Source organism: Comamonas koreensis (assembly GCF_014076495.1).
Classification (GTDB): Bacteria; Pseudomonadota; Gammaproteobacteria; order Burkholderiales; family Burkholderiaceae_C; genus Comamonas; species Comamonas squillarum.
On record NZ_CP043575.1, the window covers coordinates 1,136,779 to 1,249,328 of the forward strand.

The following is a 112,550-nucleotide window of genomic DNA, read 5'->3' on the forward strand; positions in this document are numbered from 1 at the left end:
GAGCCACGCATCAAAGCCATGGTGCTGGCCGATCCGCTGGCGGCCTTTGGTGCCAGCAGTGGTTTGGAAAAGCTGAAGCTGCCGCTGCAGCTGTGGGCTTCAGAACAAGGTGGGGACGGGGTGCCTGCGGGCTCGGTGCAGGCGCTGGCCGCGCTGCTGCCTGCCGGCAAGGCTGACAAGCCGCCCCTGCATGTGGTGGCAGGTGCCGCGCACTTTGCGTTTTTGGCGCCCTGCAGTGCGCAGCTGGCGGCTGCCGCGCCGCAGATCTGCAGCGACCCGGCAGGCTTTGACCGCCGCGCTTTTCAACCGCGCTGGGCGGCCGAGGTGCTGGCGTTCTTTCGCCAAAAACTCTGAGCATTTTCCGTAGGGACTAAGACGGCCCAGCAATCCGAAGGTTTGCGGTTGAGACTAGGCGCCCCCGACAAGGCGCCAAGCCGCAGACAGTACTTTAGTACGGCAAGGCTCGGCAACGAAGTATCAAGGGTCGTGTTAGTCCCTCTTAGAGCAGCTCTTGGATCATGTCGATGTACTGCTGCTTCGCATCATCTTGCGCCATGCCCTTGCACTGGTTCCAGGCGTTCCACTTGGCCGAGGCAACAAAGTCGGTAAAGCCGGGCTTGGGCTCGTTGTTGTCGCCATGCGCGCCTTGCTTGTACAGGCCATAGAGCTTGAGCAGGGTCTGGTTGTCGGGGCGCTCGCTCATGTTCAGGGCGGCTTCCTTGGCGGCTTCAAAGGCGGTATTCAGATCGGACATGGGGACCTCATGGTGTGGGGATGATGGAGCAGGGCTGCCAGTGTAGCTTGCAGCAGCGCGCGCAAGCGCTGGCATTTTTCTGATGTCTTACGGCTGCGACCGCCCGCAGCGCTGGCTTGCTGCGCAGGTGACAAATGCAGGACTGGCGTTGGTAGCCACCCCCTTTGCAGCCGCATCAAGCTGGTGCATTCTTGGCCGCCATGAGCCCGCATGCCTCTCTCTACCAACGCCGCCGTGCCCCGCATGCTGCGGAAGTGGCCGACATCCCCTGGATTCCCGTTCTGCAACCCGCCGAGCGTGAGTACGCGGTGCGCCAGCTGATGGTGACCGAGGCCGAGCCGGGCGAGTATGTCTGCCGCGTAGGCAAGCCGGTGACCTACTGGTTTGGCGTGATCGAAGGCCTCTTGAAGATGAGCGCCGAAGACAGCGAGGGCCGCACGATGACCTTTGCCGGGCTGCCCCGCACCGGCTGGTTTGGCGAGGGCACGGCGCTCAAGCGCGAGATCTACCGCTATGACATCCAGGCGCTGCGCAAAAGCTCCGTCTGCGGCATTCCGGTCGATGCCTTCCATTGGCTGCTGGACCATTCGCTGGGATTTAACCGCTTTGTGATGCACCAGCTCAACGAGCGGCTGGCGCAGTTCATCAGCGCCCGCGAGATCGACCGCTTGAACCGCCCCGAGGAGCGGGTGGCGCGCACACTGGCTGCGCTGTTCAATCCCGTGCTCTGCCCGGGGGTGAGCGACGTGCTGCGCATCACCCAGCAAGAACTCGCCTACCTGGTGGGCCTGTCGCGCCAGCGGGTGAACGAAGCCCTTGCCGCCTTGCAGCACCAGGGCTTTATCCGCATCGAATACGGTGGCCTGCGTGTGCTCGACCTGCAGGCCCTGCGCGGACAGGGCTGGCTGGTTAAACCGCAGCGGGCGGATTTTGACTTGTAGTGCTGTTATGGCTTGGTGGCCGGGGCCGCTGGCGTCTCGGGCGTCGCCCCTGCTGGTGGCGGTGCGGGCATGGAGCCACCGGGCGTGGTGTTATCCGGGGTGGCGCGCGGCATCGGCGCGGTCGAGGCGCCCTTGTCGCAGCCGCTCAGCGCCGCGGCGCCCAGCACCAGGGCCAGCGCGGGCAGCCAGCGCAGCGCCTTTTGCGATGAAAGAGAGGACGGTGCTTGTGCCATGGGAATCTCCTAAAAATAGATAAGCCCATGCTACGCCCCAATAATTGAAGTTTTTCTGGCTGGTTTGCAGTGCTCACATCTGTATGCATTCGGATGCATATCGGCTGCGCCCTCGCAGGCTGGGGCTACGGCGTTCACACCAGCAGGGCTGGGCGGAGGCGATCGAGCCCCTGGCCGGGGTTTTCCGTAAAAACCGGTGCAAGTTGTAAACGCACCGGCCGGGGCCAATGCCGCGCGCTGGCAGTTCTGCACAGACTTGTCCACAGGCTTCATAGCCGTGCGCGCAGCTTGGAATGGCAAGACACGCGACAATGGCGGGCTATGTCAAATCCCCGCTCTCCTGCTGATACGCCTGCCGCCGACGATGGCGAAGGCCGCAAAAAACTTACCCTGACCCGCAAACCCGCGCCTGCACCTGTTGCGCGTGGCCGTGACGGAGGGCCGGGTGCGGACCGTCCGCGTTCAGCTGGTGGCCCGCGCCCCACAGGGCCCCGTCCTGGCGGCGACAGCCGATTCAGCGACAACCGAGGCGGCAGGGACAGCCGTGATGGTCGTGATAGCCGCGATGCGCGCGACAACCGGGGTGAGCGTGGCAGCAGAGACAGCTGGCCGGACCGCGATAGGCCGGACCGCGATGGCGGTTTTGGCCGTGGTGAGGCACGCGGTGGTGGCTATGGCCAGGACCGTCGTTTTGGCGACCGCGCTGACGGTGGCCGCCGTGACGATGCGCGCCCTTATGCAGGTCGCCCGGATGCTGGGCGCCCCTACGCCGGGCGCCCCTATGCCGGGCGCGGTGACTTTGTCTCCGTAGGTGCTGGATCGCGCGACCCGCGGCAGGATGGCCGCCGACCCGCAGGCCCACGCCAGGACGACCGCCGTAACGAGGGCCCACGTAGCTTTGGCCCCCGCCAGGATGACCGCCGCAACGAAGGCCCCCGTGGCTTTGGCCCCCGCTCGGACGGCCCCCGCATGGGCGGACCCCGTTCCTTTGGCGCCGGCCCACGCCAGGATGGCTTCCGCTCGGAGCGCCCACGCGACGAAGCGCCACACCGGGACGGCCCACCACGCCGGGATGCCCCGCGCCGCGAGATGCCGTCCAACGTCTGGCGTGCCGATGCGCCCCAGCGCACGATGCAGACCGCCAAGGCCCAGGCCCAGAATGAGCAGTTGAAGGCCGAAGGCCAGGTGCGCGTGAACAAGCGCCTGTCCGACCTGGGTCTATGCTCGCGCCGCGAGGGCGATGCCTGGATCGAGAATGGCTGGGTGCTGGTCAATGGCGACATCGCGACGATGGGCCAGATGGTCGAGTTGACCGACAAGATCGAGATCCAGCGCGAGGCGCAGGACTTGCAGGCCCAGCAGGTGACGATCCTGATCAACAAGCCCATGGGCTATGTCAGCGGCCAGGCCGAAGATGGCCATGAGCCGGCGATGGTGCTGCTCAATCCGCCCAACCACTGGCGCGAGGACCACAGCAAGACCCGTTTCAACTTCAGCCAGCTCAAGGGCCTGGCCCCTTGCGGCCGCCTGGATATCGATTCGGTCGGCCTCTTGGTGCTGACCCAGGACGGCCGCATTGCCAAGCACCTGATTGGCGAGGACTCCGAGGTCGAGAAGGAATACCTGGTGCGCGTGACCTATGGTGCGGTGGACCAGGATGTGCAGCGGCATTTCCCCGACGACAAGCTCGCGCTGCTGCGCCACGGCCTGTCGCTGGACGGTGAGGCCTTGCTGCCCGCGGGTGTGGAATGGCAGAACCCCGAGCAGCTGCGCTTTGTGCTGCGCGAGGGCAAGAAGCGCCAGATCCGCCGCATGTGCGAGGCCGTGGGCCTGTTTGTCGTGGGCTTGAAGCGCATCCGCATTGGCAAGGTGGTGCTGGGCAATCTGCCCGTGGGGCAGTGGCGTTACCTGGGCGAAAACGAAGAGTTTTAAGCACTGATCCGCCGCCGCAAGCCTTGGGTTTGCAGCGCTGCATGAACCCCTCTCTGGCCTTCACGGGCCTTGGAGGGGTTAGCTTTTTGCGATGGGTGGTTTTTGGGGGCGGGCCGGTGCGATACCTCGGGCCATGCGGGCATTGCGTACCGCCGCCACCGTCAGACCCAGCTGCGTGGCCACATCGGCATCGGATGCGGTGCCCAGCAGCATCACTTCGTTGGGCTGCCAGCTGTGCTGGCTGTGCTTGCCCCGGCTGCTGTCCAGCGGGGCAATGCCTAGGGATCCACGCTTGGCCACGACGCTGGCCTTGCTGATGCCCCATTGCGTGGCCAGGCTGGCATCGCTTTCCTGGCCCAGCGCGGCCAGCATCTCCGGCGTCCATGCCACATGGCCAAAGGCGGCAATGCCCAGGCTGTTGCGCTTGAGGTTCACGGTTTTGGCGCTGGTGCCCCAGCGCTCGGCCAGTACCGCATCCTTGTCCGTCCCTAGCGCGGCCAGCATCTCATCGGTCCATTGCAGGCTTGCGCGTCCCATGCTGCGGCCTTACTGCGCCAGCGCCTGCTCGGCAGCGGCGGCCAGGGCCAGCAAGTGGGCATCCTGCATGCGCGCGCCCACCAGCATCAGGCCGACCGGCAGGCTGCGCGCAGAGCGGGGCAGCGGCAGCGAGATGGCCGGCAGGTCGTAGAAATTGAAGATCGAGGTGTTGCGCAAAATCAGCGCATTGGCCGCGAAGAAGGCGCTGTCGTCGTCCAGCAGCGGCGCAATGCGCGGTGCGGTGATGGCGATGGTGGGCAGCAGCAGCAGGTCCACCTCCTGCATGGCGGCATCCATCTGCGCCATCCATTGCTGGCGCTGTTGCAGCAGCTGGATGTAGTAGGGCGCGCTCAAGGCTCGGCCCTTGTCCATGCGTGAGAGCACGCGCGGGTCAAAGGCATCGCGCGCGCTCACCAGCGCCTGCTGGTGGATGGCGGCGGCCTCGGCCGCAATGAGGGTGCCTTCGCTTTGCAGCTGTGCAGGGGCGGCCATCAAATCTTGCCAGGGCAGCTTGCGGAAGGCGGCGCCCTGCGCCTGCAGCACAGCGATGGCATTGTCGGTCTGGGCCAGCACCTCGTCGCTGCAGTCGGTCCAGGGCAGGCCCTGGGGCAGGCCAATGCGCAGGCCTCGCAGGCTGCGCTGGGGCAGCGGCTGGGGGGTGGCGCCGGCCATGGTGGCGTCGGCGGCCGCGCAATCGGCCACCGTGCGGGCCAGCGGGCCCAGCGCATCGAGCGTGTAGGACAGCGCAAATGCCCCGTCACGCGAGACCCGCGCCTGCGTGGGCTTGAAGCCGGTGACCCCATTGAAGGCGGCCGGAATGCGCACCGAGCCGCCGGTGTCCGAGCCAATGGCGATATCGACCAGTCCCCGGCCCACGCTGACCCCGGCACCGGAGGACGAACCGCCGGGGATGTGCAGCGCGTTGGCGGCATTGCCCGGCGTGCCGAAATGGGGATTGATGCCCACGCCCGAGAACGCAAACTCCGTCATATTGGTTTTGCCCACGATCACTGCACCTGCGGCGCGCAGGCGCTGCACCACCGGCGCATCCTGCGCGGCCGGGGCGCTGCGGCGGCGCATGGCGGCGCCGGCGGTGGTCACCTGGCCTGCGACATCGAGCAGGTCCTTGATGGACACGAGCTTGCCGTCCAGCGGGCCCAGCGACAGGCCGCGCGCGGCGCGCTGGTCTGCGGCCTGCGCCGCTTCCTGGGCGGACTTGGGGTAGAGCTGGGTGAAGATGCGCTGCGCCTCGTCGCCCAGCGCGGTCAGGGTCTGCAGGCTTTGGGCAAGGCGTTCGGCGCTGGTAGGCATGGCGAAATCGTTCAAAAATCTGATGGGATTGCCATCGTAACCAATAACTGCGCGCCGATCCGTATGGCGGCGCTGGGAATCCCTCAAGGCACGGCCGCGGTAAAGCTCAGCTGCCCGCTGTAATTACCGGCGGTGCGGCTGATGGCGCTGTTGTAGGCAAAGGTCCAGTTCGCATTGCGGATGGTGACCAGGCTATTGACCGTGCCCGTGCCGCCGCCTGTGACATTGACGCTGGTGCCGGTGCCGCTGGCGGGAATGGTGGGCGCCGGCAGGGCTGCGTCGCTGCTGGTGATACTGACCATATTCATCGGAATGGTGTTGGCGCCGCTGGTCAGCGCGGTGGTGACGGTGGCGAACACGCTGACCTGTCCGCCATTGCTGCGCACCTCCACGGGCAACACATTGCCGCTGGCGGCGACCGCAAAGGTGGGCGCGGTGCCATTCCAGTTCACGGCCGTGTTGTTGCCTGTGGTCGGGGTGGTGGGCACCGCAGGGATGGACGGGCTCAAACTGAAGCCGACCTGCGAGGTGGTGCCGCCCGGCGTGGGCCAGGCGCCGTCGCCGATGCGGAAGAACAGAAACTTGTCGATCTGGATGGAGAAGTTCAGCGCTACCGCGGGTGTAGTGCGCGGCAGGTTGCCAGTGCCCGAGGTCGCACTGGCTGCCTGCGCGCTGCTGCTGGCAGCGGCCAGCGCCAGGGGCCACAGCGCCAGGCACAGTCGGTGGAGCGGGCAGCGCTGCGTGCTCATTGGAAATCCGCATTCAGCTTGAAGCTGCCCTTGTCCCAGTCCAGCAGGCCGCTGGCCTTGATGGGGTAGCTCGGTTGCAGGGCCGCCTGGCCATCCTCGGCCTTGGGCACCAGGGCCAGGTGCCGGGTCTGGCCGGGCATGATGGGCGTGCCCTCAACGGCCAGCATAAAGCTGCGGCCCTGCGCATCCTTGGCATCGACCGTGCCATCGAGCCGGCCATGGGCGTCGCCGGTATTGCGCACGGTGATGGAGGGGCTGCGTTTGCCGGCGATATCGCGCATGCCGATCTGCTGGACTTCGAGCTTGGGCTCGGCGCCGCCCAGCATCACATAGACGGCCACGGCAATGCGGCCGGTGACCGGCAGACTCAGGCTGGCGCCCCCGCTCTGGATGATGGTCTGCTGGGCCGGCTCCACCCCTTCAATGGCGATCATGAAGCGGCATTCGCCACGCGGCGCATCGGCCGGAGGTGTGATCTGGAAGCGGAAGGCCTGCTTGGTCTGCGCGGGGACCTTGACGGTGCGGCGCTCCAGCGCCACCCAGGGGCGGCAGCTGCCGGGCAGCAGCTCGTCATGGTAGGTAATCTGGCCGTCGGCCGAATAGCTCCAGTCCAGGGTACGCACCGACAGAGCGGTGGCGGCCGAGCCCAGGTTGTGCAGATCGATGGACTTGCCCAGGCGCTCGCCGCTCTTGGCGGTGAGCTCAAAGCGCGATGGGGAGACCGCCATCTCGAACGGTGCTGCCTGCGCCAGGCAGGCGATAAGCGGCAGGGTCAGGGCCAGAGAACGGCGCACGAAGGAGGAAAAGCTCATGGCTGGGTCTCGATTTCAAAATAGGATTCAAAGCGCAGGCTGCCGCCTTGGCCGATTTGCAGCTCGCGGCGGTCAATGCGCAGCTGCAGGTCAAAGTTTTCGGTGATCCAGGGGGTGCGCACCACACCGGTCCAGACCTGAACCCGGTCACCGGGGCGGCCCATGCCGGGCTGGAAACGGCCGCTGCTGCGCCACTGCACCTGCATGCCCGCGGGCGAGCGCAGACCCGCCACGGCAAGCGGAATGACGTAGTAAATGCGCGCCTGCTTGCCTACATAGGCGGCGGTGGCCAGGCGGTATTCCACATGCCCAAAGGGCAGGCTGATGGTCTGGTTGTCCAGCATCTGCGCCTGGCGGAAATCAGCGTTGACCTGGGCCCGGGGGGAGGTGGAATCATCCAGCCGGATGGCCTGTGCATACGCGCCTGGGGCCCAGGCGCATGCGGCTGCCAGCAAGACGCTGAAGCACGGAAAGCGAAAACGTGGCATGCGCGAGCCTCCTTTATTCCATCGACGCGGTGAAGTACACCGTGCCCTGGTAGGTGCCTGCCGGGTAGATCGTGTCGTTGGCATAGCTGAACGTCAAACGCGTGGCGCTTATCGCATTGGACTGGTAGGTCCAGCCCAAGCAAAAAATAATGAGCGGGAACGAGCAGAAGGTGGCATTGGCGTTGAAGCTGGCTAGCTGCTGGTTAGCCACGCCGCTGAACTGACCGTTCTGGATATCGCCACCACTGCCGTTGCCAGTGCTGGTCCAGCTGATTTTGCTGAACGGTATGTTGGTGCCGCCACAGGGGCCGCTGACACAGGCCAGTGCAACGCTGGAGTCCACCCGCACTGTCACCGGTCTGGCGGTGGATGAGGTGGAAACAGGCCGCATCGGCGTGACCGAGATATCAATCGCCGGCGTACCCGTCACAGGCGTGGGCGTGAGGCCCACGTTGTTCCCGGTGACATTGAACTGCACGGTGTCCACCCCGGCAGCAGACCCCACCTGCAGCGACAGCGCATAGCTGCTGCCACTGTCGCTGACGGTGGTGATCACGGCGTTGGCAGGCACGCTGATGCCGCAGGCGAGCAGCACCAGCCCCGCGCTTAGCGGTGCGCGCACTGCCTGCAAGGCGGCGCGGGCGGTGGTGGTTGCATCGCGCTTGCGCATCAGACGCCCGTGGCCGTGTAGGTGACGGCGTTGGTGTAGGTGCCCGCCGTCCAGCTGCTGGCCGTGCCGGTCAGTGCATAGGTCCAGGTGCCGCTCATCAAGGTGTTGGTCGAGATGGTGGTGGAAGCGCAGGAGCCCAGGTTGGCGCCGGGGTGGGGCAGCGGCGTGGTGCCGCCGGAGGTGACGGTAAAGCTGGCATTGGCTGGGCCGCCGGTGGCGCTCCAGGTGCCCATGGCGCAGTTGATGGTGGCCGAGCCGGCATTGGTCCAGGCGGCCACATTCAGCACATTGCCGGAGGCGGTCGTCGTCACCGTCGGGGCGGTGCCATCCCAGGGCACCTGGACATTGTTGGCCGTGGCCGTGGGCGTGGTTGCCGGTGTGCCGGGAATGGTCAGCGAGGCGGCCCAGGAGACGGTGTCCTGCGTGGCATTGGTGGTGCCGACCTTGAGCAAGATCAGCTTGGGGATGACCACGCTCAGGTTGACCTTGGCGGTGGCGGTCACGGTGCCGCTGCCGGTGGCGGCGAAACCGTACTGGCTCTCAGCCAGGGCATGGCCGGTGCAGGCCAGAGCCAGAGCGGTGCCCAGGGCCAGTGCATTCAATTTTGGGTGTTTCATATCAAAGTCCTCGAAGAAAGAAGCGCATGTTGGCGCACAAGTTCGGTCCATGCCGTGCATCGCAAATAACGCGCGTCGGACCTGGGATCTGCTGCATGGTCAGTCCTCCACCTTGGTGATGGGGATCTCGGCGTGGGCTTCGCCACGCAGCGGAACATCAACGCTCAGTACCGTGCCGTCGGCTGCGCCCCAGGGCAGGGGCACGCTGTCGAGCGTGAGGCTGAGCTGATGGCGGCCTACGCCAACCATCGGGAAAAAGAAACGCCCTTCGGCATCGGTGGTGCTGCGGTAGCGGCCGTCCAGCACCACCTCGATGCCCTGCGCTCCTGACTCATCGGCCTGGATGCGGCCATCCTTGTTGGCGTCATAAAACACGCGGCCAGCGACACTGCCGCTGCCATTGCCAGGCATGCCACCGGCCACGGCAAAGGGCCGGCCGGTGCCGCCTTCCCAGCGCAGATAGACATAGGCGGTCTTGTCGTTGCTGCGGTAGATTTGCGGGCTGGTCCAGCTGAGCACCTGGGTGGTGGCCAGGCGCGCCTGGTTGAGCAGCACGCCCAGGCCCATGCTCCAGCCGTTGCCCCACTGCTTTTCGGCCGAAAAGTTGCCCGACAGGCCCCGGCTGGTGAAAAGCCCGCCGCTTTGCGAGGTGTAGCGCAGGTTGCCGAAAAAGCTCAGGCTGTTGCTGGCCCAGTAGCGGCCCTGTACCCCGGCCGTGGGGTAGCGCTGGTGGCTGCCGTTGCTGCGGTCATCGGCCCAGCCCAAGGTGGTGACCAGCTCGGGGCGCATGGTCTCGCGCTGGGCGCTGATCCAGTCCTGCTCCCACTGCAGCTCGCGCCCGGTGGCGGTGCCGTCACCCAGCACAATCTGCTCATTGCTGCGCAGGCTCAGGCTGAAGCGCGAGCGTGGCAGTTCGCCAAAGCGGGTCTGGTAGAAGGCATAGGCATAAAGGCTGCGCATCTTGCCATCGAGGCCGCCACCCTGGCCGTCTCCTGCATAGCGGGTTTGGTAGACGTTAAGGTTGCCGCCCAGCGCGGTTCGGCGGTCCAGCTGGTAGTGCAGATTGCCGCTCAGCCCCACGCGGGTCTGGCCTTGCTGGGCCGGCCAGTTGCTCGCGCGCATGCGCTCCACATCCACCCCCGTGCCCCAGCTCATGCGGCTGGTGCTGTGGTCCATGCGCCAGTAGGCGCCCTGCGTGCCCGAGGGCAGCAGGTAGTCACCAAAATGCAGATTGGGGCGGGTCACATAGGCACCCCAGGTATGGCGGTAGCGGCCCAGCTTGGTGTCTGCCTCCAGGTACAGGCCTTGTGCGCTGCCAGATGGGGTTTGTGCCGAATCGCTGCTTGTGCTGCTGCCCAGCGCGGTCAGTCGGCCGCGCAATGCGCCGTCCTGCTGCGTGGGCGATCCATAGCCCAGTGCTGCAGCCCAGCTGCTGACCCGCTTGCTGCCGCTGCCTGGGTCGTTCCTCAGGCCGTAGTCCACGGCGGGGATATGGTTGGCCTGGTTCAGCTGCCCTGCGGCATACCAGGCGCCGCCCAGGCGCTGGGTGGCGCCCACCCAGGCGAGCGTGCCCTGGCTTTTTTCGAAGCCGGGGTAGGGGCCGCCAAGCAGGTCGCCGCGCTGGCCCATGCCGGCGCTGATGTCAAAGTCCGCGCCATAGATTCGGGTCGAGAGGCCGCGCAAGGTGCTGGTGCCCAGCATCAGGCGGTAGTTCTGGCCCAGGCCCCGGGTCAGCTCGCTGTAGCCGTCACCGATGGTGGTATCCATGCGGATGCCCGGTGTCAGGGGGATAGCCAGGTTCTGCACGGTGATGCGCTGGCTGCTGGATTGGCGGGCATAGCCCAGGGCGCCAATGCCATTGAAGGCGTCTTGGCCGCCATGCATGCTGCGCACATCGGCCTGCAGCAGCCACTCGCCATAGTTCAGCGTCTGCTGGCGGTACTGGATGCGCTGGCCCAGCTCGATGCCGCGCTTGCTGCCCAGCTCCCCATTGTCGGACTGGGCGACGCCCAGGCGGCTCTCCAGCACCCAGCTGCGCAGCCCCAGCGGCAAAGTGCTGGGGTCTAGCTCGTCGGCTTCAGCGGCCCGCAGGGCCGTCAGTTCATCGGCGCTCATGAAGTTGTCCTCGTAGGCGGCGGGCGCCGCCTCCACGAGGGCGCGCAGCCGGGCTTGTTCTGCCTGGGCGGGGCTCAATGACTCTACCTGGGCACCGGCGTGGGCACCGGCGCGGGCACCGGAGGCTGTCTCACTCTGGGTTTGTGCACGAGCGGTGGTTTGCAGTCCGGCTGCCAGCAGCATTGCCCATGCGGCATGCCCCGCCAGCGACGGGCGGGGGCACGTGCCACTGTGAAGGGGGTGCCGCAGAACAACTTTCATTTGTAATTAGGAGTTAACTTTCGTTGCAAATATTCTGCTTGGGTGGAATCAATCAATTGTCAGATTCTGATACTTAACGTTAAGTGTGTCAGAGGAGATGACAAAGTGGAGATCCACTCTATGTAAAGAAGTTTGAAGCGTTCCAGGCGCGGTGATTGTGATCAGTTATGAGCACGCCATGTCATAAATCTATTTTTGCTATAGATAATTCATATAACAATTTATTAAATAGCAGCACGCTTTGAAGCAGCGCGGCCCGCACCCATATACGCCCTTGATCTGTGTTGATGAAGACTGAGCTCCCATGACCAAAAAACCCATTCCTTCCAGGCCGAAGTGGCCCAGCTGCTCCACCTGGTGACGCATTCGCTGTATTCGAACCAAGAGATCTTTTTGCGCGAGCTGATCTCCAATGCGTCTGATGCATGCGACAAGCTGCGGTTTGAAGCGCTCAATGACAGCGGACTGTACGGCGACCAGCCCGATCTGGAAGTGCGCGTGTCCTATGACAGCAAGGCCAAGACCTTGACCATCACCGACACCGGCATCGGCATGACCACGCAAGAGGCCATCGACAACCTGGGCACGATTGCCAAGAGCGGCACCAAGGCCTTCATGGACAAGCTCAGTGGCGACCAGAAGGCCGATTCGCAGCTGATCGGCCAGTTTGGCGTGGGCTTTTACTGCGGCTTTATCGTGGCCAACAAGATCACCGTCGAGTCGCGTCGCGCAGGTGCAGAGGCATCGTAAGGCGTGCGCTGGACCAGCGGCGGCATGGGCGACTTAAGGCGGCGGGGATGCGCACCGAGCAGCCGGTGTCCGAACCAATGACGATATCGACCAGGCCCCGGCCGAAGCTGACACCGGCACCCGAGGAGGAGCCGCCGGGGATGTGCAGCACATCGGCTGCATTGCCCAGTGTGCCGAAATGGGGGGATGCCCACGCCCGAGAACGCGAACTCCGTCATATTCGTCTTGCCGACGATCACCACGCCGGCGGTGGTCACCTGACCAGCCACATCGAGCAGGTCCTTGACCGACACCAGGGCTTGCAGCGTCTATCGCAGGCGCTGCAGTAGTCTCAAGGCACGGACGCGGTAAAGCTCAGCTGCCCACTGTAATTGCCGGCTGTGCGACTGATGGCGCTGTTGTAGCCAAAGGTCCAGTTGGCCGTCCGGATGGTGACCAGGCTGTTGACTGTGCCGGTGCCGCCCCCGGTGACATTGACGCTGGTGCCGGTGCCGCTGGCCGGAAGGGTGGGAGCCGGCAGGGCCGCGTCGCTGCTGGTGATGCTGACCATGTTCATCGGAATGGTGTTGCTGCCGCTGGTCAGCGGGGTGGTGACCGTGGCATAGACGCTGACCTGGCCGCCATTGCTGCGCACCTCGACCGGCAGCACATTGCCGCTGGCGGTGACGGCAAATGTGGGCGCTGCGCCGTTCCAGTTGACGGCGGTGTTGTTGCCATTGATGGGCGTGATGGGTACCGCAGGAATGGTGGGGCTTAGGTTAAAACCCACCTGTGAGGTGGTGCCGCCGGGTGTGGGCCAGGCGCCATCGCCGATGCGGAAAAACACATACTTGTCGATCTGGATGGAAAAGTTCAGCGCCACAGCCGGGGTGTTGCGTGGCAGGTTGCCGGTGCCGGAGGTGGCACTGCCTGCCTGCGCCGCTGGGCACAGGGCAGTCAGCACCAATGGCAGCAGCGCATGGCGCAACAGCTTCAGCGGGCAGCGCTGCGTGTTCATTGGAAATCCGCGTTCAGCTTGAAGCTGCCCTTGTCCCAGTCCAGCAGGCCTCTGGCCTTGATCGGGTAGCTGGGCTGAATGGCAGGCTGTCCATCTTCGCCCTTGGGTACCAGGGCCAGGTGGCGGGTCTGGCCGGGCATGATGGGGGTGCCTTCCACGGCCAGCATAAAGTCGCGGCCTTTGGCATCCTTGGCGTCCACCGTGCCTTCGAGGCGGCCATGGGCATCACCGCTGTTGCGCACGGTGATGGCAGGGCTGCGCTTGCCGGCAATGTCGCGCATGCCGATCTGCTCGACTTCGAGCTTGGGCTCGGCGCCGCCCAGCATCACATAGACGGCCACGGCAATGCGGCCGGTGACCGGCAGACTCAGGCTGGCGCCCCCGCTCTGGATGATGGTCTGCTGGGCGGGCTCCACCCCTTCGATGGCGATCATGAAGCGGCATTCACCACGCGGCGCATCGGCCGGCGGCGTGATCTGGAAGCGAAAGGCCTGCTTGGTCTGCGCCGGTACCTTGACGGTGCGGCGCTCCAGTGCCACCCAGGGGCGGCAGCTGCCGGGCAGCAACTCGTCGTGGTAGCTGATCTGACCTTCGGCCGAGTAGCTCCAGTCCAGGGTCCGTACCGACAAGGCGGTGGCGGCCGAGCCCAGGTTGTGCAGGTCAATGGACTGGCCAATGCGCTCGCCGTTTTTGGTATTCAGCTCAAAGCGCGACGGGGCGATCGCCATCTCGAACGGGGCGGCATGGGTCAGGCAACTGACCAGGGGCAAGGCCAGGGACAGCGAGTGGCGGAAAAAGCGGAAAACGGTCATGGCTGGGTCTCTATCTCAAAATAGGATTCAAAGCGCAGGCTGCCGCCCAGGCCCATCTGCAACTGGCGTTGGTCTAGGCGCAACTGCAAGTCAAAACTCTCGGTGATCCAGGGCGCACGCACCACGCCGCTCCAGACCAGCACGCGGTCGCCGGGCCGGCCCATGCCGCCCTGGAACAGCCCGCTGCTGCGCCATTGCACCTGCATGCCCATGGGCGAGCGCAGGCCAGCTACCGCCAACGGGATGACGTAGTAAATGCGGGCCTGCTTGCCCACATAGGCGGCGGTGGCCAAGCGGTATTCCACATGTCCGAAAGGCAGGCTGATGGTGTTCGGATCCAGCATCTGCGCATTGCGAAAATCCGAGTTGATCAGGGGACGTGGGGAGCTGGAGTCGTCCAGACGGGTGGCCTGGGCATGGGCGCCTTGGCCGCAGGCGCCGGCCATGGCCAATAGAGCAGCACAACAGCGAAGGCGAAAGCTGGGCATGGACCCGTCTCCTTATTCCATCGACGCGGTGAAATACACCGTGCCCCGGTAGGTCCCTGCCGGGTAGAACGTGTCGTTGGCATAGCTGAATGTCATGCGCGTGGCATTCATGTTGCGCGTCTGGTACGTCCAGGTGCCCAGACAAAGAATGATGATCGGAATCGAGCAGATGTTGGCATTGGCGTTGAAGCTGGCGATCTGTTGGTTGGTCGCACCGTTGAACTGACCGCTCTGAATATCTCCGGCTGCCGAGCCACTGCTGTTGCTGACCGTCCAGCTGATCTTGCTGAACGGGATGACGGTGCTGCCACAGGTGCCGCTTTGGCAGACCAGGCCGGCGCTGGAGTCCACCCGCAAGGTGACGGGTCGGGCGACTTCCGAAGCAATGATCGGGCGCACCGGCGTGACCGAGATATCAATGGCGGGTGAGCCGGTGACGGCGGTGGGTGTAAGGCCCGCATTGTTGCCTGAGACATTGAACTGCACCGTATCGGTACCGGCAGCAGATCCCACCTGCAGCGACAGCGCGTAGTTGGCGGTGCTTGCGCTGTCGCTGACCGTGATGATGACGGCGTTGGCGGGCACCGTGATGCCGCAGGCGAGCAGTACCAGCCCCGCACTCAGCGGTGCGCGTGCTGCCCGCCGGGCGGCACGCGCGGCGGTGGTTGCATCGCGCTTGCGCATCAGACGCCTGTCGCCGTATAGGTGACGGAGCCGGTGTAGGTGCCGGCGCTCCAGGCGGTGGCCGTGCCGGTCAGCGCATAGGTCCAGGTGCCACTCAACAAGGTGTTGGGGGTGAGCGTGGTGGATGCGCATGCGCCCAGGTTGGCGCCGGGATGGGGCACCGGCGTTGCACCTGCTGCTGTCACGGTGAAGTTGGCATTGGGTGGGCCGCCAGCGGCCGGGCTCCAGGCACCCACGGCGCAATTGATGTTGGCAGTGCCGGCATTGGTCCAGGCAGCCACCGACAGCACGTTGCCTGTAGGGGTGACGGCCACGGTGGGCGCGGTGCCATCCCAGGGCACCTGGACGTTGTTGGCGGTGGCCGTGGGCGTGGTGCCGGGGGTGGGCGGAATGGTCAGCGTTGCGTTCCAGGTGACGGTGTCCTGGACGGCATTGCTGGAACCCACCTTGAGCAGGATCAGCTTGGGGATCACCACGCTCAGGTTGACCTTGGCGGTGGCGGTCACGGTGCCCGTACCGGCCGAGGAGAAGCCGTATTGGCTTTCTGCCAAGGCATGGCCGGCGTAGGCCAGTGCCAGGGCAGATCCCAGCGCCAATGCTTTCAATTTTGGGTGTTTCATGGTTCGAGTCTTTCAAGAGAGCAAGCGCCTGGGCGCCGGGGTTTGGCCCACACCGTGCACGGGGTGCGCAATCGGGGGCCTGGGTTCTGCTGCATGGTTATTCCTCCACCTTGGTGATGGGGATCTCGGCGTTGGCTTCGCCACGCAACGGAACATCAACGCTCAGTACCGTGCCGTCGGCTGCGCCCCAGGGCAGGGGCACGCTGTCGAGCGTGAGGCTGAGCTGATGGCGGCCTACGCCAACCATCGGGAAAAAGAAACGCCCTTCGGCATCGGTGGTGCTGCGGTAGCGGCCGTCCAGCACCACCTCGATGCCCTGCGCTCCTGACTCATCGGCCTGGATGCGGCCATCCTTGTTGGCGTCATAAAACACGCGGCCAGCGACACTGCCGCTGCCATTGCCAGGCATGCCACCGGCCACGGCAAAGGGCCGGCCGGTGCCGCCTTCCCAGCGCAGATAGACATAGGCGGTCTTGTCGTTGCTGCGGTAGATTTGCGGGCTGGTCCAGCTGAGCACCTGGGTGGTGGCCAGGCGCGCCTGGTTGAGCAGCACGCCCAGGCCCATGCTCCAGCCGTTGCCCCACTGCTTTTCGGCCGAAAAGTTGCCCGACAGGCCCCGGCTGGTGAAAAGCCCGCCGCTTTGCGAGGTGTAGCGCAGGTTGCCGAAAAAGCTCAGGCTGTTGCTGGCCCAGTAGCGGCCCTGTACCCCGGCCGTGGGGTAGCGCTGGTGGCTGCCGTTGCTGCGGTCATCGGCCCAGCCCAAGGTGGTGACCAGCTCGGGGCGCATGGTCTCGCGCTGGGCGCTGATCCAGTCCTGCTCCCACTGCAGCTCGCGCCCGGTGGCGGTGCCGTCACCCAGCACAATCTGCTCATTGCTGCGCAGGCTCAGGCTGAAGCGCGAGCGTGGCAGTTCGCCAAAGCGGGTCTGGTAGAAGGCATAGGCATAAAGGCTGCGCATCTTGCCATCGAGGCCGCCACCCTGGCCGTCTCCTGCATAGCGGGTTTGGTAGACGTTAAGGTTGCCGCCCAGCGCGGTTCGGCGGTCCAGCTGGTAGTGCAGATTGCCGCTCAGCCCCACGCGGGTCTGGCCTTGCTGGGCCGGCCAGTTGCTCGCGCGCATGCGCTCCACATCCACCCCCGTGCCCCAGCTCATGCGGCTGGTGCTGTGGTCCATGCGCCAGTAGGCGCCCTGCGTGCCCGAGGGCAGCAGGTAGTCACCAAAATGCAGATTGGGGCGGGTCACATAGGCACCCCAGGTATGGCGGTAGCGGCCCAGCTTGGTGTCTGCCTCCAGGTACAGGCCTTGTGCGCTGCCAGATGGGGTTTGTGCCGAATCGCTGCTTGTGCTGCTGCCCAGCGCGGTCAGTCGGCCGCGCAATGCGCCGTCCTGCTGCGTGGGCGATCCATAGCCCAGTGCTGCAGCCCAGCTGCTGACCCGCTTGCTGCCGCTGCCTGGGTCGTTCCTCAGGCCGTAGTCCACGGCGGGGATATGGTTGGCCTGGTTCAGCTGCCCTGCGGCATACCAGGCGCCGCCCAGGCGCTGGGTGGCGCCCACCCAGGCGAGCGTGCCCTGGCTTTTTTCGAAGCCGGGGTAGGGGCCGCCAAGCAGGTCGCCGCGCTGGCCCATGCCGGCGCTGATGTCAAAGTCCGCGCCATAGATTCGGGTCGAGAGGCCGCGCAAGGTGCTGGTGCCCAGCATCAGGCGGTAGTTCTGGCCCAGGCCCCGGGTCAGCTCGCTGTAGCCGTCACCGATGGTGGTATCCATGCGGATGCCCGGTGTCAGGGGGATAGCCAGGTTCTGCACGGTGATGCGCTGGCTGCTGGATTGGCGGGCATAGCCCAGGGCGCCAATGCCATTGAAGGCGTCTTGGCCGCCATGCATGCTGCGCACATCGGCCTGCAGCAGCCACTCGCCATAGTTCAGCGTCTGCTGGCGGTACTGGATGCGCTGGCCCAGCTCGATGCCGCGCTTGCTGCCCAGCTCCCCATTGTCGGACTGGGCGACGCCCAGGCGGCTCTCCAGCACCCAGCTGCGCAGCCCCAGCGGCAAAGTGCTGGGGTCTAGCTCGTCGGCTTCAGCGGCCCGCAGGGCCGTCAGTTCATCGGCGCTCATGAAGTTGTCCTCGTAGGCGGCGGGCGCCGCCTCCACGAGGGCGCGCAGCCGGGCCTGCTCTGCCTGGGCAGCGCTCAGTGACTCCACCTGGGCACTGACTGCCTGATCGCTCTGTGCTTGGGCTAGGGGCACATGCCCACCAAGCACCAGCACCAACATCCCCCAAGCGGCAAGCCCTGTAAACGCCTGGAAGAATCCAGTGCCGCTGCACAAGGGATGCCGCTCAACAACATTCATTTGTAATTAGGTGTTAACTAACGTTGGATTTATTTTGCGTGGATGCCACCAATCAAATGTCAAAATTTGATACACAACGTTAAGTGTGTCAGGGGAAATAACAATGAGATGTGATGGTGTGCATAAAGGAAATTGAATATCTGCTCTACGGGTGATCATGATCATTTATCAGCGATCTATGTCATAAATCTTTGCTTGATATAGATTGTTTGGATAAACAATTCCTAAAATGACGGTATAGCTTGAAACGGCGCGGCCCGCACCCATATAGGCCCTTGATCTGTGTTGATGAAGATTGACCTCCCATGACCAAAAAAACCCATTCCTTCCAGGCCGAAGTGGCCCAATTGCTCCACCTGGTGACGCATTCGCTGTATTCGAACCAGGAGATTTTTTTGCGCGAGCTGATCTCCAATGCGTCGGATGCATGCGACAAGCTGCGGTTTGAAGCGCTCAATGACAGCGGTCTGTACGGCGACCAGCCCGATCTAGAAGTGCGCGTGTCCTATGACAGCAAGGCCAAGACCTTGACCATCACCGACACCGGCATCGGCATGACCACGCAAGAGGCCATCGACAACCTGGGCACGATTGCCAAGAGCGGCACCAAGGCCTTCATGGACAAGCTCAGTGGCGACCAGAAGGCCGATTCGCAGCTGATCGGCCAGTTCGGCGTGGGCTTTTACTCGGGCTTCATCGTGGCCGACAAGATCACCGTCGAGTCGCGCCGCGCGGGGACCCAGGCTTCGGAAGGCGTGCGCTGGACCAGCGGCGGCATGGGCGACTTCGAGGTCGAGCAGATCGACCGTGCCCAGCGCGGCACCAGCATCATCCTGCACCTGCGCGAGGACGCGCAGGACTTCTTGAACGGCTACAAGCTCAAGGAAGTGATTGCCAAATACTCCGACCACATCAGCCTGCCCATCCTGATGGAAAAGGAAGAATGGAAAGAGGGTGAGAACGACCAGCCCGGCGAGATGGCTAAGACCGGCGAGTGGGAAACCGTGAACAAGGCCAGCGCCTTGTGGACCCGTGCCAAGAAGGACATCACGCCCGAGCAGTACCAGGACTTCTACAAGGCCATCAGCCACGACTACGAAGACCCGCTGACCTGGAGCCACAACCGGGTCGAAGGCAATACCGAGTACACGCAGCTGCTCTACATCCCCGCCAAGGCGCCGTTTGACCTGTACCAGCAGGGCAAGCACGCGGGCATCAAGCTCTACGTCAAGCGCGTCTTCATCATGGACGATGCCCAGGCGCTGATGCCGCAGTACCTGCGCTTTGTCAAAGGCGTGATCGACTCGGCCGACCTGCCGCTGAACGTGAGCCGCGAGCTGCTGCAGGAAAGCCGCGATGTGCGCCTGATCCGCGATGGCTCGGTCAAGCGCGTGCTGGCTATGCTCGAAGACCTGGCCCGCCACGACAAGCCCCAGGCCGATGCCGAAGGCAGCGATGGCGTGGTGGATGTGGTCAGCGAAGACGACAAGGCCAAGGAAGGCAAATACAGCCGCTTCTATAGCGAGTTTGGCGCGGTGCTCAAGGAAGGCCTGGGCGAGGACATGGGCAACAAGGAGCGCATCGCCAAGCTGCTGCGCTTTGCATCGACCACCCACGACGGCCTGAACACCTCGTTTGCCGACTACAAGGCGCGCATGAAAGAGGGGCAGGACGCCATCTACTACATCACCGCCGACACCTTGGCCGCCGCCAAGAGCAGCCCGCAGCTTGAAGTGTTCAAGAAAAAGGGCATCGAGGTGCTGCTGATGACCGACCGGGTCGACGAGTGGGCGCTGAACTTCCTGCAGGACTTTGACGGCACGCCGCTGCAATCGGTGGCCAAGGGCGCTGTCGATCTGGGCAAGCTGCAAAACGAGGAAGAGAAGAAAGCGGCCGAAGAAGCCGCCGAAGCCTTCAAGCCGGTGCTGGCCCAGCTCAAGGAAGCCTTGAAGGACCGGGCAGACGACGTGCGTGCCACCAGCCGCCTGGTGGACTCGCCCGCTTGCCTCGTGGTCTCGGACAGCGGCATGAGCCTGCAACTGGCGCGCCTGCTCAAGCAGGCGGGCCAGCCAGCGCCCGAGTCCAAGCCGGTGCTGGAGGTTAATCCGGAGCACCCGCTGGTCAAGAAGCTGGACGGCTCGGTGCACTTCCACGACCTGGCCCAGATCCTGTTTGACCAGGCGGTACTGGCCGAAGGCGGTTTGCCCGACGACCCTGCCGCCTATGTCAAACGGGTCAATGCACTGCTGGCATAAAGCCGCACCCACCGAATGAAAATCCCCGCCGGTTGAAAAGCCGGGCGGGGATTTTTTTATCTGAGGCCTGGCAGCGGGTTGGCCCCTGCAGAAACGGGGTGGGAATTTCATGCCAGCCATTGCTGGCAATGGTGTGTGGTTTTTATTCTTTTTTGTGAATATCGATGGATTATTTGCTTTTTATCACGAGGGAAGTGCTAACTTTCAGTGGTAAATAATTCCATAATACCCGACAAAATCAAAGTTAAGAATTGTTGACATATCGACGGCGATGCATCTTGAGGACCAGCAGCTGCCGCATCGGGGTGTTTTAATTTTGTGTCAAATTGTTTTTATCCTGAGTGCCTGCATGCCAAGAGAGTTCAAAAAACGCTACCGCAAGAAAACTTGTGCCCCATCGCGGACCTTGATACCGCGCACATCGCTTTGGCTCTGGTTGTCTCTTCGAGCCGCCACCGTCTGCTCTAGATCTGTTATTTGCTAGATAAATCAATTTATTGCGGTTTTATCTCTTCAGCGCGGCTGCATGCACAGCGGCGCTGCGTGTGCATCACTGGGCAGCGCATGCCTTCAACGCCCACGGCATGCCTGCGGGAGCGCAGAGGCAGCAGCGCATACCAGCGGCCCAACGCTGGACCGGAAATGCTATGGCCCGGTCTGCATCGTTTTGGTGCATCATTTTTATATATTCAATAAATTTATTAAAAGTTTATTGCATATATAGGTGAATGGTCGGTGCTACATTCGCAGCCCTTGTTGTCAGGTACAGCAGGATCTTAAGAATCCGTTACTACCACTGGGTGTTATCGCTGTGATCGCTCAGAAAATCTTTGGTATTTAGCGGAAATCTTTTATTTCACTGAACACGCAAGCCGTTATCTCTGTTTTTTTCAGGAGAGGGCGGAGCTTTGCCTTTTTAAACAGGACATTGAAAGTGTTACTCCCGTATCGATCGCCGCCGCTACGCAGCCCCCTGCGGTGCAGCGTTGCCTTTGCCTTGGTCTCTGGTCTGCTGCCGGCGATGGCCGCTGCGCAGTCGACCCGCTACGACATCTTTGTGAACCATGACGCCTTTGTCGCCCAGACCGGGGCCGTTGCCGAGAGCGGTTCGGTCGATGGCCCGGTGGGCGCCGACTTTGTCTACCGCGCCAAGGTCAAGCTCAATGGCGGCAGCGGCGAGGTCGCCAATGTGTCGCTGCTGCAGCAGCTGCCTGCGGGCGCCATTTTTCAGGAAATCGTCGCGCCCGCCGGCGTGCAATGTGCCCGGCCGCTGCCCCAGGCCGGCGACACCATCGAGGCAGGCGCTGCGCTGACATGCAATCTTGCGTTGGTGACGGCGACCGATTTTGTCGCGGTGGACTTCCGCGTCAAGCTGCCCAGCGCGGGGACGGACTGGACGGCGCAGGCGTCTGCCTCCAGCCCCGACAACGCGGATCCGGATGCGGGCGAGGCGGCTCCGAACCACAGCCGCATCGAGCGCACCATCACCACCTACGAACGCGCCGATCTGGCTGTGCAGATCCTCGCGCCGGTGAATGGCGCAAGCCACACCCAGGGCGACAAGGTCGACTACCAGCTGCAGGTGCGCAATGCCGACTCGCCCTATGCCTTTGCGCTCAAGGCGGGTGAAAAGGCCCAACTGCGTTTTCCACAGCCCGAGGGCACCGAGTTCCAGGGCAGCCCTGGCGGCAATGGCTGGGTGTGCAAGCTGGCTGATGACACCAGCGCCAACCAGCCCGTGCCGGTATGGAGCTGCAGCTACACCGTGCCCGCTGGCCAGTCGGTCGGCCGTGGCCAGGATTTGCCGCTGCTGAGCGTGCCTTTGCTGGTCAAGACCAGCGGCGGCCAGGTGGTCAGTGCGGTGTCGGTGTCAGGTGAGACCGCCACCGGTCAGCTGTTTCTGGATGCCGACCCTGACAACAACACCGATGATGTGCAGATCCAGGTGCAGCCCAATGTGAACCTGGACATGGCGCTCACCAAGGTCGTCAACCCCAAGGTGCTGGACAAGCAGGCCAGCGCGCCTGTGCCGGTGACCTACACGCTCAGCGCCAAGCGGGTCGCCGGAGAGCTGGTGCCGCGGGACATTGTCGTCACCGACACCCTGCCTGCCGGTGTCACGTTCGTCGGTGCGACTGGCAACGACTGGGTGTGCAGCAACAACGCGCAAATCGTTCGCTGCCAGTACAGCGGTGCTTTTACCCCGAACCTGCCGCAAATCACCGTCAAAGCCTTGGTGGACGTGTCTTCGGTGGGGGCAGAGAGTGTCATCAACAACTCGGCCGAGGTCTCGGCCAGCAATGAGCCGCTGGCCAATGTGGGCGCCAACAACCAGGCGCAGGCGAGCGTGCTGGTCAGCAACAAGGTCAATCTGGCGCTGAGCAAAAGCACGACGGCGTCGGTGATTGCCTCCGGCCAGCAATACCAGTACGCGATCAAGATCAAGAACAATGGGCCGCTGGATGTGCTGCCCGGCCAGACCATGACGGTGACCGACCAGCTCGACGGCCAACTGCAGTTTCTGGGCGTTGCCGCTGGGTCTCCCTGGGTCTGCAGCCCCGCAAGCAGCACGGCCACCGAACTGGGGAAATTGCTGACCTGCACCTTCAGCGGCGGCATTGCGGCTGGCAGCACCTCTGAGCTCCTGCTCAATGTGGTGGCCCACATCGATGCGGCAAACGGCCAGTTTGCCTCCATCGCCAACGGCGCTGCACTGGAGGGTATGCAGGGGCGTGACGGTGCGCCGCTGGGCCAGATCGTGAGCAGCAACAAAGTCAACATATCGGAGCGCCAGGCCGACCTGTCGATCAGCAAGTCCGCCGCGATCACCGGTGGCGCGAAGGCCTCGGGTGCCGAGGTGGTCTACACCCTGCGCGTGAAAAACGATGTGCCTGAGAATGGGCGCAATCTAGACCTGCAGGCTGCGCAAACCGTCACGGTGACCGATGTCATCGGCAACCTGCTGACCGACGCCGGCGCCGGCGTACTGGGGGTGAAAACCTATGACAACAGCCGCTATCTGACGGCCGAGGTGCAAATGCCTGAGGTGCCGCAGGGCCAGGCGCAGGGTTTGAAGGCGGGCAACGCTGCCACCTCGGAGGGCTGCAGCATTTCGGGTGACAACCACCAGAAGTCTGCGACCGTCAGCTGCACCCTGCGCAACCTGCCTGCCGACCCGGATGTTGAGTATCTGGTCGTCATCAAGGCGCGCCAGTATGTGGACCCCCAGGACGATGCCACGCAGACCAACACCATCGTCAATGTGGCCGATGTGCGCTCGCCCGATACGGCGGAGTTCAACACCGCCAACAACCGTGCGCAGGCCTCGGTAGTGCTCGAAGCACTGACCGATCTGACCGTGACCAAGCAGGCCGCACCCGAGAGCGCTGCCGCCGGCCAGGCGATCACCTACACCTTGACGGCCAAGAACAGCGGCCCCTCGCAGGCGCGCCAGGTTCGCGTGACTGATCGCCTGCCGCTTGACACCATCTTGGTGGGCTCTGCGCCCAGCATCAGCGGTGGCAGCTGCAGCTTGAGCGGCGGCGCCACGTTTGCCGCCGGCCTGGAGATCACCGAAGCCAACCGCACGATGACCTGCGTCTGGACCGATGCGGTCGCCGAGAACGCGCAAAAGACGGTCAGCTACCAGCTGCGCTCACGCGCCAAGGACTACCCGCCTCAGCTGGACAACAGCGTCCTCGTGGCCTCGGTCACGCCGGAGACGGACCTGGGCAACAACAGCGCCAACGAAACGGTGCCGCTGGACAAGCCCCAGGTCGATGTGCTGGTGAACATGCGCCATACCCATGACGGCATCCCGCTGGACACCGGCAAGACCCAGTACACGATCACGGTGACCAACAGCGGTGCATCGCAGTCCTATGCGACGGGCGTGCAGATGGTGGACCAGTTCCCGGCAGCGGGATCGACGGCCGACTTCCGCTTTGTCTCGCTCGACAGCGTGCAACTGGCCAATGGGGATAGCCGCATTGGCCTGGACAGCTGTACCGTGCCGGCCGCCGGTGCGCTGGCGGGCAGTCTGGTCTGTGATTTCCCCTGGTTGGCGCCCAATGAATCGGTGGCGATCAAGTTCACGATGGAGCCCGCTGCGCTGCTCGATGGCCGCGCCGTAGGCACCGTCAACCACCGCGCGACGGTGGCGGCCGATGTGGAAGTGCTGGGCGGCATGGATGTCAGCAAGAACAACCAGACCACGGACCGTACCTCCACCTATGACCCGGCGCAAATCTCGCCCGAAGAGCTGGACAAGCTGCGCTATGTGGATCTCTCGCTGACCAAGACCAGTTCGGCCACCAGTGCCGTTGATGTGGGCGATCTGATCGCCTACACCTTGACGGTGAAGAACGAGGAAGACCCGGCAGCCAGCCCGCGCAATGACCTGGTGAACGGCCAGGCGGTCGTCAGCGATGTGCTGCCCGAAGGCCTGGCGCTGGAAGGCGCGGCCCCTGCCGGCTGCAGCTATGACGAGGCCACGCGCGCCTTGCGCTGCGAGATCACCACGCTCAATGCCGGTGAGCAAGTGGCTTTCCCCTTCAGCGCCAAGCTGCTGTCGCGTACTGAAGGACAGACCCTTGTGGTCAACAGCGCCCGCCTGACGAGCCCCGGCGATACCGACGAGTCCAACAACGACAGCCGCACCGAGCTGCCGCTGGCGCTGGTGGACCTGGCACTGCGCAAGACCGTGGACAAGGCCCAGGCCGCCGCAGGCGATGCGCTGACCTACACCTTGACCGTTGTGAACAACGGTCCGGCCGACAGCCGCGAAGCCAGCGTGACCGATGTCTTGCCCGAAGGCCTGGTCTTTGTGCAAGCCTCGCCGGCCTGCCGTTTTGACGCAGGCAGCCGCACGCTGGGCTGCGTGCTGGAGCCGCTGGCCGTGGGTGCATCGGTGAGCTTGACGGTGGAGACCACCGTGGATGCCGCGCTGCAAGGCCCGGCCAGCCTGGTCAATACCGCCGTGGTGGACCTGCCCGGCGATAGCGACCCGAGCAACAACGAAAGCTCGGCGACCACAACCATTGCTGGCAAGGACAATGGCGGCGGCGAAGGCCGGCCCGGTGACCAGACCGCAGTGCCCGTGCCTGCCTTGGTCCCTGGGGCGCTGCTGCTGATGGCGCTGGCCATGGCTGGCCTGGCCGCACTGCGACTGGGACGCCGCCGCTGAGAAGGCTATGCCATAGGATTTGCCTCCAGCACCCCAGCCGCGCATAGCCATGCGCGGCTTTTTTTGCGTGGGGGATTTGCCGCAGGAACAGCAGTTGTTGACAGAGGCATTTCCCCCGGCCAGAACTTTAACGGCTATATTTGCTCCTACGTCCACTTCGACGACAGCAGGCACGTACCATGGTTCGCTTCTTTTTTGTATTTCTGGGGCTGCAGCTCACTTTGTTTGGTCTCAATATGCTCAGCTGGGTGCAAAAGCACCTGGTCGAGCCCTGGACGGCGATGTTGGCGCAGATTTGCGCCTTTTTGGTGACCTGGTTTGACAAGTCTGCTGTCGCTGAAGGCAAGGTGCTGTGGAACCATGCCACCAATTTTGGCGTGTCGATCGAGGCCGGCTGCAATGGCATCGAGGCCTGCATTGTGTTGTTTGCCGCCATCATGGCCTTCCCCTCGAGCTGGCGCCACAAGCTCATCGGCCTGGTGCTGGGCTTCATCGCGGTGCAAGCGGTCAATATCGTGCGCGTGATCAGCCTGTTCTACCTGGGCCAGTGGAACATGACGGCCTTCAACTTTGCCCACGAGTACCTGTGGCAGGCGCTGATCATGCTGGACGTGCTGGTCGTCTGGCTGGTCTGGGTGCGTGCCGGCCAGCGCGCCAAGCGGGCCGAGGATGGCTCGGACCAACCGCCTCCCTCGGGCTCGGGGGCCGAGCCCACGCTGGCAGCCGCCTGATCTGAACCGGCCAGCAGTGCAAGCACTGCTGGCTTTTTTCCATAGGCACGAGAAGAAGCACAGGGCCCCCAGGAGGGCGGATACAGAGGAAGAGGGATGAAGCGCTTGAACCCGATACAGCGATTTGCGCTGCTGGCCTTTGCCGGCATCATCGTGCTGACCACCTTGTGGGTGCAGCTGTCGCCGTGGATGAGCTACCCGGTGGCGGTGATCTCCAAGGAAGGCATGCTGGACCTGGCCGCGGGCTGGGTCAAGCAGGTGCATATTGCGCCCGGAAAGATCGAGGTGGATACCTCGGTGGGCGTGGCCAATGCCAACACCGGTGGCCGCTGGGCCGAGATCTCGGTCGATGGCGACCCGGGCCGCTATGCCTACGGATTTCCGATCTTCCTGGCGCTGCTGCTGGCGGCCTGGCGCAAGGGCCGCATCTGGCGCGCGGTGCTGGGCTATGTGATCTTGCTGCCGTTCCAGGCGTTCAGCATCTCCACCAGCTTGCTGATGCAGATGGTGCTGGCCACCAATCTCGACCTGCGCCTGCTCAAGATCTCGCAGACCCAGCTGGACTTGCTCGCCTATGGCTACCAGCTGGGCAGCCTGGTGCTGCCCACCCTGGTGCCGTTTTTGCTGTGGCTGTGGCTGGACCGCCAGTTTGTCAACGAGGTGCTGGTCGAGGCCTGGAAGAAAAACATCCAGCCCAAGCTGGCGCCGCGCCCCACTGTGCTGCGGCCGCCCCCCCCACCGCCGCCTGAGCAGGTGATCCGCCCGGCCGAGAGCGGCCCCGAGATCTCGCACGAGATCAGCATCACCTTGCCGCCGCGCAAATAAGGCTAGTGCTTGGCAGCGGGCACCGGCACTGGGGTGCGCCAGGTGGCCAGCGCCAGCGCCGTGGCCAGCAGCGCAAACACTGCGCAAAACACGAGCAGCGCGCGCGACAGGCCCACCTGGTCGGACAGCCAGCCAATCCCCAGAATCGGCAAGATCGTGCCCACATAGCCGATGACCAGGTAGGTGGCCAGCAGGCCGGCGCGGTTGTCAGCCCGCGCCACCCGGTTGACCACCGAGATACCGCCCAGGTTGCACAGGCCATGGCCGAGCGCAGCGCTCAGCACGCAGAGCAGAAACACCGCCGCCGAGCTGGCAAACACATTGGCGATCAGCAGCAGATTGCACAGCGCCAGTGCGGCATAGCCGGTGATCAGCACCTTGCGGGTGACAAAGCCCTTGGCGGCATACTGCGAGGCGGCCGACAGCAGCAGAATGAGGCCGATCGACGGCCCGCTGATGGCCGGCCCGTGCCAGGGCAGCATGCTTTGCATAAAGCTGGGCGCGAGCGAGGCAAACAGGCTGAACATGCCAAAGGCACAGAAGGCGCCCATCGACGCCAGGCCGTAGCGGCGCAGCGCCGTGCGTTCGGGGAAGGTGAGGCGCGGCATCAGCTGGCGCAGGCCAAAACTGCTGCTGGCAGGCGCCGGCTGCAGGTGGGCCGGCAGCTGCACCTGGAACAGCGAATAAATCGCCAAGGCGCTTAGCAGCAGCGAGGGCAGATAGGCGCTGCGCAGCGGAAAAGGCGCCCATTGCGCGACCAGGCCACCGACAATGGGCCCCAGGCCAAAGCCAAAGGCAATCGTCAAGCTGGTGGTGGCAGCGGACCGCTGCGTGTCGCCGCTGGTGTTGAGCTGGGTCAGGCCCAGCGAGGCCGAGGTGGTGATCATCCCCGAGGCCAGGCCAATGATGATGCGGCTCAAGCCAAACACCTGCATGTTCCAGGCCAGCGCCGACAGCAGCACGCCTGCGCTCATCAGCACCACCCCCGCGCGCAGCACCTTGAAAAAACCATAGCGGGTCGTGATCGCGCCCAGTAGCATCAGGCTGGTGAGCGCTGCGGCCATATAGAGCACAAACACCTGGGTGATCGCGCTGGGCGGCAGCTGCCACTGGGCCTGGTAGAGCGGGTAGAGCGGGCTGGCCAGCGCCGTGCCCATGACGCCGACACACATCGAGAAGCACACCCAGAAATAGGGCGGCCATTGGTATTTCATGATCAGAACTTGGGGCTGGGCTGCGGTGGCAGCAGCAGGCCAGCGGCGGGTAGCGGCTGGCCCTGAAAGGACGGTGGCCTGGATTGTAGGGAGTCGGGCCCGGCATGTCCCCGCGCTGTCGGGGTGCCCATCGCTGGGCGTAGGACATCTGCATGCAATGCCCTTGCGGCAGAGGCTGGTGTAGCAATCGCTGTTAAAAATAGCCATGATCCGAATGCCTGCCATGCGCTTTTTCCTCTCCCACCCCTGCCGTGCGGCCGCTGCCGCCTTGTCCGTGGCTGCGCTGTCCGCCTGCTCGCCCTATGTGGGCGTGGGCGTGCCGGTGGGGCCGTTCTCGGTCGGCGTGGGGGTGGGCAGTGGCGGGGTCAGCGCCGGGGTGGGCACGGGCCTGGGCCCTGTCGGTGTCGGCGTGGGGGTCAACCAGCGCGGCCAGGTGACGGGCAATGCAGGTGTCGGGGTCGGCACCTCCGTCGGGGGTGCCCAGGTGGGCGTGGGGGTGGGCACCGGCACGGTGCTGTATGACCCGGCAGCGCCAGCGTCTGGCCCCGCCGCTGCACCGGACTATGCCCAGCCGGTGCAGCCCGGCGTGGTGGTGCCTGGGGTGGTCAGCCCACCCTCGGGCGAGCATGATCCCAACCTGCAGTGGCGCGGTGCGGATGGGCAACTGCTGCCCGACTGCCGCTTGAATAACCGCTGTTAACCGGTTCCTTAAACGTACAGCGGCGGCTCATCCATCGCGATGAGCTGGGCCTGCAGCATCTGGGTTTGCTCCTGCCAGTAGGCCTCGCTGCCAAACCAGGGGAAGTGGATCGGAAAGATCGGGTCGTCAAAGCGCCGCGCCAGCCAGGCGCTGTAGTGGATCAGGCGCAGCGTGCGCAGCGGCTCGATCAGTGCCAGCTCGCGCCGGTCAAAGGGGCGGAACTGTTCATAGCCTTCGACCAGCGTCGACAGCTGCGCGCTTTGCTGCTGGCGGTCGCCCGACAGCAGCATCCACAGGTCCTGCACGGCCGGGCCGCTGCGCGTGTCATCGAGGTCGACAAAATGCGGGCCGCCGCCCTGGTGCTCGGGCGGCACCCATAGCACATTGCCCGGGTGGCAGTCGCCATGCAGGCGCAGGCTGCGGTAGCTGCCTGCGGCAAAGTGGCCGCTGGCATCGCCCGGATCGATGATCTCGCAGATCTTGTCGGTGGCGCGGCGGCAGGCATCGCTCCAGGCGCTGCGCTGGCCGGGCGGAATGGCGCCATGGGCCATCAGCCAGTCGTGGGGCTCGCGGGCAAAGTCCTGGGCATTGATGCTGGGGCGGTGTACAAAGGGCCGGGCCTCACCCACGGTGTGGATGCGGGCCAGAAAGCGCCCCACCCATTCGAGCACCTCCCAGTCGTCCAGATCGGGCTGGCGCCCGCCCCGCCAGGGCGATACGGAAAAGCGAAAACCGCCATGCTGCAGCAGGCTGTGGCCGTCCAGCTGCAGGGGCGCGACCACCGGCACTTCGGCGTCGGCCAGCTGCTGGGAGAACTGGTGCTCCTCGGCTATGGCCGCATCGCTCCAGCGGCCCGGGCGGTAGAACTTGCAGACCACCTTGCTGCCGTCTTCCAGCCAGACCTGGTAGACGCGGTTTTCGTAGGAAGACAGCGGGTTCAGGCGGCCATCGCCCCACAGGCCCACCGACGCCAGCGCGTCGAGCACCACATCGGGGGTGAGTGCGGCATAGGCATGCTCCTGCGCGGGGCTGCTGGGCGGGTAGTCATCGGTATCGTGCATACCGCCATTGTGCGCCCTTCTTGTGACGGCCATCCTGACCACAGGGACGCAAAAAAAGCCGGGCATGCAAGGCATGCACCGGCTGTACTGGAGAGCGTCAATCGTTGAACTGCGCGACTTAGACCACCACGGTCAGGGTCTTGTCGATATTGCCGCGGGTGGCGTTGGAGTAAGGGCAGACCAGGTCGGCGTCATGCACCAGCTTTTCGGCCACGGCCTTGTCCATGCCGGGCAGGTTCACCGTCAGGCGGGCGGCGATGCCGTAGGCGTTGGGGATGGGGCCCAGGTCCACTTCGGCGTCGATCGACAGGCCATCGGGCAGGGCGAGCTTTTGCTTGCCGGCCACCGCCTTCATCGCGCCGATAAAGCAGGCGGAGTAGCCGGCAGCAAACAGCTGCTCGGGGTTGGTGCCCTGGCCGCTGGTGCCGGGCGAGGACAGCTGCACATCCAGGCGGCCATCATTGGTGCGCGATGCGCCGTCGCGGCCGCCGGTGGTGTGTGCGTGGGCGGTGTACAGAACTTTTTCGAGAGTAGCCATGGTGAACTCCTGGTCAAGGGTGGAACGAAAAAACATGCTTCATCAAGAAGCGGCGGGCAGCGGCGCGGCCAGTCGGCTGCGCAGCTGTTGGATCTGGTGGGTCAATGCCTGCAGCTCCTGCACCGTGCATTGGCTGTGCGCGAGCACACAGGCGGGGATGGCAGCGGCTTGCTCGCGCAGCTGGCGGCCGGCCTCCGTCAGATACACGCGCACACGGCGCTCATCGTCACTGTCGCGCTGGCGCTGCAGCCAGCCTGCCGTCTGCATGCGCTTGAGCAGCGGCGTCAACGTCCCCGAATCGAGGAACAGACGCTCGCCCAGCTCGGAGACCATGCAGCCATCGCCCTCCCACAGTACCAAGAGCACCAGGTACTGCGGGTAGGTCAAACCCAATGGTTCGAGCAAGGGCTTGTACAGCTTGGTCATCGCCAGCGAGCTGGAGTACAGCGCAAAACACAGCTGCTGGTCGAGCAGCAGCGCGTTGTGGGCAGTGGCGGGGGTGGCGTTGGGCATGGGTTGAATTATCGTTCTCAATTAAATTGCGTGCAACTAAATTGTGAAAACACATTCCAGAAGCAGGGTATTTGGCAAAGGCCGGTGCATGGCCCCAGGATTCGTTTTAAAGGGAGGCAAGCCGCGCCGCAGATTGCAGCTGGGTTGCCGCCTTGCGTTTAATACGCGGTCTGCACCACCTGGCCGCTGCTGTCCTTGAACTTGGCCGCCACCGCATCGGCAGCGCTGCGCAGCAGGATCAGGTCCATCGAGACCGCGACAAACTGCGCGCCCAGGGCCAGGCATTCGCGGGCGCGGGCCTCGTCCACCATCAGGATGCCGGGGGCCTTGCCGGCAGCGCGGATGCGGGTGATGGCGTTGTCAATCGCGGCATTGACCACTGGGTGGCGCGGCTGGCCAGGGTAGCCCATGCTGGCCGACAGATCGGCCGGGCCGATAAAGATGCCATCCACGCCATCGACGGCGGCGATGGCCTCGATCTGGTCCAGCGCCTGCGCGGTCTCTACCTGCACCAGCAGGCACAGCTCCTTGTCAGCATCGTCGACGTACTGCAGGTCACGGCCAAAGTTGCTGGCGCGCATCGAGCCGCCCATGCCGCGAATGCCCTGGGGCGCATAGCGCATGGCTTGCACGGCGGCACGGGCCTCGTCGGCGTTTTGCACAAAGGGGATCAGAATGGTCTGGGCGCCAATGTCCAGGTAGCGCTTGATGAGCACCGGATCGTTCCAGGCCGGGCGCACCACGGCGCTGGTCGGGCGGGGCTGCAGGGCCGCCTCCACCGCCTGGAGCTGCTGCAGCACCTGGGGCACATCGTTGGGCGAATGCTCGGTGTCGAGCATGATCCAGTCGTAGCCGCTGCCGGCGAGCAGCTCGGTGATGTAGGGCGAGGGAAAGGCCGACCACAGGCCGATCTGCGCCTGGCCGGCGGCCATGGCTTTTTTGAAGAGGTTGGGGGTGGGCATGCTTGTCTCTGTTGTATGTGATGAGGTGTTTGCTCAGGGCAGAAGGTGGATCTCATCGCTGCTCATTCGCGTGCGGCAGCTCCCGGCCAGCGTGTGCCACTCGCTGGCGCCCAGGTCCAGCGCCTGCTGGTCTGCCATGGCTGTCACGCTGCGGCAGATGGGCTTGAAGTGCTTGGCGGCCACCGTGTCGCGCCCATAGCGCTGGTAGTAGCGCTTGAGGTGCAGATCGGCGGCCGGCACCCTGGCGGCCACATAGGCCAGGTAGTCGCGGTAGAGCGCATCGACCGGCGCCTCTTCGAGCTGCTGCTTCCAGAGGCGAAAGCCGGCCAGGCAGGCCACCAGGGCCAGCACCAGCGCGGCCACGGGCAGGGCCTTTTTCCAGATCGGGGTGCTGCGTGGCGCGGGCATGGGGAGGAATCGCTGGGCAGCGCGGGCGCGCGCGATCAGGCGTAGCTGTAGACGCCCTTGCCGGTTTTGCGGCCCAGTTGGCCAGCGGCGACCATTTCCTTGAGCAGCGGGCAGGGGCGGTATTTGCTGTCGCCAAAGTCTTTCAGGTAGACCTCCATCACGGCCAGGCAGACATCCAGGCCGATCATGTCGGCCAGAGCCAGCGGGCCAATCGGGTGGCTGCAGCCGAGCTTCATGCCGTCATCGATGTCCTGGGCTGACGCAATGCCTTCGGCCAGCACATAGAAGGCCTCGTTGATCATCGGCACCAAAATGCGGTTGACGACAAAGCCAGGCGAGTTCTTCACGCTGATCGGCGACTTGCCCAGGCTCTCGGCCAGTGCCTTGACCGCATCGTGCGTGGCATCGCTGGTTTGCAGGCCCCGGATCACTTCGACCAGTGCCATCATCGGCACGGGATTGAAGAAGTGCATGCCGATGAACTTGTCCGCGCGCTTGGTGGCTGCGGCCAGCTGGGTGATCGAGATCGATGAGGTGTTCGAGGCCAGCAGCACCGAGGGGTCCAGCAGCGCATCGACCTGTTGCAGGATCTTGAGCTTGAGCTCGTAGTTCTCGGTGGCTGCCTCGATCACCAACTGGGCCTTTTGCAGGTCTTCATAGCGGGTGCTGCCCTGGATGCGCGCGAGGGCGGCGGCCTTGTCGGCTTCGCTGATCTTTTCCTTCTTGATCAGGCGGTCCAGGCTGCTGCCCACCGTTGCCAAGCCCTTTTGCACGGCGGCGTCTGAAATGTCCACCATCACCACATTCAGCCCGGCCACCGCGCAGGTCTGCGCAATGCCGTTGCCCATGGTGCCTGCACCAATTACGCCTACGGTCTGGATCGTCATCTGTCTTCCTTGGGTCCTGTTGCTGGGAGAGGGGCCCGCCCTGCAGTGCCTGCGGCAAGCCCGGTGCCAAGATCATAGCGGGTGGTGTTGCAGTGCGGCACAAACTGGGCGACAGAGCGCGGGGATAGGCGGGGGTTCTAAAATGCCCCCCATCGCTGCGCCGCAGCCCCTTTGTTGACACGACCTGATATGACCACCTTCGGCACCCCGCTCACCAAGAACGCAACCAAAGTCATGCTGCTGGGCAGCGGCGAGCTGGGCAAGGAGGTGCTGATCGCCTTGCAGCGCCTGGGCGTGGAGACGGTGGCGGTGGACCGCTATGACAACGCCCCGGGCCATCAGGTGGCGCACCACGCGCGCACCATCACGATGAGCGACCCGGCCCAGCTGACGGCGCTGATCGAGGCCGAAAAGCCCGACCTGGTGGTGCCCGAGATCGAGGCCATTGCCACGCCCGCACTGCAGGCGCTGGAAGCGGCCGGCACCGTGCGCGTGGTGCCCACCGCACGCGCTACCCGCTTGACGATGGACCGCGAAGGCATCCGCCGCCTGGCGGCTGAGACCCTGGGCCTGCCCACCAGCCCCTACCAGTTTTGCGACAGCCTGGCCGAGCTGCAGGCGGCCATCGATGGCGGCATTGGCTACCCCTGCGTGGTCAAGCCGGTGATGAGCAGCTCGGGCAAGGGCCAGAGCAAGATCGATGGCCCGGGCGATGTGGAAAAGGCCTGGAACTATGCGATGGCAGGCGGCCGGGTACAGGGCGGCCGCATCATCGTCGAAGGCTTTATCGACTTTGACTACGAAATCACCTTGCTGACCGTGCGCGCCAAGAATGCCGCTGGCCAGATCGAAACCCATTTCTGCGAGCCCATCGGCCATGTGCAGGTGCAGGGCGACTATGTGGAAAGCTGGCAGCCCGCGCGCATGGCGCCCGCTGCGCTGACCTTGGCGCAGGACATTGCCCGCGCCATCACCAGCGACCTGGGCACCGGCCTGAACGGCGAGCCCGCCGGCCTGGGCCTGTTTGGCGTGGAGCTGTTCGTCAAGGGCGACCAGGTCTGGTTCAGCGAAGTGAGCCCGCGCCCGCATGACACCGGCATGGTGACGATGATCACCCAGTGGCAAAACGAGTTCGAGCTGCATGCCCGCGCCATCCTGGGCCTGCCGGTGGACACCAGCCTGAAGACCGCTGGCGCCAGCGCCGTGATCTACGGCGGTGTGGATGCCCAGGGCATTGTGTTTGACGGCGTCGATGCCGCCCTGCAGATCCCCGGCACCGAGGTGCGCCTGTTTGGCAAGCCCGAGAGCTTTAGCCGCCGCCGCATGGGCGTGGCGCTGGCCCGCGCTGCCGGTACCGATGCTGCACGCGACAACGCCAAAAAGGCGGCAGCGCTGGTCAAGCCCCGCGTGGCGGAGTAAGCGGCTGCTGAGCGAACGCTCAGCACCGCGTTGGATTCATTCGATAAAAAAGCATCTGGCTGCCCTTGAGAAGGGCGTCCAGATGCTTTTGTTTTGCTGGCTTGGTTACGTTGCTCTTAGTTGGCTTGGCAGCTATAGCTGTCGGCCAGGTTTACATCACCACTGCCCTTGTAACGTGGCCAGGTCGGGTACTCGCACAGCGGCCGGGTGCGCCCAGGCACGCCAGCGGTGTCGCTGACTACCTGGGCGCCTGGGGCAGTGCCAGCGGTCACCCACTGGTCCAACGCTTTGAGCGAATCCCAGTTGGCATTGAAGGCGGTGCTGGCCGCATGGCCGTAACCGGGTACCTCGTAATAGCGCGCAAAGCTCTTGACGGCGCTGGCGCCCATGGTCTGCTCCAGGCGCTGCCAGTACTGCGCGGTAGCGCGGGTGCTGACGAGCACGTCGGCCGTGCCATGGGCCATCAGCAGCTTGCCGCCGCGCTTGTTGAAGGCCGACAGGTCGGTGCTGTTGATGTCCTGCAACTTGGTGAGCTGGTTGATGCGGTCGGTCCAGGCGCCGGGGTTTTGTGGGTCCAGCGACAGCGCATCAAAGTTGGCATCGCGGGTCACAAAATAGCGCACCCACTGGTCCCAGAACACGGCCCAGTACGGGGCGGTGAGCGGCGCGGGGCTGGCCGGCGCGGTGGTGTTCATCGCCAGCAGGTTGACCGTGGGCTGCAGCGGGCTGCTGCCTTCCTCGCCCAGCTCCGAGCCCCAGACGTTGAAGCCGGGGTACTGCGTCTCGCCGCTGCCCAGCGGCGCGCTGAAGCGGATTTCGCTGTTGTAGGTCTTGAGCGCGCTGATCATTGCATCGGACAGGCAGCCTTCCTGGCTCGCGCCGCCGGCGCAGCGCAGCGGCTGGCCATTGAGCGTAGCGGTAGCCGGGTCAAACTGGCTGTTGCAGGCGGCCACATTGCTGACCACGCCGTCCTGCACGCCGTCGAGCGCATCGCACTTCTCCAGCGCCGCCTGGCGCAGCAGCTTGCGCTGGCCCAGGCTCGGGTAGGCGCCAGGCTGGGCAAAGGCGCGGCTGATGCGGCCAAACTGCAGATCCAGGCTGGCGGCGTTCCAGGCCGGGTACCAGGCCACCACGCCATCCCAGTCGGACGGCCATTTCTGCGCCACGGCCAGCGCCTCGCGCCCGCCGGTGGAGCCGCCCATGAAGTAGCGCTTGTCCGGCTTTTTGCCGTAAAAGCGCGTCACCAGCACATCGGCCACGTCGCTGGCCTTTTTCAGTGCAGCGCCCGAGAAGTTGGCGACCGCTTCGTCATTGGTGCCAAAGCTGCCATCGCGGCTGCCGGCTGCCCCTGCCTGGTGGCCCGAGTCGCTGCCAAACACCGCATAGCCCTGGTTCAGCAGCGGGTAGGCACCCTGGCTGGCGGGGGCGGCCGGGTAGGTGTAGAGGCTGGGCATCACGCCGTTGTAGCCGCCGCCGCCCACCATCACCACCTTGCCGTTCCACTCCTTGGGCAGCAGCAGGCCCATCTTGATGGCCGGGGCGCCGGGGTCGACTGGGGCGATCGAGATATTGGCCCGTACCGAGGCCGGGGGCTGCGCGCCGCTGGCGGCCGTTGGCGTTTCGGTCGAGGTCACCGTGGCACCGCTGGTGGGCAGGCCGATCTGGCTGGCCGCCACCTGCTGCTTGGCCAGCGCCAGGCTGGCCTCGTCAAAGTTGAAGCTGTGGGAGCCGCCGCTGCCGCAAGCGGACAGCGCAAGGACTGCGCTGGCGACGGCTGTCAGAGGGATAAAGCGCCGCAGGGGTGGGAGGATGGTTGTGGTCACGGTGTCTCCTGGTTGTTATGGTGCGGGCGCAAAGGCTTCTTTACGGCCCGCCGACCATTGTGGAAGTGACGCCCACAGTTATCCACAGGGTTTGCAGTTAGGTAGTTCCCCATAAGTAAAAAAGCCAGCACGGTCGTGCTGGCATTGGAGTAGGGCCCCCGCTGGCAAGGGCCCGCTTGGCGCGCTGCTTACTGGAAAGCCACCTCGGCAAAGCTGCGCAGCTTGCGGCTGTGCAAGCGGTCCACACCGCCTTCGCGCAGGATGTTGACCGCCCGCATGCCGATGCGCAGATGCTGGTCCACCCGCTCGCGGTAGAAGTGGTTGGCCATGCCGGGCAGCTTGATCTCGCCGTGCAGCGGTTTGTCGCTCACGCACAGCAAGGTGCCGTAGGGCACGCGAAAGCGGAAGCCATTGGCGGCAATGGTGGCGCTTTCCATATCGAGCGCCACGGCCCGGCTCTGGCTGAAGCGGCGCTGGGGCGTGTTGTCGGGCAGCAGCTCCCAGTTGCGGTTGTCGGTGCTGGCCACAGTGCCCGTGCGCATGAAGCGCTTGAGGTCGTCCTCGGGCACCTGGGTGACATCGGCCACCGCCTGCTGCAGCGCGACCTGGATCTCGGCCAGCGCCGGGATGGGCACCCACAGCGGCAGCTCTTCGTCGAGCACATGGTCCTCGCGCACATAGGCATGGGCCAGCACATAGTCGCCCAGCTGCTGGCTGTTGCGCAGGCCGGCGCAGTGGCCCAGCATCATCCAGGCATGGGGCCGCAGCACGGCGATATGGTCGGTGATGGTCTTGGCATTGGCCGGGCCCACGCCGATATTGACCATGGTCGTGCCCGACTGGTCAGCGCGCACCAGGTGGTAGGCGGGCATCTGCGGCAGGCGCGGGGGCGGGTTGCCCAGCGCGTCCACCGCTTCGGGCGCCAAGCCCTGGCGGCGGGTGACGACATTGCCCGGCTCGATAAAGGCGATGTACTCGCTGTCCGGGTTGGCCATCTCGGCGCGGCCCAGGCGGATGAACTCGTCGATATAGAACTGGTAGTTGGTGAACAGCACAAAGTTCTGGAACCACTCGGGCAGGGTGCCGGTGTAGTGGCGCAGGCGCTGGAGCGAGTAGTCCATGCGCGGCGCGGTGAACAGCGACAGCGGATGCGCCTCGCCCGGCTTGGGCTCCCAGGTGCCGTTGGCGATGCCATCGTCCATCGCATGCAGGTCGGGCAGGTCAAACACATCGCGCATCAGCATGCGGCGCTCGGCGCTCAGCTTGCCTTCGATATGGTCGTTGTCGGCAAACGAGAAATGGATGGGGATGGGCTGGCTGCTGGTGCCCACTTCCAGCTCCACGCCGTGGTTCTCGATCAGCAGCCGGAACTGCTCGGCATAGTAGTTGGCAAACAGGTCGGGGCGGGTCAGCGTGGTCTCGTAGTGGCCGGGGCCCTCGACAAAGCCATAGGCGAGCTTGCTGTCGGCCCGGGCCACGGTGCGCGTGTGCAGGCGCACAAAGGGATAGCAGGCGCGGTAGGGGGCGGCCGGGGTTTCGCCCGCGACAAAGCGTTGCATGGCCTGGCGCAGAAAGCCGATTTGCTCGGCATAGATGGCCTGGACCTGCGCCAGCGCGGAGGAAGCCGTGCGGTGGCTGGTCGGTGCGGTAAAGGCAGGTTTGGTAAAGGTCATGCACCATTGTGCATCTGCTTTTGGGCCCTGGCATGACAAATCAGGGCCCGGTGTTGCTGGCTGTCAGCACCGGTGGCCGGCGGCGCCAAGGCCGGATTCAGGGGTACCCGCAGGGCCGCCAGCGGCTGCCAGGCCGGGCGCGGGATAATTGCGCCATGAACGCAACCACCACCACCGCCAACGCAGCGGACGCCAGCTCTTTCAGCCAACTGCCTCTGGGCCAGACCATGCAGGCCAATCTGCAGCAGCTGGGCTACACGCAGATGACGGCGATCCAGGCGGCCAGCCTGCCCTTTGCGCTGCAAGGCAAGGATGTCATTGCCCAGGCCAGCACCGGCAGCGGCAAGACCGCCGCCTTTGGCCTGGCCCTGCTCGCCCGCCTGAACCCGCGCTGGTTTGCCGTGCAATCGCTGGTGCTGTGCCCCACCCGTGAGCTGGCCGACCAGGTCGCCACCGAAATCCGCCGCCTCGCGCGCGCCGAGGAGAACATCAAGGTCGTCACCGTCTATGGCGGTGTGCCCTCGCGCAACCAGATCGCCAGCCTGGAAAACGGTGCCCACATCATCGTTGGCACCCCGGGCCGGGTGATGGACCTGATGGAGCGCGGCGTGATCGACCTGGCCGCCCTCAACACCCTGGTGCTGGACGAGGCCGACCGCATGCTGGACATGGGCTTTTATGGCGACATCGTCACCGTCGCCAGCCAGTGCCCGGCCGAGCGCCAGACCCTGCTGTTCTCGGCCACCTACCCCGAGGGCATTGCCCAGCTGGCCGAGCGCTTCATGCGCGATCCGCAGACCGTCAAGGTCGCCTCGCAGCACAGCGCGCACAAGATCGCGCAGCGCTGGTACGAGGTCAAGGAGTCCGAGCGCCTGCATGCCGTGTCGCAGCTGCTGGCGCATTTCCGGCCCGAGTCGTCCATCGCCTTTTGCAACACCAAGCAGCAATGCCGCGACCTGGTCGAGGTGCTGCAGGCCCAGGGCGTGAGCGCGCTGGCGCTGTTTGGCGAGCTGGAACAGCGCGAGCGCGACGAGGTGCTGGTGCAGTTTGCCAACCGCAGCTGCAGCGTGCTGGTGGCCACCGATGTGGCCGCGCGCGGCCTCGATATCGCCAACCTGGCCGCCGTCATCAACGTGGACACCACGCCCGACGCTGAAGTGCATATCCACCGCATTGGCCGCACCGGCCGGGGCGATGCCGAAGGCCTGGCGCTGAGCCTGGCCAGCATGGACGAGATGGGCTCGGTCGGCAAGATCGAGCTGCTGCAAGGGCGCGAGTCGCAATGGCATCCGCTGAGCGAGTTGACCCCGGCATCCGACCAGCCGATGGTGCCGGCGATGCGCACCATCCAGATCATTGGCGGGCGCAAGGAAAAGATCCGCGCTGGCGATGTGCTGGGCGCAATGACGCGCGACTTTGGCTACAGCAAGGAGCAGATCGGCAAGATCAATGTGAACGACTTCTCGACCTATGTGGCCGTCAGCCGCGATATCGCCCACCAGGCGGTGGACCGGCTCAACAGCGGCCGGGTCAAGGGCAAAACCGTGAAGGCGCGCCTGCTCTAAGCCCCGCCGCACCCCGCCCGCCATGAAACCTGCCTTACCCGCCGCAGCGCACAGCCGCTGGACTACGCCCGAGAACCTGCTGCGCATCTCGGTGGTGGTGGCCATTGCCACCATTGCCCTCAAGACCAGTGCCTGGGCCGTCAGCGGCTCGGTGGGCCTGCTGTCCGATGCGCTGGAATCGCTGGTCAACCTGGTGGGCGCGCTGTTTGCGCTGGGCATGGTCACCATTGCCAAGCGCCCGGCTGACGAGGGCCACCCCTATGGCCACACCAAGGCGGAGTACTTCTCTGCCGGCTTTGAGGGCCTGCTGATCTTTGGCGCGGCCATGGCCATTGTCTGGGCCTCGGTGGACCGCCTCCTACACCCCCAGCCGCTCGAGCAGCTGGGCTGGGGCATTGCGCTGTCCATGCTCAGCACGGCGCTCAACGGCGGGCTGGCGTTTGTCATGCTGCGGGCGGCACGCGCGCACCATTCGATGGCGCTGGAAGGCGATGGCCGCCACCTGATGACCGATGTCTGGACCTCGGTCGGCGTGGTCGGCGGCTTGCTGCTGGCGATGCTGACCGGCTGGCATTGGCTCGATGCGGTGCTGGGCATTGCGGTGGCGCTGCATATCTTCAAAGAAGGTGGCCAGCTGGTCTGGCGCTCTTCGCAGGGCCTGATGGACGAGTCCATCGATGCCGAGACCCTTGCCAAGATCGAGCACTGCGTGCGCAGCTTTGAGGCGCAAACCGGCGGCGCCGTGCATTGCGACAAGCTCAGCACCCGGCGCGCCGGCTCGCTGCACTTTATCGACATGCACCTGCACATGCCCGGCGACTGGACCCTGGCCCATGCCACCCAACTGCGCATGCAGCTGGAAGCCGCTTTGCTGCAGGAGCTGCCGCAGGCGCGCATCAGCATGGAAGTACTGCCGCTGGGCGTACAAACCCAGACCGAGGCCGTGCAGCTGCACGGCGATGCACCCAGCCCCTGAACCATGAACCCCGGCTGCAGCGCCCTGGCCTGCCGCCTTTCCGGAAGCAAGAATCTCCGATGATCAGCGTATTGCAACGGGTGCGCGAAGCACGAGTTGAAGTGGATGGCCAAGTGATTGGCCAGATTGGCCATGGCCTGCTGGCCCTCGTCTGCGCCGAGCGCGGCGACAGCCAGGCAGAAGCCGACAAGTGGCTGGCCAAGATGCTCAAGCTGCGCATCTTCCAGGATGAGGCCGGCAAGATGAACAAGAGCGTCGTCGATGTGGCCGGCGGCCTGCTGATCGTGAGCCAGTTCACCCTGGCCGCAGACACCAGCGGCGGCAACCGCCCCAGCTTTACCCAGGCCGCGCCCCCGGCCGATGGCGAGCGCCTGTACGACTATGTCGTGGCGCAGGCGCGCGCGCTGCACCCCGAGGTGGCGACGGGCCGTTTTGGCGCCGACATGAAGGTCTACCTGATGAATGACGGGCCGGTGACGATTCCGCTGCGCATTGCGCCCGTTGCTGCGACGGTGGCCTGAGGCCTATCCACCCAGCCACGTCATCTGGAGCTCGACAAGCAGCAGCTAGACTCAGTCCTTTTGCCACCGAGAGGACGAGAGACACCGATGACCGAGATGGAAAAAGCCGCTGCCGGCCTGCTGTACGACGCCAACCATGACCCCAGCGTGCTGCAGCTGCGCGATGCCGCCAAGGAAAAGCTGTTTGCCTTCCAGCAGATCGGCGCGCACCTGCGTGCCGAGCGCGAAGTGATTCTGCGCGGCCTGCTGGGCAAGCTGGGCCGCAACCCGGTGTTCGATGGCCCCTTCCTGTGTGACTACGGCTTCAACATCGAGATTGGCGACCACTTCTACACCAATGTGAACCTGGTCATCCTCGATGCCGCCAAGGTCCGCATCGGCAACAACGTCTTTATCGCGCCCAATGTCGGCCTCTACACCTCCGGCCACCCGCTCGATGCCGCGCGGCGCAACCAGGGGCTGGAATTCGCCCTGCCCATCACCATTGGCGACAACGTCTGGATCGGGGCGGGCGTGCAGGTGCTGCCTGGCGTCAACATCGGTGCCGGCAGCGTGATTGCGGCCGGTGCCATCGTCACCAAGGATGTGCCCGAAGGCGTGGTGAGTGCCGGCAACCCGGCGCGTGTGCTGCGGGCCATCACCGACAAGGATGCGCAGGCCTACGCCTGAGGTGTCGCGTCGCGCTCAGACCGCCGCCAGCGCTGCCAGGTGGGTGTCCACCGTCCCCGCGTCGCTGGCTGCATTCACATGCGCAAAGTACTGGTACCAGCCGCTGGCCTCTATCGCGGCCAGCAAGGCATCGCGTGCCTGCGGGTTGGGAAAGCGCCAAATGCCTAGAAACTGGTGCTGGCTGGCTTGTGCAATGGCGGTATCGGTCTCTGCCAGAGAGAGCAGCTCGATGCCCTGGCTGGAGAGCTGGCCCAGGCCCTGGCCGATGGCGGACAGAAACGACAGGCGCTGCGCGGCGGGCAGCGCCTGCCAGGCGGCATTCGGGGTATAGAGCTCGACAAGGTAGCAAGACATGGCTGGGGCTTCTTTCAGCGAATACTGCGCAGCGCGCGTTGACAGATACGTGCGGTGTTGGGCGATGGTGTATCGCCCAGCCACTGGCTGCAGATCTCGCGCACCCAGTCGGGCTGGTCCTTGGCGGCGTCGTTGAGCCAGTTGGCGACGGAATCCTGCACATAGATGGAGGGGTCAGCACGCAGCGCTTGCAGCAGCGGCAGGGCCTGCGCGGGCGTCTTTTTGAGCGCGGCGATGTGCGCACACCAGACGCCACGTGGGCGCAGTGCCTCGCAGGCAAAGCGGCGCAGCTTGTCGGACGGCGATGCCGTCCAGGGCAGCAGCTGTGCGATGGCCTCGTGCAGAGCGCTGGCCAGATGCGGGCGCAAGGCCATCCAGGCCCATTCGCGCACGCCAAAATGCCCATCGTCGGCCAGGCTGCGGATCGCGGAAAGACGCACCGGCAGTGCCAGCCCGGGCTGGGCGCCAACCATAAAGCAGGCCCAGCCGCGCACGGTGTCTACCGGGTGGTTGCGGCACTGCGCGATGCCCTCGGCGCCCAGGGCATTCAGCAGCAGCTCGCCGATGCGGCCCATGCGCCCCAGAATACCCAGCGTGCAAGCGGCATCGGCTTGCTGCAAGGTCTGGGCAGAGAGACCGGGAAAGACGGTGCGCAGCAGCTGCGCCTGGTCCAGCGCCGTGCATTCAGCCAGCGTGGCGGTGGCGATCTCGCCTCTGGACAGCGCTTGCAGCACATCGGCAGGGATATCGGCCGCGCGGCTGGCGCCTTTGCGTGGGCTGTTCATAGCGCTGCTTCGCCCAGGTTGCGGGCCACCTTGTCCAGCAGTTGGGCCAGCTGCTGGCGCTCGCTGGCCGACAGCCCGCCGTACAACCCGGCGATCCAGTGGCTGTGCTGGGCAAACACCTGTTGGGCCAGCTGCCGGCCTTTGCCGGTGAGCCGTATGCGCAGCGCGCGGCGGTCGCTGGCCTCGGCATGGCGGGCGACCAGGCCTTCGCGCTCCAGGCCATCGAGCAGACCGGTGACGGTGGCCCGGGTCACGCCCGCACGCTCGGCCAAGGTATTGGGCGCCAGGCCATCGGCCGCGGCGTCCAGCAGGAACAGCAGCACAAAGCGCCCTTCCGACAGGCCATTCGGGGCCAGCAAGCGGGCGCAGTCGCGGTCAATATCTGCTGCCAGCGTGAGCGTCTGGAAGCAAAGGCGAATCCCTGCCACATCGGGCATGCCGCGCCGCTGGGCTTCGTCCAGCAGGGCGTTGTATTTTTGGGCGAGTTGCATGATGGCGGCTTATAGTAAGGTGGCTAATTATATGCACAAAGCATGCTGCCTGGTGGCATGCCATGGGGATGGCGGTTGGCGAACGCACTGCGTGGCTAGAAGCAGCGCTCCGTCACAGGACGGGCGCCACCGGCAGAATCAGCCCAAATGTCGTCTCGCCGCCCTGCGACTGGGCAAACACCGAGCCGCCATGCATCTTGGCGATGGCTTTGACAATGGCCAGGCCCAGGCCATGGTGGCGCTCGGCGTTGTGGCGCGAGGCATCGGCGCGGTAGAAGCGGTCAAACAGGTGGCGCAGGTGTTCGGGCGCAATGTCGGGCCCGGTGTTGGTCACGGATATGACCGCATGGGCATGCTCGTGCTGCCAGCGCGAGCGTATGTCGATGCGGATCGCAGAGCCCGCCAGCGCATAGCGGGTGGCATTGCTCAGCAGGTTGGACAGCGCGCGCCGCATCAGCGGCGCATCGACCTGGGCCTGCGCGTCACCCAGCACTTCCAGGCGCAGGTCGGCATCGAGCGCGACCGCTTCATAGAACTCGACCACATCCTGGGCAACGGCGGCCAGGCTGACGACCCCGGTCTCGCGCGCGCCCACGCCCTGGTCGGCACGCGAGAGGAAGAGCATGTCGCCCACCATCGCGGCGATGCGGCGCAGGTCCTCCAGGTTGGACTCCAGCACATCGCGCAGCTCATCCACCGAGCGGGGCTTGCGCAAGACCACTTCGGTGCTGGAGATCAGGGTGGCCAGCGGCGTGTTGAGCTCGTGCGCCACGTCGGCGTTGAAGGCTTCGAGCTGGCGGTAGGCATCGGCCAGGCGGTTGAGCAGCGCATTGAACTGCGTGACGATGGGCTGCAGCTCCTGGGGCAGGCCGCTGCCGTCGAGCCGGCGCTCAAAATCGCGGGCCGACAGCAGGCTGATCTGCGAGACCAGTGAGGCGATGGGCTGCAGGCTGCGCTGCACCAGCAGGCCGCCAAACAGCGCCAGCAGCAAGGAGCCGGCCACCATGGCTGCAAACAAGGTCCAGCCCAGGCCGCGCAGCAAGGCCTCGTCGGGGCGCAGGTCCATCACCAAGGTGGCGGTGGCTGCGCGCGCCTGGTGGTACTGGGGCGCGGTGATGCCAACAGCAAAACTGCGCTGCAGGGTGTGGTGGCCGCTCCAGTCGGGCGGGATGCTGTCGAACAGCACATGGCCCTGGTCGTCCACCACGCGGATCGCGTAGTCGCCGTGGCCGGCCAGAAAATCGGTCAGCAGGTGGTCCAGCGCCTTGTCGCGGTGGGCCGTGCTGTCATCGCGCAGCACATGCATCAGCGACTGCTGCTTTTGGTCGAGCATCTCCTTTTGGCGGGCCGACAAGGTGTTGTCGAAAACCAGAAACACCACCAGGCTGACGGCGCCCAGGCCCAGCATCGACAGCAGCGCCATCCAGCGCGAGAGCCGGCGCCCCAGATGCGGTACGGCGGTGGTCGGGTTCATGGCTGGGCCCGGCTCTCCAGCACATAGCCCATGCCGCGCACGGTGTGGATCAAGGGCGCGGCAAAAGGCTGGTCCACCTTCATGCGCAGGCGCCGCACGGCCACTTCGACCACATTGGTCTCGCTGTCAAAGTTCATGTCCCAGACCTGCGAGGCCAGCTCGGTGCGCGAGAGCACCTCACCCTGGCGGCGCAGCAGCAAGGCGAGCAGGTTGAACTCCTTGGCCGTCAGATCGAGCCGCACGCCAGCGCGCACCGCCTTGCGCCGGATCAGGTCAAGCTCCAGATCAGCCTGGCGCAGCACTGTGGGCTCGGGGGACGCCGGGTGGGCCTGCGCGCGGCGCAGCAGCACCTGGATGCGGGCCACCAGCTCGGAAAACGCAAAGGGCTTGATCAGGTAGTCATCGGCGCCGCTTTGCAGGCCGCGCACCCGGTCCTGCACATCGCTGCGGGCGGTCAGCATCAGCACCGGGGTGGATTTGGCCTGGCGCAGCGCGGCCAGCACCGCAAAGCCATCGATGCCCGGGAGCATGCCATCGAGCACGATCAGGTCGTAGTCCAGCTCCATGGCCAGGTGCAGGCCATCGATGCCGTTGGTGGCGACATCGACCGTGTAGCTCTCCTCGGCCAGACCTTTGCGCAGGTACTCGCCGAGCTTGGCTTCGTCTTCAATCAGCAGCAGTCTCATGGCCGCCATTGTCCCTGATGGTGCCGGCTGGCGGCGATTACAAATTTGTCATTTTCCCGACGGCATTGTGTTCGTTGCTGCTTTCTACAGTCCGTTGCATCGCATATGGATACCGCCTGCATGGGGGCCGCTGCGGTGCTGGCCGCCCCTGTTTGGCCCGGCACTGCCAAGGCCGTCCTGGGCGCTATCTGCCACCACAGGAGAAGCAGCTATGACCACCCCGTTGCCGGGCCCCATGCGGGCAGGCACCCATCCTCCACGGCCGCTAGGGCCTGCCTGGCCCGCATGGTTGCTGGGGGCTGCCTTGGCCAGCGCCTTGGGGCCGCTGGCTCATGCAGAGCCGATACCTGTGCAAGACCCTGCTACGGCGACCGCCACCCTGCCTGCAGGGGTGACTCCCTCTATCACGCTGGCCGCCGCTTGGGACAAGGCCCTGGCGGCCAACCCCGGTTTGCAGGCCGCCCGCTTCGGCGCGGCTGCGGCCGACGGCCTGGTCATGCAAAGCCAGGCACGCCCCAATCCCGAGGTCTCTCTCAACGTCGAAGACACCCGCCCCGAGACGCGTACCAACACCGTGCAGATCAGCCAGCTGATTGAGCTGGGCGGCAAGCGCGAGGCGCGCATGCAGCTGGCCGACAGCGAGAAGGCGGCAGCGCAGGCGAGCGTCGTGGCCACCCAGGCGGCATTGCGCTACCAGGTGCTGGTCAACTTCAACGAGTTGCTGCTGGCGCAGCAGCGGGTGGACTTTGCGACCAAGACCCATGCGCTGGCCACGCAGGCGCTGGATGCCGCCAACAAGCGCGTGCAGGCAGGCAAGGTGCCGCCGCTGGAGGCCAGCCGTGCGCAAGTGGCGCAGGCCAATGCGGCCCTGGAGCTGGCGCAGGCCCGCTCATTGACCGGCGTGGCGCAGCAGAACCTGGCCTCGCTCTGGGGCGGGCGCGGTGCAGAGCTGGGGCTGGCCAGTGGTGATTTCTCGGCCACCGTGCAGGCCCCCACGGCCGAGCAGCTGGACCAGCGCCTGGACGATGCGCCTGCGATGCTGCTGGCACGGCGCGCGCTGGAGCAAAGCCACGCCGCCTCTGCGGTGGAGCGCGCCAAGCGCGTGCAGGACCCGACGTTGAGCCTGGGCGTCAAGCGCGCCCGGGATGTAGGGCGCAACCAGGTGTTTGTCGGGGTAAGCATTCCCCTGCCTCTGTTTGACAGCAATGCCGGCAACCAGCTGCAGGCACTGCGCAAGGTGGACCAGGCCGAGCAGCAGCTGCAGGACCAGCGCCTGCAACTGCAGGCCCAGGTGTTTGCCGCCCGCCAGCAGTGGCTCAGCAGCAACCAGCAGGTGGCGCTGCTGCAAAGCCAAGTGATCCCCACGGCGCAATCGGCCTATGACCTGGCCGTGCGCGGCTTCTCGCTGGGCAAGTTCAGCTTTCTGGATGTGCTCGACGCCCAGCGCAGCCTGTTTGACAGCCAGCGCCAACTGCTGGACCAGCTGATGGCCTCGCACCGCGCCCGTGCGGAGATTGAACGCATCTTTGGCACGCCAGCGCTGGCGGCCGCTACAGGAACCTGATCCCATGTCCGAGAAAACCCCATTCGATACTTCGCTGAGCTCATCCAAACAGTGGATCGCCGCGGCGGTGATTGCCGCTGCCGGTGTGGCCGGCGGCGCCTATTTGTTGCGCGGCCCGGGCACGGCGGCCGCAGCCCCCGCTGCAGCGGCAGCAGGCCATGGCGATGCGCCATCCCACCAGGATGGCGAGCACCATGGCGAAGCTGCTGCCAAAACCGGTGCCAAGGCGGGCGCCGATGCGCACCAGGAAGCCGACCAGCATGGCGATGGTGAGCACCATGACAACAAAACCGATGCCAGCAGCAAGGATGCGCACGGCGATGCCACCGGCGGCCATGCCGAAGGCGAAGAAGCGGGCGAGGGCCTCGTCAAGCTGAGCGCAGCGCAGGCCAAGGCGGCCGGTGTGGTGGTGGACCAGGCGGGGCCGGCGTCCATCCAAAAGCAGGTGCTGCTGCCCGGCGAGATCCGTTTTGACGAAGACCGCACGGCGCACGTGGTGCCCAGGGTGGCCGGTGTGGTGGCCTCGGTCCACGCCCAGCTCGGTGAGCAGGTGGCCAAGGGGCAGCTGCTGGCTGTCATCCAGAGCCCGGCGGTGTCGGACCAGCGCAGCGAGCTGCAAACGGCGCAGCGGCGGCTGGCCTTTGCCAAGAGCAGCTACGAGCGCGAAAAGCAGCTGTGGCAGGAGCGGATCTCTGCCGAGCAGGATTACCAGGCAGCGCGCCAAGCGCTGCAGGAGGCCGAGATTGCCGTGGCCAATGCCGCGCAAAAGCTGTCCGCCATTGGGGCGGGCGTGGCTGGTGCCAGCCGCTATGAGCTGCGCGCGCCGCTGGCTGGCATGGTGGTGGAGAAGCACCTGACCGTGGGCGAGTCGGTGACCGACAGCACGGCCTCGTTCACCGTCTCCGATCTGCGCTCGGTCTGGGCGGAGATCAGCGTGGCCGCCCCGCAGCTGCCCGATGTGCGAATGGGCGCGCCGGTCGTCGTGCGCGCCACGGCGTTTGACTCCCAAGCCGAAGGCCGGATCGCCTACGTGGGAGCGCTGATCGGCGCGCAAACCCGCACGGCACCGGCGCGCGTGGCGCTGGCCAATCCGCAAGGGGTGTGGCGCCCGGGCCTGTTTGTCGATGTGGCGGTGCTGGCCGGTGAATCACCCGTCCCCATTGCGGTGGACGCCAAGGCCATCCAGCGGCCCGATGGCAAAGAGAGCGTGGTGTTTGTGCCGGCCGAGGGCGGCTACCGGGCCCAGGTGGTTGAGCTGGGTGCGACGGATGGCAAAACCACCGAAGTCACATCGGGCCTGCAGGCCGGGCAGCGCTATGTCAAGGAGGGCTCCTTCATGCTGCGGGCCGAGCTGGGCAAGGCCTCTGCCGAGCACGCGCATTGATCGGGAGCCCGCATGTTTGAACGCATCATCCGTTTTTCCATCGAGCAGCGCTGGCTGGTCATCCTGGCGGTGTTCGCCATGGCTGCGCTGGGCGTATTCAGCTACCAGCGCCTGTCCATCGATGCCGTGCCCGACATCACCAATGTGCAGGTACAGATCAACACCCAGGCGCCGGGCTACTCGCCGCTGGAGACCGAGCAGCGCATCACCTACCCCATCGAGACCGTGATGGCCGGCCTGCCGCACCTGGAGCAGACCCGTTCGCTGTCACGCTACGGGCTGTCGCAGGTGACGGTGATCTTCAAGGACGGCACCGACATCTACTTTGCCCGCCAGTTGGTCAATGAGCGTATCCAGGAAGCGCGTGAGAAGCTGCCGCCCGGTATTGCACCGAGCATCGGCCCCATCTCCACGGGCCTGGGCGAAATCTACCTGTGGACGGTGGAGGCGGAAGATAGCGCCAAAAAGCCTGATGGCACGCCCTACACCCCCATGGACCTGCGCGAGATCCAGGACTGGGTCATCAAACCCCAGCTGCGCAACGTGCCCGGCGTGACCGAGATCAACTCCATCGGCGGCTTTGCCAAGGAATACCTGGTGGCGCCCCGGCCGGACAAGCTCGCGTCCTATGGCATCTCGATGGACAAGCTGGTTGCAGCACTGCAGAGCAACAACACCAATGTGGGGGCGGGCTATATCGAGCGCGAAGGCGAGCAATACCTGATCCGCGCGCCCGGCCAGGTCAAGGGCATTGCGGACATCCAGGAAGTGATTGTGGGCAGCACCCAAGGCCAGCCGGTGCGCGTGCGCGACCTGGCTGAGGTGAGCCTGGGCCGCGAGCTGCGCACGGGTGCAGCCACCGACAACGGCCGCGAGGTGGTGCTGGGCACCGTGTTCATGCTGATCGGCGAGAACAGCCGCATCGTCTCCAAGGCAGTGGATGCGCGCATGGAGTCGATCCGCAAGACCTTGCCCCAGGGCGTGAAGATCGTGACCGTCTACGACCGCACGACCTTGGTGGAAAAAGCCATTGCGACAGTGAAGAAAAACCTGGTCGAAGGCGCGGCGCTGGTGGTGGTGGTGCTGTTTCTGTTCCTCGGCAATATCCGCGCTGCGCTGATCACGGCGCTGATCATTCCGCTGTCGATGCTGTTCACCTTCAGCGGCATGGTCAAGTGGGGCATCAGCGCCAACCTGATGAGCCTGGGCGCGCTGGACTTTGGCATCATCATCGACGGGGCGGTGGTGATTGTGGAGAACTGCGTGCGGCGCCTGGCGCATGCGCAGGAGCGCAAGGGCAGCCCGCTGTCGCGCAGCGAGCGCTTCCATGAGGTGTTTGCCGCCGCCAAGGAATCGCGCCGTCCGCTGCTGTTTGGCCAGCTGATCATCATGGTGGTCTACCTGCCGATCTTTGCGCTGACGGGGGTGGAGGGCAAGATGTTCCACCCGATGGCGCTGACCGTGGTGCTGGCCTTGGTGGGCGCGATGGTTCTGTCCATCACCTTTATCCCGGCGGCCATTGCCTTGTTCATTGGCAGCAAGGTGGGCGAGAAGGAAAACCGCCTGATGACCTGGGCGCGCCAGGCCTATGAGCCCTTGCTGGCGCGGGTGATGCGCATGCCGGTGGTGGTGCTGACGGCGGCTGTCGTTTCGGTGGCCCTGAGCCTGCTGCTCGCATCACGCCTGGGCAGCGAGTTTGCGCCCAACCTGAACGAGGGCGACTTCGCGATCCAGGCGTTGCGTGTGCCGGGCACGAGTCTGACGCAATCGCTGGAGATGCAGATGCAGATCGAGCGCGCGCTCAAGGACCAGGTGCCCGAGATCGAGCGCGTGTTTGCCCGCACCGGAACGGCCGAGATTGCCTCGGACCCTATGCCGCCCAATATCTCGGATGGCTACATCATGCTCAAGCCGCGTGCGCAATGGCCGGATCCGCAGCGCAGTCGCGAGGAACTGCTCGCCCAGGTGCAGGAGGTGGTAGAGGCGATACCGGGCAGCAACTACGAGTTCTCGCAACCGATCCAACTGCGCTTTAACGAGCTGATCTCGGGCGTGCGCAGCGATGTGGCGGTCAAGGTGTTTGGCGACGATATGCAGGTGCTCGAACGCACCGCGCAGTCGATTGCCGCGATGCTGCAGAAGGTGCCCGGCGCCTCCGAAGTGAAGGTGGAGCAGACTACCGGCCTGCCGATGCTGACGGTGCAGGTGGACCGGGAAAAGGCATCGCGCTATGGCCTGAACATGGGCGATGTGCAGCAGACCATTGCTACGGCCGTGGGCGGACAGGAGGCAGGCACGGTGTTTGAAGGCGACCGGCGCTTTGACATACAGGTGCGCTTGCCTGAGGCGGTGCGCAGCGACCTGGCCGCGCTGGAGCGCCTGCCCATTGCGCTGCCGCAGCAGGAGGGCAGCCGCCTGGGCTTTGTGCCCTTGTCAGCGGTGGCCAGCTTTGCGCTGTCGCCCGGGCCCAACCAGGTCAGCCGTGAGGATGGCAAGCGCCGCATTGTGGTGAGCGCCAATGTGCGGGGCCGCGATATCGGCTCCTTTGTCGAGCAGGCGCAGCAGGACCTGGGCGCGATGGCCCTGCCCAGCGGCTACTGGACGCGCTGGGGCGGCACCTTCGAGAACTTGCAATCGGCCCAGCAGCGGCTGCAGATAGTCGTGCCCGTCGCGCTGCTGCTGGTGTTCACCCTGCTGTTTGCGATGTTCAACAACGTGCGCGATGGCCTGATCGTCTTTACCGGCATTCCGTTTGCGCTGACCGGCGGTATTCTGGCGCTGTGGCTGCGCGGTATTCCGCTGTCCATCTCGGCGGCGATTGGCTTCATCGCTCTGTCCGGCGTGGCCGTGCTGAACGGCTTGGTGATGATCTCGTCGATCCGCGCGCTGCGCGAGGGTGGGCTGGCTGTGCCCGATGCCGTGCACACCGGAGCGCTGTCGCGCCTGCGGCCCGTGCTGATGACGGCGCTGGTCGCATCGCTGGGCTTTGTGCCAATGGCCATTGCCACCGGCACCGGTGCCGAGGTGCAGCGCCCGCTGGCCACCGTGGTGATTGGCGGCATTCTGTCGTCGACGGTGCTCACCTTGCTGGTGCTGCCGCTGTTATACCGGCTGGTGCACCGGCGTGATCTCTCCGAGGACGAGCTGGAGGAGCGCAAGACCTCCGAGGGCGCTGTGCCGCACCCGGCCTAAGGGGGCCGGCAGGCACTGAACACAAAGCCATGGCCCGCTGCCATGGCTTTGTGGCTTCTGCCCCAGGCGCGCAGCGCGCATTGCAGCAATGTCATCTTGCTGTGGGGCTTTGGTCAGCGTGTTTTTTCAACAATGGAGCCATCTCGAATGCACCTGCAGCGAGAGTATTTCCACTCCTATGAAAGGCATTGCAACCATGCAAAAGACACGCACCTCCACCTTGTTGTCCCTGGCGTTCGCAGCCCTGTCGCTGGGCATGCTGGGCAACGCATCGGCCAGCGCCACCTTGCACTCGGCACCGACGGAAAAGGGCTACGAGCTCTACCCCGAACATGCCCAGCCGGGCAAGAGCCGCGCCCAGGTGCAGGCGGAGACCATCGAGGCGCTGCAAAAGCGCGGGCCGAACGCCTTGCGCAGCAGCAACTACCCGCCCGCGCCTGTTGCTTCCGGTCCAGGCAAGACGCGCCAGCAGGTGATCGATGCCTACACCAGCGAGACGCCGGCGCAGAGAAAGGCGCGCTTGCAAATGTTCCGTGGCTAAACGCGGCGTGGCTCTAGAAGGTGGCGCAGTGCGCCACCTTTTTTGCGCCGTTTGACTTTCCAACCACTCGGCGCCTTATGCCTAGCGCACATGCAGATGCTGTTTGACGGCCGGCGCCACAGGCGTCTCGGCCAGGCCCGCCAGAATGCCGCAGTGCTCCACATCCTGGGTGCCCCGGCAGCGGTCACGCAACGCGATCAGCTGGGCCTCCAGCCCGCGCAGCTCCTGGATGCGCAGGGCGACATGGCCGATATGCGCTTCAAGCAGCTTGTCCACCGTTTCGGCGCAGTCCTGGGCGGGTTCGTCCTTGTAACGCAGCAGCTCGCGCACTTCGTCCAGCGACATCTGCAGCCCTCGGCAGTTGCGGATGAACTGCAGGCGCTCCAGGTGTTGCTCTTCATAGATGCGGTAGTTGCTGGCGGTGCGCGTGGGCTGCGGCAGCAGGCCTTCGCGCTCGTAGTAGCGGATGGTTTCCACGGGCGTCGCCGAGGCCGTGGCCAGTTCACCGATTTTCATGTCATTGCCCCCATGTCCATACGGAGTCTAGCGATTTAGGCTTGACATTGTAGTTACTACAGGGTTTTTAATCGAAGCAACAGGGAGCACGCTTTATGACCCAAACGAATTCCAACCCAGTCACCGCCCATTCCGACACCGCGCAGCGCCATTCCCATGGCCATGCAGCGGCATCCTGCTGCGCCGGCAAAGACCACCAGTCCGCTGCCGTGGCCGCCAAGGGGCACGGCCAAACGCACGACCATACGCACGACCACGGCCATAGCCACGACAAGGGTCACGATCACAGCCATGGCCACGACCATGCGCATTCACATTCCCATGCCCCAGCCGCAACGGCTGCCGCGCATGCGCATAACGATTGCTGCAGCCCCGACCTGGGCGCTGCCGCCCAGGCCAGCTCGGCCTTGAAGGCCGATGACGGCGCCTTGCTGCTGCGCATTCCTGCGATGGACTGCCCGGTGGAGGAGGGGCAGATTCGCCAGATTCTGGAAGGGGCTGCAGGGGTCAAGCTGCTGCAGTTTGACCTGCCTGCCCGCACCTTGCGGGTCGAAGCCGACCCACAGCAATGGACGGCCGTGACGGAAAAAATCCAGGCTGCAGGCTTTCGCACCGAGACGCTGTCCGCCCCGCCGGCTGCGGCCGATGTGCAAAAGGCGCAACGCCGGGAGCTCTACCGTCTGGTTGCGGCCTTGGTGGTGGCGGCCACCGCCGAGCTGCTGCACCTGCTGACACCCGAGACCTCGGTCTGGCGCATGGTCGGGATGGCGGTCGCCGCACTGGCCATTGCGCTGTCCGGCCTGGGCGTGTTCAAGAAAGGCCTGTCGGCCTTGCTGCGCGGCCAGCTGGGTATCAATGCGCTGATGAGCGTCGCGGTGATCGGCGCCTTTGTCATTGGCCAGTGGCCCGAGGCGGCCATGGTGATGGCGCTGTACTCGCTGGCCGAGCTGATTGAGGCGCGCTCGGTGGACCGCGCGCGCAATGCGATTGCCCAGTTGCTGGCGCTGTCACCGCCGCAGATCGAAGCCAGGCAGGCCGATGGCAGCTGGCAGATCCAGGATGCCAAGACGGTAGCGGTCGGCACGCTGGCACGGGTCAAGCCCGGCGAGCGCTTTGCTTTGGATGGTGTGGTGACCAGCGGCCAAAGCGCAGTGGACCAGTCCTCCGTGACCGGCGAGAGCATTCCGGTGGACAAGGCGCCGGGCGACCCGGTGTTTGCCGGCACCATCAACCAAAGCGGCTCGCTGGAGTTCGAGGTCAGCAAGCTGTCGACCGACACCGTGCTGGCCCGCATCATCCATGCGGTGGAGCAGGCCCAGGGCCAGCGCGCGCCCACGCAGCGTTTTGTCGACCGCTTTGCCCGCATCTACACCCCCGCTGTGTTTGTGCTGGCCGTGGCAGTCGCCGTGCTGCCGCCGCTGATGCTGGACTGGCCCTGGTTGACGGCGATCTACAAGGCCTTGGTGCTGCTGGTCATTGCCTGCCCTTGCGCGCTGGTGATCTCCACGCCAGTGACCGTTGTCAGCGGCCTGTCGGCCGCCGCCCGCCGGGGCATTCTGGTCAAGGGCGGCGCCTACCTGGAAGAGGCGCGCAAGCTGCGCGTCGTCGCCCTGGACAAAACCGGCACCATCACCGCTGGCACCCCCCAGCTGGTGCAGACCCGCATGCTGTCGACCAGTACCGATGCCGTGCAGATCGAGCGCATCGCCAAGAGCCTGGCCGCGCGCTCGGACCATCCGGTATCGAAGGCGGTGGCCGCCGGTATCGATGGTGAGGTGCTGGAGGTGGGCAACTTTGCCGCCGAGCTGGGCCGTGGCGTCAAGGGCGATATCGGCGGCCACAGCTATGTGCTGGGCAACCACCGCTGGATCCATGAGCGCGGCCAGTGCTCTGCCGAGGTGGAGGCGCTGATGCTGGCGATGGAGGAGCAGGGGCAGACCGTCTCGGTGCTGGCCAGTGAACAAGGCGTGCTGGGGCTGTTTGCGGTGGCCGACACCACCAAGGAATCGAGCAAGCAGGCGATTGCTGAATTGAAGGCCCTGGGCATCCGCACCGTGATGCTGACGGGAGACAACGAAGCCACCGCCCGCGCCATTGCCGCGCAGGTGGGCATCGACGAGGTCAAGGCCAACCTGCTGCCCGAGGACAAGCTCCAGGTCATCAACGGCCTCGTGGCCCAGCAGCCCACCGGCATGGTGGGCGACGGCGTCAACGACTCGCCCAGCCTGGCCGCCGCCTCCATCGGCTTCTCGATGGGCGGCGCCGGCACCGACATCGCCAAGGAGGCCGCCGACATCCTCATCATGAACGACGACCTGCGCCGCGTGCCGGAAACCGTGCAACTCTCCAAACGCACCTACGCCATCCTGTGGCAGAACATCATCTTCGCGCTGGGCATCAAAGTGGTGTTCTTCGCGCTGGCCGTGTTTGGCAATGCCTCCATGTGGATGGCGGTGTTTGCCGATATGGGGGCGAGTCTGCTGGTGGTGTTCAATGGGCTGCGGTTGCTGCGTGGTGGGAAATAGGGCACTTCTGGGCAGCTGGCTAGCTGGCAAGCTTGCCTGCCAGGGTCGGCATATCCAGAGTTTCAGCCGCATCACAACATATTCTCTGGGTCTGCAGACCCTGGTTTTACCCTGCACAATGCCCGTTTCTTTCAAGCCTTCAACAATTCAGGCGTCGTGATTTATGGCCTATCGATTTACCGGCTTTCTAGTACCTTTGTTGAGCACATTTGAGAAGTCAGCGGAGCTGCCAGCCGATGCCATAGTTCGGGCCATTCATGTACCGTTCTCAGGCACTGGAATAGCTTTGCCATCTTTGGGTGGAAAACATCCATCCGCGCAAGAGCTGTTGGCACTTGCCGAGCAGTTGGGAATCGCTGTTGCAGATTCATGGCTGTACATCGACTATGTAACCTGGGGAGGTATTGACGCGGTGTACGCCTTCGGCTCATTCCAAGGCCAACCATTTGGTCCTATTGACGACTCCAATCTTGAGACCGTTGAAATGACCTATGTTGAGGTTATGTCTTGTATCGGCATTAGCAAGGCTGACGCGCTCGACTTTCAGCCCTTTAACCGTGGCTTTTGGGGTGACTGACTCCCAAGCCTGCGACATTGATTGGATGCAGACTCTTGAACCACATGAAACAAAGAGATGTTCGTCAGCAAAACGATGTGTCTGTAGACATGATTCGCAGAAGCGCGCGTTACTGGAGAGAGCATCCTTGGCCACAAGCGCTCAAGGACTGCGCCTTAGCCCGAGGCATTGATTGGAGCACCGCCATCGTTCTGAAACTGGGCATTGATGAGCCAGGAATGCCAGGCCTCTTCGGCATGTTGCTCACCGTTGAAGCACGGTTCATTGCTTTCGAGATTGAAACGAATGAGCACCACACTTCGGTGGAAACAATGCTGAAGTGGGAAGACGTCACATCTGCACAAAACATCAGCATCAGAAACCCCGGCTTTGGTGCAGGCTACGGGGCGCTGGCGATCCAGGTTCTTCGTGAGATGGCCGCCGCTTCCTGAGCATCGATTCCCAAGAATGGGACTGCGGTTCTCTCGGGGCGAGGCTCCAATCAGTCAGGATGCAAGATTGATAGACTTGGCAGCCATGTGCCTTCCTACCCTAGAAGAAATCAACATCCATGATTCGCTGGATGAGCGTTTCGCCGCCCAGATGTTCTTGGGGAAGAGCATCGCCGAGGTTTCAGCGATGTTCCGGACGCATTCCATCCAATGCGCTGAAGCGCTAGCCGATATGGGCCCCAAGGCACGTGTTTTCTATTTGCCGGCCTATTTGCAGTATCTGGCTTCGGAGGACTCCCGAGGTGATACCGATGCGGCCTCGGGCTTGACCCGCATCGCACATGAAATCATGGAAACAGGTTGGGATAGCAGGGAAATTCGAGATCAGCTTCTGGCTGCGCTTGAGCGTATTCATTCCGAGTTTGCTAGATATGCCCCGGACCGGAAGACTCAGCGAATCTATCACCAGGTACCTGATGAGGTTCGGCGAGCCATTCGTATGCTGCGTTTGCGCGGGAATAGTCAGCTACACAGTTCGTAGATTGTCGCTTGAAGTGACCAATTGGCAAGCTCCACCAAGGTATTTCTGCTTGCGGCGCAGAGGCCCCACTGAGCTATTACGATGTTCCGAGCGGTCAACGCTCCACACGCTGCACGCGTTCTTCCGAATCGCCAAGTGAAAAATGGGTAGTCATTGAGGCGCTGATCGCCATGAGCGGATGGCGCCCCCCCCTGTTAATAGGTGCCCATATAGTCGCGCTTGCCAACCTCCACACCGTTGTGGCGCAGGATGGCATAGGCGGTGGTCACATGGAAGAAGAACTGCGGCAGACCATAGTGCAGCAGATAGGCACTGGCGGTCAGCTTCTTTTCCTTGGGCGTGCCGGGGCGCAATACGATGTCGCGGCTTTCGCTCAGATCAAACTGCGCGGCTGGGAAGGATTCGAGATGGGCCAGCGCCTTGGCGATCAAGGCTTGCAGGTCAGCGAAGCTGGTCTCTGTGTCGGGCCAGGATGGCACTTCGGCACCCGCCAGGCGCGAAGCAATGCCCTTGGAGAAGTCCGAGGCGATCTGCACCTGACGGACGAGCGGAAACATGTCGGGAAACAGCCGTGCCTGCAGCAGCGCGTTGGGATCGATGTTGCGTTGCGCCGCATGGTCTTCGGCCTTCTTGAGCACCTCTGACAGGGCATGCAACATCTGCTGCATGACGGGAATGGAGGCGGTGTACAGCGGGCTGGTCATAGAGGGTTCACTTTTTTGAAATGGCAAGATGGCCGTGGTGGGGCTGGCAGAGATTCTGCCTGGCATGGGAGGCTACCAGCAAACGAATCCAACAGCGCGCATGGTGCCGTTATCGGCTGGCTGGACGCCAGTTGCATCCATGAACATAGGCCGACGACAATCTATGACCAGGTGGGGGACACCGCCATGAACCGGGCCCAGATGGTCCTATCGATGCCGCCGATCTGATGCAGCCCATGCTGCGCAACCCCTGTCCTGCTGCTGAAGGAAAACCGATGAAAAAATTCTTGCCGCTCTGCGCCCTGGTGTTGCCATTCGCTCTCACCGGCCAGGCCATCGCCGGTGCCAATACTGCGCAACTGAATTGCACTGGCAGCCGTGCCGGGCAGGCGGTAAGCCTGGTGGGCGCTATTCCCGCCTCCATCGTGGATATCGATCTGCAGCTTTCCTACGGTGCGCAAACCCTGGGCTTGGCGTCGCCGCAGGCAGAGGCCACTGAGCGCACGGATTTTCGCCGTGGCATCTTCAAGTTGGATGTGGCCCTGTCGGGGGCCAACCGGCTGCAGCTTCAGGCCCAACCCAAGAGCATCAAGTACAAGGGCAGCATGGGGGGCGGCAAACTCAAGGCCAGCTTTGTGGCCACAATCCAAGAGGCTCCGGAGCCCTTTCAAGCCGCGCTGAAAGCGGCTGAGCTTCGGTGTAGCTATGCCTATGAAATTTGAGCAAACGACCCGGTGGGTGGCTGCTTGACATGGCTGAAGTGCCGATCAGCCCCCATACCGCTTCAACACCAACGAAGCATTCACCCCCCCAAACCCAAACCCGTTGAGCATCGCATGCTCGATCGCATGCGCCCGCGCACTGCCGCGAATCAGATCCAGACCGTCGGCTAAAGGGTCCGGGTTGTCCAGATTGAGCACAGGCGGCGCCATCTGGTCGCGCAAAGCCAAGACGGTAAAGATCGCAGCAGCCCCGCCGGCGGCGCCCAGCATATGCCCCAGGGCTGACTTGGTGGCGGTGATGGAGGGGCCCGTGCCGGCGCCAAACACCTGGCGGATGGCAGCGAGCTCGCCGCGATCGCCGACCGGGGTAGAGGTGGCATGGGCATTGAGGTGCTGGATATCGCCGGGCTGGAGTTGCGCCTGGCGCAAGGCGGCGCGCATGGAGCGGGCGGCGCCCGATCCGTCCTCGGGGCCGGAGGTGACATGGTAGGCATCGGCCGAGGTGCCATAACCGACGACCTCGGCCAGCGGTTTGGCGCCACGCGCCAATGCGTGGTCCAAGGCCTCCAGCATCAGAAGGCCTGCGCCTTCGGCCATCACAAAGCCCTCGCGCGCCATGTCAAAAGGCCGGGACACCTGGCCGGGATGGTCCTCGCCGCCGGTGGCGACGGCCTTGGCTGCTGCAAAGCTGCCCAGCGCCACGCGGTCAATCGTGGCTTCGCTGCCACCGCACAGCGCCATGTCGGCCTCATTGTTGCGGATCAAGCGTGCCGCATCGCCAATCGCCTGGATGCTGGCGGCGCAGGCGGTGACCGGCGCGCCCAGCGGGCCCTTGAGCTGGTGGCGGATGGAGACCTGCCCGGCGGCCAGGTTGGCCAGAAAGGCCGGTACGGTAAAGGGCGAGAGGCGCTGCGGCCCCTTGCCATCGGTGGTGCGTACCGCGTCGGTAATGGTGCTAAAGCCGCCCACGCCGGAGCCGATGATGGTGGCTGCACGCTCTTGCTGCTCGGCGCTGGCTTGGGTCCACTGCGCATGCGCCAGCGCCTGGTCTGCGGCGCCCAGCGCAAAGGCGATAAAGCGGTCCATGCGGCGCAGCTCTTTGGCGGCAATGATGGCCTCGGCGCTCCAGCCGGCTTGTGGGTCTTCTTGCAAGCTGGGGACGCGGCCAGCGACCGTGACGCCGGTGCCTTCACCGACCTCGGCGGCCAGCGCACGGACGCCCGACTGGCCCGCCAGCAAGCGCTGCCAGGCCAGCTCTACATGGCAACCCAGCGGTGACACCAGGCCCAGCCCGGTGATGACGACACGACGATCCATATGGCAGCTTTCGCGGATGGGCGCCATTGCGGTACAACGAGCGCCCAGCTTTATTGATGATGGGCGTCATCATAAATGAGTTTTGATGATGGGTATCATCTAACGAATGAAAGTCAGCAAAGCACAAGCCGCCGAAAACCGCGAAGGCATCGTGGATGCCGCTGCGCGCCTCTACCGTGAAAAGGGCCTGGAGGGCGTGGGCGTGGCCGAGATCACGCGTGATGCGGGCCTGACGCATGGCGGGCTCTACCGCCACTTTGCGTCCAAGGATGCCCTCGCCAGAGAGGCCTGCCTGCGCGCCTTTGACTGGACCATCACGCCGCTCGAAGGCCTGGATGCCGCTGCTGCCGATGATGCGCCGCCCGCCCGGCTGCGCGCCTTGGTGCATGGCTATCTGTCGGCCAACCACCGCGACCATCCGGGCGAAGGCTGTCCCGCCGCCGCCTTGGCCACCGATGCGGCCCGCGCCGGGCCGGAGATGTCCGAGGTATTTGCGCTGGGGGTGGAGCGCAATATCCAGCGCTTTATGGAAGTCGTGCCGGGCGATGGGCCTGCCAAGCGCGCCCAGACCATCGGGGCGCTCAGCAGCATGGTGGGGGCTCTGGTGCTGGCCCGCGCTACGGCGGCGGGCAATCCGGGGCTGTCGGAGGAGATTTTGGCTACATTGCGGGAGAAGTTGGCGCCGGCAGGCGACGAATGATAGTTTTCAAGATGGCGCTGTAAACCGCCTGCAGCAGTAGGCGAATGACGAGCTCCACGGCATCTTCGACCTAGGACCGCAACGGGAATCAATCCACCCTTTCCATCCTTCAATCGGTCATTGGGCGTCAAGGACGTAAAGGGTGGCATGAGGTTTCAACACGCCTGAGGAAAAGGGCAGCGTGGGTACGTTCCCCGGGATGCCTGGAATGCTCTGCTCACTCCGGCGCCCCAAACGCCCCTTCGCGCGACAGCCCATAGCCGGCGATGAAGAACTGGTAGCGCAGCCCCGTAGCCACATCCGTCGCAGTCTCGATGCCGATGGTCTCCAGTGCGCCCTCCAGGATCTGCGCCTGCTTCAAAGGCTTGGCATCGATCTGCTGGGCGACGATATAGCTTCCATCCGCTGCCCGAAAAACCACATCGCCCTTGGGCGTCACTGCCTCAATCACATTTTGCATAGCTGGCTCCAAATCCATCGTGGCCGGGCCCCTTGGCCCGCTGCCTTAGGGGGCACTGTACGCATGCGGCAGCCGCTGCGGTAGAGGGCGCCGGCTTGCAGAACTCGTAATCCAGATTTACGAATGGGTTTGGGGATACATTCACATTCATGACGAATCTGCGCGCTATCGATATCTTTGTCAAAGCCCTGGAAGGGGGCTCCATCGCCTCGGCTGCACGCCAGCTGGGTATTTCTCCGGCTGCGGCCAGCCAGAACATTGCGCGCTTGGAGCGCGAGCTGGGCACGCGCTTGCTCACGCGCACCACGCGCTCGATGGCGTTGACCGAAGCGGGCGAGCGCTACCTGGCCCGGGTGGCGCCGGTGCTGGATGCACTGGCGCGGGCGCAGGCCGATGTGTCGCTGGTGCATGGGGTTGTGCAGGGGCGGCTGCGGGTGGCCTGCATGGCTGCCTTTGGCCGCCATGTGCTGGCACCCTTGCTGCCGGCTTTTCAGGCGCGCCACCCGCAGCTGGAGCTGGAATTGCTCGTAACCGACCGCGATGTCGATGTGCTCAAGGAGGATGTGGACGTCAGCATCCGCTACCGCGATGTGCTGGAGCCCGGCATGTCCGTGCGGCCACTCGCGGCCATGCCGCGCTTTTTGTACGCCTCGCCCGCGTATCTGGAAAAGCATGGCCGCCCGCAGGTGGCCGAGGATCTGCTGCAGCATGCCTGTTTGCTGTACCGCCGCGAGCGGGACGGGCGCTTTATGCGCTGGCCCTTTGTGCGCGATGGCCGGCGGGTCGACCCTGGTCTGCGTGTTGCCGCCATTGGCACCGATATCGATGCGCTGGTGGAGCTGGCGGTTGCTGGTGGCGGTATCGTCTGGGCCGGCAGCTTTATCACCCAGCGCCATGTGCAGGAAGGGCGGCTGGTGCCCTTGGTGCTGCAGCCCGCGCGCAAGGGCCGCAAAGCAGCACCGGGCCCGCTGTTACTGCAGGATGTGACCCTGGACTTTTTTGCCTGCTTCCGCGACCGGCAGTATGTGCCTGCCAAGGTGCGGAGCTTTGTGGACTATTTGCTGGAGGTGCTGCCGGGGCATCCGGCGTTGGCGCAGATTATGTCCAGCGAAGCGCCCTAACGATGCGCGCTACGCTGGGGCTTGCCTGTGTTATCCAGCACCGCCGTACGTCAAATGGATCAGCGGATAAGGTCGCCCCTGCCCATCCACCTCCGAACGCCCGGTGCGCCGAAAGCCCATCTTTTCGTAAAAGCCGACCGCCTGCGCATTCTGCTCGTTGACATCGGTGCTCATCTGCGCATGCAGTGACAGTCCATGGCGCACCAGTGCGGCGCCCAGGCCTTGGCCTCGGGCGGCGGGGTCGACAAACAGGGCTTTCATGTGGCCGTTGTCGATAAGCATGAAGGCGAGTGGGTGGTCCTGCGCATCAACGGCCAGCCAGAGCGGCGCCTGGGGCAGGAAGCTGCTGACCAGCGCATCAAGGGCCGCGCGGTCTTCTGGCAGCAGAAAGTGGTGGGTGGCGTCCACGGCCTGGCGCCAGATCTCGACGGCGCGTGGGCCATCTTTGGGGCGGGAGGGGCGAATGGTGGTCATCGCGGAATTATGCACAGGCCTGCTGTGCGGGGCAGCCAGGCGCGCATGGTGCGGGTGCGGAGGGGCTTCAGATAGCCCATGGCTGGCATCCGCATCCAATAACAATTAAGCTCCACCGTTATGGAGTTTTTAGCAGAACAGTGGAGCTGACGATGGCGCGCAACGGTACCCTTATTCAGCAGGTGATGGCCCATGTGCGTGCCGGCATGGCATCGCGCAGCTATTTACCTGGCACGCGGCTGCCATCGGTGCGGCAGCAGGCGGGGTTGCTGGGCATGTCGGTCTCGACGGTGGTGGAGGCCTATGAAAGGCTGGCCGCAGAGGGCCTGGTGGTGGCGCGGCCGGGAGCGGGTTTTTATATCAACGGGCCGGTGGCACCGCTGGCGCTGCTGAAGCTGGGGCCCAAGCTGGACCGGGTCGTCGATCCGCTCTGGGTGTCGCGCCAGTCGCTGGAGAGCGACCACGCCACGCTGCGCCCGGGCTGTGGCTGGCTGCCGCCAGAGTGGATGTTTGAAGAGGGCGTGCGGCGGGCGCTGCGTGCGCAGGCGCGGGGGCCGCTGGTGGAGCTGACCGAATATGCCGCGCCGCTAGGCAGCCCGGGGCTGCGCCAGTTGCTGGCCAGGCGCATGGCGGCCACTGGCATTGAGGTATCGCCCGAGCAGGTGATGCTGACCGAGTCGGGCACCCAGGCCATTGACCTGGTGTGCCGCTTCTTGCTCAAGCCCGGCGACACGGTGCTGGTCGATGACCCTTGCTATTTCAACTTCCATGCGCTGCTCAAGGCACACCAGGTGCAGGCCGTGGGCGTGCGCTACACGCCGCAGGGCCCCGATGTGCAGCAGTTTGAGAAGGCCCTGCAAGCGCACCAGCCCCGGCTCTACATCACCAATGCCGGCATCCACAACCCCACGGGTGCCGCGCTGTCGCCGCTGGTGGCGCACCGGCTGCTCAAGCTGGTGGAGGGCTCGGACCTGGTGATTGTGGAGGACGATATCTTTGCCGACTTCGAGAACCAGCATGCGCCCCGGCTGGCCGCGTTTGACGGGCTGGCGCGTGTGATCCAGATCGGCAGCTTTTCCAAGACCGTCTCGGCCTCCGTGCGCTGCGGCTACCTGGCGGCCCGCCCCGACTGGATCGAGGGCCTGGTCGACCTGAAGCTGGCCACCACCTTTGGCGCCGGGCGGCTGGCGCAGGACATCATCCTGAAAACCCTGACCGACAGCGGCTACCGCAAGCACATGGACCTGGTGCGCCAGCGCCTGGCCAAGAACATGGACAAAGTGGCCCAGCGGCTGCGCAAGCTGCGGGTGGAGCCCGCCTTGGTGCCGCAGGCCGGCATGTTTTTGTGGTGCCGCCTGCCGCAAGGCGCCGATGCGGCAGCGGTGGCGCGGGCTTGTCTGCAAGAAGGGGTGGTGCTGGCGCCCGGCAACTCATTCAGCCAGTCGCAGTCGGCGGGCGACTTTTTGCGCTTCAACGTGTCGCAGTGCGCCGATGAGCGGGTGTTTGCGGTGCTGGACCGGGCCTTGAGGCAAGCTACTGCCGGGACACAAGGCCGCTAACTGCAGGATCTGCGGCCCGCTTGGCTGCCCACTGTATGGTCTTTTATTGATAACAGTTTCTTTGAACTGTACTGCACTGTGTCTGGTGCAGAGGGCAGGCGGCATGCTGTACTGCGGGCTCGATCAAGGAGTCTGGCATGGAGAAAAGTACGGGCGGGTGGCTCAATGGCCTGGTGGGGGTGGCTATTTTTGCCGGTTCGCTGCCGGCCACGCGGGTGGCGGTGGCAGATTTGAACCCCAGTTTTCTGACCTGTGCCCGTGCTGTAGTGGCGGCGCTGCTGGGGGGTGCCTTTTTGCTGGCCCAGCGTGCGCGCCGGCCTGCCGCGGCCGATGTGCCGTCGCTCGCGGTGGCGGCCTTGGGCGTGGTGGTGGGTTTTCCGCTGCTGACGGCCTTGGCGCTGCAGCGCATGACTTCGGCCTATTCCATTGTCTTTATTGGCTTGCTGCCGCTGTCCACCGCCCTGTTTGCGGTGTTGCGCGGAGGTGAGCGGCCCCAGGGGCTGTTCTGGGTCTTCTCGTTGGCGGGGGCTGCCGTGGTGGCGGGCTATGCCGCCCTGGGCGGCGGGCAAGGCTCGCTGAGCGGCGATGTGCTGATGCTGGCCGCCGTGCTGGTCTGCGGCATGGGCTACGCCGAGGGCGCGCGCCTGTCGCGCAAGCTGGGCGGCTGGCAGGTCATCAGCTGGGCGTTGGTTTTGGCGCTGCCGCTGATGCTGCCGTTGGCGCTGTGGCTGGCCCCTGCGACCTTGGCGCATGTCAGCAACGCCACCTGGCTCAGCTTTGTCTATGTGGCGGTTTTTAGCCAGCTCATCGGTTTTGTGTTTTGGTACCGGGGGTTGGCACAAGGCGGCATTGCTGCCGTCGGCCAGCTGCAGTTGCTGCAGCCCTTTATGGGCTTGGCACTGGCTGCAGTGTTGCTGCATGAGCAGGTCAGCTGGTCGATGCTGGTCGTCACCCTGGTGGCCGTAGTCTGTGTGGCGGGCGCCAAAAAATATGCCTGATGCATGTTCTGCAGCGGGCGCAGCGCCGGCGGTTTATGGTGCTGTCCGCATTCGGCACCTAGCAGGCAGGTTCGGCATGTTCTGTGTGGCGCTGGCGAAGTTATCTGGCGCTGGGCGGTGCGGAAAACGGCTATTCTTTTGTCTTTCCAAAAATATGACACCGAGGTTTGCCATGAAGACCGTATTCCGCCACACCGCCATCGCCCTGGGTATTGCCCTGGCGGCAGCCAGCGCCCAGGCCCAGCTGCTGCAAAAGCCGGCGCTCGATGCGATTGCCGCCGAGGCCGTGAAGACGCCTGCGACCTTTGCGCATTTTTTGCAGAACGCCGCCAAGCAGGATGCCCGCCTGGCGCCTGCCGTGCAGCGCTACACGCAAGGCCAGGCGCTGCAAGGCGATGACCTGGCCAATGTGGCCCGCCTGCTGGGCCTCTATACCCGTCTGACGCAAGAGCACCAGGTGCTCAGCAGCATCGGCCAGATGGTGGCGCTGCCAACGGTGCGCGACCCCAAGGTGCCGCCGCATGAGAGCCCCGCCATCATCGACTTTGGCCGCATGGTGGAAAAGATGGCCCAGGACTTTGGCCTGCAGTACCGCAATGTGGACAACCGCATTTTTGAAGTGACCTTGCCGGGCACGAGCGCAGAAGAGTTCGGCATTCTGACCCATGCGGATGTGGTGCCGGTGGTGCCCGCCGAATGGGTGGTGGATGGCCAGCAGCTCGACCCCTTCAAGGTCACCCGCGTGGGCGACAAGCTCTACGGTCGCGGCACCATCGACGACAAGGGCTCGATCGCCACGGTGCTGTATGCGATGAAGGCCGTCAAGCAATCCAAGCTGCCGCTGCAGCGCAGCATTCGCCTGATGATCGAGACCACCGAAGAGACCGGTGGCGACGCGATGAAGTACTACCGCGACAAGACCAAGCTGCCCGACTACAACATCGTGCTCGACAGCAAGTACCCGGCCGTGGTGGCCGAAAAAGGCACGGGCGCCATCAAGGCCAGCTTTGCTGATATGAAGACCGACCCGCAGCAACCGGCGATCACCGCGATGGCGGGTGCCGCATCGGCCAACGCCATTGCCCAGACGGCCACTGCCACCATCGAGGCCGGCAATGCCGCTGCGCTGGCCGCCGTGGCCGAAAAACTGCAGGCCGCCAAGGATGGCTTTGTGGCCAGCAACCAGCAGTTTGGCCAATTCAGCGTGGACCTGGTGACCAGCGCCAACAAGATCGATATCAAGGTAACCGGCACCTCTGCCCACGGCTCGCGCCCTGAAGAAGGCGTGAACCCCGTGCCGCGCCTGGCCCTGCTGCTGCAATCGGCGCTGATGCCCGCCCAGGGCCAGCCGCTGGTGCAACAGAACCAGTACAGCGAAGCGGTGCGCTACATCAATGGCGTGTTTGGCATGGACTACTTTGGCAAGGGCCTGAACGTCGCCTACGCCGATGACTTCATGGGCCCGCTGACCATCTCGCCCAACCTGATCAAGCCCGGCAATGGCCAGCTGGAAGTGACCGCCAATGCCCGCATGCCGCGCGGCAAATCGCCCGAGCAGCTCAAGGCCGAGGTGGAAAAGGGCATAGCCAACTGGAGCGCTGCCGCCAAGGTGCCCGTCAAGATCGACTACAGCCAAGGCAACTGGATGGCCCGCGACCCCAAGGGCGCCTGGCTCTCGACCTTGCTGAACATCTTTGGCGACACCACGGGCCTCGATGCCAAGCCCGTGCCGACTGCCGGCAGCACCACCGCCAAGCTGATGCCCAATGCCATCAACTTTGGCCCCGCGATGCCGGGCAAGAAGTACACCGCGCACAACGCGCTGGAGTACAAGGAAGTGCCGGACCTGCAGGCCGATATGCAGATGTTTACCGAGATGCTGGTGCGCATCGGCAACCTGCAGCAGATGCAATAAGCACCAGGCTTTGGCCCCAAGCAAAAGGCCTGCTCCCAAGACGGGGGCAGGCCTTTTTTTACGGCGTGGCGATGTCTTGGTCAGCCCGCTTTTGCAGCCTGAAAGTTCTCCGCAAACGCCAGTGCATCCACACGCACCTGCGCCGCCGTCTTGCCGGGCTTGAACAGTGCCGAGCCAATGCCAAAGCCGGCTGCGCCCGCTTGCAGCCAGGGGGCCATGTTGTCGGGGGCAATGCCGCCCACGGGGTAGATGTTGCTGCCCTTGGGCAGCACGGCCAGCAGGGCCTTGATGACGGCGGGCGAGGCCAGCTCGGCGGGGAAGATCTTGAGGCCATGGGCGCCATGCTCCAGCGCCATGAAAGCTTCGGTGGGGGTGAAGACGCCGGGCAGGCTGATGAGGCCGAGCTTGACGGCCTCATCGATCACGGCCGGGTTGCAGTTGGGCGAGATGATCAGCTGGCCGCCGGCGGCATGCACATCGCGCACCTGCTGGGGCATCAGCACCGTGCCCGCGCCCACCAGCACATGCGGGTAGGCTTCGCGCATCGCGGCAATGCTCTCCAATGGCTCGGGCGAGTTCAGCGGTACTTCCCACAGGCCAAAACCGGCCGATTGCAAGGCAGCACCCACGGGCACGGCCTCGCTGGGGGTGAGGCCACGCAGGATGGCGATCAGCGGCAGCTTGGCCTGCAGGGCCTGGAATTGTTGGAGCAGGTTCATGGCGGTGTTCTGGATGGAGGGCGGTACGAAGAGGGCAGGGGGTGGCGCGGATTGGATGGCGTGTTCAGCCTTGGGTCAGGTGTTCGTAAATGGCCTGGTGGCCGGCCCAGGTGGCTTCGTCGCCAAAGGCAATGGGTTCGCCGCCTGCATGGCGCAGTGCCAGGCTGTAGCGCTGCACCAGGGTGCTGGAGCCGATGACGGCGACGCGGCTGCCCGCTGCCGTCGGCATCGCGCGCAGCTCCTGGCCAATCAGCAGGCCAGACAGGTAGCTGGCCGACTGGGCCGGGTCGAGCGCGCCAAACAGCGACAGCGCACGCGTGCCAAACAGCAGGTGGCTCAGGCTGTCGGGGCTCTGCGCCCGCTCCAGCCCTTGTATGAAGGCAGCCTCGTCCAGCGCGGCGCTGCTGTCCAAGGTCTTGCCCAGGATGGAGTGCTGGGCCAGCAGTGCAAACAGCTCGCCGGTCATGAAGGTCTTGAAGCCGGTGATGGTGCTGTTTTGCGCCTGCACCCATTTGCTGTGCGTGCCCGGCAGCACCAGCAGGCCGTTGCGGCTGTCCATCAGCCGCAGCGCGCCAATCACCTGGATTTCTTCGCCACGCATCACATCGGGCACGCCATGGACGGCATCGACCTGGCTCTGCGCCAGGCTGCTCATGCCCGGCACGATGGCCGTGGGCACGCCCTGGGGAAGATCGAGCCAGAGCAGCTGCTGGCAGAGCGCAGAAAAATCGGCCGGGCAGGGGCAGTAAGGCGCTTCCTGCCAGCCCTGGCGGCTGCCCACCATGCCCGACAGCAGGCACAGCTGGGGCCCTTCGGCCAGCCAGTCGCCAAAGTGCTGTGCAAACGCATCGGCAAAGCCGCCGGGCGCCACTTGCAAGATGCCTTGGGGCAGGGCGCGCCGCTCGCTGATCTGGCCCTGCGCATCGATGCGCACGCCCCGCAGCGAGGTGGTGCCCCAGTCGATGGCGAGCATGCGGGGGCGCGGGTCTGACGGCGCGCGGGCGGAAAAGATCGGAGGCTTGGGCATGGCGGTGAGAAGGGCGAAAAAAAGCGCAGACCAAGTCTGCGCGGGCCATTGTAGAAGCGCCTGCAGCGGGCAACTGTCGCGCCTGCTGCGCGCCTGTTGCACGCGCCCGTTGCGCCGAGCGACTATGGTTTACAGCGGCTTGTAGGCCGTCACATCGATCTCGACCTTGGCGTCGATCATCAGGCGCGATTCCACGGTCGAGCGGGCCGGGCGGTGGTCACCAAAGCACTCCATGTAGACGCGGTTGAAGCTGCCGAAATCACGCGGGTCATCCAGCCAGACATTGACCTTGGCAACATCGGCCAGGGTGCAGCCGCCCAGGGCCAAGGCCTCTTCCAGGCGCTTGAACACGGCGCGCGTCTGCGCCTCGATGCCGCCGGGCACTACCTGGCCCTGGTCATCGGTGGGCACGGTGCCCGAGACAAAAACAAAGTCGCCAGCGCGCACGGCGGGCGAGAGCGGACGGGCCAGACGGTCCGATGCGAGAGGGGGTTGGCCTAGGGTAATTACTGTCATGGGGGTGGGCTCCTGTATGTAAAGATATTACATCAACAACCCATAAATCTGTCAATAAGACGATTTGAAGGCAGTTTTTAGCGGTTGTGGTGTAAAAAAATTTCTTCACCCCCTTCGATGAAAGCCTGCCCCATGAACGCCCTTGCCTTGCGTGTCCGCACCTCCCGTCGCCAACTGCTTGCCGCAGCCCTGTTGGCTGCCGGTTGCGTAGGCCTGCCAGCGGGCAGTGCCTGGGCCCAGGCGGCCCACAAGGGCGGGGCGGCCAACCTGGCCATGATTGGCGAGCCCCAGAGCCTGGACCCGATGGTCAGCTCCACCGACCTGGTGGGCACCATCATGCAGCATGTCTACGAGCCGCTCTTCACCTTTGATGCGCAGTGGCGCATCCAGCCGATGCTGGCCCAGGCCATGCCGGTCATCTCTGCCGATGGCCTGACCTACACCATCAGCCTGCGCAAGGGCGTCAAGTTCCACAACGGCAAGGAGATGGTGGCCGATGACGTGGTCGCCTCGCTGCAGCGCTGGATGGACGTGTCGGCACGCGGCAAGGCCGTGGGCCAGGAGATTGCCAGCATGAGCGCCAAGAACCCGCAGACGGTGGAGATCAAGCTCAAGGCGGTGTATGCACCGCTGCTGGCCCACCTGGCGATGCCCAGCGGCATGGCCGGCATCATGCCCAAGGAGGTGGTGGCACCGGTGCTCAAGGATTTCATCGGCACCGGCCCCTACCAGCTCAAGGAGCGCAAGCCCGACCAGTTCACCGTGCTGGCGCGTTTTGACCAGTACGCCGCGCGCAGCGAGCCCGCCAGTGGCTATGCCGGCAAGCGCGAGGCCCAGCTCGATGAGCTGCGCTTTGTGCCGGTGCCCAATGCGACGACGCGGGTCGAGGGCGTGCTCTCGGGCCAGTTCCAGTACGCCGATCTGCTGCAGGTCGAATCGGTGGGCCGCCTGGAAAAGGCCGCGCCCCATGTCGTGCCGATCGTCACGCAGAACTTTGGCTTCCCCTATATCGTCTTCAACACCAAGGAAGGCGTGCTGGCCAAGAAGGAACTGCGCCAGGCGGTGCAGACGGCCATGGGCCCGGCCGAGATGCTGCAGGCCGGCTTTGGCGACAAGCGCTTTTTTGCTGCCGAGCCCAACTTCTTTGCCAAGGGCACGCCGTACTACTCGGATGCCGGTGCCAAGCTCTACAACCAGAAGAACCCGCAGCTGGCCAAGGACCAGGCGGCCAAGGCCGGCTACAAGTCCGAGCCCATCCGCATCATGGCCAGCCGCCAGTATGAGTTCCACTACAACATGGCGCTGGTGATGGCCGAGCACCTCAAGCGCGCCGGCTTCAAGACCGAGCTGCAGGTGGTGGACTGGGCGACGCTGGTGCAGCGCCGCAACGATGCCAAGCTCTGGGATGTCTATATGACCCACTCGGGCCTGTTCCCTGAGCCGATGCTGTCGCCACCGCAGATGGGCAGCGGCGCCCCCGGCTGGTGGGAGACCGAGACCAAGAAGGCCGCGCTTGCCGCCTTCAATGGCGAGCCCGATGTGGCCAAGCGCGGCCCGCTCTGGGGCCAGGTGCAGGCGCTCGTCTATGACGAGGTGCCTTTTGTCGAAGTGGGCAAGTTCAATGCCCTGTCGGCGCGTTCGTCCAAGCTGCAGGGCTACCAGCCCATGCCCTGGCCCTTCTTCTGGAACACCTCGCTGAGCCAGTAAGCCCCAGCGTTTCTCGAGTTCAGCCATGCTGCATTTTTTAGTCAAGCGCCTGGGCGGCGCAGTGGTGGTGCTCGCCCTGGTGGCCGTGCTGGTGTTCCTGCTCACGCGCCTGGCCTCGGGCGATCCGGTGGCGCTGCTGCTGGGTGACCAGGCCACTGCCACCGATATTGCTGCCGCGCGCGTGCAGTACGGGCTGGACAAGCCCCTGGCCACCCAGTTTGTGCTGTGGATTGGCCAGGTGCTGCAAGGCAACCTGGGCCAGTCGCTGTTCTTGCAGATGCCGGTCACCCATGCGCTGCTGGAGCGCGCTGAGCCCACCATGTTTCTGGCGCTGTTCGCCGTGTCGATTGCCGCCTTGATCGGCGTGCCCTGCGGCATGGCAGCGGCCGTGTGGCGCGGCAGCTGGATCGACCAGGTGCTCAGCACCATTGCGATGCTGGGCGCCAGCATTCCCAGCTTCTGGTTTGGTCTGATCCTGATCCAGGTGTTTGCCGTGCACCTGGGCTGGTTTCCGGCTTCGGGCTATGGCGATCCGGACGCGAGCTTTGGCGACCGCCTGCAGCATCTGCTGCTGCCCGCCTTGGTGCTGGGCGTGCTCAACTCGGCGCTGATCATCCGCTTCACGCGCGCCTCGGTGCTCGACATTCTGGGCGAGGACTATGTGCGCACGGCCCGGGCCAAGGGCCTGGGCGAGTCGGTGGTGCTCGTCAAGCATGTGCTGCGCAATGCGCTGGTGCCCGTCGTCACCGTGCTGGGCCTGACCCTGGCCTTGATGATTGGCGGCACCGTCGTGACCGAGACCGTGTTCAACCTGCCCGGCGTGGGCAACCTGGTGGTGCGGGCCGTGCTGCGGCGCGACTATCCCGTCATCCAGGGCACCTTGCTCGTCATTGCCGCCATCTACGTTTTCATCAACCTCGCGATCGACCTGCTCTACACGGTGGTCGATCCCCGCATTCGTCTGGAGGGCCAATGATGAACGCCGCCCCAACAGCATTGCCGCTGCCCGCGCGCGGCGGCTGGGGCCAGTCCCCCTGGTTCAAAACCCTGCGCCGGCTGTTTGCGCGCAAGGTGGTTCTGGCGAGCGCCGTGGTGCTGCTGTTGATTGCAGCGACCGCCTTGCTCTACCCGCTGCTGACCGACTCCGACCCCAATGGCATGAACATCAGCATGCGTCTGCATGCGCCTTCCTGGGCGCACTGGGCCGGCAACGATGAGCTGGGGCGCGACGTGATGGCGCGCATCATCTACGGCGCACGCTACTCGCTGATGATCGGCTTTTTCACCGCGCTGGGCGCCGTGGTGCTGGGCACCTTGCTGGGCATGCTGGCCGGTTACTTTCGCCGGCTCGATGCGCCGCTGATGCGCCTGGTGGACGCGATGATGGCCTTCCCCGACATCCTGCTGGGCATTGCGCTGGTGTCGATCCTGGGGGCTTCGCTGTGGAATGTGATTCTGGCGCTGACCATTGTCTACACGCCGCGCGTCGCCCGTGTGGTGCGCGCCTCCACCCTGGTGCTGCGCGAGCTGCTGTTTGTCGATGCCGCCAAGGCGCTGGGCGTGCGCACGCCGCTGATTCTGTGGCGCCATATCCTGCCCAACCTGCTCTCGCCAGTGCTGGTGCAGGTCACCTTTATCTTTGCCTATGCCATCCTGGCCGAGGCGGGCCTGTCCTTTCTTGGTGTGGGCGTGCCGCCCGATATCCCCACCTGGGGCACGATGATTGCCGGCAGCCTGGAGTATGCCGACAAGGCCTTCTGGACCATTCTGACCCCGGGCGTGGCCATTGTGCTGACGGCGCTGTCGCTGCAGCTCCTGGGCGACGGTGTGCGCGATCTGCTCGACCCCAAGCTGAAGAACAAATCATGATGAACACCGCCACCCCTGCAGCGGCTGCCGACATGGCCGCGCCTCGCCTGGATGTGCGCTCGCTGTCCACCTCGTTCGCCACCGAAGGCGGGCGCATTCAGAGCGTCTCCGATGTGAGCTTTCAGATTCTGCCGGGCCAGACCCTGGCCCTGGTGGGCGAGTCGGGCTCGGGCAAGTCAGTCACCAGCCTGTCGCTGATGGGCCTGCATGCCAAGACCTCGCAGGCCCAGGTGCAGGGTCAGGCCCGGTTTGTGCAGCGCGATGGCCGCACCGTCGATCTGCTCTCGCTCGACGCCAAGGCTTTGCGTGCGTTGCGCGGCAATGAGCTGGCGATGGTGTTCCAGGAGCCGATGACCAGCCTGAACCCGGTGCTGACCGTGGGCGAGCAGATTGCCGAATCGGTGCGCCTGCACAAGGGCCTGGGCAAGGCCGCAGCCTTGGCCCATGCCCAGCGCATGCTGGAGCTGGTGGAAATACCAGCAGCCGCCCAGCGCGTGCATGAGTACCCGCACCAGCTGTCTGGCGGCATGCGCCAGCGGGTGATGATTGCGCTGGCCATGGCCTGCGACCCGAGCCTGCTGATAGCCGATGAGCCCACCACCGCATTGGATGTGACCATCCAGGCGCAGATCCTGGCCTTGATGGGCCGGCTGCAAAAGGAGACGGGCATGAGCATTCTGTTTGTGACCCACAACCTGGGCGTGGTGGCGCAGTACGCCGATGCGATTGCCGTGATGTATGCCGGCCGCATTGTGGAAACCGCCAGTGTGCATGCGCTGTTTGCCGCACCCCAGCACCCCTACACCCAGGGCCTGCTGGGCTGCCTGCCCGGCATGGCGCGCCAGCGCGAGCTGGCCGAGGCCGCCGAGCTGCGCGCCGGTGGCAAACCCGCCTTTGTGGGCCGGCGCCGCCTGGATGCCATCCCCGGCCAGGTCTCCAGCCCCTTGAGCCCGCCGCCCGGCTGCGCCTTTGCGCCGCGCTGCAGCAAGCGCCTGAACGCGTGCGAGCAGGCCATGCCCGGCCTGGAGACATGGCGCAGCGGCAACGAGGCCCCACACAGCGAGCGCCAGGTGCGCTGCATTCGCGCAGGAGAAGCCGCATGAGCACGACCGACACCCTGGAGCGCCCGGCCGAGCGGGCCACGGCAGCGACTGGCGCCACCGCAGCGGCCGAGCCGCTGGTGCGCATCCAGCATTTGAGCAAGCAGTTTGGCAGCGGCGCCCACCCGGTGCGCGCGGTGCAGGATGTCTCGTTTGATATCTTCCCGGGCGAGACCCTGGGCCTGGTGGGCGAGTCCGGCTCGGGCAAAAGCACCATCGGCCGGCTGCTGACGCGCTTGATCGAGCCGACGGGCGGCCAGCTGCATTTTCGCAAGCAGGGCGGCGAGACCGTGGACCTGGCGCACCTGGGCGCGAGCGCGATGCGGCCGCTGCGCGCCGATATCCAGATCATCTTTCAGGACCCGTATGCGAGCCTGAACCCGCGCATGCGCATCCGCGACGTGCTGGGCGAGGCGCTGTCCACCCACGGGCTGGCACCGGGCGCAGCCCGCCAGCCGCGCATTGCCGAGCTGCTGGACCAGGTGGGTCTGCGCCCTGAGCATGCCGAGCGCTTTCCGCATGAGTTCTCGGGTGGGCAGCGCCAGCGCATCGGCATTGCCCGGGCGCTGGCAGTGCAGCCGCGCTTTATCGTGGCCGATGAGCCGCTGTCGGCGCTCGACGTATCCATCCAGGCGCAGGTGGTCAATTTGCTGGGCGACCTCAAAGACCGCCTTGGTTTGACCTTGCTGTTCATCTCGCACGATTTGGATGTGGTGGAATACCTCTGCGATCGCGTGGTGGTCCTGTATCTGGGCCGCGTGGTGGAGGTGGCACCGACCGAGGCCTTGTATGCCCGGCCGCGCCACCCCTACACCCAGGCCTTGCTGGCAGCCGCGCCGATTCCGGACCCGGCCCAGCGGCGCACGATCCCGCTCTTGACGGGAGACCTGCCCAGCCCCAAGAACCCGCCCAGTGGTTGCGTCTTTCGTACCCGTTGCCCGCAGGCCGAGGCGCGCTGCGCCCAGGCTGACATGCAGCTGCGCCCCGTGGCCGATGGCCATCTGCAGGCCTGCTGGAAAGTCCAAGATTGAGAGAGTGAACCATGCAACCCGATTTTTTGATTGACGCGCGCAGCAAGAGCTACCCGCTGGCCGCTGCCCCCACCCAGGCCTCCAACCTGGCCGCACGCGGCTGGAATGTGCTGCGCGATGACCTGCCGTACCCGCTGGCCGTCATCCGCCAGTCGGCGCTGGCCCACAACGCCCGCTGGATGCAGGACTATGCAGCGCGCCGCCAGATCCAGTTTGCGCCGCACGGCAAGACCACCATGTCGCCCCAGCTGTTTGATCTGCAGCTGAAGGGCGGCGCCTGGGGCCTGACCTTTGCGACCATCTTTCAGCTGGCGGTCGGCGTGGAAGCCGGTGCACGCCGCGCCATCATTGCCAACCAGGTGGTGGCGCCTGCTGATCTGGATGGGCTGGACGCGTTGCTGAGCCTGCATGCCGATCTGCGCGTCTGGTTCCTGGTCGACTCGATCAGCCAGCTGCGCTGCATCGAGGACTGGAGCCGCGCACGCAACAGCGCCCGCCGCTTTGATGTGCTGATCGAGGTCGGCATTCCTGGCCAGCGCACCGGTGTGCGCAGCCAGGAAGACGCGCTGGCGCTGGCCCAGGCCATCCATGCCAGCAGCAGTGCCCAGCTGGGCGGCATCGAATGCTATGAAGGGGGCCTGACCCAGTGCGACAGCGCGCATGACATCCCCGCCGTGGCCGAGCTGGTGCGCCGCGTGGTCGAGATTGCCAAGGCTTGCGATGCCCAGGGCCTGCTGCCTGAGGAGGCGCCGATTCTGAGTGCCGGCGGCTCGGCCATTTTTGACCTGGTGGTGCCGCTGCTGCAGGGCGCGGGCTTGTCGCGTGCTTTTACCGGCGTGCTGCGCTCGGGCTGCTACATCACGCATGACCATGGCAACTACCGGCGCCTGCTCAAGCTCGTCGAACAGCGCGAAGGCGTGGATACATCGCTGCAGGCCGCGCTCGAGGTCTGGGCCATGGTGCAGTCTGTGCCTGAGCCGAGCCTGGCCTTGCTCACCTGCGGCCGCCGCGATATCTCCTACGACCTGGAGATGCCCTCCGTGCAGCGCCATGCGCCGCGCGGCAGCCAAGAGGCGCAGACCGCCCCTGCCGGCTGGACCATCTCGGCCCTGAACGACCAGCATGCCTATCTGCGCTTTGACCCGGCGCAGGGCGCGCCGGCCGTCGGTGACCGCATTGCGCTGGGCATCTCCCACCCTTGCACCACGTTTGACAAGTGGCGTTGGATCCCGGTGGTGGACGATGCCTGGAACCTGGTCGATGCGATCGAGACAAGGTTCTGAAATGGCCAGCCTGAAAACAGCGCTGAGCCTGCAGGTGCTGCAGCAGCAGCAGGCCGCGCTGCCGCTGGCCCAGCGCCAGGTGATCGATGTGATCCTGCGCGACCCCGGCGCTGCGGTGCTGGCCACCGTCGAGCAGCTGGCGCTGCAGGCGAATGTGTCCATGCCGACGATCGTGCGCATGTGCCGCCGCTTTGGCTATGCCTCGGTGCGCGAGTTCATGGTGGCGCTGGCGCAGACCTTGGCGGTGTCGGGCTCGCACCTGCACCGCAGCGTGCAGCAGGACGACTCCACCGCCGAGGTGGTCAGCAAGATCGTGCATGCGGCAGCCGGCGCGATTGCCAACCTGGGCCAGCGCCTGGATGCAGCGCTGATCGACGAGGTGGCCAGCAAGATGGCCAAGGCCTCGCGCATCGATTGCTATTCGGTCGGGGCGGCTTCGTCCTTTATGGCGCAGGAGCTGCAAAGCCGCTTGTTCCGCCTGGGCCTCACGTCCAACGCCATCTTTGATGCGCACCAGCAGCTGGTGTCGGCCTCGACCCTGGGCAAAAACGGCGTGGCCTTTGTGATCTCGCATGTGGGGCGCATGCCCTACACCTTGGAGGCGGCGCAGTTTGCCAAGCAGCAGGGCGCCACCGTCGTGGCGCTGACCCAGCCGGACACGCCGCTGGCCGAGATGGCCGACCATGTGCTGGCGGTGACCGTGCCCCAGGACGCGGTGATGCGCGTGGGCACCGAGGCCTACCTGGCGCACCTGGTGGTGATCGAAATCATGATGGTGCGCCTGGCGCAGATTCTGGGGCCACGCGTGGTCACCGGCATGCAGCAGTACAAGCGGCTGCTGGAGACCCATGGCTTTGACAGTTATGAATACATGGGCTTTCAGCAGCCCGCGCAGCAGCGCAAAGGGGGCCCCGTGCCGGATGCAGCAGCCCCCAGCCAGCAACAAGGCAAAACCGCCGGCTGATGGCAGCCGGCAGCAGCGCCTGGAGATACAACAATGGAACGCAGAGTGTGGTTGAGCAATGGCACGGTGGTGGATGGCACCGGCCTGTCGGAGTTTGTCGGGGATGTCTGGCTGCAGGGCGGGCGCATCGTTGGCGTGTTTGCCCGCGATGGCGCGGTGGATGCCGCCCAGCAGGCCGCGTTGGATGGCTGGAAGGCGCAGGACCCGCTGCAGATCGATTGCACGGCCAAGGTGATCGCCCCGGGCTTTATCGATGTACACACCCATGACGATGCCGCTGCGCTGAACAGCCCGGCCATGCTGCCCAAGCTCTCGCAAGGGGTGACCACGGTGATCGCCGGCAACTGCGGCATCTCGCTGGCGCCGGTGGTCACGGCGCACCCGCCCGCGCCGTTGTCGCTGCTGGGCGACCAGCAGTTCCGCTTTGGCAGCATGCGGGACTACGCAGCCGCCGTCGATGCGGCGCAGCCCTCGATCAATATTGCGGCGCTCCTGGGCCACACCTCGCTGCGCATCAAGCACATGGCCGATCTGAGCCGCCCGGCCAATGCCACCGAGCGCGAAGCGATGGCCCAGGACATGCACGAGGCCATGCAGGCCGGCGCGCTGGGCCTGTCCAGCGGCATCTTCTACCGCGAGGCCTACGCCGCCGACATGCAGGAGCTGGTGGCCGTGGCCACCGTGGCAGCCCGGCATGGCGGCGTCTATGCCACCCATATCCGCGACGAGCTCGAAGGCATTCTGGAGGCCATGCTGGAAGCGGCTGGCACCGCCCAGCAATCGGGCCTGCCGCTGGTGCTGTCGCACCACAAATGCGCGGGCTCGGCCAACTGGGGCCGCACCCTGCAGACCTTGCCGCTGGTCGACAAACTGGCCCAGCAGCAAGAGCTGGCTATGGACGTCTATCCCTACACCGCAGGGTCGACGGTGCTGCGCGAGGACCTGGTCGATGGCGTCATCGATATCCTGATCACCCGCAGCGAGCCCCACCCCGAGGTGGGCGGTCGCTACCTGCGCGATATTGCGGCCGATTGGGGCATCAGCGAATACGACGCCTGCGTGCGCCTCAAGCCCGGCAATGCCTGCTATTTCCAGATGCGCGAAGACGATGTGGAGCGGGTCATCCGCCACCCGCTGGCCATGATCGGCTCGGACGGCCTGCCCAACGACGAGCGCCCCCACCCCCGGCTCTGGGGCGCCTTCCCCCGCGTGCTGGCCATGTACTGGCGCGACAAGGGTGTGCTGAGCCTCGCCCAGGCGGTGCACAAGATGACGGGCATGTCGGCCCAGCGCTTTCGCATGGCCGACCGTGGCCTGCTGGCCGCCGGCAAGGCCGCCGATGTGGTTGTGTTTGACCCCGCCCGTATCCAGGACCAGGCCACCTTCGAGAACCCCAAGCAGCGCAGCGTGGGCGTGGAAGCCGTCTGGGTCAATGGCGTGCTTAGTTACACGGAAGAGGCGGGTGCTTTGCCTGCGCGGGCTGGGCGCTTTGTGCGGCGGGTGGTGCCGGCTTAGATTTCCACTTGGGTATCGTCCTGTGACTGACCGGCTGCCGCATAGTGCAGCCGGTAATCGCTCTGCACAAAGCCAAAGTCATAGCTGCGCGTCTGCAGATGCTGGGCAGCCACGGTGCTGCAGCCATCCGCCAGCGGGCCGAACAGCGGCAGGCCGCTGCCCAGCAGCACGGGGATGCGGGTGATCGTGATCGCGTCGAGCAGTTGCGCGTTGATAAAGGACTGGATCAGCTGTCCGCCATCGACATAGGCGGCGCGCACGCCGCTGGCGGCCAGATGGGCGCTGAGGGCGGGCAGGCTGCCCTTCCACAGCTGGGCGGTGGCGGGCGCGCCAGCGGGCAGGGCGTTCCACTGGCGGGAGAGCACATAGACCGGCTTGTCATACGGCCAGGCGCCAAACGACAGCACCGTCTCAAAGGTTTTGCGCCCCATCAGGATCACATCGACACCGGCCATGTACTGCGCATAGCCGCAGTCTTCCCCTTCAGGCACGGTGGCATTGGCGGCATTGAGCCAGTCCAGGCTGCCATCGGTTTTGGCGATAAAACCGTCCAGGCTGGTGGCGATAAAGCTGCTGCATTGCATGGGGATGTCCTGGTGAAAATCATGGGCCAAGCCTTGAATTCTAAGTAGAGGGCGAAGGTCTGGTGGGTTAAATACCTGTTTTTTTCACAGTGCTCATTGCCTGCGTTTAAGAATTCGATTTGTATATCAAACCATCCACATAAAACATTGGACGCGAATCGTTGACAGCTGCACCATGCCAGCTAAGGACCCATAGAGGTTTCACTAAAAAAGGAGACAAAAGCATGCAACGACGCCAATGGTGGGCCACGCTGGCCCTGACCGCGATAGCCACCGTAACAAGCACTGCTTATGCCAGCACAGCGCAGGGCAACTACCCGAATGCACCGATCACGATGATCGTGCCCTTTGCCGCAGGCAGCGGCACCGATGCGGTGGCCCGGGCGGTGGGCCAGAAGCTGGGCGAGCGCCTGCAGCAGCCGGTGATTGTGGACAACCGCGCAGGCGCCAATGCGCAGATTGCGGCCGGCCTGGTGGCGAAGGCCAAGCCCGATGGCTACACCTTGTTCATGACCACCAACACCTCGCATTCGGCCAACCCCTGGCTGGTCAAAAGCCTGAAGTACGACCCGATCAAGGATTTCACGCCGATCGCCCGCGTGGGCGAGCTGCCGTTTGCGCTGGCGGTGCACCCTTCCGTGCCGGCCGATTCTGTGCAGGCGCTGATCGACTACGCCAAGGCCAACCCGGGCAAACTTTCGTACGCGACACCGAACAGCACGTCGCTGGTGGCGTCCGAGACGCTGCGTTTTCTGTCCAAGACCGATATCGTCGGCGTTCCCTACAAATCCAGCCCGCAGGCGCTGACCGACCTGATGGGCAACCAGGTGCAGATGTATGTGGTGGACCTGGGCTCGGGCTGGAGCATGCTCAAGACCGACCGGGTGCGCACCCTGGCTGTGACCGCCGCCAAGGGCAGCAAGATCCTGCCCAATGTGCCGCCCATCGGCAAGACCTTGCCCGGCTTTGACATCACCTCCTGGAACGGCATTTTTGCGCCAGCGGGCACGCCCCCGGAGGTGGTCAACAAGATCAATGGCGCCTTGCAGGCCGTGCTGGCCGATGAGGCGGTGCAAAAGCAGCTCGAGCAGATCGGTTTTGAAGTCTGGCCCACGAAGACGCCGCAGGAGTTTGCGCAGTATGTGAGCGAGCAGCTGGCGTACTGGGGGCGCCTGGTCAAACAGGCCGATATCCCGGCGCAATAGGTCTGGGCTCTGCCCCCGACGTCTTTGTTAACCCTTACAGAATGACTGCTCCACGATGACTTCGCGCTACCTGATCCGAGCCTCCGAGGTAGAGGCTTACAGCCCGGCCAACCATACCGGAACCATCAACCGCCGCCTGGTGAGCCAGGCCAATGTGGGCGCCCAGCACATGGAAGTGGTGCTCGGCGAGATTGCCAAGGGCGGGGGCGCGCTGCCCCATGCCCACCCCGGCATGGAGCAGGCCTGCTACCTGCTGGAGGGCACGGCCCATGTGGAGGTGGAGGGCGAAAGCTTTGAGATGCTGCCGGGCGATACCTGCTTTTTTCCGGCCGACAAGATGCATATCTTCCAGACCACCAGCGATACGCCGGCCAAGCTGCTGGTGATCTACAGCCCGCCTTATGGCGAGAACCCAGAGCGGGTGCGCCGGCCGGCCTGAGCGGCGATGTGACCCTGCGCCGTGCACGGCACCGCGCCACTGATTGAGTATTGAGGACCGCAACACCATGGATTTCGCCCTGACCGAAGAGCAGCAACAGATCATCGATGCCATCGAGAAAGTCTGCGCGCCGTTTGATGCCGACTACTGGCATGCCCGTGACAACGATGGCGCTTTTCCTGAAGATTTTTACCGCGCGCTGGCCGATGCCGGCTGGCTGGGCATTGCGATGCCCGAGGCCTATGGCGGGGCCGGCCTGGGCATCACCGAGGCGGCCTTGATGATGCACACGATCTCGGCCACCGGCGCGGGCCTGTCGGGCGCGTCTGCGGTGCACATGAACATCTTTGGCCTGCACCCGGTGGTGGTCTATGGCACCGAAGAACAAAAGGCACGCATGCTGCCGCCACTGATTGCCGGCAAGGACAAGGCCTGCTTTGGCGTGACCGAGCCCAACACGGGGCTGAACACGCTCAAGCTCAAGACCCGCGCGGTGCGCGATGGCGACCACTATGTGGTGCATGGGCAGAAGGTCTTCATCTCGACTGCGCAGCAGGCCAGCAAGATCTTGCTGCTGGCGCGCACCAAGCCGGTGGAGGAATGCAAGGGCACCGAAGGCCTGTCGCTGTTCTACACTGACTTTGACCGCAGCAAGATCGAGGTGCATGAGATCGCCAAGATGGGCCGCAAATGCGTGGACACCAACCAGCTGTTCATCGATGGGCTGCGCATCCCGGTAGAGGACCGCATTGGCGAGGAGAACCGGGGCTTTGAATACATCCTGCATGGCATGAACCCCGAGCGCATTCTGATTGCCTGCGAAGCGATTGGCCTGGGCCGTGCGGCGCTGGGCCGCGCCACGCAGTACGCCCGCGAGCGCGAGGTGTTCAACCGCCCGATTGGGCAGAACCAGGGCATCCAGCACCCGCTGGCCGAGCGCTGGATGGAGCTGGAAGCGGCCTTTTTGCTGGCGATGAAGGCGGCCTGGCTGTATGACCGCCACCAGCCTTGCGCGGCCGAGGCCAATGCGGCCAAGTTCCTGGGGGCGGAGGCGGGCTTCAAGGCCTGCGAGACGGCCATCTTCACCCATGGCGGCATGGGTTACGCCAAGGAGTTCCATGTCGAGCGGCTGATGCGCGAGAGCTGGATTCCGCGCCTGGCGCCGGTGAGCCCGCAACTGATTCTGTGCTTTATCGCAGAGAAGGTGCTGGGCCTGCCCAAGTCCTACTAGGCGGCGCCATGCGCAGTGCGCTGCCGGGCCATGCCCCTCGCCGTGCGGCCAGCCCGCACTGGCTGGGGCATGATACGCAGATGAAGACCCATTTGCTGCGTTATTTTGTGGTGCTGGCCGAGGAGCTGCATTTTGGCCGCGCCGCCCAGCGCCTGGCCATTACCCAGCCTCCGCTGTCGGTGGCCATCAAATCGCTCGAAGAAGATTTGGGTGTGCGGCTGCTCGAGCGCGATGCCAAGCAGGTGCGGCTGACCGATGCCGGCGCCGCCTTTTTGATCGAGGCGCGCCAGGTGCTCAGCCAGATACAGCGCGCAGCGGACGTGGCGCGCAATGTGGCCCAGGGGCGCCAGGGCCAGCTGGACATTGGCGTGACCGGCTCGATGATCTACCGCGACCTGCCCCATGTGATGCAGGCCTTTGCCCAGCAGCGGCCCGATATCGACATCACCTTGCATGAGATGTCCACCACCGAGCAGCAGGCGGCCATTCTGCGCGGCCAGCTCCAAGGCGGTTTTGTCAACATCATCACGCCCGCGCCGGGGCTGGCGCTCTGGCCGCTGGCGCCCGATACCCTCGTTTGCTGCCTGCCGGAAAACCACCCCCAGGCGCAGCAAGCCAGCCTGGATTTGCGCAGCCTGGCCCATGAGCGCTTTGTGATGTTTGTGCGCGATGTCAGCCCGGCCAATTACGACAATGTGATCGCCTGCCTGCACAACGCTGGCATCCACCCGCGCACCAGCCACGCGGTGCGCCAGTGGCTGGCCGTTATTTCGCTGGTTGCCATTGGCCAGGGCGTGGCGCTGGTGCCCTCGTGCATGCAGCGGGCCGGCATGGCCGGTGTGCGCTATGTGCCGCTGCACAGCAACCATGGCCAGACGGCGCTGACCGCCGGTGCCTTTGTCTGGCACCCGCAAAGCCGCTCGGCGGCGCTGGATGCGCTGATCGAGGTGATCAAGGCGCCGAGGACAGGTGCGGCCGGCTAGGTGCGGCCGGCTAGGTGCAGCCGGCTAGGTACGGCCAGCTAGGCGCCCCCGGCTAGGCGCCCCCGGCTAGGCGCCCCCGGCTAGGCACGGCCAGCTGGGCGCCCCCAACTAGGCTTTCAAGAAAAACAGCACCGCCATCACCAAACCCGTCAGCACAATGCCGGCACGCAACCACTGCGGCGCAATCTTGCGCGCCACCCGGGCGCCCAGGTAGCCGCCCAAGGTGGCAGCGACCATCATCAGCAAGGCGGGCTGCCACTGCACGACGCCGCCAGCGGCATAGATGGCGACGGCAATGGCGGTCAGCAGTGCGGAGACCAGGTTCTTGGTGCCATTCATCGCATGCAGGTTGGTCTGGCCCAGCAAGCCCAGCAGTGCGAGCAGCAAGATGCCCAGGCCGCCATTGAAGTAGCCGCCATAAACAGAAACCGCCAGCATGCCCAGCGCGGCCTTGCCGCGTGAGGGCGTGGCGCCGTGCTGCGCGCCCATGGCCCACTGGCGCAGCTGCGGGCCAAAGGCAAACATGGCAGTCGCTGCCAGCAGCAGCCAGGGCACGATCTTGCGGAAGGCCGCCTCGGGCGTGACCAGCAGCAGGGCAGCCCCCGCTGCGCCGCCGACGAGCGCGAGCAGCATCACCGCCTTCATCGACAGGCCGGGCGGGGCCTGCATATCGTCCTTGAAACCCCAGGCGCCAGCCGCATAGCCCGGCAGCAGCGCGACCGTGCCGGTGGCATTGGCAACGACCGGCGGCACACCGGTAAACACCAGCGCAGGCAGGGTCAGAAAGCTGCCGCCTCCGGCGACGGCATTGAGCGCGCCGGCCACCAGGGCAGCGGCCAGCAAGATGGCGGTGTCGAGCATGTCTCCTCCTGTTATGCGCCGGCGGTTGCGGGGTGCCGCAGCCAGCACGGCCTTTATGAGAAGGATTCTAGGTAGTAATGGCGCAAAGAAGCGGCTCGATTAGTCGCTCAAAAGTCATCATTGCCTTGAGGCGGGCGCGCCCAATGGGCGGGCTGCGGGCCCCGTGCCTTACTTCTGGTATGGGTCGGCAAAGCCCAGCTCTTGCAGGATGGCCGTCTCGTAGGCTTCCATCTCCTGGGCATCCTGCTCGCTGGTTTCATGGTCCCAGCCCTGGGCGTGCAAAGTGCCATGCACCAGCAGGTGGGCATAGTGCTCCTGCAGCGACTTGTTCTGCTCCTGGGCTTCACGCGCCACCACGGGCGCGCACAGCACCAGGTCGGCCAGCACGGTGGGCTCCTGCTGGTAGTCAAAGGTCAGCACATTGGTGGCGTAGTCCTTGTGCCGGTACTCGCGGTTGAGTGCCTGGCCTTCTTCGGTATCGACAATGCGCACGGTGATTTCGGCGTCATCGGCCAGCGCGTGGCGAATCCAGCGCGTCACCTGGCTGCGGGGCAGGGCGGCACGGTGCTCGGCCACGCCGTCAAAACGGGCAAATTGCAGCGAGAGCGTGAGTTGGTTCAATGCCATATGGTTTTTATCGGCGGGGTGGCACAGGTGGGGGTGTGCGGGCGGGGCTCAGTCTTCGCGCGCGGGGCGGCGCTGCTTGTCGTAAGCGTCAACAATGCGCGCCACCAGCGGGTGGCGCACCACATCGGCGCTGGTAAAGCGGTTGACCGCAATGCCCTTGACGCGCTTGAGCACGCGCTCGGCGTCGATCAGGCCGCTCAGCTGGCCCTTGGGCAGGTCGATCTGGCTCACGTCGCCGGTCACCACGGCCTTGGCGCCAAAACCGATGCGGGTGAGGAACATCTTCATCTGCTCAGGCGTGGTGTTCTGGGCTTCGTCGAGGATGATGAAGGCGTTGTTGAGCGTGCGGCCGCGCATGAAGGCCAGTGGCGCGATCTCGATGGCATTGCGCTCAAAGGCCTTTTGCACCTTGTCGTAGCCCATCAGGTCGTAGAGTGCGTCGTAGAGCGGGCGCAGATAGGGGTCGACCTTTTGCGACAGATCGCCGGGCAGAAAGCCCAGGCGTTCGCCGGCTTCGACCGCCGGGCGGGTCAGCACAATGCGCTGCACCTGGCTGCGCTCGAGCGCATCGACGGCGCAGGCCACGGCCAGGTAGGTCTTGCCGGTGCCGGCCGGGCCAATGCCAAAGGTGATGTCGTGCGCGGCGATGTTCTCCAGGTAGCCGGCCTGGTTGGGCGTGCGCGCGCGCAGGTCGGCGCGGCGCGTGTTCAGCACGATGGCGTCCTCGGGCGCGGCCATCAGCTCGCTGTCGCCGGCCATCATCAGCTGGATCTGGTCTTCGCTGATGGGCGTATCGGCCATCTCGTACAGCGCCTCGAGCAGCTCCAGCGCGTCGTTGGCCACGGCCTTGGGGCCGTCGATCTTGAACTGTTCGTGGCGGTGGGCAATCTTGACGCCCAGATGGTTCTCGATCTGGCGCAGATGCGCGTCGGCCGGTCCGCACAAATTGGCAATGCGGTTGTTGTTGTGGGGCGTAAAGGTGTGGCGCAGGATCACGCGGTAAATTCCAGTGAAAAATTCAGTATGCTTGCAGGCGGCAAGCGACGCACACAGGGCGGCCGCACACAAGCTACAAGGAAAGATACAAATGATAGGCCGATTGAGCGGAACCCTGGTGGAAAAGAACCCACCCGAAGTACTGGTGGATTGCTATGGTGTGGGCTATGAGGTGCAGGTGCCCATGAGCACCTTCTACAACCTGCCTGCCGTGGGCGACACCATCACGCTGCTGACGCAGTTTATCGTGCGGGAGGATGCGCAGCTGCTGTACGGGTTTGGCACGGCCGAAGAGCGCCAGACTTTCCGCGAGCTGATCAAGATCACCGGCGTGGGCCCGCGTACGGCGCTGTCCATCCTGAGCGGCATGGGCGTGAGCGATCTGGCGCAGGCCGTGTCCTTGCAGGAGGCAGGGCGCCTGGTGAAGGTGCCGGGCATCGGCAAGAAGACCGCCGAGCGCCTGCTGCTGGAGCTCAAAGGCAAGCTGGGCGCAGACATGGGTGCCAGAACCGCTGCCACCAGCGATGCCCAGGTCGACATTTTGCAAGCGCTGGTGGCCCTGGGTTACAGCGACAAGGACGCAGCTGCCGCTCTGAAACTGTTACCTGCCGACATCAGCGTAACCGACGGTATCAAGCAGGCGCTGAAAGCGCTGGCAAAATAGCCCGCGCAGAGGCGGCCGGGCAGCAGCCCGACCGGGTATCACCATCTATACCAACCAACACGGAGTGGACGAATCCATGAAATATCCCAAGTATGCAGTGCCCGGTCTGTTGTGGACCACCGGCGTGGCTGCGGCCCTGGCTTTGGCGGGCTGCGGCGGCGGCTCAGGTTCCGACGACGACAACGGCAATGTGACCCAGCCCACGGCCTATGTGCTGGACTCGGTCGTGCTGCCCGCCTCGGCCATCAAATCGGCCGCAGTGGCGCCTGTGTCCTTGGGCGCTGCGGTGCAGACCCGCTTTGTCGTGCTGCCCGAGCTGGAGGCGGAAAAGACCGTGGACAGCGACAACAGCCCGGCCCAGCAGATTGGCACGCAGCGCGCGGTGGCGGCCACCAGCACGGTGGGGCAGACGCAGGCGGCGCTGCAGTGGAGCACGCTGGCCAATGGCCAGCAGGTCGCGGCCATCAACATCCAATCGACCGGCGCCTATGGCTTGCGTGCTGGCGTGCTGGTGGACAGCCTGCCCGATGGCGCGCAGCTACGCGTCTACAGCCAGGAGCACCCCAATGCGATCGTCGAGCGCAGCGGTGCTGAGGTGAATGCGCTGCTGGCGCAAAACCGCAAGGCGGGTGAGACCGGTGCGGCCGCCAACACCTGGTGGACGCCCGATGTAGGCGCAGGCGACACCACGCTCGAAGTGGTGCTGCCAGCCGGCACCGGCGCCGATGCCCTGCGCATCTCGATCCCTGTGGTCTCGCACATCTACCAGAACCTGTCGCTGCCCACCGAGGTCGAGCTGGCAGACGCGGCCAAGGCCGACACTTCGGCTTCCTGCAACCTGGATGCCACCTGCACCAACAACTACCAAACCGAGCGCAATGCGGTGGCGCGCATGGTGTTCACCCGCTCGGACGGCAAGTCCTACCTGTGTACCGGCACCTTGCTGAACAACACCAAGGGTGACTTTGCACCGTACTTCCTGACGGGCAACCACTGCATCTCGACCCAGTCCTCGGCCTCGTCGATGCAGACGTCCTGGTTCTACCGCTCGAGCAGCTGCAACTCCGGCGTACCTGGCGCCAATGCTGCACTGCGCAGTGCCGGCGCGACCTTGCTCTACGCCACCAGCAACACCGATTCGGCGCTGCTCAAGCTCAACGAAATGCCTCCTGTGGGCGTGACCTTGGCAGGCTGGGATGCGCGCACCGCCGGCCAAGTGGGCGATGCGGTCTATGGCCTGCACCACCCTGGCGGCAACCTGCTCAAGTACAGCGTGGGCGCGGTCGTGGGCTATATGAACTGCACCGCAGGCAGTGGCACTTCCATCACCTGCAGCACCGGTGACTCGAACAGCGGCTTCTACAGCGTGCGTTGGAGCCAAGGCACGACCGAAGGCGGCAGCAGCGGCTCGTCGCTGTTCCGCAATGGCCGCGTGGTCGGCAACCTCTACGGCGGCGGCGCCAGCTGCCTGGCGCCCAATGCGTCCGACTACTACGGCCGTTTTGACAAGGTGTTCAGCGACCGCATCTGGAGCTGGCTGGCCAGCTGACCTGTGCACCGCTGATTGCGGCTTTTGTGCCGCAGTCCTTCCAGCGCTGACAAACCTGCCCGTCAAACGGCAGGTTTTTTTACGTCTGGGGGAGTGGGTTCCGGCCACCGCCCTGCTGCAGTGCTGGGTCATCGCTCTGATACCGGAAAGTGTCCCGATGTCTGGAATTCATAAATACCAACGCAGGTTCACTTTGTATTCTCGGTATGCGATGTTCTGCTGAGGAAACCTGAGCTGCTGCACGATAGCGGATTTGTAAATTGCCGGCTTTTATAAAAGGATTTTAATAACACCACTCACTTTGTCAGAAAGCGAGTAAATATAGGCATTCTTTGGCTTGCTGTGCAAAATGAATGGGGTCTGGATTTTATTAATATCTAATGAAAGAAATAATAAATAAAATTAGTGGATGAGTTTCTTTTTGTGGGCATCTGGCGTAGAGGGTGTGGGAGAGATTCATCGCATTCTCGATGTTACCGGTCGATATGTGCTTTACTTTTGCAGGTGGCTGCTCACTTGATTATCTTCAAAATAAAAATGCAAACCGCAATTTGGTGATTTGCAGGCTTTTAAATAGCATTTTGACTTGGAGTGAATCCATCATGAGATACCTAAAATATGCAGTGTTCGGTCTGTTATGGACCACCGGCATGGTAGTGGCCCAGCCTACGACCTATATCCTGGACCCGGTGGTATTGCCGGAGTCAGCCACCAAATCTTCCCCTCTGGTGCCCGTGCCTTTAGGCACTCGGGTGCAAACACATTTTGTGGTGCTGCCCGAGCTGGAAATGCAACAGTCTTTGGCTGCCGAGGAGACGAGTGGCCCGGCGCTGCAGATTGGCGCCGCGCGGGCCGTGGATGCCACCGCATCGGTGGCGCAAACCCAGTTGGCCATGCAGTGGACGGCGCTGCCCAGTGGGCAGCAGGTGGCCGCCATCAATATCCAGGCGACGGGTGCCTATGGCCTGCGTGCCGGTGTGCTGGTGGAGCGCCTGCCCGATGATGCGCTGCTGCGTATCTACAGCCAGGAGCATCCCGATGCGATCGTCGAGCGCAGTGGCGCGCAGATCAATGCAGTGCTGGCGCAGAACCAGGGCGCAGGAGAGAGCGGCGCGCCTGCCAGCACCTGGTGGACGCCCGATGTGGGTGCGGGTGACACCACCGTCGAAGTCGTGCTGCCCGCAGGGATGCCTGCGGAGGCATTGCGGATCTCGATCCCCCTGGTTTCGCACATCTTCTACAACCTGTCCTTGCCCCCCGATGTGGAAGCGGCCACCGTGGAAGCGGCCACCGTGGAAGCGGCCGCCGTGGGAGCGGCTGACATGGACCTGGCAGGAACTACCCAAGCCAATCCGCTGGAGAGTTGCCGCATGGATGTGTCCTGCACCAGCAACTACCAGAGCGAGCGCAATGCCGTGGCCCAAATGGTCTACACCCGGGAGAACGGCCAGTCCTACCTGTGCACCGGCACCTTGCTGAACAACCCCAAGGCGGATTTTGTGCCTTACTTTCTGACGGCCAACCACTGTATCTCTACCCAATCGGTAGCCTCGACGCTGCAGACCCGCTGGTTCTACCACGCCAGCAGTTGCAATTCCGGCGTGCCGAGTGCCCAAAGCGCCCGGCGCAGTGCAGGTGCCACCTTGCTGCACGCCACGGCCACCACGGACTCCGCATTGCTCCGGCTCAATGACATGCCTCCGGCGGGGGTGAGCTATGCAGGCTGGGATGCCAGCAACCTGGCCCCGAAGGGCCAGGCCATCTACGGCCTGCACCATCCCGGTGGCGACCTGCTCAAGTACAGCGTGGGCGCCGTAGCGAACCATGCCCGCTGCCAGTCCACCGGCAGCTCCACCTTCAGCTGCAGCGGGGGAGATGCGAACGGTGGCTTCTACAGCGTCAGCTGGAGCCAGGGGAGGACCGAGGGCGGCAGCAGCGGATCGGCGCTGTTCAGCGATGGCCGGGTCATTGGCACCTTGTATGGCGGCTCCAGCCGCTGCCAGGCGCCACGGGGCCTGAGCTACTACGGCCGCTTTGACAAGTTTTTTGCAGACGGTGCCTCGCACTGGCTGGGCAACTGATCGCTCACAGCCGGATCGGCAGCCGCACAGCCGCCGCCCTCGCAGGGCCTGTTCGCAGGCCCTTTTCTTTGCCCAGTTAACCAATGTTTTGTATTTGTACTAGTCGATAAGCTTGCTTGATGTGAGTGCTTGCTCTAGATTGCCTGTATCCGGTCAGTAGTTTGTGTTGATCGGCGGCGCTTTTCTTGTTGCAACCGCGAGGAGTCCATCATGTCTTGTCGCACTGTGTCCAGCTGGAGTTCGGCGCTTGGTGGTGATGGGCTGCGTTGGGTCACCACGCTCATCGTGGCTGGCAGCTGTGGTTGGGCCCAGGCCAGTTGGCAGGTCGATGCACGCAGGATGCCGGCCAGCCCCAGCACTGTGGAGGCCAAGGATGCGGTAGGGCTCTCGGCGATGGCTGTTGTGCCCATCGTGCTGCCGCCCTGGCAGGACAGCAAGGCACTGGCCCCCGATGAGGGCGGCGTCCGCCAGATTGGCGTAGCGCGCGCTTTGGAGGCCATGGACACTGCCGACAAAGTGGCCCCTCTGTTGCAATGGCAGACCCTGCCCTCGGGCCAGCAGGTGGCCGCCTTGCAATGGCGGGCGGACGATGCCTATGGACTGCGCCTGGGCCTGGAGTTTGCTGCCTTGCCGCCGGTGGCGGTGTTCCGGCTCTATGCATCGCCTCAAGCCGCTGCCAGCTACGAAGTGACCGGTGCTGCACTGCTTGAGCGCCTGGCTGCCGATGCGCAGACGGGCCAGCGCACCTGGTGGACGCCCGATGTGGGGCCCACGCCCGTGCTGGAGATCCTGCTGCCCGCAGCGCTGGCGACCAGCAGTCTGCAATGGTCCATGCCCCAGCTCTCGCAGATCGTCGTGCCGCCCAGTGTGGCGGAGCCCATGAAGGCGGCGGACATGGCTGCATTGTCTGAAAAGCGCCGTTATAACGCTTGCCAGCTGGATGTGAATTGTCAGCAGACCTTGCTGGACCAGCGTGATGCCGTCATTCGCATGTTCTATGTGAGCCAGGGCCGCACTTTCCAGTGCACCGGAACCCTCCTCAATAACCCTAGCCAGGATCTCACCCCCTATGTGTTGACGGCTGCGCATTGTGTGAAAGACCAAGCGACGGCATCGACGTTGCAAACGTCCTGGTTTTACTACTCGCAGTATTGCGACAGCGCGCAACTGTATGCCGGCCATGCGGAGCGCTTCAGTGCGGCGCGCTGGCTGGCAACGAGCATGGTGACTGATATGACGCTGCTGCTGCTGGATGAGGCGCCTCCGCCGGGAGCCTTGTTTGCAGGCTGGGATGCGGGCGCACTGCCTCCGGGCGGGGCGGTGGCCGGTCTGCACCATCCGCACGGGGACCTGATGATGCTCGCCTCTGGCGTGTTGGAAGATCGCACAGCCTGCTCGGTCGATGCCAGCAGCCGCGCCTTGGATTGTGCGTCGCAAACGCAATCTGATGGTGGTTTTTACCGGGTCATCTGGAGCCTAGGAGGGATCGAAGGAGGCTCCAGCGGATCGGCATTGTTTTTCAGGGGGCGTGTCGCCGGGACCTTGACCGGGGGAGACCAGTGGTGTGCCGCCAATGATGGCCGCGTCGTCTATGGCCGGCTGGACCAAGCCATCGCCAGCTTTGCGGCTTGGCTGGGGGCCGACAAGGCGATGAACAGCGATATGCACATGCCCGTCTACCGCTTCCTGGTGCTGCGCTCGGGCGGGGAGTTCTATACCCTATCAGCCCCTGAGCGTGACCATGTGATCGCGAGCTTCCCCAACGACCTGGTCTTTGACGGCATTGCATTCTATGCCGCAGGCCGCGCACATGCCCGCCTGGTGCCCGTCCACCGCTATTTCAACCCCGAGGTCGTCGCCCATTTCTACACGGCCAGCGATGCCGAGCGGCAGTTTGTGCAGACCTACCACCCCAGCTGGAACTACGACGGCATTGCCTGGTGGTCGCCCGCGCAGCCCGGTGACGGGGTGGGCGCCGTCTACCGCGCCTACCAGTATGTGCCGGGGGTGCACCACTACAGCCTGCAAGTCCAGGCGCGCGATGCCTGGCTGGCCAATGCGGGGCTTTTGTATGACGGACTGGCTTATTATGTGTGGGATGCGCCTTAGAGATCCCCGGGATGCGCTGCACACCTCCCTGGCCATGCCTGCACTGATCCATGACTATCCATACCGATTCCTTCGCCGCTGCGCCAGTCCCCCGTCCTGACAACCGCGTGATTTCCGCCAGCCAGTCCTCGCCACAGGAGGAGGTGCTCGAGCGCGCGCTGCGCCCCAAGCAGCTCCAGGAGTATGTGGGCCAGGTCAAGGCGCGCGAGCAGCTGGAGATCTTCATTGGCGCGGCCAAAAAGCGCAGCGAGGCTCTGGACCATGTGCTGCTGTTTGGTCCCCCCGGGCTGGGCAAAACGACGCTCTCGCACATCATCGCCTCGGAGTTGGGCGTGAATCTGCGCCAGACCAGCGGTCCGGTGCTGGAAAAGCCCAAGGACCTGGCGGCACTGCTGACCAATCTGGAGCGCAACGATGTGCTCTTCATCGACGAGATCCACCGCCTCTCGCCGGTGGTCGAGGAAATCCTCTACCCGGCGCTGGAGGACTACCAAATCGACATCATGATCGGCGAGGGCCCGGCGGCAAGGTCCATCAAGCTGGATTTGCAGCCCTTCACGCTGGTGGGGGCCACCACGCGCGCGGGCATGCTCACCAACCCGCTGCGCGACCGCTTTGGCATCGTCGCGCGCCTGGAGTTCTACACGACCGAAGAGCTGACCAAGATCGTGATGCGCAGTGCAGGTCTGCTGAACACGCCCATCGATGATGAAGGCGGGCTGGAGATTGCACGCCGCTCACGCGGCACGCCCCGTATTGCCAACCGCCTGCTGCGCCGGGTGCGCGATTACGCCGATGTCAAAGGCAATGGCCGCATCACGCAGGAGATGGCCAGCCGCGCGCTGGCGATGCTGGATGTCGATCCCCTCGGCTTTGACATTATGGACCGCAAGCTGCTCGAGGCGGTGGTGCACCGTTTTGATGGCGGGCCGGTGGGGCTGGACAATATTGCCGCCAGCATTGGCGAGGAGCCCGGCACGATCGAGGATGTGATCGAGCCGTACCTGATCCAACAGGGATTTTTGCAGCGCACGCCACGCGGCCGGATGGCCACCCAGGCGGCCTACCGCCACTTGGGCCTGGTGGGCGGCGGGCCTGGGCAGGCGGCATTGGTGTAAAACGTAAAGCCCCATCGCTGGGGCTTGAGAGTTTGGTGCCAGACAGGTGCGCGTGGCCCCCCGCTTGGCTCCCATTCAAGCGGCCTTGGCGGCGCGCTTGGTGGGCGGCGATTCGTTGCCCATGTTCTCGCACAGGTAGTCCCAGCATTCCTGCACGATGGCGCGGCGGCTGCCATTGGCCGCGCGCGTCATCAGGCAGATGCGGCGCGACAGCAACGGGCCTTTGAGCGGCACGGTCACCCAGTCATCGCTGTGGTGGCCCTGTGTGTACAGGCGCGAGAGCAGACCGATGCGCAGGCCGCTTTGCACCAGCGCGTAGAGCGATTCGGTATAGCTCAGCGTCTCGGTGTGGCTGGTGCCCACGCCTTGCTGCTCCAGCACCGAGACAATCATCTCGTAGGTGCTGCCGCGCGAGAGCACGACCAGCGGTTCATCGCTGAGGTCCGACCATCGCAGATCGGTCTTTTGTGCCAGGCGGTGCTTGGCGGGGATGACGGCCATGACCTCGTCCTCGGTCACGAACTGCGTCTCCACCGACGGGGGCACGGTGAACTCCAGGCCCAGGCCGATGTCCGAGCTGCCGTTGGCCACCGAGGCCAGCAGGTCGTCATTGCGCATGTCGTGCAGCTGCAGGTCCACCATCGGGTGGGACTGCTGCCAGAGGGCGAGCCACGGCGCCAGCAGGTGGGTGGTGGAGGGGATGCAGCTGATGCGCACGGTGTCGGCCTGGTATTTGAGCAACTGCTGCAGATCCTGCACGCCTTGCACAAAGTTGTTGATCATCCATTCCACCTGCGGACGCACGGCTTCGCCGGCCGATGTCAGGCGGACATGGTGCGTGCTGCGGTCAAACAAGGCGGTGCCCAGCAGCGTCTCCAGCTCACGGATGGCCGAAGACAGTGCGGGCTGGCTCATGGACAGCGCCTGCGCGGCACGGCTGAAGCTGCGGTGCGTGGCCACTTCCTTGAAGCAGCTGAGCTGGCGCAGCGACGGCGTCGGCAGGGGTTTTCGGGTCAGCTCGGCGTCTGGCATATAACGGTCAATACCTTTTTAGTAATCAAACAGAGGAGTCATTGAACTCGTCTATAGATGGTCTCACTACTATCAATAATGATCAAGCAATTAGTGAATTCTAAAAGTAATTAAATGTCACTTGATCACGAGGGGTCGGAGTGAACGCTGACATACCTTGGTATTTTATCGGCTCTATGAGGCATTGCGTTTCATTTGTTTGTGTCATCGCAGCGGGCCCAGGGCGACATTGGTGGGGCGGGCAGACGGGGACCTGCACGGCCCAGGCGGCGCCACGGGGCTGATGCAAAAAAGTCACAAAAAGTGGAGAGAACAGGCTGAACGAGGCTGACTACTGGAAGGATGGCCGCTGACCGCCGCTGTTAGATGGTTTCGTCCAGCCCGATGGTCTGCAGGTGGCTGGTGTCGCCCCAGCCCACCAGGGTCAGGCCGCTGTCCGGCGTCCACAGCAGGCGGTTGACGCTGGTATTGGCCAACTCCCAGGTGCGGGGGGCCTGGATGTCTTGGCGCGTGGCCAGGCGGTAGAGGCAGTCAAGCACGCCGCCATGGGCTACCAGCGCGATCTGCTGGCCCAGGTGGTTGGCGGCCAGTTCGGCCACCACTTGGGATACGCGCGCCTGCAGCGTCTGCAGTGACTCGCCCTGGGGCGGGGCAAAGACCGGGTCACGCTTGCGCCAGCGCAGGGCCGAGGGCGGGTCTGACACCTCGATGTCGGCAAAGCGGGAGCCTTCATAGTCGCCAAAGCTGCGCTCGCGCAAGGCACTGTGGGTGGCGAGCGGCGCGCCATTGGCCAGCGCCAGCGCCTGGGCGGTGCGCAGCGCGCGCTGCAGATCACTGCTGTAGATATGGGCCAGCGGGGTCTCGGCCAGCGCCTGGGCCAGTTGCCGGGCCTGACGCTCGCCGGTGGCGTTCAGCGGTATATCGGTATGTCCCTGGATGCGTGCGGCAAGATTCCAATCGGTCTCCCCGTGTCGAATGGCAATGATCTGGGTGCTGTGCATGCGTTCCTTGTTATTGGGGTTTGGCGGCGGGCGTAGCGGGACTGACAGTGGCAGGTGCAGCGGTTGCAGCTGGAGTGGATGCGGGCTGGGCAGCGGCGGGCGCACCGACCGTGGTGCTGACGCGGCGCGGGCCTTGCGGCGGCTTGGGAAAGCCGTTGAGTGCCGAGTCGAACAAGATGCGGTAGATCACCTGGTCATCGACCCAGACATCCTCGTAGCGGGCCGAGGTCTCATAGACCACCTGCTGGGTCTGGACATCGCGCAAGGTCAACTGCACGGCGCGGTAGTGCAGCGAGGGGCCGGTGTCGCGCCAGGCGATGCCACCGCGCCAGCCCCAACCCCAGCCGGGTCCCCAGCCCAAACCGCCATAGGGGTTATAGGGGCTGCCGGGCAGCAGCCAGCTGTCGGGAATGTAACGAGCTTGTACGTCGATCTGCGCGATCACGCTGCCCTGGCTATCGTCGCGGCGCAGACCCACACCGGCCAAGGATGCCTGGGCCTGTTGCACGACGGTATCAAATTGTGGACCCATTGCGACCTGGGAGGGGAGCAACTGCAGCCGGTAGGTGGGTGGCGCAGGTATTTGCTGCAAGGTGGAGTAGCTTTGCACATCGCTGTCGATGGTGCGCACGCCGGCGCAACCGGCCAGCCAGAGGCTGGCGCAGGCCAGCGCGGCCATGCCGGCGATGCGACGCCACTGGGGCATGCCAGGCAGGGCTGCCCGGTCAAAAGAACGATACATGGAGCCGTCTCCCGAAAAAAAAGCGCTGCGCCATAAGGACACAGCGCATGCGCTCAACGATAAACGCTTGGAGCGGCAGCGGCTGTCAGTCAGGGGCGACAAGCAGGGCTGCATGGCTCAAGCAAACGTGGATCAGCCCAATTGCACCACCTGCATGCCCGCGGGCAGCGAGGGGTTGCTGGGCAGGTCATCGTGGTCAAAGGCCTTGTCACCGTTTTCGTCGGCAATGCCGGTAGGCTTGGCGTTCTGGAAGTCGAACAGCTTGGGGTCAGCCAGGTGGGTGGGCACCACATGCTGCAGCGCGCGGAACATGTTGTTCACGCGGCCGGGGTGCTTGCGGTCCCACTCGCGCAGCATGTCACCAATCATCTGGCGCTGCAGGTTTTCCTGGCTGCCGCAGAGGTTGCAGGGGATGATGGGGAAGTCGCGGTACTGGGCCCAGCGCTCGGTGTCCTTCTCGGGCACATAGGCCAGCGGGCGGATTACCACATGCTTGCCGTCGTCACTGACCAGCTTCGGGGGCATGGCCTTCATGATGCCGCCGTGGAACATGTTGAGCATCAAGGTCTGCACGATGTCATCGCGGTGGTGGCCCAGCGCCACCTTGTTGCAGCCCAGCTGGTCGGCCACCTTGTACAAAATGGCGCGGCGCAGGCGCGAGCACAGACCGCAGGTGGTCTTGCCCTCGGGCACCACACGCTTGACGACGCTGTAGGTGTCCTGGTTCTCGATGTGGAAGTCGACCCCCACGCTTTGCAGGTACTCGGGCAGCACATGCTCGGGAAAGCCGGGCTGCTTCTGGTCCAGGTTCACGGCCACCAGGTCGAACTTGATGGGCGCGCGGGCGCGCAGCTTCATCAGGATGTCGAGCAGGGTGTAGCTGTCCTTGCCGCCGGACATGCAGACCATCACCTTGTCGCCGTCCTCGATCATGTTGTAGTCGCCAATGGCGCGCGCCACCTCACGGCACAGGCGCTTTTCCAGCTTGTGGTTCTCGCGCTGGATCTTCAGGCGCTTTTCGTTGGAGGCCGATGCCTGCGCATCGTCGCTGGCGTCGTCAAAGTCCCATCCGTTCGCGGCGGCGGGCTGGGGCTGGAGGAGTGCGGTATCGGTGGGGGCGTTCATAGGTTCACCATTGTCCGGTTTCGGTGCGGATTGCAACTTCGCAATCGTCAAAAATCTCTAGCTTGGCGATCTTCACGCGAACGCCACGCACATTGGGCAACTGCATCAGCCGCTGGGCGACCTTGCCGATCAGGGTCTCGAGCAGGTTGACGTGCTCTGCCGTGCATTCATCGATGATGATCTGGCGCACCTTGCGGTAATCCAGCACATGCATGATGTCGTCATCACTGGGCGCCAGGGGCTGCTGGCCCATGTTGATTTCCGCATCCACCAAGATGGGTTGCGGCGCAGTCTTCTCGTGGGCGAGGATGCCTAAATTGGCATCAAAACGCAGGCCCGTCAAGCTCAGGGTTTGCAACCCGGTGTCAAATGTCGTCATAAAAACAGCAAGGCAGCGAAGAATCGCTACATCATCGAAAAATCGCGGTCAAACCGCATCAGGTGCTGGCCGCCGTCCACCAGCAGGCTGGTGCCGGTGATGGAGCTGTTGTCCAGCGCAAAGCGCACCGTGGCGGCCACATCGTCTGCGGTGGACGAGCGCCCCAGCGGGCTCATGCGGTGCAGGGCCTCGAACTTCTCGTCGCTCAGGTAGTCGCTGGTCAGGGTCAAACCCGGCGCCACACCGACCACCCGCAGACGCGGCGCCAGCGCCTGGGCCAGCAAGGTGTTGGCCGCTTCCAGCGCCGCCTTGCTCAAGGTGTAGCTGACAAAGTCGGGGTTCATGTTCCACAGCTTCTGGTCGAGCAGGTTCACCACCACGCCCTGGGCCGGGTCGCCCCGCTGGCAGATATGCTGGTGCAGCAGCTGGGCCAGCACAATGGGCGCGGCCGTGTTGCTGCGCAGGTGGCGCTCCAGCGCGGCATAGCCAAAGTCGGCGGCGCCGTCGTGCTCGAACAGCGAGGCGCTGTTGACCACCGCATCGACCTGGCCGAAATGGGCCACCACCCGGGGCAGCAAACCGCGCACCGCAGCCTCGTCGTCGAAATCGGCGTCAAAATGGCCGCTCAGGCCCGACATCGCGGCGCACTCGGCGGCGGTCTGCGCGGCCTCGGCGGCCGAGCCCCGGTAGTGCACCGCCACCTGCCAGCCATGGCGGGCCAGCCCAAGCGCAATCACCCGGCCCAGGCGCTTGGCAGCGCCGGTGACCAGTACGGTGCGTGGGGTCGAAGAAGGCAGGGGCATGGCAAGCGCTCAGCAAGCGGCGACAATAGGGGGGTGAATACAGAACCCTCTAGTTTAACGACTGTGCTGGCCAAGCGCATGGCTGAGGCTATTGCCCAGGCCGGCGGTTGGATCCCGTTTGATGACTTCATGCGCATGGCGCTGTACGAGCCCGGCCTGGGCTACTACGCCAATGACCGCAGCAAGTTTGGCGTCATGCCCGAAGAGGGCAGCGACTTTGTCACCGCGCCCGAGCTCTCGCCGGTGTTTGGTGAACTGGTCGCCGCCCAGGTGCAGGATGCCTTTGCCCACACCCAGACCAGCGAGGTCTGGGAGTTTGGCGCCGGCACCGGCGCCCTGGCCGAGCAGCTGCTTTCCACCCTGGGCCCCGCCTGCACGCGCTACACGATTGTCGATGTCTCGGGCAGCCTGCGCCTGCGCCAGCAAGAGCGCCTGGCCCGCTTTGGCGACCAGGTGCAGTGGGCCGACAGCCTGCCCGCGCAGATGCAGGGGGTGGTCGTCGGCAACGAGGTGCTTGACGCCATGCCGGTCAAGCTTGTGCTGCGCCAGCAGGGTGTGTGGCAGGAGCGCGGCGTGGTGGTGGCCAGGGCCGATGGCGGCGACATCCGCTTTGGCTGGGCCGAGCGCCCGACCCCATTGCGCCCGCCGGTGGAGCCGGACCTACCGCTCGAGGCCGAGTACCTGACCGAGATCCACCCGCAGGGCGAAGCCTTTGTCGCGACGCTGGCCGACCGCATCACGCGCGGCGCGGTGCTGCTGATCGACTATGGCTTTGGCGAATCCGAGTACTACCACCCGCAGCGCCACATGGGCACCCTGGTCTGCCACCATCTGCACCAGGTCGACAGCGACCCACTGGTGCTGGTGGGGCTGAAAGACATCACCGCGCATGTGAACTTCACTGGCATTGCCGTGGCCGCGCAGGAAGCCGGCATGGATGTGCTGGGCTACACCAGCCAGGCCCATTTCCTGATCAACTGCGGCCTGGGTGCCAAGCTGGACCAGCTCGAAGTGATTGCCCGCAGCAAGGCGGCCAAGCTGATGATGGAGCATGAGATGGGCGAGTTTTTCAAGGCCATCCTGCTGAGCAAGGGCGTGGCTGTCTGGGAGCCAGCCGGCTTCGTACAGGGCGACCGCATGCACCGGCTGTAGGCTCCGTCGCGGGCGACAGATGCGCAGTGGGCACAAGGCGGGCGCAAGGGGTGCGCAGTGTGGCGTGGGCTGAACCGGCCCGGCTGGGCCGACAAAAGATGGCTGCCGGTGCCAAGCCCTGACACATGCCCGCCGCCCGGTGCGTCCGATCTGGTCGCGCCCGGCACGGGGCATGCAGGCTGGCTTGTGCTGCACCGACAGACTGCCATCATGGCTGCGCTGCATGACGGCCTGATGACAGCGCAACAACACAGCAGCGCCGTAGCGCCCTTCATCGGTTTGCGCATAAAGATACGCGTTTTCATTCGTTTTCTGATTGCAGCGCGCCTTCTACAGTGGGCCTATCACTGGTCCGCCAAGGAAAGCTGCCATGTCCGCGCTGTTCGATGTTCTGACTGCCCACCCGTTCTTCTTCCGCCGCCCGGTGCCCGACAGCGCCAGCCCGGTGGGCAGCGGCGCGGGCACCGCGCAGGCCTTCAGCCTGCGCCCCATCCAGCAGCCCGCTGGCGCCCAGACCCGCCTGGGAGTGGAGGTGGTAGGCCTGGACCTGTCCCGCCCGCTGGGCCCGGACGACTTTGCCCGGCTGCAGCAGGCGCACCAGGACCACAGCGTCGTGGTCTACCGCAACCAGCGCATCAGCCCGGCCGAGCAGATTGCCTTCAGCCGCCGCTTTGGGCCGCTGCAGCGCCATGTGCTGCGCAACTACCAGTTGCCGGGCCATGACGAGATCCTGATCGTCTCCAACATCATCGAAAACGGCCAGCCCGTGGGCTTGGGCGACGCCGGGGCCTACTGGCACTCCGACCTGTCCTACAAGCCCCAGCCTGCGATGGGGTCGCTGTTGCATGCGCAAGAGCTGCCCGAGGTCGGTGGTGACACCTTGTTTGCCGACCAGGTCGCGGCCTACGAGGCGCTGCCCTATACCCTCAAGCAGCAGCTGGTGGGCTTGCTGGCCGAACACAGCTATTTGCTCAAATATGAGGCACTGCGCGAGCGCAATGCCTTCCGCCCTGCGCTCACTGCTGCGCAGGTGGCCGAGGTCAAGCCCGCCGTACACCCGGTGGTGCGCACCGATCCGCAGACGGGCCGCAAGTCCTTGTTTGTCAGCGAGCATTTCACTACCCGCATCCTGGGCCTGCCCGAGGGCCGCTCGGCCGCGCTGCTGGCCGAGCTGTTTGCCCACAGCACCCAGCCGCAGTTTGTCTACCGCCACCACTGGCGTGACCGGGATATGGTGTTCTGGGACAACCGCGCGGTGCTGCACCTGGCCACCGGCGTGCCGGCCGGCCAGCGCCGCAAGCTCTACCGCACCACGATCGAAGGGGATGTGCCGGTATGAACGCCCCCTCCCAAACCTTGCGCGCGACCGGGCTGCCCGGCCCGCAACGCCACCAACCGCTGTTTCTGCTGTCGCTGCGCCTGGCCGCCGCCTGTTGTTGATCGCCAGCGCCCGCCATTGCGGCGGCGCTGCCCGCTCCTGACAACGGCGATTGACGCCCATCCCCAGTGCCTGCCCACCCGCTCTCACAGCGCGGTGGTGCTGCGCTGCGGCCCAACGATTCCAGCCATACCTCTTGACGCACTATGAACATCCGCAATCCTTGGGCGCTGCGCAGCCAGCCGCCCGGCAAACAGTCCACCACATCTTCCAGTCGTCCCGCTGCCGCCGCCCATGGCGCCAGCCTCGGCTCTGCCAGCAAGCATGCGGCAGCCGTGCTGGCCGCCACCGCTGCGCTCTGGGGCGTGGCTTTAGGCGGCGCGCAGGCGGCCGAAGGCCAGCTGCGCATTGCGCAGCAGTACGGCATCGTCTATCTGCTGCTCAATGTGGCGCAGGACCAGCAGTTCATCGAAAAGCAGGGCAAGGCCCAGGGGGTGGACATCAAGGTCAGCTACCTGCAGTTCTCCGGCGGCCCGGCGGTCAACGATGCGCTGCTCTCGGGCAATGTCGATATTGGCGGCGCCGGCGTTGCGCCGCTCTTTACGCTCTGGGACCGCACCAAGGGCAAGCAGAACGTCAAGGGCGTGGCGTCGCTGGGCAACTTTCCCTACTACCTGGTCAGCAACAACCCGCAGGTCAAGACGATTGCCGACTTCAGCGACAAGGACCGCATTGCCACGCCGGCCGTCGGCGTCTCGGTGCAGTCGCGCGTGCTGCAGTATGCCTCGGCCAAGCTCTGGGGCGAGCAGCACTACCAGCGGCTTGACAAGCTGCAGGTGGCCTTGCCGCACCCCGATGCGGCAGCGGCCATCATCAAGGGCGGCACCGAGATTACCGCGCACTTTGGCAACCCGCCGTTCCAGGAGGTGGAGCTGGCTGGCAACCCCAATGCGCGCATTGTGCTCAACAGCTATGAGGTGCTGGGTGGGCCGGCCTCGTCCACCGTGCTCTACGCCACCGAGAAGTTCCGCCAGGAAAGCCCCAAGACCTACCGGGCCTTCCTCGATGCGCTCGATGAATCGGCCCGCTTTGTGCAGGCCAACCCCGAGCAGGCGGCCGATATTTTTTTGAAGAGCGGTGGCGGCGGCAAGGTCGATCGCAACCTGATCCTGCAGATCATCAAGAACCCGCAGGTGCAGTTCACGATCCAGCCGCAGAACACCGTGGGCCTGGGCCAGTTCCTGCAGCGGGTGGGGGTGATCAAGACCAAGCCCGAATCGGTGCGCGACTATTTCTTTGACGACCCGCGCATCTCCGGGGGGAGCTGAGATGCGCTGGCCCCACGTTTTTGCGCAGGAGGGTGATGTTGCGCTGTCGCGCGGCAGTTGGCTGCGCAGCGCTGCCGAGCCCTATGCCAGCCTGGCCGAGGCCGAGCTGGCCGACCGCCTGGTCAGCCGTGCCCACCCCATCCCATCAGCGGCACCCAGCCAGACCTTGCACAGCCAGGCTGCGCAGGCGGGCGGCGCCTTGCTGGAAGTCGACCAGGTCAGCATCGACTATGTGACCGACGAGCGCGTGCTGCGTGCCACCCACCAGGTCAGCCTGCAGGTGCATGCGGCCGAGCGCTTTGTGCTGCTGGGGGCGTCTGGCTGCGGCAAATCAACCCTGCTCAAGGCCATGGCCGGTTTTGTGCCGGTCAGCGAAGGGGCGATCCGCCTGGCTGGCCAACCGGTCGAGGGCCCCGGGCCAGACCGGGTGATGGTGTTCCAGGAGTTTGACCAGCTGCCGCCTTGGAAGACGGTGCGTGAGAACGTGATGTTCCCGCTGCTGGCCTCGCGCCGCTGCAGCAAGGCCGAGGCGCGCGAGCGCGCCGACCTCTACCTGGACAAGGTGGGGCTGAGCCGCTTTGCCGATGTGCACCCGCACCAGCTATCAGGCGGCATGAAGCAGCGCGTGGCCATTGCCCGTGCGCTGGCCATGCACCCGCAGGTGCTGCTGATGGACGAGCCCTTTGCGGCCCTCGATGCGCTGACGCGCCGGCGCATGCAGGAAGAGCTGCTGGCGCTGTGGGACGAGCTGCGCTTCACGCTGGTCTTTGTCACCCATTCGATCGAGGAGGCGCTGGTCGTGGGCAGCCGCGTGGCCATTCTCTCGCCCCACCCCGGGCGCTTGCGGGCCGAGATCAACGCCCATGCCTTTGGCCTGGCGAGCGGCGGCAGCGCCGAGTTCGAGGCCGCGCACCAGCGCATCCACCGGCTACTGTTTGACGAAGACCGTGCTGGCGCGCCCACCGCCGCTAGCCTGGACAGCAGCGCAACCACTGGCTTGCGCCGCGTGGCCTGATACGAGAAACGAGACCCGCTATGGCATCCACCCCCCTGACGGCCTGGCCTGGCGCTGCCAAGGCCCTGCCACCGCTGCGGCCCGAGGCCGAATACTCGCTGCCCGATGCCCCGGCACACCTGGCGGTGCGCCGCTTGCCGCTGGCCAAACGCTTGCTCCAGCATCCGGCCTTGCGCAAGGCCATCATTCTGGTGGTGCTGGCCACCCTGTGGGAGCTGGCAGCGCGCTGGCAGAACAACGACCTGCTCCTGCCCACCTTCAGCCAGACGGCTGCGACCTTGCTGCGCGAGCTGGGCAATGGCGCGCTGCTGGGCAAGGCGGCGATATCGCTGGGCATCTTGCTGCAAGGCTATCTGCTGGGCGTGGCCGGGGCCTTGCTGCTGACGCTGCTGGCGGTATCGAGCCAGTGGGGGCGCGATGTGCTGACCACCTTGACCAGCATGTTCAACCCTCTGCCTGCAATTGCGCTGTTGCCCCTGGCCTTGCTGTGGCTGGGCCTGGGGCAGGCCAGTTTGCTGGCGGTGCTGGTGCATTCGGTGCTCTGGCCGCTGGCGCTGGCCACCTATGCCGGTTTTCAGGGCGTGCCCGAGACCTTGCGCATGGCCGGCCGCAACTACGGCCTGCGCGGCGCGCGCTATGTGCTGCAAATCCTGGTTCCTGCGGCGCTGCCGTCCATCCTGTCGGGCCTGAAGATTGGCTGGGCCTTTGCCTGGCGCACCCTGATTGCCGCCGAGCTGGTGTTTGGCGCCTCGTCGGGCAAGGGGGGCCTGGGCTGGTACATCTTCCAAAGCCGCAACGAGCTCTATACCGACCAGGTGTTTGCCGGGCTGGCCCTGGTGATCATCATTGGCCTCTTGGTCGAGAACCTGGGCTTTCACCCGTTGGAGAGGGTCACCGTCAAGCGCTGGGGTGTGCAGCGCTGACGCGGCTTGTGGGATGCGGCTGCTGTGGCCGCCCTCCAACAAACGGCCGCGCGCCGGCAGCGCTGGAAATGTAGGACATTGGCGATTGTTAAAGATTGCTGGATGTTGGGTATAGCATTTTTGCAATCATTTATTGCATACTGATAGGTTTTGCGATGCCTGATCGTGCCCATTGGGGGCCGGCGGGCTGCTGCGGCGCGCCTGTGACAGACGGGGCGTGCTCCCAACAGGGGTGTACCTATGACCAATTCTTCTTCAGATACTGCGGTGTCGCCCGAGGCCGACGCCGCGGCCCCGGAGCCGGCTGCGCAGGCGCCGCAGGCCAGCCAGCGCTCGACCATGTCGCTGCCGGTGGTGGTGCCTGCACTGCTGGTGCTCGGCGTCCTGCTGCTCGTGTGCGTGCTGGCGCCCGATGCCGCAGACCGCCTGTTCTCTGGCGCGCAGCGCTGGGTGGTGGCCAGTTTTGACTGGTTCTATGTGATGGCGCTGAGCGCCTTCTTGCTGTTTTTGGTGGTGCTGGCGGCCAGCCGCTATGGCGATATCCGCCTGGGGCCCGATGACGCCAAGCCCGAGTTCAGCTTTGTCTCCTGGTCATCGATGCTGTTTGCCGCCGGCATGGGCATTGGCCTGATGTACTTTGGCGTGGGCGAGCCGCTGCAGCATTTCCTCAACCCGGCCACACAGGAGCCGGGCACGCCCGCCGCCGCGCGCGAGGCGATGGAGGCCACGTTCTTCCACTGGGGCTTTCATGCCTGGGCGGTCTACGGCACCATGGGCCTGGTGCTGGCCTATTTCGGCTTTCGCTACAACCTGCCGCTGACGATGCGCTCGGGCCTGTATCCGCTGCTGCGCGAGCGCATCAACGGGCCCATTGGCCACGGCGTCGATGCGTTTGCGCTGGTGGGCACCATTGCCGGTATTGCCACCACCTTGGGCTATGGCGCGCGCCAGATCGCCGCCGGCATCCACACCTTGACCGGCTGGGAAACCGAGACCTCCGGGTTCCTGGTGGCCGTCATCGTCGTGGTGGTGACCCTGGCCAGCCTGTCTGCGCTGCTGGGCGTGGACAAGGGCGTGCGGCGACTGAGCGAATTCAACATGCTCCTGTCGGTGCTGCTGCTGAGCTTTGTCATCATCGCCGGCCCCACCGCGCATATCTTCAAGGCCTTGAGCGAGAACATCGGCAACTACCTGCAGGGCCTGGTGGGAATGTCGCTGCGCACCTTCGCCTATGCGCCGTCGCGCGAGGAGGGCTGGTTTGGTGGCTGGACGATTCTGTACTGGGCCTGGTGGGTGAGCTGGTCGCCCTTTGTCGGCCTGTTCATCGCGCGCATCTCGCGCGGCCGCACGGTGCGCGAGTTCGTCATCGGCGTGCTGCTGGTGCCCACCGCGTTCAACCTGCTGTGGATGACGGCCTTTGGCAACAGTGCGATCTGGACCGACAGCCATGTGGCCGCAGGCGCGCTGGCGCAGACCGCCACCAATGTGGACGCCTTGCTGTTCCGCTTCTTCGAGTACCTGCCCTGGGTCAAGCCCGTCTCGTGGCTGGCGGTGCTGCTGATTGGCGTGTTCTTCATCACCTCGGCGGACTCGGGCGCGCTGGTGGTCAACTCCATCGCTTCGCGTGGCAACCACGAGTCGCCCGTCTGGCAGCGCCTGTTCTGGTGCGTGCTGCTGGGTCTTACGTCCATCGTGCTGCTGCTCGCCGGCGGCCTGGGCGCCCTGCAGGCGGTGACCCTGGTGACCGCCTTGCCGGTGGCCTTCATCATGCTGGTGCTGTGCGTGGGGCTGTGGCGCGGCATGGTGGCCGACTTGGCCCATTACTCGCCCGACCTGGCGCCCGCCACCAACTTCTGGAGCGGCCAGCACTGGCGCAAGCGCCTCGAGCAGATCGTGCACCAGCCGCACAAGGACGATGTACAGCGCTTCCTCAGCACCACCGTGCTGCCTGCGATGAACGAGGTGGCTGCAGAAATGCAAAAGCGGGGCTTGCAGGCGCATGTGCAAGACAGCCTGGAGGGCGATGCCGACAGCGAAGCACGCCTGGTCGTGCCGGTCGAGCAGCTGCGCGACTTTGTCTACGGCGTGCGCGCCGTGCGCCGCACCATGCCCACGTTCACCGTGCGCGAGAGCGCCGGCAGCAACGCGCGCCGCTACATGTATGAGCCGGTGACTTTCTTCGAAGATGGGCGCTCGGGCTATGACGTGCAGTACTTGCGCAGCGAGGAGCTCATCGCCGACATCCTGCGCCAGTACGAGCGCTATCTGTCCCTCAGCGCAGACAAGCGAACGCAACTCTTGAACCGGGCACCAGGGCATACGGATCCGGTGTAAGTTTTTTGTGGCCACCTTCGGGTGGGTTTTTCTTTTTGTGTCTTGTCTGGTTATGCGCTGGGGGGGGAATGCTCTGGCGGTGCTGACTTTGGCTGGGGCGCTGGCAGTCTTCGTATTGGGGTGGCGATATGGGCGCGTAGGCTTTGTTGCGGGGGCTTGCCATACAGGCGTATTGTCTGCGCCCCCGACGCCGCGCCTACGCGCCCATCTCGCCATGGATGTTGGCGGTTCAGGCGCTGCGCTTGCTGCCTGATTGCTTGTTATGAACTGCGACGCGGTGGGTTCATTCCTCGCCCTGGCGTCTTTGACTTGGTTGGTAGCGTTGGCAGTCTTCGTACTGGGGTGGCGATATGGGCGCGTAGGCTTTGTTGCGGGGGCTTGCCATACAGGCGAATTGTCTGCGCCCCCGACGTCGCGCCTACGCGCCCATCTCGCCATTGGTGGTGGTGGTTCGGACGCTGCGCTCGCTGCATGGGTGGCTGTTTTGAACAGCCAGCGCGTTAGGTTCTTTGGGTGGTTCCTGCAATCGCCGACAATGGCGGCTTCTTTGCCGCCTTTGCTTTTTGCAGCCTCTGTCATGCCTTCTTGTCTGTTCACCAACGCCCATGTTTTTACCGGTCGCAGCGAGAGCGATTTCGCCTCGGCTTTTGTGGTGGAGGATGGCATGGTGCGCTGGGTGGGGCATGTGGGTGATGCGTCGCAGCCGGCGGCCGACCAGCAGGTGGATTTGCAGGGGCGCACAGTGGTGCCGGGCTTTATTGATGTGCATACGCATCCCACCTTTTTGTCGCAGATCGTCGATGCAGTGCCTTGCACGGTGCCGCTGGTTGAAGACATTCCGGGGCTGATTGCGGCGTTGAAGAGCCACCCCAAGGCGGGGCTGGGGCCCAACGACTGGATTGAGGGCTGGGGCTATGACGAGTCCAAGCTGAAGGAAGGGCGCACGCCCACGCGCCATGACCTGGATCTGGTATCGACCACGCAGCCGATCTATGTGGGCCGCTCCGACTGCCATTCGGGCATTTGCAACAGCCGCGCGCTGGCGCTGGCGGGCATTGGCAAGGATACGCCCGACCCCATCGGCGGCCACTTTGGCCGCGATGCCGATGGCTCGCCCAATGGCGTCTTGACCGAGCTGGCGGCCAACAGCGTGGTGCAGCGCGCCAAGGCGGTGCTGGACTACGCGCAGGCGGTGGGGAGCCTCGCGCGCACCTCGCAGCGCTTTAGCGAGCGCGGCATTGTCGCGGTGACCGACATGATGGCCTTCACCCAGCCCTTCCACCACCTCGATGTCTACCGCGATGCCGCCCAGGCCGGCTTCAAGCAGCAGGCAGCGCTGTATTTTTCCTGGGAGCCCTGCAAGGGCGACTTGTTGGCGGGGCTGCAGGCCGCGCAAAAGGAGGGCCGCATCAAGATTGCCGGCATCAAGTTGTTTGCCGATGGCTCCATCTCTGGCAAGACGGCCTGGTGCAGCTGCGCCTACAAGCACACGGGCAGCCTGTTTGGCATGTCCTTGCTCAGCAGCGCGGCGCTGGCGCAGGCCTATGCATGGTCAGTGGCCAATGGCGCGCAAATGGCGGTGCATGCGATGGGCGATGCGGCCCTGCAGCTGGTGATTGACTTCTTTGCCGATAAAAAGCCCTGGCTGCCTGCGGGCGTGCCTTCGGTGCGCTTGGAGCACGCCACCTTGCTCAAGCCCGCGCAGATTGCGCAGATGAATGCGATGCCGATGCAGTGGGGCGTGGCCACGCAGATCATCTTCATGTTTGCCGAGTACGAGGCGTATACCGAGAACCTGGTCGATTCCGAGTTTGACCAGTCCTACGCGCTCAAGACCTTTTATGACGAGATCGACCATGTGGCGCTGTCGTCCGACGCGCCGGCCACCACCTGGGCCGATCCGGACAATGTCTTTGTCTCCATCCAGGCTGCCGTGCAGCGCCGCGCCTACAACGGCGCCCCGATTGTGGACAGCCAGGCGCTGACGGTGCCCCAGGCCCTGCTGCTCTACACCGCACGCGCGGCCAGCCTGTCGCCGTTTGAGGGCCAACTGGGCCAGATCGCCCCCGGCTTTGAGGCCAGCTTTGCGGTGCTGGACCGCGATATCTTCACCGTGCCGGTTGCCGATATTGGCAGCCTGCGCGTGCAAGCCACCTGGATTGCCGGCGAGCAGGTCTACTGCGCCGCATGATGGCTTCGCGACCCATTCACCTGCCGGAGGCGCTGCGATGATCCGCTGGCTGATTGTCATTTTCCTCGCGCTGCTGCTGCTCAACGGCTTTGCCGCGCTGCTGCGCAAACTGGGGCTGGGGCGGCTGCCGGGGGATTTCGAGATTCGGCTGTTTGGCAGAACCCTGTGGCTGCCGATTGCGACGACCGTGGTGCTGAGCCTGCTGGCGGCCGGGATTGCGCGCTGGCTGTAAGCCCAGGGAGCGCCGACCACTGCTGCACCGCAGCATCTGTCATGGTTGTAAGCAAATCTCGGGGGTGGATAGACCCGCCGCCCCTGGAGCGCCTTGTCAGCTAAGGGAAAGCTTGTAAACAAATTGTCACCGTGCTTTCATACACTGGCGCGATGTCAAGCATTGAGTTACGGCAGGTTGCCAAATCCTGGGGCAGCACCACGGCGCTGCATGCGGTCGATCTGCAGATCGCGCCGGGCAGCTTTTGCGTGCTGCTGGGCCCCTCGGGCTGCGGCAAATCGACGACCCTGCGCATCATTGCAGGGCTGGAGACCGCCAGCGCCGGCCAGGTGCTGATTGGGGGGCGCGATGTGACGCAGCTGCCGCCAGCACAGCGCGGCATTGCGATGGTGTTCCAGAACTATGCGCTGTTTCCGCATCTGTCGGTGGCCGAGAACATCAGCTTTGGCCTGGCAGTGCGCAAGGTGCCCAAGGCCGAGGCCGACAAACGTTTGAAGGATGCAGCCGAGCTGCTGGGCCTGTCGCAGCTGCTGGAGCGCAAGCCAGGCCAGCTCTCGGGCGGCCAGCAGCAGCGCGTGGCGCTGGGCCGGGCGCTGGTAGCCCAGGCCCATGTCTGCCTGATGGATGAGCCGCTGTCGAACCTGGACGCGCAGCTGCGCCAGGAGATGCGAGCCGAGCTGCGCGAGCTGCAGCAGCGCCTGGGGCTCACGGTGGTCTATGTCACCCATGACCAGACCGAAGCGATGAGCATGGCCGACCAGGTGGTGCTGCTGCACCAGGGCCGGGTCGAGCAATGTGCGACCCCGCGCGAGATGTATGCGCGTCCGGCCAGCACCTTTGCGGCGCGCTTTATTGGCACACCGGCGATGAACTTGCTGCGGCTCAGCGAAGGCGCCATTGCCGGCAGCCAGGTGCAGCTACCGGTGCCAGCTGGCGCGGCATTGCTGGGTCTGCGACCCGAGGCGGTGCATTGCCTGGGGGCTGAGGGCGTGGATGCGCAAGTCATCGGCACGGAATACCTGGGCGCCGATATGGTGCTGCGCTGCGCGATTGGCAGCGAGCAGATCACCGTGCGCGCACCCGGCCAGCAGGCAGTGGCCGTGGGCCAGGCGCTGCGCCTGGCCTGGCGCGCGGAAGACATGCATTTCTTCGATGCCGATGGTCGGCGCATGGCCTGAAGCAAGCCCTTTTTCTTTGACTGAACTGTTTGTGCAGCGCCTGCAGGCAGGCGCATAACCCGAGGAGTGATTCCGTGCAACGCAATATCTTTTTGAAGACCCTGGCCGTATCGGCCGTCGCCATGCTGGGCCTGGGTGCGGGCCTCGCGCATGCCGCCGATCCGCTGGAAGTGCCGTTCTACTACCCTGTGGCTGTGGGCGGCCCGATCACCAAGGTGATCGACGGCTATGCGAATGACTTCAACAAGGCGCATCCGCAGTACAAGATCACGCCGATCTATGCGGGCACCTACCAGGAGACCATCGTCAAGGCGCTCACCGCCAACAAGGCGGGCAAGGCGCCGGCCACTTCGGTGCTGCTGTCGACCGACATGTTCACGCTGATCGACGAAGACGCGATCGTGCCGATCGACGACTTTGCCAAGACCGATGCCGACAAGGCCTGGCTCAAGGGCTTCTACCCCGCCTTCATGGCCAACAGCCAGACGGGTGGCAAGACCTGGGGCGTGCCTTTCCAGCGCTCCACCGTGGTGATGTATTACAACAAGGACGCCTTCAAGGAAGCCGGCCTGGACCCGAACAAGGCGCCCGCCACCTGGAAGGAGCTGAGCGAGGCGGCCAAGAAGCTCACCAAGAAAGACGCCAGCGGCAATGTGACCCAGTACGGCATTCAGATCCCGTCGACCGGCTTTGCCTACTGGATGCTGCAGACCCTGACCACCCCCAACGATGTGCTGCTGGCCAACGAGGCAGGCACCAAGGTGAATTTCGACAACCCCAAGGTGATTGAGGCGCTGGACTTCTGGGTCAACCTGGCCAAGGAAGGCCTGCACCCCAAGGGCGTGGTCGAGTGGGGCACGACGCCCAAGGACTTCATGGAAAAGAAGGCCGCGATCATCGTCACCACCACCGGCAACCTGACCAATATCAAGGCCAACGCCAAGTTTGATTTCGGGGTCGGCCAGATTGCCGGCCATGTGCGCAAGGGGGGCTCGCCCACCGGTGGCGGCAATTTCTACATCTTCAAGAAGGCACCCAAAGAGCAGCAGCAGGCCGCCTTCGAATTTGCCAAGTGGGTGACCCAGCCCGAGCGCGCTGCGCAGTGGAGCATGGACAGCGGCTATGTGGCCGTATCGCCTGCCGCCTATGACACGCCGATCCTGAAGCAGTACGGCCAGGATTTCCCGCAGGCGCTGGTGGCCCGCGACCAGCTGCCCGTCTCGGTGGCCGAGTTCTCCACGCATGACAACCAGCGCGTGACCAAGGTGCTGAACGATGCCGTGCAGGCCGCGCTGAACGGCACCAAGACCTCGGCGCAGGCGATGAAGGATGCGCAGAAGGAAGCGGACCGCATCCTGCGCAGCTACCAGTAAAGCCGTACCCGGCGTGGCCTGCTTGCAGACCATGCCGGGCCAGGGCTGGGGCAAGGCCCCAGCCCGGTTGAGAGAACCCAACGCATGAGCGCCTCTTCCTCGTCCATTGCCGGCAGCGGCCAGCGCAGCATCCACGCCTGGTTGCTGCTGCTGCCTGCGCTGGTGCTGCTGGTGGCATTCACCCATTGGCCGGCCGTAGCCACCTTCATCGACAGTTTTTATTCCACCCCCAAGGGCGCGCGTGCGGCGGTGTGGGTGGGTGTCGAGAATTACCAGGCGATGGCCGATGACCCGGTGTTCTGGCAGGCGGTGCGCAACAATCTGTGGTTTGCGGCGGCCACGATTCCCGCGTCCATCGGCCTGGCGCTCTTGATGGCGGTCTGGGTGAATGAGCGCATCGCAGGCCGCACCTTTGTGCGCATGGCGTATTTCACGCCCACGGTGCTGCCGATGATTGCGGTGGCCAATATCTGGTTGTTCTTCTACACGCCGCAGTACGGCCTGCTGGAGCAGGTCACCGGCGCGCTGGGCCTGCCCTCGCACAACTGGCTGGGCAGCCCCTCGACCGCGCTGGCGGCCATCACCTTGGTGGCAGTGTGGAAGGAGGCGGGCTTTTTCATGATCTTCTACCTGGCTGCGCTGCAAACGCTCAACCCCAGCCTGAAGGAGGCCGCCGCCATTGAGGGCGCATCGCGCTGGTACTTTTTCCGCCGGGTGCAGTGGCCGCTGCTGATGCCGACCACGGTGTTTGTGCTGGTCAATGCGGTGATCAATGCCTTCCGCCTGGTCGACCATGTGTTTATCCTGACCCGGGGCGGGCCGGACAATGCCACCACCTTGCTGCTCTACCATCTGTATGAGGTGGGCTTCAAGTTCTGGGATACGGCCTATGCAGCGGCCATCACCGTGGTGCTGGTGGTGGTGCTCTCCAGTGTGGCGCTGTTCCAGTTCTTTGTGCTGGACAAGAAGGTGCACTACCAATGAGCCGCAGCCAAGCCCCTGCCGTCATCTACCGCCACACCTGGCTGGACACCGTTGCCGCCTGGCTGCTGGCGCTGCTGTGGATTCTGCCGCTGGCCTATGCGTTCTGGACGGCCTTCCACCCCAGC

General features: G+C 64.8%; 103 protein-coding genes and 3 pseudogenes (2 of these 106 only partly in view). 57 read left to right on the forward strand and 49 right to left on the reverse strand.

Features of this window, described 5'->3' with window-relative positions:
• Window positions 1–354 carry the end of an alpha/beta hydrolase family protein gene (locus F0Q04_RS05105; RefSeq protein ID WP_182344807.1) on the forward strand. Its footprint begins 615 nt before the window's first position, so the window shows 354 of its 969 coding nt (coding positions 616–969); the start codon falls outside the window, past its left edge; the stop codon is at window positions 352–354.
• Window positions 355–499: 145 nt separating this feature from the next.
• Here the strand turns inward: F0Q04_RS05105 and F0Q04_RS05110 are convergent, their stop codons facing one another.
• A complete protein-coding gene (locus F0Q04_RS05110; RefSeq protein ID WP_021028674.1) occupies window positions 500–754 on the reverse strand; it encodes an acyl-CoA-binding protein in 255 nt (84 codons plus the stop codon).
• Window positions 755–954: 200 nt separating this feature from the next.
• Here F0Q04_RS05110 and F0Q04_RS05115 point away from each other — a divergent pair, with 200 nt between their 5' ends.
• Window positions 955–1,695 (forward strand): Crp/Fnr family transcriptional regulator, encoded by a 741-nt coding sequence (locus tag F0Q04_RS05115; protein ID WP_116926186.1) that lies wholly within the window; start codon window positions 955–957, stop codon window positions 1,693–1,695.
• A 5-nt stretch (window positions 1,696–1,700) separates the two neighbouring features.
• On the opposite strand, the gene F0Q04_RS05120 is transcribed toward F0Q04_RS05115, so the two are convergent.
• Window positions 1,701–1,928 (reverse strand): hypothetical protein, encoded by a 228-nt coding sequence (locus F0Q04_RS05120; protein WP_116926187.1) that lies wholly within the window; start codon window positions 1,926–1,928, stop codon window positions 1,701–1,703.
• Window positions 1,929–2,249: 321 nt separating this feature from the next.
• Here F0Q04_RS05120 and F0Q04_RS05125 point away from each other — a divergent pair, with 321 nt between their 5' ends.
• The gene (locus F0Q04_RS05125; protein WP_116926188.1) at window positions 2,250–3,860 is read left to right on the forward strand and encodes a pseudouridine synthase; all 1,611 of its coding nucleotides are present in this window, start codon (window positions 2,250–2,252) and stop codon (window positions 3,858–3,860) included.
• A gap of 78 nt (window positions 3,861–3,938) precedes the next feature.
• Here the strand turns inward: F0Q04_RS05125 and F0Q04_RS05130 are convergent, their stop codons facing one another.
• The 8 genes from F0Q04_RS05130 to F0Q04_RS05165 all read right to left on the reverse strand — a co-directional run bounded on the left by F0Q04_RS05130 (window position 3,939) and on the right by F0Q04_RS05165 (window position 11,237).
• Entirely contained in the window at window positions 3,939–4,397 is a 459-nt protein-coding gene (locus F0Q04_RS05130; RefSeq protein ID WP_116926189.1) for a hypothetical protein, read from the reverse strand.
• A 9-nt stretch (window positions 4,398–4,406) separates the two neighbouring features.
• Window positions 4,407–5,708 carry an amidase gene (locus tag F0Q04_RS05135; RefSeq protein ID WP_116926215.1) on the reverse strand — a complete coding sequence of 434 codons (1,302 nt, stop codon included), beginning with the start codon at window positions 5,706–5,708 and terminating at the stop codon, window positions 4,407–4,409.
• Window positions 5,709–5,791: 83 nt separating this feature from the next.
• Complete coding sequence (locus tag F0Q04_RS05140) at window positions 5,792–6,457, reverse strand: hypothetical protein (protein ID WP_116926190.1); 666 nt, start codon at window positions 6,455–6,457, stop codon at window positions 5,792–5,794.
• Window positions 6,454–7,269, reverse strand: a complete 816-nt coding sequence (locus F0Q04_RS05145) for a hypothetical protein (protein ID WP_182344809.1) — start codon at window positions 7,267–7,269, stop codon at window positions 6,454–6,456. Before F0Q04_RS05145 ends, F0Q04_RS05140 begins: the two co-directional genes overlap by 4 nt.
• Window positions 7,266–7,757, reverse strand: a complete 492-nt coding sequence (locus F0Q04_RS05150; RefSeq protein ID WP_232539504.1) for a hypothetical protein — start codon at window positions 7,755–7,757, stop codon at window positions 7,266–7,268. Before F0Q04_RS05150 ends, F0Q04_RS05145 begins: the two co-directional genes overlap by 4 nt.
• A gap of 13 nt (window positions 7,758–7,770) precedes the next feature.
• A complete protein-coding gene (locus F0Q04_RS05155; RefSeq protein WP_232539505.1) occupies window positions 7,771–8,427 on the reverse strand; it encodes a hypothetical protein in 657 nt (218 codons plus the stop codon).
• The gene (locus F0Q04_RS05160) at window positions 8,427–9,044 is read right to left on the reverse strand and encodes a hypothetical protein (RefSeq protein WP_116926192.1); all 618 of its coding nucleotides are present in this window, start codon (window positions 9,042–9,044) and stop codon (window positions 8,427–8,429) included. Before F0Q04_RS05160 ends, F0Q04_RS05155 begins: the two co-directional genes overlap by 1 nt.
• Before the next feature lie 99 nt (window positions 9,045–9,143).
• Window positions 9,144–11,237: a hypothetical protein gene (locus F0Q04_RS05165; protein ID WP_182344811.1), complete on the reverse strand. Its 2,094-nt coding sequence runs from the start codon at window positions 11,235–11,237 to the stop codon at window positions 9,144–9,146.
• A 477-nt stretch (window positions 11,238–11,714) separates the two neighbouring features.
• On the opposite strand from F0Q04_RS05165, the pseudogene F0Q04_RS05170 reads away from it, so the two are divergent.
• Window positions 11,715–12,167: pseudogene (locus F0Q04_RS05170) on the forward strand (ATP-binding protein); the annotation flags it as partial.
• A 37-nt stretch (window positions 12,168–12,204) separates the two neighbouring features.
• Here the strand turns inward: F0Q04_RS05170 and F0Q04_RS05175 are convergent.
• The 7 genes and pseudogenes from F0Q04_RS05175 to F0Q04_RS05205 all read right to left on the reverse strand — a co-directional run.
• Window positions 12,205–12,463, reverse strand: a pseudogene (locus F0Q04_RS05175) (amidase family protein); the annotation flags it as partial.
• 38 nt (window positions 12,464–12,501) lie between these two features.
• Entirely contained in the window at window positions 12,502–13,167 is a 666-nt protein-coding gene (locus F0Q04_RS05180) for a hypothetical protein (protein ID WP_232539506.1), read from the reverse strand.
• Window positions 13,164–13,979, reverse strand: coding sequence for a hypothetical protein (locus F0Q04_RS05185; RefSeq protein ID WP_232539507.1), 816 nt, complete (start codon window positions 13,977–13,979; stop codon window positions 13,164–13,166). Before F0Q04_RS05185 ends, F0Q04_RS05180 begins: the two co-directional genes overlap by 4 nt.
• The gene (locus tag F0Q04_RS05190; protein WP_232539508.1) at window positions 13,976–14,467 is read right to left on the reverse strand and encodes a hypothetical protein; all 492 of its coding nucleotides are present in this window, start codon (window positions 14,465–14,467) and stop codon (window positions 13,976–13,978) included. Before F0Q04_RS05190 ends, F0Q04_RS05185 begins: the two co-directional genes overlap by 4 nt.
• Before the next feature lie 12 nt (window positions 14,468–14,479).
• A complete protein-coding gene (locus tag F0Q04_RS05195; RefSeq protein ID WP_232539509.1) occupies window positions 14,480–15,151 on the reverse strand; it encodes a hypothetical protein in 672 nt (223 codons plus the stop codon).
• Complete coding sequence (locus tag F0Q04_RS05200; protein ID WP_232539510.1) at window positions 15,151–15,771, reverse strand: hypothetical protein; 621 nt, start codon at window positions 15,769–15,771, stop codon at window positions 15,151–15,153. The genes F0Q04_RS05195 and F0Q04_RS05200 overlap by 1 nt, the downstream gene beginning before the upstream one ends.
• A gap of 97 nt (window positions 15,772–15,868) precedes the next feature.
• Window positions 15,869–18,016: a hypothetical protein gene (locus tag F0Q04_RS05205; protein ID WP_182344813.1), complete on the reverse strand. Its 2,148-nt coding sequence runs from the start codon at window positions 18,014–18,016 to the stop codon at window positions 15,869–15,871.
• 410 nt (window positions 18,017–18,426) lie between these two features.
• On the opposite strand from F0Q04_RS05205, the gene htpG reads away from it, so the two are divergent.
• From htpG to F0Q04_RS05225, 4 genes are all read left to right on the forward strand, one after another.
• Window positions 18,427–20,376 carry a molecular chaperone HtpG gene (htpG, locus tag F0Q04_RS05210; protein WP_116927745.1) on the forward strand — a complete coding sequence of 650 codons (1,950 nt, stop codon included), beginning with the start codon at window positions 18,427–18,429 and terminating at the stop codon, window positions 20,374–20,376.
• A gap of 997 nt (window positions 20,377–21,373) precedes the next feature.
• Entirely contained in the window at window positions 21,374–25,561 is a 4,188-nt protein-coding gene (locus tag F0Q04_RS05215) for a DUF11 domain-containing protein (RefSeq protein WP_182344814.1), read from the forward strand.
• Window positions 25,562–25,740: 179 nt separating this feature from the next.
• Window positions 25,741–26,292, forward strand: a complete 552-nt coding sequence (gene xrtH / locus F0Q04_RS05220; RefSeq protein WP_116927747.1) for an exosortase H — start codon at window positions 25,741–25,743, stop codon at window positions 26,290–26,292.
• Between the two features lie 96 nt (window positions 26,293–26,388).
• Complete coding sequence (locus F0Q04_RS05225) at window positions 26,389–27,117, forward strand: exosortase H-associated membrane protein (protein WP_021024941.1); 729 nt, start codon at window positions 26,389–26,391, stop codon at window positions 27,115–27,117.
• 2 nt (window positions 27,118–27,119) lie between these two features.
• On the opposite strand, the gene F0Q04_RS05230 is transcribed toward F0Q04_RS05225, so the two are convergent.
• Complete coding sequence (locus tag F0Q04_RS05230) at window positions 27,120–28,331, reverse strand: MFS transporter (RefSeq protein ID WP_232539511.1); 1,212 nt, start codon at window positions 28,329–28,331, stop codon at window positions 27,120–27,122.
• 214 nt (window positions 28,332–28,545) lie between these two features.
• Between F0Q04_RS05230 and F0Q04_RS05235 the strand changes: the two genes are divergently transcribed.
• A complete protein-coding gene (locus F0Q04_RS05235; RefSeq protein ID WP_182345554.1) occupies window positions 28,546–29,031 on the forward strand; it encodes a hypothetical protein in 486 nt (161 codons plus the stop codon).
• Window positions 29,032–29,039: 8 nt separating this feature from the next.
• On the opposite strand, the gene F0Q04_RS05240 is transcribed toward F0Q04_RS05235, so the two are convergent.
• From F0Q04_RS05240 to F0Q04_RS05265, 6 genes and pseudogenes are all read right to left on the reverse strand, one after another.
• Window positions 29,040–30,092, reverse strand: a complete 1,053-nt coding sequence (locus F0Q04_RS05240) for a serine/threonine protein kinase (protein WP_182344818.1) — start codon at window positions 30,090–30,092, stop codon at window positions 29,040–29,042.
• A 118-nt stretch (window positions 30,093–30,210) separates the two neighbouring features.
• Complete coding sequence (locus F0Q04_RS05245; protein WP_027010425.1) at window positions 30,211–30,630, reverse strand: organic hydroperoxide resistance protein; 420 nt, start codon at window positions 30,628–30,630, stop codon at window positions 30,211–30,213.
• A 42-nt stretch (window positions 30,631–30,672) separates the two neighbouring features.
• Window positions 30,673–31,143 carry a MarR family winged helix-turn-helix transcriptional regulator gene (locus F0Q04_RS05250; RefSeq protein WP_182344820.1) on the reverse strand — a complete coding sequence of 157 codons (471 nt, stop codon included), beginning with the start codon at window positions 31,141–31,143 and terminating at the stop codon, window positions 30,673–30,675.
• Between the two features lie 158 nt (window positions 31,144–31,301).
• Window positions 31,302–32,105 (reverse strand): HpcH/HpaI aldolase family protein, encoded by an 804-nt coding sequence (locus F0Q04_RS05255; RefSeq protein ID WP_182344822.1) that lies wholly within the window; start codon window positions 32,103–32,105, stop codon window positions 31,302–31,304.
• 33 nt (window positions 32,106–32,138) lie between these two features.
• Window positions 32,139–32,513 (reverse strand): hypothetical protein, encoded by a 375-nt coding sequence (locus tag F0Q04_RS05260; protein WP_116927753.1) that lies wholly within the window; start codon window positions 32,511–32,513, stop codon window positions 32,139–32,141.
• A gap of 35 nt (window positions 32,514–32,548) precedes the next feature.
• A pseudogene (locus F0Q04_RS05265) lies at window positions 32,549–33,436 on the reverse strand (3-hydroxybutyryl-CoA dehydrogenase); the annotation flags it as partial.
• A gap of 153 nt (window positions 33,437–33,589) precedes the next feature.
• On the opposite strand from F0Q04_RS05265, the gene purT reads away from it, so the two are divergent.
• Window positions 33,590–34,819, forward strand: coding sequence for a formate-dependent phosphoribosylglycinamide formyltransferase (gene purT, locus F0Q04_RS05270; RefSeq protein WP_116927755.1), 1,230 nt, complete (start codon window positions 33,590–33,592; stop codon window positions 34,817–34,819).
• Window positions 34,820–34,935: 116 nt separating this feature from the next.
• Here purT and F0Q04_RS05275 read toward each other — a convergent pair whose 3' ends face one another.
• Both F0Q04_RS05275 and F0Q04_RS05280 read right to left on the reverse strand, forming a co-directional pair.
• Complete coding sequence (locus tag F0Q04_RS05275; protein WP_182344824.1) at window positions 34,936–36,642, reverse strand: tannase/feruloyl esterase family alpha/beta hydrolase; 1,707 nt, start codon at window positions 36,640–36,642, stop codon at window positions 34,936–34,938.
• A gap of 188 nt (window positions 36,643–36,830) precedes the next feature.
• Window positions 36,831–38,315: an AMP nucleosidase gene (locus F0Q04_RS05280; protein ID WP_182344826.1), complete on the reverse strand. Its 1,485-nt coding sequence runs from the start codon at window positions 38,313–38,315 to the stop codon at window positions 36,831–36,833.
• A gap of 155 nt (window positions 38,316–38,470) precedes the next feature.
• Here F0Q04_RS05280 and dbpA point away from each other — a divergent pair, with 155 nt between their 5' ends.
• The 4 genes from dbpA (at window position 38,471) to F0Q04_RS24165 (ending at window position 42,046) form a co-directional block, all read left to right on the forward strand.
• Window positions 38,471–39,880 carry an ATP-dependent RNA helicase DbpA gene (dbpA, locus tag F0Q04_RS05285; protein ID WP_182344828.1) on the forward strand — a complete coding sequence of 470 codons (1,410 nt, stop codon included), beginning with the start codon at window positions 38,471–38,473 and terminating at the stop codon, window positions 39,878–39,880.
• Between the two features lie 22 nt (window positions 39,881–39,902).
• Window positions 39,903–40,856, forward strand: a complete 954-nt coding sequence (locus F0Q04_RS05290) for a cation diffusion facilitator family transporter (RefSeq protein WP_116927759.1) — start codon at window positions 39,903–39,905, stop codon at window positions 40,854–40,856.
• A gap of 59 nt (window positions 40,857–40,915) precedes the next feature.
• Window positions 40,916–41,377, forward strand: a complete 462-nt coding sequence (gene dtd / locus F0Q04_RS05295; RefSeq protein WP_116927760.1) for a D-aminoacyl-tRNA deacylase — start codon at window positions 40,916–40,918, stop codon at window positions 41,375–41,377.
• Between the two features lie 87 nt (window positions 41,378–41,464).
• Complete coding sequence (locus tag F0Q04_RS24165; RefSeq protein WP_116927761.1) at window positions 41,465–42,046, forward strand: sugar O-acetyltransferase; 582 nt, start codon at window positions 41,465–41,467, stop codon at window positions 42,044–42,046.
• A gap of 15 nt (window positions 42,047–42,061) precedes the next feature.
• Here the strand turns inward: F0Q04_RS24165 and F0Q04_RS05305 are convergent, their stop codons facing one another.
• From F0Q04_RS05305 to F0Q04_RS05325, 5 genes are all read right to left on the reverse strand, one after another.
• On the reverse strand, window positions 42,062–42,400 hold the full coding sequence (locus F0Q04_RS05305) for a DUF6616 family protein (protein WP_116927762.1): 339 nt from the start codon (window positions 42,398–42,400) through the stop codon (window positions 42,062–42,064).
• Window positions 42,401–42,414: 14 nt separating this feature from the next.
• Window positions 42,415–43,185 (reverse strand): DNA alkylation repair protein, encoded by a 771-nt coding sequence (locus tag F0Q04_RS05310; RefSeq protein WP_182344830.1) that lies wholly within the window; start codon window positions 43,183–43,185, stop codon window positions 42,415–42,417.
• The gene (locus F0Q04_RS05315; RefSeq protein ID WP_182344832.1) at window positions 43,182–43,676 is read right to left on the reverse strand and encodes a MarR family winged helix-turn-helix transcriptional regulator; all 495 of its coding nucleotides are present in this window, start codon (window positions 43,674–43,676) and stop codon (window positions 43,182–43,184) included. The genes F0Q04_RS05310 and F0Q04_RS05315 overlap by 4 nt, the downstream gene beginning before the upstream one ends.
• Window positions 43,677–43,788: 112 nt before the next feature.
• A complete protein-coding gene (locus tag F0Q04_RS05320; protein ID WP_182344834.1) occupies window positions 43,789–45,150 on the reverse strand; it encodes a heavy metal sensor histidine kinase in 1,362 nt (453 codons plus the stop codon).
• The gene (locus tag F0Q04_RS05325) at window positions 45,147–45,836 is read right to left on the reverse strand and encodes a heavy metal response regulator transcription factor (RefSeq protein WP_133248233.1); all 690 of its coding nucleotides are present in this window, start codon (window positions 45,834–45,836) and stop codon (window positions 45,147–45,149) included. The genes F0Q04_RS05320 and F0Q04_RS05325 overlap by 4 nt, the downstream gene beginning before the upstream one ends.
• A gap of 349 nt (window positions 45,837–46,185) precedes the next feature.
• Between F0Q04_RS05325 and F0Q04_RS05330 the strand changes: the two genes are divergently transcribed.
• The 4 genes from F0Q04_RS05330 (at window position 46,186) to F0Q04_RS05345 (ending at window position 52,517) form a co-directional block, all read left to right on the forward strand.
• Window positions 46,186–47,400 carry a TolC family protein gene (locus F0Q04_RS05330; RefSeq protein WP_232539512.1) on the forward strand — a complete coding sequence of 405 codons (1,215 nt, stop codon included), beginning with the start codon at window positions 46,186–46,188 and terminating at the stop codon, window positions 47,398–47,400.
• Window positions 47,401–47,404: 4 nt separating this feature from the next.
• Window positions 47,405–48,784: an efflux RND transporter periplasmic adaptor subunit gene (locus F0Q04_RS05335; protein ID WP_182344835.1), complete on the forward strand. Its 1,380-nt coding sequence runs from the start codon at window positions 47,405–47,407 to the stop codon at window positions 48,782–48,784.
• Between the two features lie 12 nt (window positions 48,785–48,796).
• Window positions 48,797–51,976: an efflux RND transporter permease subunit gene (locus F0Q04_RS05340; RefSeq protein ID WP_182344836.1), complete on the forward strand. Its 3,180-nt coding sequence runs from the start codon at window positions 48,797–48,799 to the stop codon at window positions 51,974–51,976.
• 196 nt (window positions 51,977–52,172) lie between these two features.
• Window positions 52,173–52,517, forward strand: coding sequence for a DUF4148 domain-containing protein (locus F0Q04_RS05345; RefSeq protein WP_165841252.1), 345 nt, complete (start codon window positions 52,173–52,175; stop codon window positions 52,515–52,517).
• A gap of 81 nt (window positions 52,518–52,598) precedes the next feature.
• Here the strand turns inward: F0Q04_RS05345 and cadR are convergent, their stop codons facing one another.
• Window positions 52,599–53,033, reverse strand: a complete 435-nt coding sequence (cadR, locus tag F0Q04_RS05350; protein ID WP_116926706.1) for a Cd(II)/Pb(II)-responsive transcriptional regulator — start codon at window positions 53,031–53,033, stop codon at window positions 52,599–52,601.
• 95 nt (window positions 53,034–53,128) lie between these two features.
• Between cadR and F0Q04_RS05355 the strand changes: the two genes are divergently transcribed.
• From F0Q04_RS05355 to F0Q04_RS05370, 4 genes are all read left to right on the forward strand, one after another.
• The gene (locus tag F0Q04_RS05355; RefSeq protein WP_182344837.1) at window positions 53,129–55,558 is read left to right on the forward strand and encodes a heavy metal translocating P-type ATPase; all 2,430 of its coding nucleotides are present in this window, start codon (window positions 53,129–53,131) and stop codon (window positions 55,556–55,558) included.
• A 163-nt stretch (window positions 55,559–55,721) separates the two neighbouring features.
• Window positions 55,722–56,135, forward strand: coding sequence for a hypothetical protein (locus F0Q04_RS05360; protein ID WP_133248173.1), 414 nt, complete (start codon window positions 55,722–55,724; stop codon window positions 56,133–56,135).
• Window positions 56,136–56,179: 44 nt separating this feature from the next.
• A complete protein-coding gene (locus F0Q04_RS05365; protein ID WP_133248172.1) occupies window positions 56,180–56,566 on the forward strand; it encodes a hypothetical protein in 387 nt (128 codons plus the stop codon).
• 85 nt (window positions 56,567–56,651) lie between these two features.
• Window positions 56,652–57,107 (forward strand): hypothetical protein, encoded by a 456-nt coding sequence (locus tag F0Q04_RS05370; protein ID WP_133248171.1) that lies wholly within the window; start codon window positions 56,652–56,654, stop codon window positions 57,105–57,107.
• A gap of 194 nt (window positions 57,108–57,301) precedes the next feature.
• Here F0Q04_RS05370 and F0Q04_RS05375 read toward each other — a convergent pair whose 3' ends face one another.
• A complete protein-coding gene (locus F0Q04_RS05375) occupies window positions 57,302–57,811 on the reverse strand; it encodes a DUF1993 domain-containing protein (protein WP_116926701.1) in 510 nt (169 codons plus the stop codon).
• Between the two features lie 236 nt (window positions 57,812–58,047).
• Here F0Q04_RS05375 and F0Q04_RS05380 point away from each other — a divergent pair, with 236 nt between their 5' ends.
• Entirely contained in the window at window positions 58,048–58,533 is a 486-nt protein-coding gene (locus tag F0Q04_RS05380) for a hypothetical protein (RefSeq protein ID WP_182344838.1), read from the forward strand.
• Window positions 58,534–58,578: 45 nt separating this feature from the next.
• Here F0Q04_RS05380 and F0Q04_RS05385 read toward each other — a convergent pair whose 3' ends face one another.
• Entirely contained in the window at window positions 58,579–59,850 is a 1,272-nt protein-coding gene (locus tag F0Q04_RS05385; RefSeq protein WP_182344839.1) for a beta-ketoacyl-[acyl-carrier-protein] synthase II, read from the reverse strand.
• 106 nt (window positions 59,851–59,956) lie between these two features.
• Here F0Q04_RS05385 and F0Q04_RS05390 point away from each other — a divergent pair, with 106 nt between their 5' ends.
• On the forward strand, window positions 59,957–60,550 hold the full coding sequence (locus F0Q04_RS05390) for a TetR/AcrR family transcriptional regulator (protein ID WP_182344840.1): 594 nt from the start codon (window positions 59,957–59,959) through the stop codon (window positions 60,548–60,550).
• A gap of 217 nt (window positions 60,551–60,767) precedes the next feature.
• Here the strand turns inward: F0Q04_RS05390 and F0Q04_RS05395 are convergent, their stop codons facing one another.
• Window positions 60,768–61,010: a hypothetical protein gene (locus F0Q04_RS05395; RefSeq protein ID WP_182344841.1), complete on the reverse strand. Its 243-nt coding sequence runs from the start codon at window positions 61,008–61,010 to the stop codon at window positions 60,768–60,770.
• Between the two features lie 149 nt (window positions 61,011–61,159).
• Here F0Q04_RS05395 and F0Q04_RS05400 point away from each other — a divergent pair, with 149 nt between their 5' ends.
• Window positions 61,160–62,131: a LysR family transcriptional regulator gene (locus F0Q04_RS05400; protein WP_182344842.1), complete on the forward strand. Its 972-nt coding sequence runs from the start codon at window positions 61,160–61,162 to the stop codon at window positions 62,129–62,131.
• A 30-nt stretch (window positions 62,132–62,161) separates the two neighbouring features.
• Here F0Q04_RS05400 and F0Q04_RS05405 read toward each other — a convergent pair whose 3' ends face one another.
• On the reverse strand, window positions 62,162–62,605 hold the full coding sequence (locus F0Q04_RS05405; RefSeq protein WP_182344843.1) for an acetyltransferase: 444 nt from the start codon (window positions 62,603–62,605) through the stop codon (window positions 62,162–62,164).
• A gap of 152 nt (window positions 62,606–62,757) precedes the next feature.
• Here F0Q04_RS05405 and F0Q04_RS05410 point away from each other — a divergent pair, with 152 nt between their 5' ends.
• The 3 genes from F0Q04_RS05410 (at window position 62,758) to F0Q04_RS05420 (ending at window position 67,077) form a co-directional block, all read left to right on the forward strand.
• A complete protein-coding gene (locus F0Q04_RS05410; RefSeq protein WP_182344844.1) occupies window positions 62,758–64,164 on the forward strand; it encodes a PLP-dependent aminotransferase family protein in 1,407 nt (468 codons plus the stop codon).
• Between the two features lie 137 nt (window positions 64,165–64,301).
• Window positions 64,302–65,162: a DMT family transporter gene (locus F0Q04_RS05415; RefSeq protein WP_182344845.1), complete on the forward strand. Its 861-nt coding sequence runs from the start codon at window positions 64,302–64,304 to the stop codon at window positions 65,160–65,162.
• Between the two features lie 172 nt (window positions 65,163–65,334).
• Window positions 65,335–67,077 (forward strand): dipeptidase, encoded by a 1,743-nt coding sequence (locus F0Q04_RS05420; RefSeq protein WP_182344846.1) that lies wholly within the window; start codon window positions 65,335–65,337, stop codon window positions 67,075–67,077.
• Window positions 67,078–67,157: 80 nt separating this feature from the next.
• Here the strand turns inward: F0Q04_RS05420 and F0Q04_RS05425 are convergent, their stop codons facing one another.
• From F0Q04_RS05425 to F0Q04_RS05435, 3 genes are all read right to left on the reverse strand, one after another.
• On the reverse strand, window positions 67,158–67,796 hold the full coding sequence (locus tag F0Q04_RS05425; protein WP_182344847.1) for a 2-dehydro-3-deoxy-6-phosphogalactonate aldolase: 639 nt from the start codon (window positions 67,794–67,796) through the stop codon (window positions 67,158–67,160).
• 64 nt (window positions 67,797–67,860) lie between these two features.
• Complete coding sequence (locus F0Q04_RS05430) at window positions 67,861–68,823, reverse strand: 2-dehydro-3-deoxygalactonokinase (protein WP_182344848.1); 963 nt, start codon at window positions 68,821–68,823, stop codon at window positions 67,861–67,863.
• Window positions 68,824–68,952: 129 nt separating this feature from the next.
• The gene (locus tag F0Q04_RS05435) at window positions 68,953–69,339 is read right to left on the reverse strand and encodes a RidA family protein (RefSeq protein WP_021024851.1); all 387 of its coding nucleotides are present in this window, start codon (window positions 69,337–69,339) and stop codon (window positions 68,953–68,955) included.
• 132 nt (window positions 69,340–69,471) lie between these two features.
• Between F0Q04_RS05435 and F0Q04_RS05440 the strand changes: the two genes are divergently transcribed.
• The 8 genes from F0Q04_RS05440 to F0Q04_RS05475 are packed head-to-tail and all read left to right on the forward strand — an operon-like array spanning window position 69,472 to window position 78,808.
• On the forward strand, window positions 69,472–71,046 hold the full coding sequence (locus tag F0Q04_RS05440; RefSeq protein WP_232539513.1) for an ABC transporter substrate-binding protein: 1,575 nt from the start codon (window positions 69,472–69,474) through the stop codon (window positions 71,044–71,046).
• Between the two features lie 25 nt (window positions 71,047–71,071).
• Entirely contained in the window at window positions 71,072–72,022 is a 951-nt protein-coding gene (locus F0Q04_RS05445) for an ABC transporter permease (RefSeq protein WP_182344850.1), read from the forward strand.
• Window positions 72,022–72,915, forward strand: coding sequence for an ABC transporter permease (locus tag F0Q04_RS05450; RefSeq protein ID WP_116926687.1), 894 nt, complete (start codon window positions 72,022–72,024; stop codon window positions 72,913–72,915). The genes F0Q04_RS05445 and F0Q04_RS05450 overlap by 1 nt, the downstream gene beginning before the upstream one ends.
• A complete protein-coding gene (locus F0Q04_RS05455) occupies window positions 72,915–74,018 on the forward strand; it encodes an ABC transporter ATP-binding protein (RefSeq protein WP_116926686.1) in 1,104 nt (367 codons plus the stop codon). Before F0Q04_RS05450 ends, F0Q04_RS05455 begins: the two co-directional genes overlap by 1 nt.
• Window positions 74,015–75,046 (forward strand): ABC transporter ATP-binding protein, encoded by a 1,032-nt coding sequence (locus F0Q04_RS05460; protein ID WP_116926685.1) that lies wholly within the window; start codon window positions 74,015–74,017, stop codon window positions 75,044–75,046. Before F0Q04_RS05455 ends, F0Q04_RS05460 begins: the two co-directional genes overlap by 4 nt.
• Before the next feature lie 11 nt (window positions 75,047–75,057).
• Window positions 75,058–76,329: an amino acid deaminase gene (locus tag F0Q04_RS05465; RefSeq protein ID WP_182344852.1), complete on the forward strand. Its 1,272-nt coding sequence runs from the start codon at window positions 75,058–75,060 to the stop codon at window positions 76,327–76,329.
• A 1-nt stretch (window position 76,330) separates the two neighbouring features.
• The gene (locus F0Q04_RS05470) at window positions 76,331–77,293 is read left to right on the forward strand and encodes a MurR/RpiR family transcriptional regulator (protein WP_116926683.1); all 963 of its coding nucleotides are present in this window, start codon (window positions 76,331–76,333) and stop codon (window positions 77,291–77,293) included.
• 33 nt (window positions 77,294–77,326) lie between these two features.
• Entirely contained in the window at window positions 77,327–78,808 is a 1,482-nt protein-coding gene (locus F0Q04_RS05475; RefSeq protein ID WP_182344855.1) for an N-acyl-D-amino-acid deacylase family protein, read from the forward strand.
• On the opposite strand, the gene F0Q04_RS05480 is transcribed toward F0Q04_RS05475, so the two are convergent.
• Window positions 78,805–79,392 carry a dihydrofolate reductase family protein gene (locus F0Q04_RS05480; RefSeq protein WP_232539514.1) on the reverse strand — a complete coding sequence of 196 codons (588 nt, stop codon included), beginning with the start codon at window positions 79,390–79,392 and terminating at the stop codon, window positions 78,805–78,807. The genes F0Q04_RS05475 and F0Q04_RS05480 overlap by 4 nt on opposite strands.
• Before the next feature lie 224 nt (window positions 79,393–79,616).
• Here F0Q04_RS05480 and F0Q04_RS05485 point away from each other — a divergent pair, with 224 nt between their 5' ends.
• From F0Q04_RS05485 to F0Q04_RS05500, 4 genes are all read left to right on the forward strand, one after another.
• Window positions 79,617–80,597, forward strand: a complete 981-nt coding sequence (locus F0Q04_RS05485; protein WP_182344857.1) for a Bug family tripartite tricarboxylate transporter substrate binding protein — start codon at window positions 79,617–79,619, stop codon at window positions 80,595–80,597.
• Between the two features lie 55 nt (window positions 80,598–80,652).
• Window positions 80,653–81,036, forward strand: a complete 384-nt coding sequence (locus F0Q04_RS05490; RefSeq protein WP_116926680.1) for a cupin domain-containing protein — start codon at window positions 80,653–80,655, stop codon at window positions 81,034–81,036.
• A 67-nt stretch (window positions 81,037–81,103) separates the two neighbouring features.
• Window positions 81,104–82,267: an acyl-CoA dehydrogenase family protein gene (locus F0Q04_RS05495; RefSeq protein WP_027011285.1), complete on the forward strand. Its 1,164-nt coding sequence runs from the start codon at window positions 81,104–81,106 to the stop codon at window positions 82,265–82,267.
• Between the two features lie 80 nt (window positions 82,268–82,347).
• Window positions 82,348–83,250 carry a LysR family transcriptional regulator gene (locus F0Q04_RS05500; protein ID WP_182344858.1) on the forward strand — a complete coding sequence of 301 codons (903 nt, stop codon included), beginning with the start codon at window positions 82,348–82,350 and terminating at the stop codon, window positions 83,248–83,250.
• A 108-nt stretch (window positions 83,251–83,358) separates the two neighbouring features.
• Here the strand turns inward: F0Q04_RS05500 and F0Q04_RS05505 are convergent, their stop codons facing one another.
• The 3 genes from F0Q04_RS05505 to F0Q04_RS05515 all read right to left on the reverse strand — a co-directional run bounded on the left by F0Q04_RS05505 (window position 83,359) and on the right by F0Q04_RS05515 (window position 85,734).
• Entirely contained in the window at window positions 83,359–84,111 is a 753-nt protein-coding gene (locus tag F0Q04_RS05505; RefSeq protein WP_116926679.1) for a sulfite exporter TauE/SafE family protein, read from the reverse strand.
• Window positions 84,112–84,279: 168 nt separating this feature from the next.
• Window positions 84,280–84,738, reverse strand: a complete 459-nt coding sequence (gene ybeY / locus F0Q04_RS05510; RefSeq protein ID WP_116926678.1) for an rRNA maturation RNase YbeY — start codon at window positions 84,736–84,738, stop codon at window positions 84,280–84,282.
• Between the two features lie 48 nt (window positions 84,739–84,786).
• On the reverse strand, window positions 84,787–85,734 hold the full coding sequence (locus tag F0Q04_RS05515) for a PhoH family protein (protein WP_116926677.1): 948 nt from the start codon (window positions 85,732–85,734) through the stop codon (window positions 84,787–84,789).
• Between the two features lie 91 nt (window positions 85,735–85,825).
• Here F0Q04_RS05515 and ruvA point away from each other — a divergent pair, with 91 nt between their 5' ends.
• From ruvA to ruvB, 5 genes are all read left to right on the forward strand, one after another.
• Window positions 85,826–86,398, forward strand: coding sequence for a Holliday junction branch migration protein RuvA (gene ruvA / locus F0Q04_RS05520; RefSeq protein ID WP_182344860.1), 573 nt, complete (start codon window positions 85,826–85,828; stop codon window positions 86,396–86,398).
• A 76-nt stretch (window positions 86,399–86,474) separates the two neighbouring features.
• Entirely contained in the window at window positions 86,475–87,947 is a 1,473-nt protein-coding gene (locus F0Q04_RS05525; RefSeq protein WP_182344862.1) for a trypsin-like serine peptidase, read from the forward strand.
• A 602-nt stretch (window positions 87,948–88,549) separates the two neighbouring features.
• Window positions 88,550–90,028 (forward strand): trypsin-like serine peptidase, encoded by a 1,479-nt coding sequence (locus F0Q04_RS05530; protein ID WP_182344863.1) that lies wholly within the window; start codon window positions 88,550–88,552, stop codon window positions 90,026–90,028.
• Window positions 90,029–90,238: 210 nt separating this feature from the next.
• Window positions 90,239–92,137, forward strand: coding sequence for a trypsin-like peptidase domain-containing protein (locus F0Q04_RS05535; protein ID WP_182344864.1), 1,899 nt, complete (start codon window positions 90,239–90,241; stop codon window positions 92,135–92,137).
• Between the two features lie 50 nt (window positions 92,138–92,187).
• Window positions 92,188–93,255 carry a Holliday junction branch migration DNA helicase RuvB gene (gene ruvB / locus F0Q04_RS05540; RefSeq protein ID WP_116926672.1) on the forward strand — a complete coding sequence of 356 codons (1,068 nt, stop codon included), beginning with the start codon at window positions 92,188–92,190 and terminating at the stop codon, window positions 93,253–93,255.
• A gap of 75 nt (window positions 93,256–93,330) precedes the next feature.
• Here the strand turns inward: ruvB and F0Q04_RS05545 are convergent, their stop codons facing one another.
• From F0Q04_RS05545 to F0Q04_RS05570, 6 genes are all read right to left on the reverse strand, one after another.
• Complete coding sequence (locus tag F0Q04_RS05545) at window positions 93,331–94,287, reverse strand: LysR family transcriptional regulator (RefSeq protein WP_116926671.1); 957 nt, start codon at window positions 94,285–94,287, stop codon at window positions 93,331–93,333.
• Window positions 94,288–94,649: 362 nt separating this feature from the next.
• Window positions 94,650–95,288 carry a histidine phosphatase family protein gene (locus F0Q04_RS05550; protein WP_116926670.1) on the reverse strand — a complete coding sequence of 213 codons (639 nt, stop codon included), beginning with the start codon at window positions 95,286–95,288 and terminating at the stop codon, window positions 94,650–94,652.
• Window positions 95,289–95,298: 10 nt separating this feature from the next.
• Window positions 95,299–96,030 carry a hypothetical protein gene (locus F0Q04_RS05555; RefSeq protein ID WP_420093975.1) on the reverse strand — a complete coding sequence of 244 codons (732 nt, stop codon included), beginning with the start codon at window positions 96,028–96,030 and terminating at the stop codon, window positions 95,299–95,301.
• Window positions 96,031–96,162: 132 nt separating this feature from the next.
• Window positions 96,163–97,155 (reverse strand): tRNA 2-thiocytidine(32) synthetase TtcA, encoded by a 993-nt coding sequence (ttcA, locus tag F0Q04_RS05560; protein ID WP_116926668.1) that lies wholly within the window; start codon window positions 97,153–97,155, stop codon window positions 96,163–96,165.
• 4 nt (window positions 97,156–97,159) lie between these two features.
• Window positions 97,160–97,534 carry a dihydroneopterin aldolase gene (locus F0Q04_RS05565; protein ID WP_116926667.1) on the reverse strand — a complete coding sequence of 125 codons (375 nt, stop codon included), beginning with the start codon at window positions 97,532–97,534 and terminating at the stop codon, window positions 97,160–97,162.
• Window positions 97,535–97,560: 26 nt separating this feature from the next.
• The gene (locus F0Q04_RS05570; protein WP_182344865.1) at window positions 97,561–98,337 is read right to left on the reverse strand and encodes an SDR family oxidoreductase; all 777 of its coding nucleotides are present in this window, start codon (window positions 98,335–98,337) and stop codon (window positions 97,561–97,563) included.
• 78 nt (window positions 98,338–98,415) lie between these two features.
• Here F0Q04_RS05570 and F0Q04_RS05575 point away from each other — a divergent pair, with 78 nt between their 5' ends.
• The 12 genes from F0Q04_RS05575 to F0Q04_RS05630 all read left to right on the forward strand — a co-directional run.
• Window positions 98,416–99,489 carry a class I SAM-dependent methyltransferase gene (locus tag F0Q04_RS05575; protein WP_232539515.1) on the forward strand — a complete coding sequence of 358 codons (1,074 nt, stop codon included), beginning with the start codon at window positions 98,416–98,418 and terminating at the stop codon, window positions 99,487–99,489.
• A gap of 370 nt (window positions 99,490–99,859) precedes the next feature.
• Complete coding sequence (locus tag F0Q04_RS05580) at window positions 99,860–100,828, forward strand: TauD/TfdA dioxygenase family protein (RefSeq protein WP_116926666.1); 969 nt, start codon at window positions 99,860–99,862, stop codon at window positions 100,826–100,828.
• Between the two features lie 245 nt (window positions 100,829–101,073).
• On the forward strand, window positions 101,074–102,195 hold the full coding sequence (locus F0Q04_RS05585) for an ABC transporter substrate-binding protein (protein WP_182344867.1): 1,122 nt from the start codon (window positions 101,074–101,076) through the stop codon (window positions 102,193–102,195).
• Between the two features lies 1 nt (window position 102,196).
• Complete coding sequence (locus F0Q04_RS05590) at window positions 102,197–103,210, forward strand: ABC transporter ATP-binding protein (protein WP_232539516.1); 1,014 nt, start codon at window positions 102,197–102,199, stop codon at window positions 103,208–103,210.
• A gap of 20 nt (window positions 103,211–103,230) precedes the next feature.
• Window positions 103,231–104,133, forward strand: a complete 903-nt coding sequence (locus tag F0Q04_RS05595) for an ABC transporter permease (RefSeq protein ID WP_182344868.1) — start codon at window positions 103,231–103,233, stop codon at window positions 104,131–104,133.
• A gap of 240 nt (window positions 104,134–104,373) precedes the next feature.
• Window positions 104,374–106,467 carry a BCCT family transporter gene (locus F0Q04_RS05600; RefSeq protein ID WP_182344869.1) on the forward strand — a complete coding sequence of 698 codons (2,094 nt, stop codon included), beginning with the start codon at window positions 104,374–104,376 and terminating at the stop codon, window positions 106,465–106,467.
• Between the two features lie 577 nt (window positions 106,468–107,044).
• A complete protein-coding gene (locus tag F0Q04_RS05605) occupies window positions 107,045–108,658 on the forward strand; it encodes an amidohydrolase (protein ID WP_182344870.1) in 1,614 nt (537 codons plus the stop codon).
• A 37-nt stretch (window positions 108,659–108,695) separates the two neighbouring features.
• Window positions 108,696–108,890: a DUF2905 family protein gene (locus tag F0Q04_RS05610; protein ID WP_021028510.1), complete on the forward strand. Its 195-nt coding sequence runs from the start codon at window positions 108,696–108,698 to the stop codon at window positions 108,888–108,890.
• Window positions 108,891–109,042: 152 nt separating this feature from the next.
• On the forward strand, window positions 109,043–110,068 hold the full coding sequence (locus tag F0Q04_RS05615) for an ABC transporter ATP-binding protein (protein ID WP_182344871.1): 1,026 nt from the start codon (window positions 109,043–109,045) through the stop codon (window positions 110,066–110,068).
• Window positions 110,069–110,142: 74 nt separating this feature from the next.
• Window positions 110,143–111,441, forward strand: coding sequence for an ABC transporter substrate-binding protein (locus F0Q04_RS05620; RefSeq protein ID WP_116926659.1), 1,299 nt, complete (start codon window positions 110,143–110,145; stop codon window positions 111,439–111,441).
• Window positions 111,442–111,525: 84 nt separating this feature from the next.
• A complete protein-coding gene (locus F0Q04_RS05625; RefSeq protein WP_182344872.1) occupies window positions 111,526–112,425 on the forward strand; it encodes a carbohydrate ABC transporter permease in 900 nt (299 codons plus the stop codon).
• On the forward strand, window positions 112,422–112,550 hold the beginning of the coding sequence (locus tag F0Q04_RS05630) for a carbohydrate ABC transporter permease (RefSeq protein WP_116926657.1). Its footprint extends 705 nt past the window's final position; the window shows 129 of its 834 coding nt (coding positions 1–129); its start codon is at window positions 112,422–112,424; its stop codon lies beyond the right edge, outside the window. Before F0Q04_RS05625 ends, F0Q04_RS05630 begins: the two co-directional genes overlap by 4 nt.

Coding starts and splice junctions, on each gene's coding strand:
- F0Q04_RS05110 (WP_021028674.1), bottom strand. CDS start 754: ATGTCCGATCTGAATACCGCCTTTGAAGCCGCCAAGGAAGCCGCCCTG.
- F0Q04_RS05115 (WP_116926186.1), top strand. CDS start 955: ATGAGCCCGCATGCCTCTCTCTACCAACGCCGCCGTGCCCCGCATGCT.
- F0Q04_RS05120 (WP_116926187.1), bottom strand. CDS start 1,928: ATGGCACAAGCACCGTCCTCTCTTTCATCGCAAAAGGCGCTGCGCTGG.
- F0Q04_RS05125 (WP_116926188.1), top strand. CDS start 2,250: ATGTCAAATCCCCGCTCTCCTGCTGATACGCCTGCCGCCGACGATGGC.
- F0Q04_RS05130 (WP_116926189.1), bottom strand. CDS start 4,397: ATGGGACGCGCAAGCCTGCAATGGACCGATGAGATGCTGGCCGCGCTA.
- F0Q04_RS05135 (WP_116926215.1), bottom strand. CDS start 5,708: ATGCCTACCAGCGCCGAACGCCTTGCCCAAAGCCTGCAGACCCTGACC.
- F0Q04_RS05140 (WP_116926190.1), bottom strand. CDS start 6,457: ATGAGCACGCAGCGCTGCCCGCTCCACCGACTGTGCCTGGCGCTGTGG.
- F0Q04_RS05145 (WP_182344809.1), bottom strand. CDS start 7,269: ATGAGCTTTTCCTCCTTCGTGCGCCGTTCTCTGGCCCTGACCCTGCCG.
- F0Q04_RS05150 (WP_232539504.1), bottom strand. CDS start 7,757: ATGCCACGTTTTCGCTTTCCGTGCTTCAGCGTCTTGCTGGCAGCCGCA.
- F0Q04_RS05155 (WP_232539505.1), bottom strand. CDS start 8,427: ATGCGCAAGCGCGATGCAACCACCACCGCCCGCGCCGCCTTGCAGGCA.
- F0Q04_RS05160 (WP_116926192.1), bottom strand. CDS start 9,044: ATGAAACACCCAAAATTGAATGCACTGGCCCTGGGCACCGCTCTGGCT.
- F0Q04_RS05180 (WP_232539506.1), bottom strand. CDS start 13,167: ATGAACACGCAGCGCTGCCCGCTGAAGCTGTTGCGCCATGCGCTGCTG.
- F0Q04_RS05185 (WP_232539507.1), bottom strand. CDS start 13,979: ATGACCGTTTTCCGCTTTTTCCGCCACTCGCTGTCCCTGGCCTTGCCC.
- F0Q04_RS05190 (WP_232539508.1), bottom strand. CDS start 14,467: ATGCCCAGCTTTCGCCTTCGCTGTTGTGCTGCTCTATTGGCCATGGCC.
- F0Q04_RS05195 (WP_232539509.1), bottom strand. CDS start 15,151: ATGCGCAAGCGCGATGCAACCACCGCCGCGCGTGCCGCCCGGCGGGCA.
- F0Q04_RS05200 (WP_232539510.1), bottom strand. CDS start 15,771: ATGAAACACCCAAAATTGAAAGCATTGGCGCTGGGATCTGCCCTGGCA.
- htpG (WP_116927745.1), top strand. CDS start 18,427: ATGACCAAAAAAACCCATTCCTTCCAGGCCGAAGTGGCCCAATTGCTC.
- xrtH (WP_116927747.1), top strand. CDS start 25,741: ATGGTTCGCTTCTTTTTTGTATTTCTGGGGCTGCAGCTCACTTTGTTT.
- F0Q04_RS05225 (WP_021024941.1), top strand. CDS start 26,389: ATGAAGCGCTTGAACCCGATACAGCGATTTGCGCTGCTGGCCTTTGCC.
- F0Q04_RS05230 (WP_232539511.1), bottom strand. CDS start 28,331: ATGAAATACCAATGGCCGCCCTATTTCTGGGTGTGCTTCTCGATGTGT.
- F0Q04_RS05235 (WP_182345554.1), top strand. CDS start 28,546: ATGCCTGCCATGCGCTTTTTCCTCTCCCACCCCTGCCGTGCGGCCGCT.
- F0Q04_RS05240 (WP_182344818.1), bottom strand. CDS start 30,092: ATGCACGATACCGATGACTACCCGCCCAGCAGCCCCGCGCAGGAGCAT.
- F0Q04_RS05245 (WP_027010425.1), bottom strand. CDS start 30,630: ATGGCTACTCTCGAAAAAGTTCTGTACACCGCCCACGCACACACCACC.
- F0Q04_RS05250 (WP_182344820.1), bottom strand. CDS start 31,143: ATGCCCAACGCCACCCCCGCCACTGCCCACAACGCGCTGCTGCTCGAC.
- F0Q04_RS05255 (WP_182344822.1), bottom strand. CDS start 32,105: ATGCCCACCCCCAACCTCTTCAAAAAAGCCATGGCCGCCGGCCAGGCG.
- F0Q04_RS05260 (WP_116927753.1), bottom strand. CDS start 32,513: ATGCCCGCGCCACGCAGCACCCCGATCTGGAAAAAGGCCCTGCCCGTG.
- purT (WP_116927755.1), top strand. CDS start 33,590: ATGACCACCTTCGGCACCCCGCTCACCAAGAACGCAACCAAAGTCATG.
- F0Q04_RS05280 (WP_182344826.1), bottom strand. CDS start 38,315: ATGACCTTTACCAAACCTGCCTTTACCGCACCGACCAGCCACCGCACG.
- dbpA (WP_182344828.1), top strand. CDS start 38,471: ATGAACGCAACCACCACCACCGCCAACGCAGCGGACGCCAGCTCTTTC.
- F0Q04_RS05290 (WP_116927759.1), top strand. CDS start 39,903: ATGAAACCTGCCTTACCCGCCGCAGCGCACAGCCGCTGGACTACGCCC.
- dtd (WP_116927760.1), top strand. CDS start 40,916: ATGATCAGCGTATTGCAACGGGTGCGCGAAGCACGAGTTGAAGTGGAT.
- F0Q04_RS24165 (WP_116927761.1), top strand. CDS start 41,465: ATGACCGAGATGGAAAAAGCCGCTGCCGGCCTGCTGTACGACGCCAAC.
- F0Q04_RS05305 (WP_116927762.1), bottom strand. CDS start 42,400: ATGTCTTGCTACCTTGTCGAGCTCTATACCCCGAATGCCGCCTGGCAG.
- F0Q04_RS05310 (WP_182344830.1), bottom strand. CDS start 43,185: ATGAACAGCCCACGCAAAGGCGCCAGCCGCGCGGCCGATATCCCTGCC.
- F0Q04_RS05315 (WP_182344832.1), bottom strand. CDS start 43,676: ATGCAACTCGCCCAAAAATACAACGCCCTGCTGGACGAAGCCCAGCGG.
- F0Q04_RS05320 (WP_182344834.1), bottom strand. CDS start 45,150: ATGAACCCGACCACCGCCGTACCGCATCTGGGGCGCCGGCTCTCGCGC.
- F0Q04_RS05325 (WP_133248233.1), bottom strand. CDS start 45,836: ATGAGACTGCTGCTGATTGAAGACGAAGCCAAGCTCGGCGAGTACCTG.
- F0Q04_RS05335 (WP_182344835.1), top strand. CDS start 47,405: ATGTCCGAGAAAACCCCATTCGATACTTCGCTGAGCTCATCCAAACAG.
- F0Q04_RS05340 (WP_182344836.1), top strand. CDS start 48,797: ATGTTTGAACGCATCATCCGTTTTTCCATCGAGCAGCGCTGGCTGGTC.
- F0Q04_RS05345 (WP_165841252.1), top strand. CDS start 52,173: ATGCAAAAGACACGCACCTCCACCTTGTTGTCCCTGGCGTTCGCAGCC.
- cadR (WP_116926706.1), bottom strand. CDS start 53,033: ATGAAAATCGGTGAACTGGCCACGGCCTCGGCGACGCCCGTGGAAACC.
- F0Q04_RS05355 (WP_182344837.1), top strand. CDS start 53,129: ATGACCCAAACGAATTCCAACCCAGTCACCGCCCATTCCGACACCGCG.
- F0Q04_RS05360 (WP_133248173.1), top strand. CDS start 55,722: ATGGCCTATCGATTTACCGGCTTTCTAGTACCTTTGTTGAGCACATTT.
- F0Q04_RS05365 (WP_133248172.1), top strand. CDS start 56,180: ATGAAACAAAGAGATGTTCGTCAGCAAAACGATGTGTCTGTAGACATG.
- F0Q04_RS05370 (WP_133248171.1), top strand. CDS start 56,652: ATGTGCCTTCCTACCCTAGAAGAAATCAACATCCATGATTCGCTGGAT.
- F0Q04_RS05375 (WP_116926701.1), bottom strand. CDS start 57,811: ATGACCAGCCCGCTGTACACCGCCTCCATTCCCGTCATGCAGCAGATG.
- F0Q04_RS05380 (WP_182344838.1), top strand. CDS start 58,048: ATGCTGCGCAACCCCTGTCCTGCTGCTGAAGGAAAACCGATGAAAAAA.
- F0Q04_RS05385 (WP_182344839.1), bottom strand. CDS start 59,850: ATGGATCGTCGTGTCGTCATCACCGGGCTGGGCCTGGTGTCACCGCTG.
- F0Q04_RS05390 (WP_182344840.1), top strand. CDS start 59,957: ATGAAAGTCAGCAAAGCACAAGCCGCCGAAAACCGCGAAGGCATCGTG.
- F0Q04_RS05395 (WP_182344841.1), bottom strand. CDS start 61,010: ATGCAAAATGTGATTGAGGCAGTGACGCCCAAGGGCGATGTGGTTTTT.
- F0Q04_RS05400 (WP_182344842.1), top strand. CDS start 61,160: ATGACGAATCTGCGCGCTATCGATATCTTTGTCAAAGCCCTGGAAGGG.
- F0Q04_RS05405 (WP_182344843.1), bottom strand. CDS start 62,605: ATGACCACCATTCGCCCCTCCCGCCCCAAAGATGGCCCACGCGCCGTC.
- F0Q04_RS05410 (WP_182344844.1), top strand. CDS start 62,758: ATGGCGCGCAACGGTACCCTTATTCAGCAGGTGATGGCCCATGTGCGT.
- F0Q04_RS05415 (WP_182344845.1), top strand. CDS start 64,302: ATGGAGAAAAGTACGGGCGGGTGGCTCAATGGCCTGGTGGGGGTGGCT.
- F0Q04_RS05420 (WP_182344846.1), top strand. CDS start 65,335: ATGAAGACCGTATTCCGCCACACCGCCATCGCCCTGGGTATTGCCCTG.
- F0Q04_RS05425 (WP_182344847.1), bottom strand. CDS start 67,796: ATGAACCTGCTCCAACAATTCCAGGCCCTGCAGGCCAAGCTGCCGCTG.
- F0Q04_RS05430 (WP_182344848.1), bottom strand. CDS start 68,823: ATGCCCAAGCCTCCGATCTTTTCCGCCCGCGCGCCGTCAGACCCGCGC.
- F0Q04_RS05435 (WP_021024851.1), bottom strand. CDS start 69,339: ATGACAGTAATTACCCTAGGCCAACCCCCTCTCGCATCGGACCGTCTG.
- F0Q04_RS05440 (WP_232539513.1), top strand. CDS start 69,472: ATGAACGCCCTTGCCTTGCGTGTCCGCACCTCCCGTCGCCAACTGCTT.
- F0Q04_RS05445 (WP_182344850.1), top strand. CDS start 71,072: ATGCTGCATTTTTTAGTCAAGCGCCTGGGCGGCGCAGTGGTGGTGCTC.
- F0Q04_RS05450 (WP_116926687.1), top strand. CDS start 72,022: ATGAACGCCGCCCCAACAGCATTGCCGCTGCCCGCGCGCGGCGGCTGG.
- F0Q04_RS05455 (WP_116926686.1), top strand. CDS start 72,915: ATGAACACCGCCACCCCTGCAGCGGCTGCCGACATGGCCGCGCCTCGC.
- F0Q04_RS05460 (WP_116926685.1), top strand. CDS start 74,015: ATGAGCACGACCGACACCCTGGAGCGCCCGGCCGAGCGGGCCACGGCA.
- F0Q04_RS05465 (WP_182344852.1), top strand. CDS start 75,058: ATGCAACCCGATTTTTTGATTGACGCGCGCAGCAAGAGCTACCCGCTG.
- F0Q04_RS05470 (WP_116926683.1), top strand. CDS start 76,331: ATGGCCAGCCTGAAAACAGCGCTGAGCCTGCAGGTGCTGCAGCAGCAG.
- F0Q04_RS05475 (WP_182344855.1), top strand. CDS start 77,327: ATGGAACGCAGAGTGTGGTTGAGCAATGGCACGGTGGTGGATGGCACC.
- F0Q04_RS05480 (WP_232539514.1), bottom strand. CDS start 79,392: ATGCAATGCAGCAGCTTTATCGCCACCAGCCTGGACGGTTTTATCGCC.
- F0Q04_RS05485 (WP_182344857.1), top strand. CDS start 79,617: ATGCAACGACGCCAATGGTGGGCCACGCTGGCCCTGACCGCGATAGCC.
- F0Q04_RS05490 (WP_116926680.1), top strand. CDS start 80,653: ATGACTTCGCGCTACCTGATCCGAGCCTCCGAGGTAGAGGCTTACAGC.
- F0Q04_RS05495 (WP_027011285.1), top strand. CDS start 81,104: ATGGATTTCGCCCTGACCGAAGAGCAGCAACAGATCATCGATGCCATC.
- F0Q04_RS05500 (WP_182344858.1), top strand. CDS start 82,348: ATGAAGACCCATTTGCTGCGTTATTTTGTGGTGCTGGCCGAGGAGCTG.
- F0Q04_RS05505 (WP_116926679.1), bottom strand. CDS start 84,111: ATGCTCGACACCGCCATCTTGCTGGCCGCTGCCCTGGTGGCCGGCGCG.
- ybeY (WP_116926678.1), bottom strand. CDS start 84,738: ATGGCATTGAACCAACTCACGCTCTCGCTGCAATTTGCCCGTTTTGAC.
- ruvA (WP_182344860.1), top strand. CDS start 85,826: ATGATAGGCCGATTGAGCGGAACCCTGGTGGAAAAGAACCCACCCGAA.
- F0Q04_RS05525 (WP_182344862.1), top strand. CDS start 86,475: ATGAAATATCCCAAGTATGCAGTGCCCGGTCTGTTGTGGACCACCGGC.
- F0Q04_RS05530 (WP_182344863.1), top strand. CDS start 88,550: ATGAGATACCTAAAATATGCAGTGTTCGGTCTGTTATGGACCACCGGC.
- F0Q04_RS05535 (WP_182344864.1), top strand. CDS start 90,239: ATGTCTTGTCGCACTGTGTCCAGCTGGAGTTCGGCGCTTGGTGGTGAT.
- ruvB (WP_116926672.1), top strand. CDS start 92,188: ATGACTATCCATACCGATTCCTTCGCCGCTGCGCCAGTCCCCCGTCCT.
- F0Q04_RS05545 (WP_116926671.1), bottom strand. CDS start 94,287: ATGCCAGACGCCGAGCTGACCCGAAAACCCCTGCCGACGCCGTCGCTG.
- F0Q04_RS05550 (WP_116926670.1), bottom strand. CDS start 95,288: ATGCACAGCACCCAGATCATTGCCATTCGACACGGGGAGACCGATTGG.
- F0Q04_RS05555 (WP_420093975.1), bottom strand. CDS start 96,030: ATGTATCGTTCTTTTGACCGGGCAGCCCTGCCTGGCATGCCCCAGTGG.
- ttcA (WP_116926668.1), bottom strand. CDS start 97,155: ATGAACGCCCCCACCGATACCGCACTCCTCCAGCCCCAGCCCGCCGCC.
- F0Q04_RS05565 (WP_116926667.1), bottom strand. CDS start 97,534: ATGACGACATTTGACACCGGGTTGCAAACCCTGAGCTTGACGGGCCTG.
- F0Q04_RS05570 (WP_182344865.1), bottom strand. CDS start 98,337: ATGCCCCTGCCTTCTTCGACCCCACGCACCGTACTGGTCACCGGCGCT.
- F0Q04_RS05575 (WP_232539515.1), top strand. CDS start 98,416: ATGGCTGAGGCTATTGCCCAGGCCGGCGGTTGGATCCCGTTTGATGAC.
- F0Q04_RS05580 (WP_116926666.1), top strand. CDS start 99,860: ATGTCCGCGCTGTTCGATGTTCTGACTGCCCACCCGTTCTTCTTCCGC.
- F0Q04_RS05585 (WP_182344867.1), top strand. CDS start 101,074: ATGAACATCCGCAATCCTTGGGCGCTGCGCAGCCAGCCGCCCGGCAAA.
- F0Q04_RS05590 (WP_232539516.1), top strand. CDS start 102,197: ATGCGCTGGCCCCACGTTTTTGCGCAGGAGGGTGATGTTGCGCTGTCG.
- F0Q04_RS05595 (WP_182344868.1), top strand. CDS start 103,231: ATGGCATCCACCCCCCTGACGGCCTGGCCTGGCGCTGCCAAGGCCCTG.
- F0Q04_RS05600 (WP_182344869.1), top strand. CDS start 104,374: ATGACCAATTCTTCTTCAGATACTGCGGTGTCGCCCGAGGCCGACGCC.
- F0Q04_RS05605 (WP_182344870.1), top strand. CDS start 107,045: ATGCCTTCTTGTCTGTTCACCAACGCCCATGTTTTTACCGGTCGCAGC.
- F0Q04_RS05610 (WP_021028510.1), top strand. CDS start 108,696: ATGATCCGCTGGCTGATTGTCATTTTCCTCGCGCTGCTGCTGCTCAAC.
- F0Q04_RS05615 (WP_182344871.1), top strand. CDS start 109,043: ATGTCAAGCATTGAGTTACGGCAGGTTGCCAAATCCTGGGGCAGCACC.
- F0Q04_RS05625 (WP_182344872.1), top strand. CDS start 111,526: ATGAGCGCCTCTTCCTCGTCCATTGCCGGCAGCGGCCAGCGCAGCATC.